Raw genomic sequence first — 94,200 nt, 5'->3', positions numbered from 1 at the left:
TGGAGCGGTAGTTCAGTTGGTTAGAATACCGGCCTGTCACGCCGGGGGTCGCGGGTTCGAGTCCCGTCCGCTCCGCCAACAAGCCTCGTGTGTAGGAGAGAATCCGGCTGATGAGCCGGTTTTTTTTCGCCGCAGGCGATACGAGTTTTCCTGTCCCCTTCGTCTAGAGGCCTAGGACATCACCCTTTCACGGTGAGTACAGGGGTTCGAATCCCCTAGGGGACGCCAGTCTGCTGGAGCGGTAGTTCAGTTGGTTAGAATACCGGCCTGTCACGCCGGGGGTCGCGGGTTCGAGTCCCGTCCGCTCCGCCAACAAGCCTCGTGTGTAGGAGAGAATCCGGCTGATGAGCCGGTTTTTTTTCGCCGCAGGCGATACGAGTTTTCCTGTCCCCTTCGTCTAGAGGCCTAGGACATCACCCTTTCACGGTGAGTACAGGGGTTCGAATCCCCTAGGGGACGCCAGTCTGCTGGAGCGGTAGTTCAGTTGGTTAGAATACCGGCCTGTCACGCCGGGGGTCGCGGGTTCGAGTCCCGTCCGCTCCGCCAGCAAGTCATCAAAGAAATCCAGCCATGCGCTGGATTTTTTTTCGCCCGTCGATTCCATCGCTTTTGGGTCCGTCTCACGCCCGGTATTACGAAAGCCGATTTTCGTGAAACTCGCCATTGCCACGCCCGGCGCTCTGACTTAGTGTTGAAGTCTTTCCCCGTGCCCTTGGCCCGCGCGATGCTCGATCCCACAGAAGATCTGCCGCTGTATCGATTGCGCCAGGCGACGATGGACGATTTCCCCTTCGCCGAATCGCTCACGCACAAGAACATGGACGGCTATTACCGTCGGCACAATCTCGTTTGGCGCGGCGATCTCTTTCTGTGCAGCTGGCGCGACTCGGAGAATTTCGTGCTGGAAGTGGATGGCGCACCCGTAGGCGTGATGCGCGTCACCGAGGAAAACGATTCGCTGCATATCCGCGATGTGCAGATCGCGGAAGGTTGGCGCGGGCAGGGCGCCGGGACCTTCCTGCTCGATACCGCGCATCGCTGGGCGCGTGCCCGCGGTCTCGCCGAATGTCAGTTGCGCGTGTTCGTCGATAACCCGGCGGCGCGGCTCTATATCCGCATGGGCTATCGGCCGGCGGGTTCGCGCTTGGCCCAGCTCGGCGCGATCCGGCACATGGCGCGGCGCGTATGACCGGCCGCGCGCTGCGTCGGCCCCGAACGTTCACGCGGTATCGCTGCTCGCGGTTTTCTCCACCACACCCCGCCCGTCGCGGACGAAGAACGCGCGCGGACTCTCACCGAACGCCCGTCTGAACATCGCGGAAAACGCGCTCTGGCTCTGATAGCCGAGTTCGCGCGCCACCTGCGCGAGCGGGCGTCCCGCGCTCAGCAGCGGAATCGCGCGCGCGAGCACGGCTTGCTGGCGCCATTGCGAAAAGCTCACGCCGAGTTCCCGCCGGAAAAGCCGCGCGATCGTGCGCGTGCTCGCGCCCGCTTCGGCCGCCCACGCTTCGAGCGAATCGACGCGGCCGGGGTCGGCGAGCACCGCTTCGCAGAGCGCGCGCAGGCGTTTCTCGTCGGGCATCGGCACGGAAAGCGGCAGCGGTTCCGAGCGCGTGATTTCGTCGAGTGCGAGCGTGCCGAGCAGACGCTCGCGATGCTGCGTCACGCCGCGATCGTCGAGCGCGGCGATCACTTCGCGCAACAGCGGCGACACTTCCACGACGCGGCACGCGTCGAGTCCCGGCGGCACGACGCTCGCATCGAGATAGAGCGTGCGCAGATAGGCATCCTCGACGATCACGACTTCGTGCGTCACGTTCGGCGGCACCCAGATCGCGCGCGAGGGCGGCACCATCCAGGTCGAATCGATCGTGGCGACGCGTAGCACGCCGCGCGTCGCGTAGGCAAGCTGCGCCCACGCATGCGTGTGCAGCGCGATGCGCACGCCCGCCGCCACCGGGCGCGCCCGCACGCAGACCGGACGCGCGTGGGTCGGTGAATGTTCGACGGGAATGTCGAGGTCTTCGACGGTTTCGGCGGGCGTGCTCATTCGATGGACGATGTCTGACAGCAAACTTCGATGGTAATTTGATTCGACGCAACACGCCGACACGCTTGGCATAATGCGCGAAGAAAAACCCAGCAAGAACGGAGCGTTCGACCGATGCAACACGTATTCATCTACGGCACCTTGCGCGCCGGCGAGATCAACGACATCAACCGCGCGGCGGAGCGGCACGGCATCGCGAAGCCGCAGCAGATCGGCATCGCGCACGTGCACGGGCGGCTCTTCGACTTCGGCCGTTATCCGGGCCTCGTGCTCGATCCCGAAGGCGAGCCGGTTCGCGGCGACGTCTACCGTATCGACGACGCGCTCGTGCCCGTGCTCGACGAGATCGAAGAGGTGTATCCGGGCGTCGAGGGCCTGTTTCGATCCCACCGGCTGCATGTGATGGTGGATATCGAAGGCACGGAACAGCACGTCGATTGCCTGCTGTATCCAGTGGCCGCGCATTCGGTCGACGGACTGCCGCGCATCGAAGGCGGCGACTGGGTCGAGCATCGCGCGCGCAAATGAAAAAGCCGCTCCGGATGAGGGAGCGGCTTCAACGCCCAAGCTTAAGACAAACTCAGATTTCCTCGTAGAGCGGCAGCGTCAGAAACTCGGTGAAGTTCTCCGACGTCGACATCTGTTCGAAGATCTTCGCCGCGCGCTCGTAAGGCTTCGTGTCCCCGCCGACGGCGAGCTTCACCTTCTCCAGTTCGTCGATGGTGATCTCGCGCACCATCGCGGCGGTGACTTGGCGACCGTCGTCGAGCTTGCCCTTCGGCGAGCGAATCCACTGCCACACCTGCGAGCGCGAGATTTCCGCGGTCGCCGCGTCTTCCATCAGGTTGTGAATCGGCACGCAGCCGTTGCCCGCGAGCCACGAGCCGAGATAGTGGATGCCGACATTGACGTTGTTGCGCACGCCCGCTTCGGTAATCGGCGCTTCCGGGCGGAAGTCGAGCAGGTCCTTCGCCGTCACCTGGACGTCGGTGCGTTGCTTGCCAATCTGGTTCGGCTGGTCGCCGAGCACCTTCACGAACTCTTCCATCGCGATCGGCACGAGGCCCGGATGCGCGACCCAGCCGCCGTCGTAACCGTCGCCGGCATCGCGCGCCTTGTCCGAGCGCACGCCGCCCATCGCCTTTTCATTCGCCGCCGGATCGTTCTTGATCGGGATCAGGGCGCTCATGCCGCCGATCGCCGGTGCGTTGCGCTTGTGGCACGTCTTCAGCAATTCGAGCGCGTAGGCGCGCATGAACGGCACGGTCATCGTGATCTTCGCGCGGTCGGCGAGACAGAAGTCCGGATCGCTCTTGAACTTCTTGATCGCCGAGAAAATGTAGTCCCAGCGGCCGGCGTTCAGCCCCGCGCTGTGTTCGCGCAGTTCATACAGGATTTCTTCCATCTCGAACGCGGCGAGAATCGTTTCGACGAGCACCGTCGCGCGAATCGAGCCGCGCGGCACGCCGACCGCTTCCTGCGCTGCCACGAAAATCTCGTTCCACAGACGCGCTTCCAGATGGCTCTCCAGCTTCGGCAGATAGAAGAACGGACCGGCGCCGCGCGCAAGCTGCTCGCGCGCGTTGTGGAAAAGGAAGAGCGCGAAATCGAAGATGCCGCCCGAGACGCGCTGACCGTCGACGGTCACGTGCTTTTCGTCGAGATGCCAGCCGCGCGGACGCACGATCAGCGTCGCGACCTTATCGTTCAGCCTGTACGACTTGCCGTTCTGTTCGAGCGAGATCGTGCCGCGCACGGCTTCCTTCAGGTTGATCTGGCCGGTGATCTGGTTGTGCCAGTTCGGCGCGTTCGAGTCCTCGAAGTCGGTCATGTACGCGTCCGCGCCCGAGTTGAGCGCGTTGATGATCATCTTGCGCTCGACCGGCCCCGTGATTTCCACGCGACGGCATTCAAGCGCCCGCGGCAGCGGCGCGATGGTCCAGTCGCCTTCGCGGATCGATTTCGTGTCCGCCAGGAAATCGGGACGCTCGCCGGCGTCCAGGCGTTTCGTGCGTTCGACGCGCGCCGCGAGCAATTGCTGGCGGCGCGGCTCGAACTGCCGGTGCAGTTGGGCGACGAGTTCGAGCGCTTCGCGTGTGAGGATCGCGTCGAAGCCGGGCTGCATGTCGGCGGTGATTGCCATGCCCTGCGGCAGATTCAGCGAGTGGGCCATGTGGTTTTCTCCTTGGTCGGTCAGACGGTTTTGCGTGATGCAATCAAGCGCGTTGAAGATCGGTGACGCTCAGGTGCCGGGGCCCTGGCGCATCCGTGTCGGGCGTTTCGCGGGGGTGGGGGAATCCTGTTGCCGGCAGCCGCCCTCGATGAAGTCGACGAGGTCGCTCATGCCGCGGCCGGTGCCGCGCGGCGCGACGCCGAGTTCCTCGGCGGGAAGGCCCGCGCGGTTGATCCAGAAGGTCGTGTAGCCGAACCACGAGGCGCCCGCGACGTCCCAGCCGTTCGACGAGACGAACACCAGTTCGCGCGCGGCGCAGCCGAACGCCTGCGTGCCGAGCGCGTACGACGCCGGCGCGGGCTTGTAGGCGCGCACGGCGTCGACGGAAAGGACGTGGTCGAAAAGGCCCGTCATGCCGGCGCTTTTCACGGCGATGTCGAGCATCTGCGGATTGCCGTTCGAGAGGATCGCAAGTTCGCAGCGCGTGCGCTCGCGCAGCGCCCTCAACGCGCCGACGACGTCCGGAAACGCGGAAAGACACGCGTATTCGTCCATCAGCCGTTTTTCGGCGGTGCTCGACAGCGCATCGGCGAGATTCAGGCGCGCGGCCGCAAAGCGCAGCGCGTCGAGTGTGATCGCCCAGAACGGCTCGTAGCGGCTGCCCGAGGGATCGGCGAGCGTGCGCAACTGCGTGTATTCGATCTGCTTCTGGCGCCACAACTGCGAGAGCGCGTCGCCGTGGCCGGGGAACAGCTGCTCGGCGGCAGCGACGACCGAATGCACGTCGAAAAGCGTGCCGTAGGCGTCGAAAATCACTGCGCGGGGAGGGGAATGTGTCGTTATGGCCGACATAGCCGTGCGCTCCGTGTAGAGGTCGAGAGGGATTCTATTCGTGATCAACTTGCATAAAAAGTCGCTGAGGATCACTTGATCTTTTACTTTTTCGCACCTAATCTCTTCGCGTTGGCGTTGAAACAGGAACACCGCGCATGGATCGCTTCAAGCAAATCGAGACGTTCGCGGCCGTGGCGGCGAAGGGCAGTTTGTCGGCGGCGGCGCAGACCGAAGGCGTCGCGCCCGCCGTGATCGGCCGGCGGCTCGATGCGCTGGAGGAGCGGCTCGGCGTGAAACTGCTGGTGCGCACGACACGCCGGCTCACGCTGACGTTCGAAGGCTCGGCGTTCCTCGAAGACTGTCTGCGCGTCATCAACGACATGCAGAACGCCGAGGCGAGCGTGTCGGCCGGCGGCGTGAAGGCGAGCGGGCATCTGCGCGTGTCGGCGCCGGCCGGATTCGGGCGGCGCCACGTCGCGGCGCTGGTGCCGGAATTCACGACGCGGCACCCCGACGTTTCGATTTCGCTCGATCTCACCGACCGCATGGTCGATCTCGTCAACGAAGGGTTCGATTGCGCGGTGCGGCTTGGCGAACTGCCGGATTCGTCGCTCGTGTCGCTCAAGCTCGGCGAGAACCGGCGCGTGTGCGTCGCGTCGCCCCTCTATTTGCAACGCCGCGGCAAGCCCGCCGATCTCGCTTCGCTTGCGGGTCACAATTGCCTCGCACTCGGCGCATCGGCGAATCAGCAGCGCGGCTGGATGTTCCAGCACGACGGCAAGGTCGTGACGATCAAGGTCTCCGGCACGATGGAATGTTCCGATGGCGCCGTGCTTCACGACTGGTGTCTTGCGGGATACGGGCTCGCGTGGCGCTCGTGGTGGGAAGTCGGCGATGACATCGCGGCCGGGCGACTCGTCACCGTGCTCGACGATTTCACCGCGCCGCCGATCGGCATCCATGCGGTCTTTCCGCAACGCCGTCATTTGCCGCTGCGCGTGCGGCTCTTTCTCGATCTGCTCAAGCATACTTACAGCGCTCCGGGGTATTGGGGCTGAATTACTGGAACGAGCGAGCACCGGTAGTTACTACAATGAAAGAGCGCAACGACGTTCCAAGGAGGACGCCATGTTCAAGCACATCCTGGTTCCGACCGACGGCTCCGAGCTGTCTCAAAAAGCAATCGATGGCGCGATCGACCTGGCGCAATCCGTCGGCGCGCGCATCACGGCCTACGCGTGCCTGCCGCAGTATCCGTACTCGCCGTTCGCGGACGTCGCCGTCGAACCGCCCGACGACTTCCACGCCCGCGCCGAGCGCGAGGCGCGCGAGCATCTGCACGCGGTCGAACGCGCGGCGCAAGAGGCGGGCGTCCCCTGCGACAGCGTGACGAGCATCGACTCCGCGCCGTACATCGGCATCATCGAGGCGGCCGAGTCGGGCGGGTGCGACGTCATCCTGATGGCGTCGCACGGACGCCGCGGGCTCGGCAGCCTCCTCATCGGCAGCGAGACGCAACGTGTGCTCACCCACACGAAGATTCCGGTGATCGTGTATCGCTAGAACCGGCAACGCCCAAAACAAAGGGCGCAGTCCGGGAAACGAACCCCGGGCGGCGCGCTTTGTTTTGGGCGGCTCGCGCCGTCCGGCTAAAAAAACCGGACGGCGCTGCCGCACTATTCACGGCCCTCCCTGATTACGCCTTCCTGATCACGCGACCTTCTTGTCGAAGAACTGCTCGTCTTCGGTCGAGCCGTGCAGGGCGGTCGTCGACGCGTCGCGCTCGACCGTCTGCGTCACGGCGTCGAAGTAGCCCGTGCCCACTTCGCGCTGATGCTTGACCGCGGTGAAACCCTTCTCGGCGGCCGCGAACTCGGCCTGCTGCATCTCGACGAACGCCGTCATCTGGTTGCGGGCATAGCCGTGCGCCAGATTGAACATCGAGTAGTTGAGCGCGTGGAAGCCGGCCAGCGTGATGAACTGGAACTTGTAGCCCATCGCGCCCAGCTCGCGCTGGAACTTGGCGATCGTCGCGTCGTCGAGATTCTTCTTCCAGTTGAACGACGGCGAGCAGTTGTACGACAGCATCTGATCCGGGAACTCCTTGTGGATCGCGTCCGCGAATTTCTTCGCGAATTCCAGGTCCGGCTTGCCGGTTTCGCACCAGATCATGTCGGCGTAGGGTGCGTAGGCGAGACCGCGCGAGATCGCCTGCTCCAGACCCGGACGCGTGCGGTAGAAGCCTTCGACCGTGCGCTCGCCGGTCAGGAACGGCTTGTCGTTCTCGTCGATGTCGGACGTCACGAGATCGGCCGCTTCCGCGTCGGTGCGGGCGAGGAGGACTGTCGGCGTGCCGCAGACGTCGGCGGCGAGGCGCGCGGCGGTCAGCTTCGCGATGTTCTCGCGTGTCGGCACGAGCACCTTGCCGCCCATGTGGCCGCACTTCTTGACCGACGCCAACTGATCTTCGAAGTGAACGCCGGCCGCGCCCGCTTCGATCATCGCCTTCATCAGTTCGAAAGCGTTCAGCACGCCGCCGAAGCCGGCTTCCGCGTCGGCCACGATCGGGGCGAAATAGTCGATGTAGCCTTCGTCGCCGGGATTCTTGCCTTCGGACCACTGGATCTGGTCGGCGCGCGTGAGCGTGTTGTTGATGCGCTTCACGACCAGCGGCACCGAGTTCGCCGGATACAGCGACTGGTCCGGATACATTTCGCCCGCGACGTTGGCATCGCCCGCGACTTGCCAGCCCGACAGATAGATCGCCTTGAGGCCGGCCTTGACCTGCTGCATCGCCTGATTGCCGGTCAGCGCGCCGAGCGAGTTGACGAACGGCTCGTTGTTCACTGATTCCCAGAGCTTTTCGGCGCCGCGCTTGGCGAGCGTGTGCTCGACTTGCAGCGAACCACGCAGACGCACGACGTCTTCAGCCGTATAGGTGCGCTTGATACCTTTCCAGCGCGGGTCGGTTTCCCATTGTTGTTGGAGTTGCTGTGCTTGTTGTTGACGTGACATTGCGTTTCTCCTTGAAGTCCTGAACGACGAATGGTGTTGAACTATCCCGAGCGACTTGAGCGCGATGCCGCGATTCGGATTCGGCGGCGTTTCGTTTGCTCAACTCTTATATAAGAGTCTAGGCAAAGTCGGTCTTGGGAAATAGTCCCGTCGAGGGCTTTTCGGGAGAAATATTGTTGATTATATTCAGTGTGTTATGAGATAAATTCCACGATGAGAAACGACGTTTTCTATCTTGCAACGCGGTTCGTTGTGCCGCGCAGCACAGACTTTTGCGACGCAAAAAGCCTTTCCGTATCGTGAAATATGGGGCGTGGACGAAAAAAAACCGATGCACGAGGCATCGGTTTTTTCAGTGGCTCCCGTTGGAAGGCGATCCAGCGTGCCTTCCGGAGTCAGCGAGCGTGCAGCTTAGCTGCCGCGGCGCGGAGCGCGCGGGCCGTCGCTGCGGCGTGCGCTGTAGCCGTCGCGCGAACCGCTGCCGAAGCCGCTGCCGCCGTCACGCGAACCGCCGCGATAGCCGCCGTCGCTGTTGCCGCCGCGATAACCGCCGTCGCGCGAACCGGCGCCTGCCGACTTGTTGCCCCAGCCGCCCGGCTTGCCCGCGCCGCCAGTGCCAGCGCCTGCGCCGCTGCCGCTACCGTAGCGACGGCCGCCCGTCGAACCGCCGCCCGGACGGCCGCGTCCGCCGGCAAAACCGCCACGGCCGCCGCTCGGGGCCGACTTGCGCGGCTCGAAACCGGCGATGACGTTGACCGGCAGCGGTGCGCGCACGAAGCGCTCGATGCGCTTCAGCGCCCCTTGCTCGGCGTGATGCACGAGGCTCACCGCGATGCCGCTGCGGCCCGCGCGGCCGGTACGGCCGATGCGGTGCACGTAGTCTTCGGCGAACTTCGGCAGGTCGTAGTTGAAGACGTGCGTGATGCCCGGAATGTCGATGCCGCGCGCCGCGACGTCGGTCGCGACCAGCACGCGCACACGGCGCTCGCGCAGTGCGCGGATCGTGCGGTTACGCGCGCCTTGCGGCAGGTCGCCGTGCAACGCGGCCGATTCGAAGCCGGCGTCGGCCAAGCGGATCGCGAGTTGGTCGGCGTCGTTCTTGGTCGCCGTGAAGACGATGGCCTGATCGAGGTCGGCGTCGCGCAGCAGATGGTCGAGCAGACGATCCTTGTGATCGCGGTCGTCGACGAAATGCACGGTCTGCGCGATGTTCTTCGCTTCGAGCTTCTGAACGATCTCGATGCGCTCCGGGTCCTTCAGCAGACGCCCGGTCAGCGAGCCGATCTTGCCGTCGATGGTTGCCGAGAACAGCAGCGTCTGGCGCGAAGCCGGCGTAGCGGCGACGATCGTTTCGATGTCGTCGATAAAGCCCATGTCGAGCATGCGATCGGCTTCGTCGAGAACGAGCATGTTCAGGCTCGACAGGTCGATACGGCCGCGTTCCAGGTGATCGAGCAGACGGCCCGGCGTGGCGACGAGGATTTCAGGGTTCTTCGCGAGCAGCATCAACTGCTGGCCGTAGGCCACGCCGCCGAGAATGCTGACGGTGCGCAGACGGCGCAGGTGCTTGCCATACGTGGTCGCGGCGGCCGTGACCTGCATCGCGAGTTCGCGCGTCGGCGTGAGCACGAGCAGGCTCGGGCGCGCGACGGGTTGCTGGCGGCGCTGCGGGCGAGCGTTCGGGTCACGCGGTTCGCGCGGCTGCGATGCGGTCAGCTTTTCGAGCTGCGAGAAGCGCTCGATGGCGGGCAGCATGAACGCCGCGGTCTTGCCCGAACCGGTCGGGCTGGAAACGAGGAGGTCGCGTCCGGCGAGCGCTGCGGGAATCGCGCGCTGCTGCACGGGCGTCGGGACCTGATAGCCGGCGGCCGTCAGGGCGGAAACGATGTCGGCGGAAAGGCCGAGCGATTCGAAGCTCGGGCCGGCGGGCTGTGCCGGCTGCGTGGGTTCGGCGACGATATCGGTGCCGAGTGCTTGTGCTGCAATAGTGTCCAACGGGCTTTGGGTCATGCTCGAAGTCATGTCGATCCTTGAAACGGGAAATGAGGCGTCGGCGCCAATCGGCATACCCAAGTCGTCGGATTCAGCGAGCAAAGAAGCAGCGAGCAAATCGAAAAACGGGGGCAACTCGCGGCAATGAAGGCGAGCTTTTTTCGTTAGAAGCTGTATCGGATACGGCAGGCCCGGGGGGCGCTGTCGTCAGCCTGGTGCATGACGGGCCGAAAGTGGCCTAGCAAGGAGGGGACAGTTTCTAAACTGGATTGGAGCAAAACGCTACGAGACGCTGCGCTGCGAACTGGCGGGAATTCGGTAAAGGTCCGAACCGCGCGGGCCACAGTGAAGCGCAGACGACAGTATATAGAAATTTGTTGCACTGCGCCAGATATTAAGACGAATCCGGCGAATGAACACAAAAGCAGAACGGGCGGGCGCGCGGTCGCATCGCGCCCGTACCCGTAAGCGCATTACGCCGATGCGCCGCTTTTCAGCGATTCGACGAGTTCCACATACTGCCGTTTGGCGTCGTCGGGCGGCGTGCCTTTCAGCGCGGACCACGCTTCGTATTTGTATTTGCCGGCGATGTCGGCGAAACCCGGCTTGTCGCCCGTTACGTCGCCCGCGCTCGCCTGCTTGAAGAGCGCGTAGAGGCGCAGGAGCGTCAGATTGCCGGGCCGCTCGGACAATTGCGTGACGTCCGTCTGCACTTGCGCGAATTGTGCGTCGATGTCGCTCATCGTTCCTCCGTTTTTGAGGCGAACGATCATAACAAGCCGCTGCGTCGCGGCTCTGGAGGGTTTATTCCAGTCGATCGGGCGCGACGTCCGCGTTTTGCCGCCTCGACGCCGCCCGGCGACGCCGCGTTTTTCATGTGACGTCCCGCATTACAATGTCGCCTATGACACGCACCGTTCTGCTCGCCCTCGATACTTCGACCGAATTCTGCTCGGTCGCCTTGCTGCTCGCCGATGCCGCGCCGCAATCAGGCGCCGTCGCGGCGCACTACACCGACGCGTCGACGCAGGTGTGGATTCGTCACGAAGCGACCGGCGCGGTGTCGAGCACGCGTTTGTTGCCCGCCATTCGCGAACTCTTCGACGACGCGCGCCTCGCGCTCTCCGATTGCGACGCAATCGCGTTCGGCGCCGGTCCCGGCTCGTTCACGGGATTGCGCACCGCGACGGGCGCGGCGCAAGGGCTCGCTTTCGGGCTCGGCGTGCCGGTCGTGCCGGTCGGCACGCTGCTCGCGTGCGCGGAGTCTGCGCGCATGAGAGATCCGGCGGGCTCGCGCGTGCTGGCGGTCCTCGATGCCCGGATGGACGAAGTCTATTGGGCCGATTTCTCTTTCGACGCCGACACCGGCGACTGGCAAACGATCCGCGGCGCGTCGCTAGATGCGCCCGGCGCGCTCGTTCTGCCCGATGCGCCGTTCACGCTCGCGGGCAATGCCGCCGTCGCATTCGGCGAGCGGCTGCCGGCGTTGGCGGCGGCACGGCGCGTCGATCGCGAAGCGCTGCCGCATGCGCTGCCGGTGGCGCTCGCCGGCCTGCGCGCGTTGCGCGCGGGGCGCACCGTGCCGCCGGATCAGGCCGCGCCGGAATACGTGCGCGACAAGGTCGCGCAGACCACCGCCGAGCGCCTCGAAGCGCGCGCGGCCAAGGACGCGAAGGACTTGCAGGGAACGTCGGCGACCCGTGAGGAGCCGGTGCGGTGAGCGGGGTGCTGCTCGCCGACCGCTATCTGTCGCCGATGACGGAGGTCGATCTCGACGAGGTCGCGGCCGTCGAAAAGCTCGCCTACGAATTCCCGTGGAGCCGCGGCAATTTCCAGGATTCGCTGCGTAATGGCTATTTTGGCGTGTGCATGCGCCATGTCACGGGGACGCTCATCGGCTATTGCGTGCTGATGCCGGTCGTCGACGAGATGCATTTGCTCAATCTCTGCGTTGCGCCCGCCGCGCAGCATTCGGGCGTGGGGCTCGCGCTCCTGCGCGAAGCGGTGCGCATCGCGCGCGCGGAAAAGCTCGAGGGCATCCTGCTGGAAGTGCGGCCGTCGAATCCGCGCGCGATCCAGCTTTACGAGCGCTTCGGCTTCACGGCCATCGGGCGCCGCAAGAACTACTATCCCGCGCGGCACCGCTCGCGCGAGGACGCAATCGTCATGCGTCTGACGTTTTCGAAGGAGGGCGCGCATGGCGCTGCATGAATCGATGCTGGAAGAGTTCGGGCTCGGGCCTGTCTGGGTAAGGCGGCGCGCGGGCGGTCGTTCATCCGATGCGCCCGTTGCCGCCGAAGCGGTTCTGCCGCGCGCTGAAAGCGCGGGCGCTGCCGAGGCGAAGACCGCCCGCGATGCACAGCGCCCCCAAACGCCGGCCGTCGATGCCGCGCCCGCGCCCGTGCGCGAACCGCCGCGCGCGGATTTCGCGGCCGAATCGCGCAACGAGGCGGAGCCGTTCGAGCCGCAGTCTTCGGACCGCCCGAGCGCCGCACACGACGCCGACGATCTCCCCTGGCTCGACGAAGCCCCCGCGCCAGCCGACGCGTACGCCGTCGTCGATGCACCCGCCGACATCCACACGCTCGACTGGGACACGCTCGCCGCGCGCGTCGCGAACTGCGAGCGCTGCCGCCTGTGCGAGCGGCGCACGAACACTGTATTCGGCGTCGGCGACCGCGAAGCCGACTGGATGCTGATCGGCGAGGCGCCCGGCGAAAACGAGGACAAGCTCGGCGAACCCTTCGTCGGCCAGGCGGGGCGGCTCCTCGACAGCATGCTGCGCGCCGTCGCCCTTTCGCGGGAATCGAACGTGTATATCGCGAACGTGATCAAGTGCCGGCCGCCCGGCAACCGCAATCCGGAACTCGACGAAGTCGCGCGTTGTGAGCCGTATCTGCAAAGACAGGTCGCGCTCGTCAAGCCGAAGGTGATCGTCGCGCTCGGCCGCTTCGCCGCGCAGAGCCTGCTCAAGACCGAAGCGAGCATCGCGTCGCTGCGGGGCCGCGTGCACCGCTACGAGGGCGTCCCGGTGATCGTCACCTATCACCCGGCGTATCTGCTGCGCAGCCTGCCCGACAAGGCGAAGGCGTGGGCCGATCTGTGTCTCGCGAGGGAAACCTATCGAGCGTCGCTCGACGCGTCTGGAGTCGTCCCGGGCGGTCAGTGATGGCGGACTCCGGGCGCCCCGCCGATCACGCGGTCCATCGTCTCGTCGATCGATACGGCGACGTCACCGTCCGCGATCTCGCGTGGCTGCTGTTCGCGCCCGACCTGCTGCGCGCGAGCCACGCGGGCGCGCCGCTTGCCGATCCGTTCGAAACGCCCGCCGAGCGCGACGCGACGCTCGCCTGGCTCGACGGCCTCGATCGCGATCCGCATCCGCTGCACGCGCGCTCGCGCAATCCGAAGCTGACGCGGCTGGGTTTCTACGCCGAAAGCCTGCTCGAATTTTTCCTGACGCACGGCCCGGCGGCCCGGCTCATCGCGGCGAACGTGCCGTTGAGGAAGCACCGCCGCACGATCGGCGAATGCGACTTTCTGTTGCAGAGCGCGTCGGGCGCGCGCCTGCACTGGGAAATGGCGGTGAAGTTCTACCTGCACATCGGCGACGGATCGGGCAATGCCGCGCGCTTGTCGGACTATGTGGGCCCGAACCTGCAGGACCGTTTCGACCTGAAACACGCGCGGCTCATCACGCACCAGCTCGCGCTGAGTTCGCGAGAGGAGTTCGCTTCGCTCGGCTTCGGGAGTGCGTGGACGGCGCAGTTGTACATCAAGGGGCGACTCTTCTATCACGGCGCGGGCGTGACGCCCGCGCCCGAACTCGGCGACGATCATCTGCGCGGTTGGTGGCTCACCGTCTCGGAGTGGAGCGCTGCACACGGAACGGCGGCGTCCGGTGAAGACCAAGCCTGGGTCGTGCAGCCGCGCCTCGCGTGGCTGGCTTCGCGCAGGCTCGCCGCGGCCGACGCCGGCGCGCTGCTCGCCGATGCCGCCGCGATCCACGAACGCCTGCGAAGCGCCGTCTCCCCGACGATGGTCGCGTCCTACGCGCGCGACGCCGACGGCGGATGGAGCGAGCGCTCGCGCGGCTTCATCGTTCCGGACGACTGGCCCGAACGCGCGCGAACCTACGCGCTCACCACCATCTGAAGAAGTGATGCACCGGCCCGACGCCGTGCCCGACGTCGAGCCGCGCGCTGTGTTCGATCGCGCCTGTTAGATAGCGCTTGGCGTCGGCGGTGGCGGTGGCGAGGCTGTCGGTTTGCGGGATCAGCGCGGCAATCGCCGACGAGAGCGTGCAGCCGGTCCCGTGCGTGTTCTTCAGCGGCACGCGCGCGCCGCCCAGCCGCACCGCGCCGGCCGGTTCGACGAGCCAGTCGGGACTGTCGGCGGAAGCGAGATGGCCGCCTTTCATCAGCACCGCGCGCGCGCCGTGCGCGAGGAGCGCTTCGCCCTGGCGGACCATCGCGTCCTCATCGGAGGCGGCGGACGTGCCGAGGAGCGCCGCCGCCTCCGGCAGGTTCGGCGTGACGAGCGTCGCGAGCGGCAGCAGTTCGTCGCGCAGCGCAGCGACCGCTTCCGGCGCGAGCAGCGCGTGATGGCTCTTCGAGATCATCACGGTATCGAGCACGACGTGTTCCGGCCGATGCCGCCGCAGTGCATCCGCGACCGCGCGCACGATGTCGGCGTTCGCGAGCATGCCGATCTTCACGGCGTCGATGCGGATGTCGTCGAACACGGCGTCAAGCTGGGCGGTGACGAACGCCGCGTCGGGCGTGTGGATCGCGGTGACGCCGCGCGTGTTCTGCGCGGTGAGCGCGGTGATCACGCTCGCGCCGTACGCGCCGAGCGCCGAAAACGCCTTCAGGTCGGCCTGGATGCCCGCGCCGCCGCCCGAATCGGAGCCGGCGATCGTGAGGACGTTGGGGATGCGTTGTGTCATGGCTTGGCGTTCGGTTACGGTTGGGCGCGCGACATCGTCTCGCGCAGACGGGCGGCGGCCTCGCGCGCATTGGGCGCCTTGCAGATCGCGGACACCACCGCGAGGCCCGCGGGCTTTGCGCGCATGACGTCGGCGGCGTTGTGCAGCTGGATGCCGCCGATCGCGACCGTCGGATAGCGCGCATGCGCGCACAGTTCGGCGAGACCGTCGATGCCGCAGGGCGCCGACGCGTCGGTCTTGGTGGACGTCGCGAAAACGGGGCCGGCGCCGAGATAGTCGATCGTGTCGCCGAGCGCGTTCGCTTCGTCGACCTCGCGCATCCGTGACACCGACAGCCCGATCAACGCATCCGGCCCGAGCAGCTCGCGGGCGACGTGCGCGGGCAGATCGCGCTGGCCGACGTGCACGCCGTCGGCACCGGCGGCGAGCGCGATATCGAGATGATCGTCGATGATGAGCGGCACGCGGGCCGCGCGCGTCAACGGCAGCAGATCGCGGGCGAGCGCGAGCCACGCGCGCTTGTGCCATTCGGGCGCGCGCAGTTGCACGACGGTCGCGCCGCCTGCGAGCGCCGCGCGCGCGACATCGAGCGACGCCGCGTGCCCGCCGCACTGCACCGGATCGAGCACGAGATAGACGGAAAGATCGAAAGCGGGGCGCATGTCAGGCGGCGGCAATGTCGCGCGCGACGAGCGTCGCGGCGAACGCGTCGGCGTCGAGCGAGGCGAGCCGGTCCAGATAGGCGACGGCGAAGCTGCCGGGCAACGCCGCGTTGCGCGCGGCGAGTTCGCCCGCGACGGTCGAATACGCGACGGCCGCGACGGTGGCGATCCAGTGCTCAGCGGGTCCGTTCGCCGTGCCGATGAACGCCGCGACCGTCGCCGACAGCGCGCAGCCGACGCCCGTCACGCGCGTCATCAGCGGCGAGCCGTTCGAGAGCGCGATGGTCCGGCGGCCGTCCGTGATGTAGTCGGTGGCGCCCGTCACGGCGACCGTCGCCTGCGTTTTGAGCGCGAGGATCTGCGCGGCGTCGAGCGCGGCGTCGGTGGCGGCGGTGCTGTCGACGCCGCGTCCGCTTGCCGTGCCGCCCGACAGACTGATGATCTCCGACGCGTTCCCGCGAATCACCGCCGGCTTCGAATCGAGCAGATCGAGCGCGAATTCCGTGCGAAACGCGAGCGGTCCGACCGCGACCGGATCGAGCACCCACGGCTTGCCGGCGGCGTTGGCGGCATCGACGGCGACGCGGATCGCCTTCGACTGCGGCGCGTCGAGCGTGCCGAGGTTCACCGAGAGCGCGTTCGCGATGGCCGCGAACTCGCCGGCTTCCTCGCGCGCGACGACCATCGCGGGCGCGGCGCCGATCGCGAGCAAGACGTTCGCAGTGAAGTTGGTGACGACGAGATTCGTCAGGCAGTGGACGAGCGGTGCGTGCTCACGCACGCGCGTCGCGAACGAATAAAGGTCGGCGTGCATGGTCGGCTAAAAGAGGGACGTGATACCGCGCAGATCAGTGCCGCGCCTCGCCGATCAGCGCCACGGAATCGAACGCGCGCTGATTCGCCTGATGCCGGCGCATCACGAAATACATCATCAGGCAGACGAAGGAGCCGAACAGCACGATCACGAACTGGATCGGCACGTCGAGCCAGACGAGCACGGCGTAGAGGCACAGCATCACGAGGACGGACAGGTTCTCGTTGAAGTTCTGCACGGCGATCGAGTGGCCGGCGGAGAGCAGTACGTGCCCGCGATGCTGAAGCAGCGCGTTCATCGGCACGACGAAAAAGCCCGACAGCCCGCCGACGATCATCAGGAACAGGTACGCGATCAGCAGGTAGCCCGGCATCCGCATTTCGCCGATCTGCATGCCCCAGCCGGCCGGGAAGAGATCGCGGGTGTAGAAGGCCATCAGCATCACGGCGATGCCCATCATGATGCCGACCGGCAGCACCGACAGCGAGCGCTTGAGCGGCACGCGCGCCGCCGCGAGCACCGCGCCGACCGCGACGCCGACTGCGATCACCGCCTGCAGGATCGCCGCCTGCGACAGCGACATCCCGAGCGACACTTCCGCCCATTTCAGCACGATGAACTGGAGCGTCGCGCCCGCGCCCCAGAAGAGCGTCGTGACCGCGAGTGAAATCTGGCCGAGCTTGTCGCGCCAGAGGGTGAGAAAGCAGTCGGCGAAATCGGTGATGAGCTTGACGGGCCGCGTTTCCTGCTTCGGATAGCGCGCGCCGGTCTCGGGAATGCGCAGGTTGAACATCGCGGCCACGATGTACATCACCACGATCACGATCATCGCGGCCTCGGCGGGTGTTTGAATGCGCGGAATGTTCAGGCTGAGCAGATGCCCGGCGATGTGCGGACTGATGAGCGCGCCGCCCATCACGGTGCCGAGGATGATCGAGCCGACCGTCGTGCCTTCGATCCACCCGTTCGCCGCGACGAGGCGGTCGGGCGGCAGCAGTTCGGTGAGAATGCCGTATTTCGCGGGCGAGTACGCGGCGGCGCCGAATCCGACGATGCCGTAGGCGAAGAGCGGATGCGCGCCGAACAGCATCGTGAGACAGCCGACGACCTTGATGGTGTTGGTGACGAACATCACCTGGCCTTTGGGCCGGGAATCCGCGAAGGCGCCGACGAACGCGGCAAGAACGACATAGGACAGGACGAAGAACAGCTTGAGCAGCGGCGTCATCCAGTTCGGGGCGTGAAGATCTTTCAGCAGTGCAATAGCAGCGATCAGAAGGGCATTGTCGGCCAGCGAAGAGAAAAACTGCGCGGCCATGATGGTGTAAAAACCTTTTTTCATCTGATCCGAAGCTTTCCTCACTGCGGGTGATCCGCCCCGGTCGCCGGGGGTGCACTCGGGCTTATTCCGTTCGAAATGGGTTGTGTGCACGGCTTTATAACACGAAAATAGGCGCATTCTGACTAGCAGTAATCTCGATTCGGTGTTGCAAAACACACGACCGTGCTGCGAGTCCTTCATAAGATACTGATTCGCAAGGCGTCTTGAACCGTCGATTCGCCTCGCGCTCCAACAGCGTTTTAACCCGAACTCTCATGCCGCGCCCCCTTTCCGCCACGATCCATACCGCCGCACTCGCCAACAACCTCGCCGTCGCGCGCAAGTACGCGCCGAAATCCAAGATCTGGGCTGTCGTCAAGGCCAATGCCTATGGCCACGGCTTGTCGCGGGCGTTCCCCGGATTGCGCGCAACCGACGGCTTCGGACTACTCGACCTCGAAGAAGCCGTGAAGTTGCGCGAACTGGGCTGGGCGGGCCCGATTCTTTTGCTGGAAGGCTTTTTCCGGCCGACCGACATCGACGTGATCGACCGCTACAGCCTGACGACCGCCGTCCATTGCGACGAGCAGTTGCGCATGCTCGAAATGGCGCGCCTCTCGAAACCGGTCAACATCCAGTTGAAGATGAATAGCGGCATGAACCGCCTGGGCTACGTGCCGGAGCGGTTTCGCGCCGCGTGGGAGCGGGCGCGCGCGTGCCAGGGCGTCGGCCAGATCACGCTCATGACCCATTTTTCCGACGCCGACAGCGAACGCGGCATCGCCTACCAGCTCGAAGCGTTCGAGCGCGGCGCGGAGGGCATCGCGGGCGCGCGCAGCCTCGCCAATTCGGCCGCGACGCTCTGGCATCCCGCCGCGCACTTCGACTGGGTGCGCCCGGGCATCATCCTGTACGGCGCGTCGCCGTCGGGCGTGACGGCCGATATCGCCGACACCGGCCTGCGCCCGGCGATGACGCTCAATTCCGAACTGATCGCCGTGCAGTCGGTCGATCCGGGCCACACCATCGGCTACGGCTCGACCTACAAGGTCGGCAAGCAGATGAAGATCGGCGTGGTCGCGTGCGGCTATGCGGACGGCTATCCGCGCATCGCGCCGGAAGGCACGCCCGTGGTCGTCGACGGGATTCGCACGAAGATCGTCGGGCGCGTGTCGATGGACATGCTCACCGTCGACCTGACGCCGTGCCCGACGGCGGGCGTCGGCACGCGCGTGGAACTGTGGGGAACCCACTTGCCGATCGACGACGTCGCGCAGGCGTGCGGCACGATCGGCTACGAGCTGATGTGCGCGATCGCGCAACGCGTGCCGGTGCGCGCGGAATAATTCAGACGATTTGCAGAAAATAACGAGAAAAATCAGGACCGAAGCGTGGCGAAAGTGGCGAAGGCGAAGACGCTGTACATCTGTAGCGAATGCGGCGGACAGGCGCCGAAATGGCAGGGCCAATGCCCCGCGTGCGGCGCGTGGAACACGCTAGTGGAGTCGGTGGCGGAAACGCCGTCCGCGCACCGTTTCCAGGCGCTCGCGAAAAGCTCGCCCGTCAGACGGCTCTCCGAGATCGAAGCGTCCGACGTGCCGCGCTTCACGACCGGCATCGGCGAATTCGACCGCGTGCTCGGCGGCGGGCTGGTGGCGGGCGGCGTGGTGCTGATCGGCGGCGATCCGGGCATCGGCAAATCGACGCTCTTGTTGCAGTCGCTGGCGGAAATCGCCCGCGAGCGTCCCGCGCTCTACATCAGCGGCGAGGAATCCGGCGCGCAGATCGCGTTGCGTGCTCAGCGGCTCGGGCTGCTCGGGAGCGCCGAGTCGGCGGCGCCCGATCTTCAGCTGCTCGCCGAAATCCAGCTCGAAAAAATCCAGGCGACGATCGACGCCGAACGGCCCGAAGTCGCCGTCATCGATTCGATCCAGACCGTCTATTCCGAAGCGCTGACCTCCGCGCCCGGCTCGGTCGCGCAGGTGCGCGAGTGCGCGGCGCAACTCACGCGCATCGCCAAGCAGACGGGCACCGCGATCATCATGGTCGGCCACGTGACGAAGGAGGGCAACCTCGCGGGGCCGCGCGTGCTGGAACATATCGTCGATACGGTGCTGTATTTCGAAGGCGACACGCATTCGTCGTTTCGCCTCGTGCGCGCGTTCAAGAACCGCTTCGGCGCGGTGAACGAACTCGGCGTCTTCGCGATGACCGAGCGCGGCCTGCGCGGCGTCGCGAATCCGTCGGCACTTTTTCTCTCGCAGCACGCGCAAAGCGTGCCGGGTTCGTGCGTGCTCGTGACACAGGAAGGCTCGCGGCCGTTGCTCGTCGAAGTGCAGGCGCTGGTCGATACCGCGCATGTCCCCAATCCGCGGCGGCTCGCGGTCGGGCTGGAGCAGAACCGGCTTGCGCTGTTGCTCGCGGTGCTGCATCGCCATGCGGGCATCGCGTGCTTCGATCAGGACGTGTTTCTGAACGCGGTGGGCGGCGTGAAGATCACCGAGCCCGCCGCCGATCTGGCCGTGTTGCTCGCGATCCAGTCGTCGATGCGCAACAAGCCGCTGCCGAAAGGGCTGATCGTGTTCGGCGAAGTGGGGCTGGCGGGCGAGATCCGGCCGTCGCCGCGCGGGCAGGATCGTCTGAAGGAAGCGGCGAAGCTCGGCTTTTCGATCGCGCTGATACCCAAGGCCAACGCGCCGAAGCAGCCGATCGACGGGCTGGAGGTGATCGCGGTGGACCGCATCGAGGAAGCGATCGACCGCGTGCGCACGCTCGACAGCTGACGTTCCGTCCCTTCGTAATCTTGTGTAAAAGAAACGGACGCGGCTGTAACCCACGCGGCGCGTGATTTTCCTATGCTTGCACGGCTACACGAACGGCTGCAGTGCACGAGCAAAGGACCACGCCTTGAAACACTCAGATCACTCGATTTCCGCCCCGATGTTCCAGTTGCGCGGCTGCCGCGTTTCGGCGCCGATTCTGCAGCCGTGGGGCGGCGAATGCCGGATCGTCGAATGGATCGACGCCGAAGGGCAGATTTCGCGCCGCGTCGTGGCAGCGGACGTGACGGAAGACGAAGTCGTGGCGACGATCCGCCATCACGTGACCGGCCGCAAACACATGCTCATCGACGACGAGCGCATGCCGCGCCAGACCTTGCCGCGCCGTTAATGCTTCGCGAAAAGCGGATGCGCGGCTGCTTCGGCGGGCGTCAGCACCGGCGCCACGCAGCAGTTGAGCGGTTCGAGTAGCGCAATCCATTCGTCGCGCGTGCGCTCGCGGAAAATCGCCGCGAGCGACTGCGTGAGTTCGACGGCATCGGCGCCGCCTGTCGCCTGACCGAGGCTCCAGTGCTTCGCTGCCCATTCGGGCCGGCCGAGCGCACGGCACAGCGTTTCCCAGAACTTGAGTTCCAGCGCGCCGAGCGCGACGAACCGGTCGTCCTTCGTGCGATAGACGTTGTAGCAGGGCACGCCGCCGTTGAGCAGCCCGGCGCCCGCGCGCGTCGTCGCGTGCGCGTGGTTGTCCAGCGCGATATGCGCCATCACGTTGTGCGCATGGACTGCGTGCGTCATCGAGACATTCAGGCAGTGCCCGTCGCCGCCGCGCGCGACGTGCCATAGCGCCGCGAGAATCTGCGTGACGGCGGCGAGCGCGCCGCCCAGCAAATCCGCGATCTGGAAGTTCGGCACGATGGGTGTGCCGTCGTTCGACGCGAGTTGGTCGAGCACGCCCGCATACGCGATGTAGTTCAGGTCGTGGCCTGGTGTGTCGACGAAGGCGCCGTCCGCCCCGAAACCCGTGATCGCGCAATAGACGAGCTTCGGATTCGCTTCGCGCAGTACGTCGTAGCCGACGCCGAGCCGCGCCATTACCGAAGGGCGAAAACTCTCGACGAGCACGTCCGATTCTCGCGCAAGGCCGATCAGTTCCGCGCGGCCCGCCTCGGTCTTGAGATCGAGCGTGAGCGCGCGCTTGCCGCGATTGACCAGCCGATAGAATGCGCTCGGCGTGCCGGTGGCGCGGTCGGCGTCGCTTTGCAGCATCGTGCGGGCGTAGTCGCCTTCGCCGGGTGCTTCGATCTTCAGCACGTCGGCGCCGAGTTCCGCCAGCCGCAACGTGGCGACCGGGCCGGGCAACAGGCGCGTGAGGTCGAGCACGCGCAGGCCTTCGAGCAATGGTGTTTGCGACAAGACATGCCTCCGTGAGTGGGACGCTTCAGCCGATCTGCTCCAGTTCGTCGTGCGCTTCGAGCCATTCGTGTTCGAGCGTGTCTAGCCGCGCGTTCACGTCGGCCTGCCGGCGGATCGAATCGGTCAGCTTCGTCTTCATGGCCGGCTCGTAGCTCGCCGAATCGGCGACGAACGCATCGAGCGCCGCCTTCTCCTTCTGCAACGCGTCCATTTCCTTCTCGATCTTCGCGATTTTCGATTGCAGCGGCTTCTTCAGATGCGACAGCTTCTGCCGCTCCTGCGCCTCCAGCCGGCGCTGCTCCTTGCGGCTCTGCGACGAATCCTGCCCGCCATCGGCCGAGCCGTTCGCGTCCTTCGCCGCGGCGCGCGCTTCGGCGGCGTGCTGCAGGAGCCAATCGCGATAGTCGTCGAGGTCGCCGTCGAACGGCTGCAGGCGGTGCTTCGCGACCAGCATGAAGATGTCGGTGGTCGCTCTCAAGAGCGCGCGGTCGTGCGAGACCAGGATCAGCGTGCCCTCGAACTGCGCGAGCGCCATCGTCAGCGCGTGGCGGGTTTCGAGGTCGAGGTGGTTGGTCGGCTCGTCGAGCAGGAGCAGGTTCGGCTTCTGCCAGATGATCAGCGCGAGCGCGAGTCGCGCCTTCTCGCCGCCGGAGAACGGCGCGATCTTCGCGGTCGCCATCTCGCCAGAAAAATTGAAGCCGCCGAGGAAGTCGCGCAACTCCTGCTCGCGCGTGTCGGGCGCGAGGCGCGCGAGATGCTGGATCGGGGAATCGTCGGGACGCAGGGTTTCGAGCTGATGCTGCGCGAAATAGCCGATGCGCAAGCCCTTGCCCTGGCGCACGGTGCCGGAGAGCGCGTCGAGCGTCGCGGCGAGCGTCTTGATGAGCGTCGACTTGCCTTGTCCGTTCGCGCCCAGAAGACCGATGCGCTGCCCGTTCTGGATCGACAGCGTCACGTCTTCGACGATCGGCACGTCGCCGCTTTCCGTGTGATAGCCGCAACGCACTTCGTCCATCACGATCATCGGATTGGGCGCGGCATCGGGCGTGCGGAATTCGAACGTGAACGGCGAACTCGCGTGCGCGGGCGCGATCAGTTCCATCTTTTCGAGCGCCTTCACGCGGCTTTGCGCCTGCTTCGCCTTGGTCGCCTTCGCCTTGAAGCGGTTGATGAAGCTCTGCAGATGCTCGACCGTCTTCTGCTGCTTCTCGTACGCGCTCTGCTGCAACGCGATCTGCTGCGCGCGCAGGATTTCGAACTGACTGTAATTGCCGCCGTAGCGCTTGATCTGCCGGTTCTCCAGATGCAGCGTGACGTTGCAGACCGAATCGAGGAATTCGCGGTCGTGCGAGATCACGATCAGCGTTCCCGGGTAACGATGCAGCCAGTCTTCGAGCCAGACGATCGCGTCGAGGTCGAGGTGGTTGGTCGGCTCGTCGAGCAGGAGCAGGTCGGAGCGGCACATCAGCGCCTGCGCGAGATTCAGGCGCATGCGCCAGCCGCCCGAAAAGCTCGATACGGGCTCGCGCGTCTGAGCAAGCGTGAAGCCGAGACCGAGCAGGAGCGCTTCGGCGCGCGCGGGCGCGGTGTATCCGTCGGCATCGGCGAAGGCGGCGTGTTCGTGCGCTTCCGCCGCGCCGTCGTGAGCCGCCGAAGCCGCCGCGATGCGCGCTTCGATCGCCCGCAACTGGGCGTCGCCGTCGAGCGTGTAGTCGAGCGCGGTGCGATCGACCGCCGGCGTGTCCTGTGCGACGTGCGCGATCTGCCACGAAGGCGGCATCGAAAAATCACCGCCGTCCGCGTGCAGGTCGCCGCGCAGCACGGAGAAGAGCGTCGACTTGCCCGCGCCGTTCGCGCCGACGAGACCGGCTTTTTCGCCCGGATTGAGGGCGAACGTGGTCGCATCGAAGAGCGGTTTGGTGCCGCGGGCAAGGCTGAATTGGTTGAAGCGAATCACGACGTGACGACCGGGCTTGAGGGAAAGCGCTATTTTAGACCGATGCATCGCCGCCGCGCCCTCGGCCGTTCGGCCTACGCCATCCGGCTAGATGTCGTGCGCGGAGCTTTTCGCTTAGACTGGATTTTTTCCGGCGGAGCATCGTATGGACACTCTCTACGCCTTTCAGGCAGAAACGCTCGACGGCAAAACCGTCGGGCTCGACCAATACAGCGGCAAGGTGCTGCTCATCGTCAACGTGGCGAGCGAATGCGGGTTCACGCCGCAATACAAGGGTTTGCAGGATCTGTACGCGCGCTATGCGGCCCGTGGGTTCGAGATTCTCGGCTTTCCGTGCAACCAGTTCGGCAAGCAGGAACCCGGCGACGCGGCGCAGATTGGCAGCTTCTGCGAGAAGAACTACGGCGTCACGTTCCCGATGTTCGCGAAAGTCGACGTGAACGGCGCAAATGCCCATCCGCTCTACAAGTACCTGACCGAGAAGGAGCCAGGCGTGCTCGGCATCGAGGCGATCAAGTGGAACTTCACGAAGTTTCTCGTTGACCGCAACGGCAACATCGTCAAGCGTTTCGCGCCGATCACGAAACCCGAAGCCATCGCCAACGACGTGGAAAAGCTGCTGTAGCTGCTCAGAGGATCGGAGAGAAGAGGCGCGCGACGTGCATCGCCATGCGACGCCACGCGGGCGAGCCGCGGTAGTCGTCGGGGCCGATTTCGTCGGAGAGCGCGAAGTCGTCGAGCAACATGCCTTCCACTTCGCCCGCGAAACGCCGGTCGACGGTCAGCACCATGATCTCGAAGTTCAGGCGAAACGAGCGATTGTCGAGATTCGCGCTGCCGATGGCGGCGGCGATGTCGTCGACGAGCACGACCTTCTGATGCAGAAAGCCCGGCCGGTAGCGAAAGATGCGCACGCCGGCGAGGATCGCGTCGTACGCGTAGAGCTTCGATGCCGCGAACACCACGTGATGGTCGCGCCGGCTCGGAATCAGGATGCGCACGTCCACGCCGCGCATGACCGCGAGCCTCAGCGCCGAGAACACGGCCTCGTCGGGAATCAGGTAAGGCGTCGTGATCCAGACGCGCGTGCGCGCCGCGCTGATCGCTTCGACGAAGAAAAGCGAGCAGGTTTCCTGCTTGTCGGCGGGGCCGCTCGCGAGGACCATGCAATGCATGTCGTCCGGGCAGCGCGTGCTCGGGCCGACTTCCGGCAGGCGCTGGGTCGCCCAGTACCAGTCTTCGATGAAGACGAACTGGATGCTCGCAACCGCCGGGCCGCGCACCTCGATGTGGGTGTCGCGCCACGGCGAGAGCCGCGCATTGCCGCCGAGATACTCGACGCCCACGTTGTGGCCGCCGACGAACGCGCGCTCGCCGTCGACCACGACGATCTTCCGATGATTACGAAAGTTGATCTGGAAGCGGTTGACGAACACGCGCTTGGTCGCGAACGGATGGATTTCGACGCCGGCCTGTTGCAGCGCGCTCACATAGCGGTGCGGCAGGTCGAAGCTGCCGATGCTGTCGTAGAGGAAATAGACGCGCACGCCCGCCTGCGCCTTCGCGATCAGCATGTCCTTGAGCAATTCGCCGAGCGCGTCCGCGCGCACGATGAAGAACTGGACGATCACGTAGCGCTCGGCCCGTTCGATCGCTTCGAGAATGGCAGAGAAGGTCGCGTCGCCGTTGATCAGCACGCGCACGGCGTTGCCGCGCAAAAACGGCATGCCGGAAAGGCGCGTGAGCGTGCGGATGACCGGATGGCCGAGGTATTCCGCCGGGCCGGGCGCGGCCACGCCACGGGCGCTGGAGATGTCAGGAAAGGTGCCGGTTTCGGTCGCGTCGCCGGATTCCCACTCGGTGGGATGCGAGCGGTTGCGCAGGATTTCGTTTTCGAGACGCCGCTCGTCGATATACCCGGCGAACTTGCTGCGTCCGAGAAAGAGGTAGGGAATGAGCGTGAAATACGGCATCGCGACGAGCGACACGGCCCACGCGACCGCGCCCTGCGACGTGCGCGTGTTGATGACGGCGTGCACCGCGGCAATCGCGCCGAGCACGTGTGCCGCCATCACGAGAGTGCCGAGGTGAAGCCAGTCTAGTTGCATGGATGCGCGCGGCCAAGCGTGGCTTCGGTTGGCGATGAACCGGGAAAACGGCCGGCGCAGCGTTGCGATGCAAGGCGCCGGTCGGCGATGCGTCATCTTACCGAAGGCGGCGCGTTCGATGCCGTCTCAATAATGCCGCCCCGCGCGCAGATCCTGTGTCAGTCCGGCAGGTCGGCCGCCTGGATCAGGAAGACGTTGTCGTCGCCGGCGCTGGTCGAGAGCCAGACCAGATCCAGCCCGCCGAGCGATGCCTCGACGTTCTCGCGCTCGTTGCCGATCTCGACGACGAGCACGCCGTCCTCGGTCAGCCACTTGCGCGCTTCGCCCACGATCCGCCGCACGACGTCCATGCCGTCCGCGCCGCCCGCGAGCGCGAGTTCCGGCTCGTGACGGTATTCGGCCGGCAGGTTGCCCATCGCGGTCGCGTTCACGTAGGGCGGGTTCGTGATGATCACTTCGTAGCGGCCGCCCGGCAACGGCGCGAACAGATCGCCTTCGTAAAGCGCGATGCGCTCGTCGAGGCCGTATTCGTCCACGTTGCGATGCGCGACTTCGAGCGCGGGCGCCGAAATGTCGACGGCGTCGATGTCCGCGTTCTGGAACGCCTGCGCCGCGAGAATCGCGAGGCACCCGGAGCCGGTGCACAGTTCGAGCACGTGCGACACCTGGTCCGGATCGGCGACGTACGGCTGCAAGCCGTCCTGCAGCAGTTCGCCGATGAACGAACGCGGCACGATCACGCGCTCGTCCACGTAGAAGCGGTGTCCGTGCATCCACGCTTCGTGCGTGATGTACGCGGCCGGCACGCGATCTTTCGCGCGGCGCTCGATCACCTTCATGACGGCGTCGATTTCGGTGTCGAGGAGGCGCGCGTCGAGGAACGGGTCGAGCGTGTCGAGCGGGAGGTGCAGCGTGTGAAGAATCAGATAAGCGGCTTCGTCGTACGCATTCGACGAGCCATGGCCGAACGACAGTCCGGCCTCGGTGAAGCGGGATACCCCGAAGCGCAGCAGGTCGCGCACGGTGGTGAAGGGCAGCGCCATCGCAAGGCTCCTTTGTTCTCAGGCGATCAGTTGTTCGAGCACGCGCCGGTACACGTTCTTGAGCGGCTCGATGAATTGGATTTCGATATGTTCGTCGATCTTGTGGATGCTGCCGTTCGGCGGCCCGAATTCCACCACTTGTTCGCAGATGCGCGCGATGAAGCGCCCGTCCGACGTTCCGCCCGTCGTAGACAACTCCGTGCGCACGCCGGTTTCATCGAAGATCGCGGTTTCGAGCGCGTTCGAAAGCGAGCCGCGCGGCGTCAGGAACGGCAGGCCGCTCACGGTCCAGCTGAGGTCGTAGTCGAGTTCGTGCCGGTCGAGAATTGCGTGGACGCGGCGTTGCAGGCCTTCCACGGTGCTCGCCGTCGAGAAGCGGAAGTTGAACAGCAGTTCCGCGTGGCCCGGGATCACGTTCGTCGCGCCGGTGCCGCTCTTCAGGTTCGAGACCTGCCAGGTGGTCGGCGGAAAGTATTCGTTGCCTTCGTCCCAGTGCTCGGCGACGAGTTCGGCAAGCGCGGGCGCGAGCAGGTGAATCGGATTCTCGGCGAGGTGCGGATACGCAATGTGCCCCTGCACGCCCTTCACGACGAGCTTGCCCGACATCGAGCCGCGCCGCCCGTTCTTGACCATGTCGCCGAGCGTGGCCGAGGACGTCGGCTCGCCGACGATGCAGTAGTCGAGCCGTTCGCCGCGCGCCTTAAGCGCCTCTATTACTTTGACGGTGCCGTCGGTCGCCGGGCCTTCCTCGTCGCTCGTGATGAGGAACGCCAGCGAGCCGCGATGCGCGGGATGCGCCGCGACGAATTCCTCGCTCGATACGACGAACGCCGCGATCGACGTCTTCATGTCCGCCGCGCCGCGTCCGTAGAGCTTGCCGTCGCGATGGGTCGGGGTGAAGGGCGGCGAGCTCCATTGTTCGAGCGGACCGGTCGGCACGACGTCGGTGTGGCCGGCGAACGCGAGCAGCTTGCCGTCGGCACCTTGCGTGCCGCGCTTCACCGCCCACAGGTTCGTGACGCCGCCCGATTCGATGGTCGCGCAGTCGAAGCCGATCGCGCTAAGCCGCTCGACGAGGAGCGCCTGACAGTTCTGATCGTCGGGCGTGACGGACGCGCGCGCGATCAGGTCTTCGGTGAGGAGGAGGGTGCCGGACATTATTCGAGCCACTTTGAAATGAAAAATGCCGGCGCGGCGGCCGGCAGTCGGATTAATCGGCGCAAACGGCGCAATCGGCGCTTCAGTCGAACAGCGTTTCGTACTGCTCGGCCGAGAAGCCGAGCGTCTTCACGCGGCCGTTCACGACGACGACCGGCCGCTTGATGATCGACGGCTTGTGGATCATCAGCGCGATCGCGCCGGCGGTCGTGCCGGCTTCGGCCTTGTAGGTGTCGGAGAGGCCGCGCCAGGTCGTGCCGCGCCGGTTGATGAGCTCATCGAGCGACACGTCCTTCAGCCAGTCCTGCAACAGCGCGGTCGAGACGCCCGCTTTCTTGAAGTCGTGGAATTCGAACGGCACGCCGTGTTCTTCCAGCCACACGCGCGCTTTCTTCACGGTATCGCAGTTCGGGATGCCGTAGACGACCGTCTTCTTCGCCACGATCAGTCGCCTCGCAAGAGCTCGTTCAGGCCGACCTTCGCGCGCGTCTTGGCATCGACCTTCTTCACGATCACCGCGCAATAGAGGCTGTGCGTACCGTCCTTCGAAGGCAGGTTGCCCGCGACCACGACCGATCCCGCCGGAATGCGGCCATACGTGACCGAACCCGTTTCGCGATCGTAGATCTTCGTGCTCTGGCCGAGATAGACGCCCATCGAAATGACCGAGTTCTCCTCGACGATCACGCCTTCCACCACTTCCGAGCGCGCGCCGATGAAGCAGTTGTCCTCGATGATGACGGGGTTCGCCTGCAGCGGCTCCAGCACGCCGCCGATGCCCACGCCGCCCGACAAATGCACGTTCTTGCCGATCTGCGCGCACGAGCCGACCGTCGCCCAGGTGTCGACCATCGTGCCTTCGTCGACATACGCGCCGATGTTCGTGTACGACGGCATCAGCACGACGTTCTTCGCGATGAACGAGCCGCGGCGCGCGATGGCCGGCGGCACGACGCGAAAGCCGCCCGCCGCGAAGTCTTCGGCGGTGTAGTTCGCGAACTTCGACGGCACCTTGTCATAGAACTGCGTGTAATTGACGGACCCGCCGCCCGCCGGCATCGGCGCGTTGTCTTCGAGGCGGAACGACAGCAGCACGGCCTTCTTGAGCCACTGGTTCACGATCCACTCGCCGTCCTTTTTCTCGGCCACGCGCATTTCGCCACGGTCCAACTGCTCGATGGCGCGAGCGACGGCGTCGCGCACTTCGGCGGGCGCGGCTTTCGGCGACAGTTCGGCGCGGTTTTCCCAGGCGTTATCGATGATCTGCTGAAGTTGTTGCGACATGTCGGTGGTATCGGTAAGGAAGGATGGATTTAGGCGGCACGCGCGAGCGTGCGGCAGAACTCGACGATGCGGCGCGCTCCCTCGACGCATTCGTCGACGTCGGCGACGAGCGCGATGCGCACGAACCCCTCGCCGGGATTCGTGCCGTGCGCGGTGCGCGCGAGAAAGGAGCCCGGCAGAACCGTCACATTATAGTCGGCGTAGAGACGCGCCGCGAACTCGGTGTCCGTCAGGCCGGTGCGCGCGACGTTCGCCCAGAGATAGAAGGCGGCGTCGGGCAGGCGCACGTCCAGCACGTCCGCGAGCATCGGCGTGACGGTCGTGAATTTTTGCAGATACTTCGCGCGGTTGTCACGCACGTGCGTTTCATCCTGCCAGGCGGCGATGCTCGCGGTCTGGAACACCGTGGAGAGCGCCGCGCCGTGGTAGGTGCGGTACAGCAGGAAGTCCTTCAAGATCGACGCATCGCCCGCGACGAAGCCCGAGCGCATGCCCGGCACGTTCGAACGTTTCGACAAGCTCGACAGCATCACGAGGCGCTCGAAGCCGCGCCCGAGCCGGTGCGCCGCTTCCAGGCCGCCGAGCGGCGGCGCGGCTTCGTCGAAGTAGATCTCGGAATAGCACTCGTCGGAGGCGATCACGAAGCCGTGGCGGTCCGACAGCGCGAAAAGTTCGCGCCAGTCGTCGAGCGTGAGCACGGCGCCCGTCGGGTTGCCCGGCGAGCAGACATAAAGCAGTTGCGTGCGCGCCCAGATGTCGGCGGGGACGGCCGAGTAATCGCAGGCGAAGTTGCGCGCCGGGTCGCTGTTCACGAAGTACGGCTCGGCGCCCGCGAGGAGCGCCGCACCTTCGTAGATTTGGTAGAACGGGTTCGGACAGAGTACGATCGGCGGTTCGGCCGCGTTCGTCGACCGGCTGTCGATCACCGTTTGCGCGAGTGCGAAGAGCGCCTCGCGCGAGCCCGATACCGGCAGCACTTCGGTGGCGGCATCGACGGCGGGAAGGTGGTAGCGCGTCTTCACCCACGCCGCGATGGCCTGCCGCAGCGGCTCGCTGCCGAGCGTCGCCGGATACGACGACAAGCCGCCGAGCGCATTCACGACGGCATCGCGAACGAGCGCGGGCGTCGGATGCTTCGGCTCGCCGATGCCGAAGCTGATCGGCTTGACGCCGGCACGCGGCTCGATGCCCTTGAAGAGCGCGCGCAGCTTCTCGAACGGATACGGCTGGAGTTTCTGAAGAAGAGGGTTCACGGCGAGGTCGTCGGACGGCGGCAAATGAGGACTTGGCACGGCTTGCTTGGGCGACGGCCGGAGCGGTGGGCGATCGGATGTCGCGGCACGGGACCGGGAATCGGCGGCAGCGGGCCGCGGCTCGGGATACCAGGAAAGCGCTCCCGCAATTGACGCGGGAAAGCGTTCGATTATACAGCGGCGCATACGGGCGATTCGGACCATACGGGCCGCCGGGCCGCGCAGAAAGCGGTTCGCCGACGGCGAGCGAGGTCTGCGGATGAATGATGGAGCAGTGAATGCAGTCGATTGAAACAGGAAGCATCGCGTCGCGGGCCGCGCAGAGGCAGACGGTCGTGAGGGACAAGTGTGCGCAAGCAGACTCGCTTCGCGTGGCTATACACCAAGGGGAGCACCAAGGTGAGCCGCGATGAGCCCGCGCCTCGCGAACACGCTGCCCACGCTCGCGATCATGCTGGGCGCGTCCGTCTGGGGCCTCGTCTGGTATCCGATGCGCATGCTGGCCGCGCTCGGTCTCACCGGCACCGCCGCCAGCGCGACGACGAGCGCCGCCGCCTGCCTCTTCGTGCTGATCGTCCGGCGCCGGGCGATCGCGTCGATGTCGTGGCACTGGTTGCTCGTCGCGCTCGCGCTCGCCGCCGGCGTGACCAACATCGGCTTCGTGTGGGGCGCGATCCACGGCCAGGTGATGCGCGTGCTGCTGCTCTTCTACCTGACGCCCGCGTGGACCGCGCTCTTCGCGCATTTCATCCTGCATGAGCGGCTCACGCGATCGGGTGTCGCGCTCGCGGCGCTGTCGCTCGCGGGCGCGATGGCGATGCTCTGGTCGCCCGAACTCGGCATGCCGCTGCCCGCGAATCTCGCCGAATGGGCGGGCCTCATGGGCGGCATGGGCTTCGCGATGAGCAACGTGCTGATCGTCAAGGTGAGCCGCGTGCTGCCGGACCTGAAGCCCGAAATGCGCACCGCGACCATCTTCGGCGGCGCGGCGATCGTCGCCGCGTTCGCGACGCTCTTTGAAGCGATGCCGAATCCGCCCGCCGCCTCGCAGATGGGCATGGTCGCGTTCATCGTGATCGGGCTCGGCGTCGTGCTCGCATCGAACAACATGCTGGTGCAGATCGGTCTCGCGAAGGTGCCGGCCAATCGCGCGTCGATCATCATGCTGTTCGAACTCGTCGTGACGGCGCTTTCCGCATGGTTTTTCGCGGGCGAAGTGCCGGGCCCGCGCGAATGGGCGGGCGGCGCGTGCATCGTCGTGGCATGCGTGCTGTCGAGCTGGGTGCATCGCGACAATGCGCCCGCCGGGCCGCCCGGCGAAGCCGCCGCCAAAAAGAAATCGACACGCGCGATGGTATGATTGTGACCGCTCGCGAAGGCCGTGCCGACCCGTCAATCGGACGATTCCGCAAAGCGGTTCTAAGTCGTTGATTGCACGTGTTTCGCGCGACGGCAGCGTATTGATCGCAGCCTTGAGCACGCATCAGGCCCGAGAGCAATTCGACCGGCGACGGCCACGCCGCGCATGATCCAGAGCGCGCGAGAAGGCCCGCCGGCCCGTATCAGAGATACGCCAAGCATTCTTTTCCAACAGCGATATCGCCGTGCGTCTGACCTCGATAAAACTCGCTGGCTTCAAGTCATTCGTCGATCCCACGCATTTCCAGGTCCCCGGCCAGCTGGTCGGCGTCGTGGGACCGAATGGCTGTGGCAAGTCCAACATCATCGACGCCGTGCGCTGGGTGCTCGGCGAATCGCGCGCCTCGGAGCTGCGCGGCGAATCGATGCAGGACGTGATCTTCAACGGCTCGACGGCGCGCAAGCCCGGCAGCCGGGCCAGCGTCGAACTGATCTTCGATAACGCCGACGGCCGCGCCGCCGGCCAGTGGAGCACCTACGGCGAAATCGCCGTGAAGCGCGTGCTCACGCGCGACGGCACCTCCAGTTACTACATCAACAACCTGCCGGCACGCCGCCGCGACATCCAGGACATTTTCCTCGGCACGGGTCTCGGCCCGCGCGCCTACGCGATCATCGGGCAGGGCATGATCTCGCGGATCATCGAGGCGAAGCCGGAAGAACTGCGCGTGTTCCTCGAAGAAGCGGCGGGGGTGTCGAAGTACAAGGAACGGCGTCGCGAAACCGAGAATCGTCTGCATGACACGCGCGAAAATCTGACGCGCGTCGAAGATATTGTTCGTGAGCTGAGCGCGAATCTCGAAAAACTCGAAGGGCAGGCGGTCGTCGCGACGAAATACAAGCAGTTGCAGGCTGAGGGCGAAGAGAAGCAGCGTCTGCTGTGGCTTTTGCGCAAGAACGAGGCGGGCAACGAAGCCGAGCGCCAGCAGCGCGCGATCCGCGACGCGCAGATCGAACTCGAAGCGCAGACTGCGCGTCTGCGGGAAGTGGAAGCGCAACTGGAGACGCTGCGCGTCGCGCATTACAGCGCGAGCGACGCGATGCAGGGCGCGCAGGGCGCGCTCTACGAAGCGAATTCCGAAGTGAGCCGGCTGGAGGCGGAGATCCGCTTCATCGTCGAGTCGCGCAATCGCGTGCAGGCGCAGATCGCGGCGCTCACGGCGCAGCGCGAGCAATGGCAGATGCAGGCCGAGCGCGCGCGCGGCGAGATCGAGGACGCAGAAGAAGCGCTGAGCATTGGCGAGGAAAAAGCGGCCATCGCGCAGGAAACGGCGGCCGCCAGGCACGACGAACTGCCCGCGCTCGAAGGGCGCTGGCGTGACGCGCAGACGCAACTGAACGAAGAGCGCGGCGGCATCGCGCAGACCGAGCAGGCGTTGAAGCTCGAAGCGGCGCATCAGCGCAACGCGGACCAGCAGCTTCAGCAATTGCAGCAGCGTCACGAGCGGTTGAAGACGGAAGCGGGCGGCCTCGACGCACCCGACGAAGCGCAACTCGAAGAGTTGCGCATGCAGCTTGCCGAGCATGAGGAGATTCTCGCGGACGCGCAGGCGCGTCTCGCGGATGCGCAGTCCACGCTGCCGCGTCTGGACGGCGAGCGCCGCGCGGCGCAGGAGCGCGTGCAGGCCGAAAGCGCGCAGAACCATCAACTGGAAGCGCGGCTTGCCGCGCTGAAGCAGCTTCAGGAAAACGTCCAGACCGAAGGGAAGATCCAGCCGTGGCTCGACAAGCACGAGCTGGGCGGTCTGCCGCGCCTCTGGAAGAAGCTGCATATCGAAGCGGGCTGGGAGACGGCGCTCGAAGCCGCGCTGCGCGAGCGGATGACGGCGCTCGAAGTCTCGAATCTCGACTGGGTAAAGGCGTTCGCCACCGACGCGCCGCCCGCCAAGCTCGCGTTTTACGCACCGCCGCCAGCCGGCCGGCCTTTGGAGACGCCGCAAGGCCTGCGGCCGCTCTTGTCGCTCGTGCGCATCGACGATCCGGGCATTCGCGCGGTGCTCAACGACTGGCTCGGCACGATTTTCATCGCCGACGATCTCGCCCAGGCGCTCGCCGCGCGTGCGCAACTGCCCGAAGGCGGGGCGTTCGTCGTGAAGGCGGGGCATATGGTTTCGCGCGTCGGCGTTGCCCTGTATGCGGCCGATTCCGAACAGGCCGGCATGCTCGCGCGCCAGCAGGAAATCGAAAACCTCACGCGTCAGGTGCGCGCGCAGGCGCTCCTCGCCGACGAAGCGAAGGCCGCCGCCGTGCGCGCCGAGGCCGCGCACACGCAGGCCTCGCAGGCGCTCACGGATGCGCGCTCGGCCGCCGAGCGCGCGACCCAGCGCGTCCACGCGCTGCAACTCGACGTGCTGAAGCTCACGCAGGCGCACGAGCGTTACACGCAGCGCAGCACGCAGATCCGCGAGGAACTCGAAGAGATCAAGGCGCAAATCGACGAACAGCGCGCGCTCAGGGCGGAATCCGAAGCGAATTTCGAGCGTCACGACGCCGAACTCGCCGAACTGCAGGCGCGTTTCGAAGACAACCAGCTCGCCTTCGAAGCGCTCGACGAGTCGCTCACGAACGCGCGCCAGGAAGCGCGCGATCTGGAACGCGCGGCGAGCGACGCGAGCTTCGCGGTGCGCGGTCTCGCGGCGAAGATCGAGGAATACAAGCGCAACATCGACACGGCGCACGACCAGAGCGAACGCGTCGCGGGTGCGCTCGAAGACGCGCGCGCCGAACTCGAAACCATCAACGAGCAGACCGCGCAAACCGGTTTGCAGGACGCGCTCGACATCCGCGCGGCGAAGGAAGAGACGCTGCACGCGGCGCGCATCGAACTCGACGACCTGACCGCGCGCCTGCGCCAGTCCGACGAAGCGCGCCTGACCGTCGAGCGTTCGTTGCAGCCGCTGCGTGAGCGCATCAACGAATTGCAGTTGAAAGAGCAGGCGGCGCGCATCAGCGGCGAGCAGTTCGTCGAGCAGTTGCAGGCGGCGGGTGTCGACGAAGCCGAGTTGCAGGCGAAGCTCACGCCGGACATGAAGCCGTCGTACCTGCAGGGCGAGGTCACGCGTCTGAGCAACGCGATCACGGCGCTCGGGCCCGTCAACATGGCCGCGCTCGACGAACTGGCGGCGGCCACGCAGCGAAAGGAATTCCTCGACGCCCAGTCGGCCGACCTGAACAGCGCGATCAACACGCTGGAAGACGCGATCCACAAGATCGACCAGGAAACGCGCGCGCTCCTGCAAGGCACCTTCGACGAAGTGAACCGCCATTTCGGCGACCTGTTCCCGCGTCTTTTCGGCGGCGGGCAGGCAAAGCTCATCATGACCGGCGACGAAATTCTCGACGCCGGCGTGCAGGTGATGGCGCAGCCGCCCGGCAAGAAGAATTCGACCATCCACTTGCTTTCGGGCGGCGAAAAGGCGCTGACGGCCACCGCGCTCGTCTTCGCGATGTTCCAGTTGAATCCGGCGCCGTTCTGCCTGCTCGACGAAGTGGACGCGCCGCTCGACGACGCCAACACGGAGCGGTTCGCGAACCTCGTGCGCGCGATGGCCGTCAAGACGCAGTTCCTGTTCATCTCGCACAACAAGATCGCGATGGAAATGGCACAGCAGCTGATCGGCGTGACGATGCAGGAGCAGGGCGTGTCGCGGATCGTTGCCGTGGACATGGAATCCGCGGCCGGATTCGCACAGAATGCTGGCTGAAAGACTTTGAACCCGAGCAGGCCGGAACTGCGTTCCGGCCTTACGCGCGAGGCGCGGAGTTGGCGCGCGCTGAAAAACAGCGTGCGCGACAGATCGCGCAGCGCATCGCAACTAGAAAGAATGATGGAGCGTGCATGGACGAGTTGACACTCGGTTTGATCGGCGCCGGCGCCGTGGTGGTGGGCGGCGTCGTGGTTTACAACGCGTGGCAGAGCGCGAAGGTGCGTCGCAGGATGCCGCGCCCGATGCCCGAGGAAGCCGCGGATTCGCTCGCCCGCCAGGAAACGGACGAAGAACATCCGTTCATCGAGCCGGTACGGCCCGCGCGCCGCGAGCCCGCGATGGGCGAGGCCGCCGCCCACGAACAGAACGCAGCAGCGCGCGTCGAGCCGAGTTTCGGCGGCGCGCCGATGCCCGGTGTCGCGCCGGCCGATACCGCCGTCGATCTCCAGGCCGAAGCGACGTCGAACAATGGCGAGCCGTCCGTCGAAAGCGAAGGGACGGAGTCCGAAGAGCCGATCGTGCCCGCCGCGACGACGTTCTCCTCGGCGACGCCCGCGCTTGTCGATCGGCGTATCGACTGTGTCGTGCCGATCCGGCTGAGCTCGCCGATCGCCGGCGACAAGCTCGTGCCGCTCGCGCAGCGTCTGCGCCGCGCGGGAACCAAGCCGGTGAACATCGAGGGCAAGCCCGAAGGCGAGTCCACCTGGGAATTGCTCAAGAACGGCGCGCGCTACGAGGAACTGCGCGCGGCGGCGCAACTCGCGAACCGCAGCGGGCCGCTCAACGAACTGGAATTCTCCGAGTTCGTGACGGGCGTGCAGCGTTTTGCCGACGCCATCGACGGCGCGCCGGAATTTCCCGACATGCTGGAGACGGTTGGCATGGCGCGCGAACTCGACGCGTTCGCCGCCCAGTGCGACGCGCAGCTCTCGATCAACATCCTGTCGGACGGCGCGCCGTGGTCCGCGAACTACGTGCAGGCGGTGGCGTCGCAGGACGGCCTGCTGCTCTCGCGCGACGGCACGCGCTTCGTCAAGCTCGACGCGAAGCAGAACCCCGTCTTCATGCTCCAGTTCGGCGATACCAACTTCCTGCGCGACGACCTCACGTACAAGGGCGGCCAGATGATCACGCTCGTGCTCGACGTGCCGGTCGCCGACGAAGACATTCTCCCGTTCCGCCTGATGTGCGATTACGCGAAGTCGCTGTCCGAACGCATCGGCGCGCGCGTCGTCGACGACCAGCGCCGGCCGCTGCCGGAATCGGCGCTGATCGCCATCGAAAAGCAGCTGATGACGCTTTACGCGAAGCTGGAGCAGGCCGGGATCCCGGCGGGCTCGGCCGCGACGCGGCGGCTCTTCAGCCAGTAAGCGTCCGGCGTCACTGTCGTCACCCGCCGGACCACGACATCGCGCTCCCGATGGGACTGAACCGGGAGCGCGATTTTTTGTGCGCGCGCGCACGGGCCCGCGCGGGTTGGCCGTCCGGCCGATGCCACGCTTTACCGATCTTCTGAGACAATCGAACGACCGGATTTCTTCTCATTGCCACCCACTCCGTCTTGCCACGCATGTCCGCCAAAACGAAAGCCGAATCCGCCGTCAAGTCGAAATCCGTGGCGCCCGTGCCGGGCGCCGAGCGGCCGGCGGAGCGCGCCGGCTGGCTGCGCTCGGAACTAGAGCGCGCGAACTACGCGTATTACGTGCTCGACCAGCCGGATCTGCCCGACGCCGAATACGACACGCTCTTCAAGGAATTGCAGCAGATCGAAGCCGACCAGCCCGATCTGATCACGCCCGATTCGCCCACGCAGCGCGTCGGCGGCCAGGTCGCGGCGGGCTTCGAGCCGGTCGTCCACGACGTGCCGATGCTCTCGCTCAACAACGGCTTTGCCGAGGAAGACATCGTCGCGTTCGACAAGCGCGTGTCCGACGCGCTCGGTTACGCGCCGGTGCAGTACGCGTGCGAGCTGAAATTCGACGGCCTCGCCATTTCGCTGCGCTACGACGACGGGCATCTCGTGCAGGCCGCCACGCGCGGCGATGGCGCGACCGGCGAAGACGTCACGGCGAACGTGCGCACGATCCGCTCGATTCCACTGAAGCTGAAGGGCAGGAACGTGCCGAAGCGGCTCGACGTGCGCGGCGAGGCGCTGATGTTCAAGCGCGACTTCGACAAGCTCAACGCGCGTCAGCGCGAGGCGGAGCAGCGCGAATTCGCGAATCCGCGCAATGCGGCGGCGGGCAGCCTTCGCCAGCTCGATCCGAAGATGACGGCGCAACGTCCGCTGTCGTTTTTCGCGTACGGCATCGGCGTGCTCGAAGGCGCCGAGATGCCGCCGACGCACTCGGCGCTTCTCGACTGGTACGGCGAGATGGGATTGCCGGTGAATTCGGAGCGCGGCGTGGTCGATGGCGCACAAGGGTTGCTCGATTTCTTCGGCAAGACGGGCGAGAAGCGCGACGGCCTGCCGTACGACATCGACGGCGTCGTCTACAAGGTCAACCGGCGCGAGGAGCAGGACAAGCTCGGTTTTGTCTCACGCGCGCCGCGCTTCGCGCTCGCGCACAAGTTTCCGGCGCAGGAAGCGCTCACGCAACTGCTCGCCATCGACGTGCAGGTCGGCCGCACGGGCGCGATCACGCCGGTGGCGCGGCTCGCACCGATCTTCGTCGGCGGCGCGACGGTCACGAACGCGACGCTGCACAACGAAGATGAAGTGCGCCGCAAGGACATCCGCATCGGCGACACGGTGATCGTGCGGCGCGCGGGCGACGTGATTCCGGAAGTGGTCGGCGCGATCCTGGACCGGCGTCCCGACGACGCCCGCGAGTTCGTGATGCCGACCGAATGCCCGGTGTGCGGCTCGAAGATCGAGCGGCTGCCGGACGAAGCCATCGCGCGCTGCACGGGCGGCCTCTTTTGCCCCGCGCAGCGCAAGCAGGCGCTGTGGCACTTCGCCCAGCGCCGCGCGCTCGACATCGACGGCCTCGGCGAAAAGATCATCGACCAGCTGGTCGAGCAGAATCTCGTGCGCACGCCGGCCGACCTGTTCCATCTCGGCTTTTCCACGCTCGCCGCGCTCGACCGTTTCGCCGACAAATCCGCGCAGAACCTGCTGGATTCGCTCGAAAAGGCACAGAAGACCACGCTCGCGCGCTTCATTTACGCGCTCGGCATCCGCCATGTGGGCGAATCGACGGCGAAAGACCTCGCGAAGCATTTCGGCTCGCTCGATCCGATTATCGCGGCCTCGGTCGAGGAATTGCTGGAAGTGAACGACGTCGGGCCGGTCGTCGCGGAATCGATCCACAACTTCTTCTCCGAAGAACATAACCAGCATGTGATCGAGCAGTTGCGCGCGAAGGTGTCGTGGCCCGAAGGGCCGCCCGCGCCGAGGGCGCCGCAGGGCGTGTTGGCGGGCAAGACGGTCGTGCTGACGGGCACGCTCCCGGCGCTCTCGCGCGAGGAAGCGAAGGAAATGCTGGAATCGGCCGGGGCGAAGGTGGCCGGCTCGGTGTCCAAAAAGACCGATTACGTGGTGGCGGGGGCGGAGGCGGGCAGCAAGCTCGCCAAAGCCGAGGAACTCGGCATCCCCGTGCTCGACGAAGACGGTATGCGCAGGCTTTTGGAAGGAGTGACTCCATGATTCGCGAAATACTGAAGATGGGCGATCCGCGGCTCTTGCGCATCGCGCAACCGGTCGAGCATTTCGATACGCCGGAACTGCACGCGCTCGTGCAGGACATGTTCGACACGATGCGCGACGCGAACGGCGCGGGGCTCGCCGCGCCGCAGATCGGCGTCGACCTGCAGGTCGTGATCTTCGGTTTCGGCTACAACGAGCGCTATCCTGACGCGCCGTCGGTGCCGGAGACGGTGCTGATCAATCCGATCGTGACGCCGAATTCGCACGACATGGAGGAGGGCTGGGAAGGCTGCCTCTCGGTGCCCGGCCTGCGCGGCGCGGTGCAGCGCTACTCGATGATCCGCTATCAGGGCTTCGACCAGTTCGGCGGCGCGATCGAGCGGCTCGCGGAAGGTTTTCACGCGCGCGTCGTCCAGCACGAGTGCGATCACCTGATCGGCAAGCTTTATCCGATGCGCATCACGGACTTTTCGAAGTTCGGGTTCACCGAGGTGCTGTTTCCCGGACTCGACGCGCCGCGGGACGACTGAACGTCGCCGGCGCCTTCGGGCCGCACGAAAAACGCAGAAGGCCGCTCGGGGGAGCGGCCTTCGTCTTATGCGAATGTCTTTTTGCTGCCGACGTCCGGCTGGCGGAAGAGCTTGACGTGCTCGGGGTTCGCCGACGCCTGGAGCCGCCCGTCCGGCAGGCGCGCGATCACGACTTCTCCGATGCCCGGGCTCATCACGACGACTTCGTCGCGCAGGGCGAGCAGCGCGTCGAGCCGTCGTCGGCCGCTGATGATTTCGAGGCCGGTTTTCGTTTCGCGAACAATGATCTCAACTGACATGGCGGTTCTCCCCAATGACGTCTGAAGCATGAAAACGCGCCCTCCAGGCGGTAAAAAGGGCGTTACCTGCCTATCGGATGGATGACATATTTTCTTTAAACAAAATTCGAAAAAAAATCGACGCGCACGATTGGGGTGCATGCGCGTCGATTTCGGTATTTGCGTCGTTTTTTCGCGACGTATTTTTGGCGGGCGGCGGGCGGTCGTTTGCGGCCGGCGCGCGGTTCAGAACGTCTCGTCCGCTCCCAGATAGCGCCACTGGCCGGCGGGCAGCGCGCCGAGCGTGACGTGTCCCATGCGGATGCGCTTGAGCCCCACGACTTCAAGGCCCACCAGCTCGCACATGCGGCGGACCTGGCGTTTCTTGCCCTCGCGCAGCACGAAGCGCAGTTGTTCGCCGTTTTGCCAGCTCACCTGGGCGGTCTTGAGCGGGACGCCGTCCAGTTCCAGGCCGTGGCGCAGGAGCGCGAGGCTCTCGTCGGGCAGATGCTGGTCGACGTCGACCGTGTGTTCGCCGAATGTCACGCGCACGAGATATTCCTTGTCGACTTCCGAATGGCCGCCGATCAGTTGCTTCGCGACGCGGCCGTCCTGCGTGAGGACGAGAAGCCCGGTGGAATCGATGTCGAGGCGCCCGGCCGGCGCCAGCGTGCGCAGATGGTTCGGCGAAAAACGGATGCCGGAATGGTCCTCGGCCCAGTGATTCGAGGGGTTGATCAGCGTGACGGCGGGTTGATAGCCGTCTTCGGCCTGGCCTGAGACATAGCCGACCGGCTTGTGCACGAGGATCGTCACCAGTTGCGACTGGATGGCGTGCGCCGCGGGCAGGATTTCGACGTTCTGGTCGGGACGGATGCGCGTGCCGAGCGTGTCGATCACCACGCCGTCGACGAGCACCCAGCCTTTTTCGATCCACTCGTCGGCTTCGCGACGCGAGCACAGGCCCAGCTCGGACATCACTTTCGACAGGCGCACGAGGCCTTCCTCGCCGGCGCGCGCCTGGCGGGCCGGGGAAGGCGTGTCGGCGGGTTTGGGCGTTGATTTTGCCGACGAGCGTTCATTGTCGCGACGCGGACGGTCGAGGGACGGCCGCGGCGGGCGCGAATCGTCGCCACGCGATTTGAACGGACGACGCTCGTCGGAGCTTCCGGCGCGATCGCCACGCGGGGCGCCACGGTCGCCGAACGACGGACGCGGTCCGCGTTCACCACCGCCAGCGGATCGCGAATCGTCACCACGCGCTTTGAACGGACGACGCTCGTCGGTACTTCCGGCGCGATCGCCACGCGGGGCGCCACGGTCGCCGAACGAAGGACGCGGACCGCGTTCACCACCGCCAGCGGATCGCGAATCGTCACCACGGGCCTTGAACGGACGACGGTCGTCGGAGCTTCCGGCGCGATCGCCGCGCGGGGCGCCACGGTCGCCGAACGACGGACGCGGTCCGCGTTCACCACCGCCAGCGGGGCGCGAATCGTCGCCACGCGCTTTGAACGGACGACGTTCGTCGGAGCTTCCGGCTCGATCGCCACGCTGGGCGCCACGGTCGCCGAACGACGGACGTGGGCCACGTTCACCACCGCCAGCGGATCGCGAATCGTCACCACGCGCTTTGAACGGACGACGCTCGCCAGTACTCCCGGCGCGGTCGCCAGACGAAGGACGCGGACCGCGTTCACCGCCGGCAGGCCGCGAATCCGGCCGTCCCTCACGCGGCGCGCCGGTCTTCGGTCCCGCGGGCCGAGGTCCGGCCGGCCCTTCCGCCCGTACGGGCTTGCGTCCGGCAGCGCTGCCGGAACGAACGGGGGAACGCGCCGGCGTCGCCGGGCGCGGATGTTTGGCTGTCAGTTTGACGCGCATAATTTCTCAGGCTGCGATCGCGCGCAGCAGTTCGGTTTCGACCTGAATCTGGGTCCGGTTGCTGGAAAGGCCTTTGCCGTCGAGCAGGAACACGTCCTCGACGCGTTCGCCGAGCGTGTTGATCCGCGCCGCCTGCACGCCGATCCGGTGGTGCGCCAGAACCCGCGCGATCGAATAAAGGAGGCCCTGCCGGTCGTTCGCAGACACGGACAGGATGTAGTATTGGCCGCGCTCGTCGGGACGCAGGTCCACGCGCGGTGTGATCGGAAAAGTGCGCACGAGCCGCGACAGTCGTCCCTTCGACGGCTCCGGCAAGATGCGTTCGGCCGTGAGCAGCGTGCCAAGCTGCTCCTCGACCAGATTCGCGATGTCGCGATAATGCCCGTCATGGTCCGGATGCGCGACCAGAAAGTTGTCGAGCGCGTAGCCGTGACGCGTCGTGCTCACGCGCGCGTCGAGCACGGACAGGCCGTTCTTGTCGAAATAGCCGCAGATCGCGGCGAAAAGATCCGGGCGATCCTTCACGTACACGAGCACCTGCAGACCCGCGCCGATCGGCGACGGCCGCGCGCGCACGATCGGTTTGACGCTCTCGACGTGCTTGTAAAGCACGCGCGTCTGCCATGCGATATCGGCGGCGTCGTGACGCAGGAAATAGCCGACGTCGAGCTGGTCCCACAAGCGGCGCTGCGCGTTTTCGGGGACCGTTTCGAGCCGCAGAAGCGCGAGCGCCTCTTCCTGGCGCGATTTCAGTTCCGAATGCGCGTCGGGTTCGGCGCCGCCGAGCACGGCGCGCGTTGCGCGGTAAAGGTCTTCGAGCAGCTTGCCTTTCCACGCATTCCAGACCTTCGGACTCGTGCCGCGAATATCGGCGACGGTCAAAAGATACAGCGCCGACAGCCGCCGCTCGGTTTTCACCAGCGCGGCAAACTGCTTGATCACTTCGGGATCGCTCGTGTCCTGCTTCTGCGCGACCTGGCTCATCGTCAGATGCTGCTCGACGAGCCACACGATCAGCGCGGTGTCCTCGGTGCCGATGTCGTGCTCGCGGCAGAAGCGCCGCGCGTCGACCATGCCGAGCGTCGAGTGATCGCCACCGCGGCCCTTCGCGATGTCGTGAAAGAGCGCGGCCACGTAGAGCACCCACGGACGCTCGAAGTTGCCGATGATCTGGCTGCAGAACGGATACTCGTGCGCATGCTCGGCGATTGCGAAGCGCCTGAGATTGCGCAGCACCATCAGGATGTGCTGGTCGACGGTGTAGACGTGATACAGGTCGTGCTGCATCTGCCCGACGATGCGCCGGAAATTCAGCAGATAGCGCCCGAGCACGCTCGTCTGGTTCATGAGCCGGAATGCATGCGTGATGCCTTCCGGCTGCTTCAGGATCTCCATGAAGAGCCGGCGGTTTTCGGGATCGCGCCGCCAGTCGCGGTCCATCAGGTCGCGCGCGTTGTAGATCGCGCGCAGCGTGCGCGCCGAAAAGCCCTTGATGCCGCGCGTCTGTTCGTAGAGCAGGAACGCTTCGAGAATCGCGTGCGGTTCGCGTTCGAACACGTCGTCGCGGGCGATTTCCAGCATGCCCTGCTTCTCGACGAAGCGTCCCGAAATCACGCGCGTGACGCCGCTCGTCGACGGGAACAGTTGCGCCTCGACGTTCTGGATCAGGATGGTCGCGAGCTGCGTCACCGCTTTCGCCGCCCAGTAATAGCGGCGCATCAGCTGCTCGCTCGCGCGCTTGGTCGCGCTCGCCTGGAAGCCGAAGCTCTCGGCGAGCGGCGTCTGCAGGTCGAACACGAGAATGTCCTGCCGACGCTTCGCGATCACGTGCAGGCGCGCGCGCAGCGTCTTCAGGAAGCCTTCGTTGCGGCGCAGTTCGCGCGCTTCGCGTTCGGTGATGAGGCCGCGCAGGTCGAGTTCGCGCCAGCTGCTGCCGAAGCCCGCCGCGCGCGAGATCCACAGGATGAGTTGCAGGTCGCGCAGGCCGCCCGGGCTTTCCTTGACGTTCGGTTCGAGGCTGTACGGCGTGTCCTGGAATTTGGCGTGCCGCTGGCGCATTTCCAGCACTTTCGCCTGGAAGAACGCGCGCGGATCGAGCGTCTGCTGGTAGCGCTCGCGAAACAGCTGGAAAAGCGGCGTGTCGCCCCAGACCCGCCGCGCTTCCAGGAGCGACGTGAGCACGGTCACGTCATTGCTCGCTTCGTCGATGCATTGCGCGACCGAGCGCACACTGCTGCCGATGTCGAGCCCGATATCCCACGCCATGCCGATGAAGCGCTCGATGCGCGCGGTGAGGTCGGCGTCGCCCGAATCGGCCGGCTTGTGGTCCGGCAGCAGCACGAGGATGTCGACGTCGGAATAGGGTGCCAGTTCGCCGCGTCCGTAGCCGCCGACCGCCACGAGCGCCGCCCACGACGGCATTTCGCAGGCGTCCCAGGCGCCGCGCAACGCGTCGTCGGTGGCGCGGGCGAGGGCGTGCATCAGCGAATCGACGTTCGACGCGGTCTGGAAGCGCTCGAGCAGCGCGGCCTTCTGCGATTTGAAAGCCGTTTTCAGCGAGTCACAGGGCGGGGCGACGGCAGTAACGCTCATGGGCGGAAAGGGGGAGGGAGCGGTTGAATGGGGCGGGCGGCCGTTCGGACGTCCGCTTGCCGGCGGGAATACGCGAGCGCTCTGCACTAGGCCGCGCGGGCGCCGGGTGGCACGTGATGCGGCGGATCGCTGTTCTGACTCGTCATGCGTTACCTCGAAAGGGGCGCGGAATCGGGATTCGGTCGAATTTTGCGCGCGGCATTCCCGCGCGTGAATTACGCCGTCGCGGCGATCAGTTGTGACGGCGCCTGCGTTCCCGCCGACACCGTCAGCACTTCGTAGCCCGTCGGCGTGACGAGCACCGTATGCTCCCATTGCGCCGACAGACTGCGGTCGCGCGTTTTCACGGTCCACTGGTCGGGCATCGTGCGGATGTCGCGGCGCCCGGCGTTGATCATCGGCTCGACGGTGAAGATCATGCCCGCTTCCAGTTCGATACCCGTGCCTGGACGTCCATAGTGGAGCACCTGAGGCTCCTCGTGGAACACCTGGCCGATGCCGTGGCCGCAATATTCGCGCACGACGCTGTAGCCCTGCGACTCCGCATGCTTCTGGATCGCGGCGCCGATGTCGCCGAGGCGCGCACCGGGGCGCACTTGGTCGATGCCGAGCCACATGCAGTCGAACGTGGTCTGCACGAGCCGCTTCGCCAGGATCGAGCCTTCGCCGACGAGGAACATGCGGCTCGTATCGCCGAAATAGCCGTTCTTGATGACCGTGATGTCGATGTTCAGGGCGTCGCCGCTTTTGAGCGCCTTGTCCCCCGGGATGCCGTGACAGATCACGTCGTTCACCGAAATGCAGGTCGCCTTCGGATAGGGCGGGTAACCGGGCGGCTGGTAGTTCAGCGGCGCGGGGACCGTTCCCTGCTCCTTCACCATGAATTCATGGCAGAGGCGGTCGAGTTCGCCGGTGGTCACGCCCGCCACGATGTGCGGCGTGATGAAATCGAGCACCTCGCTGGCGAGCCGGCAGGCGACGCGCATCTCTGCGATGTCGTGGTCGTTTTTCAGCGTAATGGACATGACTTGTCAGGAAAAATCGTGTAGGCGGCGCTTTCGCGCGAAAGCGGCATTATCGCACCTTAGCCCGTGCGCCGCATCGGGACGGGCCGCGCGCGGCTGGCTCCTGAGGCGGGTTCTTCCTTTTTCTGGCTCGATTTCCGTGCAGTCGCGGTTTTCCCGCTCCGCCGCGCCGCTGCAAGGATCGACGTCCCGGCCGGCGCGCGCTGCCGGTTCCCTCTTATCCTGGCGCCTTGAGCGGCGTAATCATCGCGTGCTATACTCTTTGGCTAAGTCGATGTGAAGTTTGCGTTTGTCTAATTAGTCATAATCGACTAATTACCAAGGCGACTTTCGACTTGATTCGCAAGCCGGCGCACCCAGGGTGTCCGGCGTCCGGAAAGAACAACGGGCGCAGGATGCGGCAGCCGGCTTAAGACCTAACCCTCGCGGAGAATTTCATGGCAGTTACCATGCGTCAAATGCTGGAAGCCGGTGTCCACTTCGGTCACCAAACGCGCTTCTGGAACCCGAAGATGGCCCCGTATATCTTCGGTCATCGCAACAAGATTCACATCATCAACCTCGAAAAGACGCTGCCGCTCTACAACGACGCGCTGAAGTACGTGCGTCAACTGGCAGCCAATCGCGGCACGATCCTGTTCGTCGGCACGAAGCGCCAGTCGCGCGACACGGTGCAAGAAGAAGCGCAACGCGCCGGCATGCCGTTCGTCAATGCACGCTGGCTCGGCGGCATGCTGACCAACTTCAAGACGCTGAAGATTTCGATCAAGCGCCTGAAGGACATGGAAGCAGCGCTGGAATCGGGCGAAACCGAGCGCATGAGCAAGAAGGAAGGGCTTCTGTTCGAACGCGAAATGGCGAAGCTGCAGAAGTCGATCGGCGGCGTGAAGGACATGGGCGGCATTCCGGACGCGATCTTCGTGATCGACGTCGGCTATCACAAGATTGCCGTGACCGAAGCCAAGAAGCTGGGCATTCCGGTCATCGCCGTGGTCGACACGAACCACTCGCCGGAAGGCATCGACTACGTGATCCCGGGTAACGACGACGCCAGCAAGGCCGTTGCGCTGTACGCGCAAGGCGTGGCCGACGCGATCCTCGAAGGTCGTGCGAACGCGGTGAACGACGTGGTCCAGGCCGTGCGCAGCGGCGAAGGCGACGAGTTCGTCGAGGTCAACGCAGAGGCGTAGCGAGCCCTGTATCCGGCAAAAAAGGGGGCTTTCTTGAAGGCCCCTTTTTTTTAGCGGAATTTCTTTTGCGCCGATTTCCCGGCCGGTGCGCGGGCGCCGTGATTGCTGAAACCCCGCTGTGACCCAATTCCTGTCGCGGGCACCGAGCCGGCGGCACGTATCAAACAGACTCAAGGAGCGAATGATGGCGGCAATTACCGCAAGCATGGTGGCAGAACTGCGCGCGAAGACCGACGCGCCGATGATGGAATGCAAGAAGGCGCTGACGGAAGCCGACGGCGACATGGCGCGCGCCGAAGAGCTGCTGCGCGTGAAGCTCGGCAACAAGGCGAGTAAGGCGGCATCGCGCGTGACGGCTGAAGGCATCGTCACGGCGCACGTGGAAGGCGGCGTGGGCGCGCTCGTCGAACTGAACTGCGAAACCGACTTCGTCGCGAAGAACGACGACTTCCTCGCGTTCGGCAAGACTATCGCCGAACTCGTGGCGAAGACCAACCCGGCCGACGTCGCCGCGCTCGGCGCGCAGGCGCTCGAAAGCTCGACGGTCGACGCCGTGCGTCTCGCGCTCGTCGGCAAGATCGGCGAAAACCTCTCGATCCGCCGTTTCGTGCGCTTCGAAACCAGCAACAAGCTGGCTTCGTACCTGCACGGCACGCGCATCGGCGTGCTCGTCGAGTTCTCGGGCGCGGACGAGCAGGTCGGCCGTGATGTCGCCATGCACATCGCGGCGATGAAGCCGGTGTCGCTCTCGTCGGACGAAGTGCCCGCCGATCTGATCGCGAAGGAACGCAGCATCGCCGAGCAGAAGGCCGCCGAATCGGGCAAGCCGGCTGAAATCGTCGCGAAGATGGTCGACGGCAGCGTGCAGAAGTACCTGAAGGAAGTGTCGCTGCTGAACCAGCCGTTCGTGAAGAACGACAAGCAGACGATCGAACAGATGCTGAAGGCAGCGGGCGCAGCGGTGCAGAAGTTCGCGCTGTTCGTCGTCGGCGAAGGCATCGAGAAGCGTCAGGACGACTTCGCCGCCGAAGTGGCCGCGCAAGTCGCAGCAGCAAAGCAGGGCTAAGTCCCTGCGCGCGGCGGACGTCGTTTCGCCGCGCGACATCGGCATCTGGCAGCATCCGCATCACGCAGGAAACACGGCGGAACATTCGTTCCGCCCGTTCCCAGGCAGTCTGCCAGGGCAGTCAGTTCGGCATCCATCGTGGTACAAGGGTTAACCCTGTGTCACTGAGCGATGCCCGAATTTGGCGCGCTTGCCGTAAATGTCGTTTCACCCCTACAGTTCTACGTTGTTGCAACCCTCCTCGGCGCGATCGGAACCTCATATGCCCATAGCCTACAAACGCGTACTCCTCAAGCTCTCCGGCGAAGCCCTCATGGGCGACGATGCTTTCGGCATCAATCGCGCAACCATCGAACGGATGGTGGCGGATGTGGCTGAAGTGGTGCGCATGGGCACCCAGCTCGCGGTCGTGATCGGCGGCGGCAACATCTTTCGCGGCGTCGCCGGCGGCGCGGCCGGCATGGACCGTGCGACAGCCGACTACATGGGCATGCTCGCCACGATGATGAACGCGCTCGCGCTGCAGGACGCCATGCGCCACGCCGGGATCGAGGCGCGCGTGCAATCCGCGCTGCGCATGGACCAGGTGGTCGAGCCGTATATCCGTCCGCGTGCCATTCGCCAGCTCGAGGAAGGCAAAGTGGTGATTTTCGCGGCCGGCACCGGCAACCCGTTCTTCACGACCGATACGGCCGCCGCATTGCGCGGTTCGGAGATCGGCGCGGAAGTCGTGTTGAAGGCGACCAAGGTGGACGGCGTATACTCCGCCGACCCGAAGAAGGATCCGGACGCGACGCGCTACAGCACGATCAGCTTCGACGAGGCAATTGGCCGCAATCTGCAGGTGATGGACGCGACGGCTTTCGCGCTGTGCCGCGACCAGAAACTGCCGATCCGCGTGTTTTCGATCACCAAGGCGGGCGCGTTGAAGCGCATCGTCCAGGGCGGCGACGAAGGCACGCTCGTCCACGTGTAAACTCTCGCGTATCCGGGCGCGGCGCGGCTCGAAGGCTGGCGCCGTTTTCGCCTGTATCGCCAGTAACCAAGGTTTGGAGGTTTAAATGAGTGTGGCTGACATTAAAAAGGGCGTCGACCAGAAAATGCAGCGGTCGATCGAGGCGTTCAAGGCCGACCTCGCGAAGATCCGCACGGGTCGCGCCCACACCGGCTTGCTCGACCATATCCAGGTCGATTACTACGGCTCGAACGTGCCCATTTCGCAAGTGGCGAACATGACGCTCGTCGATGCCCGCACGATCGGCGTCCAGCCGTGGGAAAAGAAGATGGTGCCGGCCGTCGAAAAGGCGATCCGCGACTCGGATCTCGGCCTGAATCCGGCGACGCAAGGCGAACTGATCCGCGTGCCGATGCCCGCGCTCACCGAAGAACGCCGCCGCGAACTCACGAAGGTCGTTAAGAGCGAAGGCGAGACGGCCAAGATCGCCGTGCGCAACCTGCGGCGCGACGCCAACGAGCAACTCAAGAAGCTCGTGAAGGACAAGGAAATTTCGGAAGACGACGACCGCCGCGCCGGCGACGACGTCCAGAAGCTCACCGACAAATTCGTCGCGGAAATCGACAAGCTGGTTCAGTCGAAGGAAGCCGAGATCATGACGGTGTAAAGACCGCGTGCGGTCCTGCCAGTCGTGCTGGCTTCATTCTGTCGATAATAAGATTCAGCGGCCATGACCTATACCAGCTCTACCGTTCGCGTGCCCGATGTCGCGGCAGTTCCGCGCCATATCGCGATCATCATGGACGGCAATGGCCGTTGGGCGACTGAGCGGCGCCTGCCGCGCGTCGCCGGACATACGCGCGGCGTCGATGCCGTGCGCGCAACCGTCGAAAGCTGCGCCCGGCGCGGCGTCGAGTACGTGACGCTGTTCGCGTTCAGTTCCGAAAACTGGCGCCGCCCGACCGAGGAAGTCACGTTCCTGATGCGCCTTTTCGTGACGGCGCTGGAGCGCGAGATCGGCAAGCTGCACGCGAACGGCATCCGCCTGCGCGTCGTCGGCGACATTGCGATGTTCGACGAGCGCATCCGCGCGCTGATCCAGCGCGCCGAAACCAAAACCGCCCGCAACACGCGGCTCACGCTGACCATCGCCGCCAACTACGGCGGTCGCTGGGACATCATGCAAGCCACCCGTAAGCTTGCCGAGCAATCGGCGGCGGCGGGCGAGGCGGTGCGAGTCGACGAGGATTCGTTCGCGCAGCACCTCGCGATGGCTTACGCGCCGGAGCCGGATCTCTTCATCCGCACGGGCGGCGAGCAGCGCATCAGCAACTTCCTGCTGTGGCAGCTCGCGTACACCGAGTTCTATTTCACCGATACCTACTGGCCGGATTTCGACGCCGAAGCGCTTGCGCGCGCGATCGAATCGTATGGCGAGCGTGAGCGGCGCTTCGGCCGCACGAGCGCGCAGCTCGCGTCGCAATCGCAGAAGGCCGACACCCTTTCATGCTAAAGACCCGTGTCATCACGGCAATCGTTCTGCTGGCGGTACTCGTCCCGGTCACGCTGTTCGCGCCGGTCGGGGCGTTCGGCGCGCTGATCGCGTTCGTCGTGGTGTTCGCGGCCTGGGAATGGGCGCGGCTCCTGAAGCTCGGCGGCGTCGGACCGGTCGTCTATGCGCTCATTTGCGCGCTCGCGCTCGTTCTGAGCACGTATCTGGGCGTCGCTCCCAAGGGCCTCTTGCAGATGGCCGCCATTTTCTGGGTGCTCGCGGGGCCGTTCGCGCTCCTGCGCAAGCCGGAGCTCGCGGCGGGCGCCTGGCGTTCGTTCCTCCTTTTCGCGGGCGTCGTCGTGTTCGCGGCCTGCTGGCATGCGCTCGTCGCGGCCCGGACCGTCGGCGTGGCGTTCGTGCTATCGCTTCTCCTAGTCGTCTGGCTCGCCGACATAGGCGCATACTTCGCCGGAAAAGCCCTCGGACGCCACAAGCTCGCGCCGTCCATCAGCCCTGGCAAGACCTGGGAAGGCGCCATCGGCGGCTGGGTCGCGGTGATCGTGATCGGTTCGATCGCCGCCGCTACGCTCGTTTTCGCGCCGACCCTGTTCACGGCCTTCGTCGAGCATCTCGGCTGGGTCCGGGCGCTAGCCGCGCTTACCGTGCTGGTCGCGTTCAGCGTGATCGGCGATCTGTTCGAATCGCTCTTGAAGCGCCAGGCCGGCGTCAAGGACTCGAGCGGTCTCTTGCCGGGCCACGGCGGCGTGCTCGACCGCATCGACGCGCTGTTGCCGGTTTTGCCGATCGCACTGCTGCTTGTCGGCTAATTCGTCGGCTAAAGAAGGATTTATGCAAAAACGTCTGACTTTGCTCGGCTCCACGGGCTCGATCGGCGAAAGCACGCTCGACGTCGTGGCGCGGCATCCCGACCGCTTCTCGGTCCACGCACTCACCGCTCATCGCAACGGCGACAAACTCGTCGCCCAGTGCCTGCGCTTTCAACCGGCCGTCGCGGTCGTCGGCGACGCCGACACCGCCGCGCGCGTCGAGGCGCAATTGCGCGCGGCCGGCTGCAAGACGCACGTGCAGCATGGCGAGCAAGCGCTCGTCGATGCGGCGTCGGCGCCGGAATGCGACACGGTCGTGGCCGCGATCGTCGGCGCCGCGGGCCTTGCGCCCACGCTCGCCGCCGCGCGCACGGGCAAGCGCATTCTGCTCGCGAACAAGGAAGCGCTCGTGATGTCGGGGCAGATTTTCATCGACGCCGTGCGCGACAACGGCGCGGTGCTCTTGCCCGTCGACAGCGAGCACAACGCCGTGTTCCAGTGCCTGCCGCGCGAGGCCGCGATGCACGGCGGCGTATCGAAGATCATCCTGACCGCGTCGGGCGGCCCGTTCCGCACGCGCGAGCCGTCGTCGCTCGTGAGCGTCACGCCCGACGAAGCCTGCAAGCATCCGAACTGGGCGATGGGCCGCAAGATCTCCGTCGATTCCGCGACGATGATGAACAAGGGCCTCGAAGTGATCGAGGCGCACTGGCTCTTCGACCTGCCGGGCTCGCGCATCGAGGTGCTGATCCACCCGCAGAGCGTGATCCATTCGATGGTGTCTTACGCCGACGGCTCCGTGCTCGCGCAACTCGGCAACCCCGACATGCGCACGCCGATCGCCCACGCGCTCGCGTTCCCGGATCGCGTGGAATCGGGCGTCGCGCAACTGGATCTCGCGCAGATCGCTTCGCTCACGTTCGAGAAGCCGGACTTCGAGCGCTTCCCGTGTCTCGCGCTCGCGATCAAGGCGCTGGAAGCCGGCGGCATCGCCAGCGCCGCGCTGAATGCGGCGAACGAAATCGCCGTCGAGGCGTTTCTCGCCCGCCGTATCGGCTTCATGGCGATCGCCGACGTGGTCGCGCGCGTGCTGGACGCGCTGCCGAACACGAGCGCCGCCACGCTCGATCATGTCCTCGCCGCCGACGCCAGCGCGCGTCGTCTCGCGAACGGCTTCGTCGACAAGCTGACATCGAGCCCAGCGAGCAATCCGCCCGTCGAGCGCATCGCGCATTGAGGCCGTCATGAACTTCCTGACCGAAATCGTTGCCTTCGTCGTTGCGATAGGCGTGCTCGTGGTCGTCCACGAATTCGGCCATTACAGCGTCGCGCGGCTGTGTGGCGTCAAGGTGCTGCGTTTCTCGGTCGGCTTCGGCAAGCCACTCGTGCGCTGGGTGAGCCAGAAGACGGGCGTCGAGTGGACGATCGCGGCGCTGCCGCTCGGCGGCTACGTGAAGATGCTCGACGAGCGCGAAGCCGACAGCGATATTGCGCCCGAGGACCTGCCGCGCGCATTCAACCGGCAGAGCGTCTTCAAGCGCATCGCGATCGTCGCGGCGGGGCCCATCGCCAACTTCATCCTCGCGATCGCGCTGTTCTCGGCCGTGTTCGCGGGCGGCGTGACCGAACCGGCTGCCATCGTCTCGGCGCCGGCGGCCGACACGGCCGCCGCGCAGGCCGGCTTCGAAGGCGGCGAAACTGTTGTTTCGATGCGCGATGCGCAGGCCGGCGGCGATGCGCATCCGATCCGCTCGTGGTCGGACCTGCGCTGGAAGCTGCTCGATGCATCGTTCGATCATCGCAGCGTGGTGCTCACCGCCAAGACGCCCGACGGCACGTTCGACTTCCCCGTCGACGTGGCAGGCATCGGCGACCCGGACGCCGATCAGGACTTCATGGACAAGCTCGGCTTCGCGCCGGGCGGCGGCACGCTCTCGGTGGCGGGCCTGGAGGCGGGCAGCGCCGCGCAAAAGAGCGGCCTGCGCGCGGGCGACAAGCTGCGCGCGATCGACGGCAGGAAGGTCGAGAACGCCACGGGCTTCATCGATTACGTGCGCGGCCACGCGGGCAAGCCGGTGACGCTGACGCTCGAGCGCGACGGCCGTCTCATGACCGTGACGGTCGTGCCGGACGCGAAGCGCGACGACGAAACGGGCCGCGACGTGGGGCGCATCGGCGCGGCGCTCGCGAACCAGTTGCCGAGCGTCGACGTGCGTTATGGGCCGCTCGAAAGCCTGCGCCTCGGCGTGAACCGCACCTGGGACATCAGCGTGTATTCGCTGCGCATGTTCGGGCGGATGATCGTCGGCGAGGCGTCGCTCAAGAACCTCTCGGGACCGGTGACCATCGCCGACTATGCGGGCAAGAGCGCGCGGCTCGGGTTGTCTGCGTTCGTGTCGTTTCTGGCGCTCGTCAGCATCAGTCTTGGCGTCTTGAACTTGTTACCGATTCCGGTATTGGACGGTGGTCATCTGTTATATTATTTGGTTGAAGCCATTACCGGCAAGGCGGTATCCGATCGCTGGCAGCTGGTTCTGCAACGGGCGGGCCTCGTGTGCATCGTCGCATTGTCGATGATCGCACTGTTCAACGACCTGGCTCGCCTGATCCGTTTTTGATCCATTTTCACCAGGTCTGGTGGCGTCTCATGAGGGACCGCCGGAACTGATGCAGCTATAACACTGGGGAAGCACGTTGTTCAAACCTCATCGCTTTGTTCCTAAGACGGCTGTGGCCGCGGCACTGGCCGCAACCGGCATGGCGGCACACGCGACCACGCCTTTTGTCGTGCAGGATATCCGGATCGACGGTCTCCAGCGCATCGAACCGGGTACAGTCTTCGCCTACCTGCCGATCAGGCAAGGCGACACATTTACCGACGACAAGGCATCCGAAGCGATTCGCGCGCTCTATGCAACGGGCTTCTTCAGCGACGTGCAGATTGCCACCCAAGGCAACATCGTCGTGGTGCAGGTGCAGGAACGTCCGGCCATCTCGCAAATCGATTTCTCCGGCCTCCATGAATTCGACAAGGACAACCTGACGAAGGCATTGCGCTCGGTCGGATTGTCGCAGGGCCGTTCGTACGACAAGGCGCTCGTCGATCGCGCGGAACAGGAACTCAAACGCCAGTATCTGACGCGCGGCTACTACGCCGCCGAAGTCACCACGACGGTGACGCCGGTCGACCGCAATCGCGTGTCGATCCTGTTCTCGGTGGCCGAAGGTCCGAGCGCGAAGATCCGCCAGATCAACTTCATCGGCAACAAGGCCGTGAGCACGAGCACGCTGCGCGACGAAATGCAGCTTTCCACGCCGAACTGGTTCTCGTGGTACACGAAGAACGATCTGTACGCGAAGGAAAAACTCACGGGCGACCTCGAGAACGTCCGCTCGTATTATCTGAATCGCGGCTACCTCGAATTCAGCATCGACTCGACGCAGGTCTCGATCTCGCCCGACAAGAAGGACATGTATCTGACGGTTGCGCTGCACGAAGGCGAGCCGTACAAGGTCAACAGCATCAAGCTCGCGGGCAATCTGCTCGACCGCGAGGCGGAACTCACCAAGCTCATCAAGATCAAGCCGGGCGAGCGCTTCTCGGCGGAAAAACTGCAGGCGACCACGAAGGCGATCGTCGACAAGCTGGGCGAATACGGCTATGCGTTCGCGCAAGTCAACGCGCAGCCGGCCATCGACCAGTCGAACCATACCGTCGACCTCACGCTGCAGATCGAGCCTAGCCGCCGCGTCTACGTACGGCGCGTGAACATCGTGGGCAATACGCGGACGCGCGACGAAGTCGTGCGCCGCGAAATGCGCCAGCTCGAAAGCTCGTGGTTCGATTCGAGCCGCCTCGCGCTGTCCAAGGACCGCGTGAACCGTCTCGGCTACTTCACCGACGTCGACGTGACCACGCTGCCGGTCGAAGGCACGAACGACCAGGTCGACGTGGACGTGAAGGTCGCGGAAAAGCCGACCGGCGCGATCACGCTGGGCGCGGGCTTCTCGTCGACGGACAAGGTGGTGCTGTCGGCGGGCGTGTCGCAGGACAACGTGTTCGGCTCCGGCACGAGCCTCGCGGTGAACGTGAATACCGCGAAGACGTACCGCACGCTGACGGTGACGCAGGTCGATCCGTACTTCACGATCGACGGCATCAAGCGCATCACCGACGCGTACTACCGCACGTACCAGCCGCTCTATTACTCGACGGATTCGAGCTTCAAGATCATCACGATGGGCGCCGATACGAAGTTCGGCATCCCGTTCTCCGAGCAGGACACCGTGTATTTCGGCGCCGGCATCGAGCAGAACACGATGGACGTGGACGCGAACACGCCGACCGCGTACAAGAATTACGTGAACGAATTCGGCCGGGTGGTGAACAACATCCCGCTGACGGTGGGCTGGTCGCGCGACAATCGCGACAGCGCGCTTGTGCCGAGCCGCGGCTACTACCTGCAGACGAACGCCGAATACGGCACGCCGCTCGGCAACACGACCTACGGCAAGTTCGACGCGCAGTTCCAGTATTACTACTCGTTCGCGCGGGGCTTCGTGCTCGGTTTCAACCTGCAGGGCGGTTACGGCAAGGGCCTGCAAGGGCAGACCTACCCGATCTTCAAGAACTACTACGCGGGCGGTATCGGTTCCGTGCGTGGCTATCAGCCGAGTTCGCTCGGTCCACGCGACCCGTCGACGGGCGACCCGATCGGGGGCTCGCGCATGGCAGTCGGCAATATCGAACTGACGTTCCCGCTGCCGGGCACGGGCTATGACCGCACGCTGCGCGTCTTTACGTTCCTCGACGCCGGTAACGTCTGGGGCGACCCGGGACAGGGCGGTTCGGAAGGCGGCTCGAACGGCCTGCGCTACGGTTACGGTGTCGGTCTCGCATGGATCTCGCCGATCGGCCCGCTCAAGCTGAGCCTGGGTTTCCCGCTGCAGAAGCACGAAGGCGACCAGTATCAGAAGTTCCAGTTCCAGATCGGCACGGCGTTCTGACGCAATGCGTGACTCGTTTCTGCCCTTTAGTGACATGAGGAAGACTTTGCGAACCGGTAAGCTATCGAAACATCTCGGATCGGCCCTTGTGCTGTCGATGATCCTCGGCTTCTCGGGCGTTGGCGCATACGCGCAGGACACCGGTGCCGCACGGATCGCGGCCGTCAATTCCGACCGCATCCTGCGCGAGTCGGCGGCGGCGAAAGCCGCACAATCGAAGCTCGAGCAGGAGTTTTCGAAGCGCGACAAGGCGCTGCAAGAAATGGCGCAGCGCCTGAAAACGATGTCGGACGGTGTGGACAAGAACGGTCCGTCGATGTCGCCCACGGATCGCGCGGCGCGTCAGCGTGACCTTTCGCAGCTCGACGCGGACTTCCAGCGCAAGCAGCGCGAATTCCGCGAAGACCTGAACCAGCGCCGCAACGAAGAACTCGCGGCGGTGCTGGATCGCGCGAACAAGATCATCAAGCAGATCGCCGAGCAGCAGCACTACGACCTCATCGTGCAGGAAGCGGTGTACGTGAGCCCGCGTATCGATATCACCGATCAGGTGCTGAAGGCTCTTGCCGCCAGCAGCGCGAACTGATCAGGAGCCGCAGACGGATGGCATCAGGCACGACATCGGCAATGACGATCACGCTCGCTGAACTGGCCCGGCGCTTCGGCGGCGAGATCGTCGGCGACGCGCAACAGCGCGTCGGTAGCCTCGCCCCGCTCGATAAGGCCGACTCGGGGCAACTCGCGTTTCTCGCGAATCAGAAATATCTGCCGCAAGTCGAGACGACGCGGGCGGGCGCGGTGCTGATTTCCCCTGCGGATCTCGAAAAAGTAGCGGCCCGCGAAGGCCTCAACTTCATCGTCACGCCGAATCCCTACGCTTATTTCGCGCGCGTCGCGCAGGCGTTCATCGACCTCGCGACGCCGGCCGTCAAGCCGGGCGTGCACGCGAGCGCGTCGATCGATCCGGGCGCGAAAGTCGCGGCCAGCGCCGTCATCGGCGCGCACGTAACGGTGGAAGCAGGCGCCGTGATCGGCGAGCGCGTGAAACTCGACGCGGGCGTCGTGATCGGCCGGGGCGTGAAGCTCGGCGACGACGTTCATCTCTATCCGAACGTAACGGTCTATCATGGTTGTAAGCTTGGCGCGCGCGTGATCGTGCATGCGGGCGCGGTGATCGGCGCGGACGGCTTCGGTTTTGCGCCGGACTTCATGGGCGAAGGCGAAGCGCGCACCGGCAGCTGGGTGAAAATCCCGCAGGTCGGGGCGGTCGATATCGCGGACGACGTCGAAATCGGCGCGAACACCACGATCGATCGCGGCGCGATGGCGGATACCGTCATCGAGGAATGCGTGAAGATCGACAATCTCGTGCAGATCGGTCACAACTGCCGGATCGGTGCGTACACGGTCATTGCCGGCTGTGCGGGCATCGCGGGCAGCACGAACATCGGGCGGCACTGCATGATCGGCGGCGCGGTGGGCATCGCAGGCCACGTGACGCTGGCGGACTACGTGATCGTCACGGCGCAGTCGGGCGTGTCGAAGTCGCTGACGAAGCCGGGCATGTACACGAGCGCGTTCCCCGCCGTGAATCACGCCGACTGGAACAAGAGCGCGGCCATCATGCGCAACCTCGACAAATTGCGCGACCGCATCAAGGCGCTCGAAGCGGCGCTGGACGAGCGCAAGGGCGAGTAGCACGCAGCTTCGACCAAAGCGGCCATTCGGAGCCGCACGAACAAGATTCAAGCAGCGACAACAGCAGAGACGACAGCATCCCAGGCGGGCCGCGCGCGGTCCGCAGTCAACATCCGCGTTTAAAAGACGCGCGAGCAGAACGATCATGAGCACAGAAAAAATCAATCTCGACATCCACAAGATTCTTACGTTGCTGCCGCATCGGTATCCGATCCTGCTCGTCGACCGCGTGCTCGAACTTGAGCCGCACAAGAGCATCAAAGCGCTGAAGAACGTGTCGATCAACGAGCCGTATTTTCAGGGTCACTTCCCGACGCGTCCGGTGATGCCGGGCGTGCTGATTCTCGAAGCACTGGCGCAGACGGCCGCGCTGCTGACGTTCGCGGAAGAGCCGCACGATCCGGAAACGACGCTCTACTACTTCGTCGGCATCGACGGCGCGCGCTTCAAGCGCGTGGTGGAGCCGGGCGATCAGTTGATCCTGAACGTCACGTTCGAGCGGTACATGCGCGGCATCTGGAAATTCAAGGCGCGCGCCGAAGTCGATGGCGCAGTCGCCGCGGAAGCCGAACTCATGTGCACCGTGAAGAACACCGACGCGTGATCGCGGCACGGCCCGACTCGCATCGGACCACACGCAACGCAACGAACAGAACATCAGGCGAGGGCGCATGAGCAAGATTCACCCTACCGCGATCGTCGAGCCGGGCGCAGAGCTCGATGAATCCGTCGAGATCGGGCCGTATGCGATCGTCGGCGCGCACGTCGTGATCGGCGCGCGCACGACCGTCGGCTCGCACAGCGTGATCGAAGGCCACACGACGATCGGCGAAGACAACCGCATCGGCCATTACGCGTCGGTCGGCGGCCGTCCGCAGGACATGAAGTACAAGGACGAACCGACCCGGCTCGAAATCGGCAACCGCAACACCATCCGCGAGTTCACGACGATCCACACGGGCACCGTGCAGGATCAGGGCCTGACCTCGATCGGCGACGACTGCTGGATCATGGCGTACGTGCACGTCGGCCACGATTGCCGGCTCGGCAGCAACGTGATCATGTCGAGCAACGCGCAGCTCGCGGGGCACGTGAGCGTGGGCGACCACGCGATCGTCGGCGGCATGTCGGGCGTGCACCAGTTCGTGCGCATCGGCGCGCATTCGATGCTGGGCGGCGCGTCGGCGCTCGTGCAGGACGTGCCGCCGTTCGTGATCGCGGCGGGCAACAAGGCCGAGCCGCACGGCATCAACGTCGAAGGACTGCGCCGCCGCGGCTTTTCGGCGGAAGCGATCTCGGCGCTGCGCGCGGCGTATCGCGTCGTCTACAAGAGCGGCCTGTCGCTCGAAGAAGCGAAGGCGCAGTTGCGCGAACTCGCGACCGCCGGCGGCGACGGCGACGCGGCCGTCGGGGCGTTTTCCGACTTCATCGCGACGTCGCAACGCGGCATCATCCGCTGACCGCCGCTTCGATGACGCTGTTACCCAATCCCTTGCGCGTCGCGATGGTCGCGGGCGAGCCGTCCGGCGACCTGCTGGCGGCGTCGCTGCTCGGCGGGCTCAAGGAGCGGCTGCCGGCCGCGACGCACTTTAGCGGCATCGGCGGCCCGCGCATGACGGCCGTCGGCTTCGACGCCCACTGGCCGATGGACAAGCTGACCGTGCGCGGCTATGTCGAGGCGCTCAGGCATATCCCCGAGATTCTCGGCATCCGCAACGAACTGAAGCGGCAGTTGCTGGCCGAGCCGCCGTCGGTGTTCATCGGCGTGGACGCGCCCGACTTCAATTTCGGGCTCGAACACGCGCTGCGCGACGCGGGCATTCCGACCGTGCATTTCGTCTGTCCGTCGATCTGGGCGTGGCGCGGCGGGCGCATCAAGAAAATCGTGAAGGCCGTCGATCACATGCTGTGCGTGTTTCCGTTCGAAACCGCGCTGCTGGAAAAGGCGGGCGTGGCGGCGACCTACGTCGGCCATCCGCTCGCGGACGAAATCCCCATCGAGCCGGACACGCTCGGCGCGCGCCGTGAACTCGGGATCGCCGAGGGCGGTCCGGTGATCGCCGTGCTGCCGGGCAGCCGCCGCTCGGAAATTTCGCTGATCGGCCCGACGTTCTTCGACGCGATGGAGCTGATGCAGTTGCGCGAACCCGGCGTGCGTTTCCTGATGCCGGCGGCGAACCCGGCGTTGCGCGAGTTGCTGCAACCGCTGGTGGAAGCGCATCCGCATCTGAACCTCACGATCACCGACGGCCGCGCGCAAACCGCGATGACCGCCGCCGACGCGATTCTCGTCAAGAGCGGCACGGTCACGCTGGAAGCGGCGCTGCTGAAAAAGCCGATGGTCATCTCGTACAAGGTGCCGTGGCTCACGGGCCAGATCATGAAGCGCCAGGGTTATCTGCCGTATGTCGGCCTGCCGAACATCCTGGCGGGGCGTTTCGTCGTGCCGGAAATCCTGCAGCATTTCGCGACGCCCGAAGCCCTCGCCGATGCCACGCTGAAACAGTTGAACGACGACGCGAACCGCCGTACGCTGACGGATATTTTCACGGAAATGCATCACGCCCTGCGCCAGAACACGGCGCAGAAGGCGGCGGAAGCCGTCGCGACGATGCTCGAATCCCGGAGGCCGCGATAATGGCGGGCGCAGCGAAAAAGCCAGCAAAGGCGGTATCGAAGCAGCGCGGCCTGAATTTCGACTCGCCGTTCGACGTCATCTGCGGCGTCGACGAAGCGGGGCGCGGGCCGCTCGCCGGTCCGGTCGTCGCGGCGGCGGTGATTTTCGACCCGGCCAAGCCGAAGATTCGCGGTCTCGACGATTCCAAAGTGCTCACCGCGAAAAAGCGCGAGGAGCTGTACGAGAAGATCGTCGATCGCGCGCTGGCTTACTGCGTCGCCTCGGCGAGCGTCGAGGAAATCGACACGCTCAACATCCTCCACGCCACCATGCTCGCGATGAAGCGCGCGGTGGAAGGGCTGTCGGTCGCGCCGACGCTCGTGAAGATCGACGGCAACCGCTGCCCGGTTCTCGCGGTCCGCTCGGAAGCCGTGATCGGCGGCGATGCGCTCGTCGCGCAGATCTCGGCGGCCTCGATTCTCGCGAAGGTCACGCGCGACCGCATGCTGCTGCAATTGCACGAGATGCATCCCCGCTACGGTTTCGACGCGCACGCCGGCTACGGCACGCCGCAGCATCTCGCGGCGCTGCGCGATCACGGGCCGTGCGAGCATCATCGGCGGTCGTTCGCGCCGGTGCGCGAGGCGCACGCGCGTTTCGGCATCGTGTTGCCGGACGTCGCGCCGGAGGTGATCGCCGCCGCCGCGCTCGATCAGGACCCGGACGCCCGCGCCTTCTGACTTCTCCAACGTGAAATCCATCACCTCGCGGGACAATCCGCTCTATAAGCGCCTGAAAGCGCTCGCCGGTTCCACGGCGCAACAGCGTCGAAGCGGCCACGCGCTGCTCGAAGGGCTGCACCTCGCGTCCGCCTATCTCGACGCCGCCGGCCAGCCAGAGACGTGCATCGTCACCGAAGGCGCGCTGCAGCACGAGGAAGCGCGCGCGATCGTCGCGCGTATCGAGGAAAAGCATGTGCACACGCTGCCCGATGCGCTGTTCGGCCAGCTGTCGAGCGTCGTGCATGGCGTCGGCATGCTGCTTCTGGTCGAAAAGATCGACGCGCCGCTGCCCGCGCGCGTCGCGACGACCTGCGTCGTGCTCGACGGCGTGCAGGACGCGGGCAATGTCGGATCGATCCTGCGAAGCGCGGCGGCGGCGGGCGTGCAGAACGTGTTTTGCGCGCCGGGCACGGCTTACGCGTGGTCGTCGAAGGTGCTGCGCTCGGCGATGGGCGCGCATTTCCTGCTAAATATCTTCGAGGATGCCGAGCCGGCCGACCTGATCGCGCGGCTCGACGTGCCGGTGACGATTACCGATTCGCATGGCGCACAGGCGATCTACGAATGCGACCTGTCGGGCGAACTCGCGTGGGTATTCGGCAACGAGGGCGCGGGCGTGTCGCAGATATGGCGCGATGCGGTGACGCATCGCGTGACGATTCCGCAGCCGGGCGGCATGGAGTCGCTCAACGTGGCGGCCGCGGCCGCCGTGTGTCTTTTCGAGCAGTGCCGCCAGCAGCGCGCCACTTGAACCTCAGTAATACGACGGCCGCTCCAGTTTGATTTCCTGGAGGATGGTCGTCGCGATCTCCTCGATCGACTTATGCGTCGAGGAGAGCCACTTGACCCCCTCGCGCTTCATCATCATTTCCGCTTCGTTGATCTCGTAGCGGCAGTTTTCCAGCGCCGCGTACTTGCTGCCCGGCCGCCGCTCGTTGCGGATTTCCGAAAGCCGCAGCGGATCGATCGACAGACCGAACATCTTGTCGCGATGCTCCAGAAGTGGCGTCGGCAGCTTGCCGCGCTCGAAATCTTCCGGGATCAGCGGGTAATTGGCGGCTTTTACGCCGTACTGCATCGCGAGATACAGACTCGTCGGCGTCTTGCCGCTGCGCGACACGCCAACCAGGATCACGTCGGCGTCGGTCAGATTGCGGTTGCTCTGGCCGTCGTCGTGGGCGAGCGAGAAGTTGATCGCCTCGATCCGGTTCTTGTACTCCTCGGTATCCGCGTTCTGGTGCACGCGCCCCATGGCGTGCGTCGACTTGATTTCCAGTTCGTGTTCGAGCGGCTCGATGAAGGTCTGGAACATGTCGAGCACGAGCGCATTCGACGACTTCACGATCCGGTTCGATTCGCTGTCGACGAGCGTGGTGAAGACAATCGGACGGCGCCCGTCGAGCGACACGGCCTCGTTGATCTTCTCGACGGTCGCAAACGCCTTGTCGCTCGAATCGACGAACGGCACGCGCACGAGCCGGAATTTCTGGTCGAACTGGGAGAGGATCGAGTGCGCGAAGGTTTCGGCAGTGATCCCGGTACCGTCGGAGACGATGAATACGGATGGCGGCATCGGTGAAAGAGGGAACGAGAGTGGGCGAACGCGCTCAAATTGGTACGCTTTTCATTGAGCGGACTAAAAGCCTACTGAACAGGGACGATGTGCGCCGGCGCACCGTGAACGGCGATTAAGCTGCGCATTTGTCGGCTCGGCAGAACATTTCAAGAGCCAGCACGGTAGAATAGCGGCAACCTGTTCGATAAGCAATTGCGAACAATTTGATATCGAATTTCGTCGTTTCCGCCCGGATTCGCGCGATTTTCCTGCAAATCGGCGTCGATTCGAGCAAATAATGATCGACTCCGCGCATGTCCGAAACGCGCTTTTCGACCGCCGCGGACTATTTTGCGATAGCTCATCAAACAGGTTGTGCAAGGTACGGCACGCGCTTTCAACGGGCGCGGCCGCACGAGAGCCCGCTTGCATGATCGAGAATTTCATCCACCTCAGGGGCTTGTATGACTAACGCAGTCAATGTTGCGAAAGATGTCGCAAAGGATCAGGCGTATGTAGTTCCATTCGAGCAGTTGCGAATGACCGATGTCGAAATCGTCGGCGGCAAGAACGCGTCGCTCGGCGAAATGATCAGCCAGTTGGCGAGCGCCGGCGTGCGCGTGCCCACGGGCTTCGCCACGACGGCATTGGCCTTTCGCGATTTCCTCAATCACAACAATCTGACCGAGCGCATCGCGAAGCGCCTCGAAACGCTCGACGTCGACGACGTGAAGGCGTTGGCCGAAGCCGGCAAGGAAATTCGCCAATGGATCGTCGATGCGCCGATGCAGCCGCGCCTCGAAGCGGACATCCGCGCGGGTTTCGACACGCTGCAAAACAGCTCGCCTGAAGAACTGTCGTTTGCCGTTCGTTCGTCGGCCACCGCCGAAGACTTGCCGGACGCGTCGTTCGCGGGTCAACAGGAAAGCTATCTGAACGTGGTCGGCGTCGAGGACGTGCTCGACCGCATGAAGCACGTGTTCGCGTCGCTCTACAACGACCGCGCCATCTCCTATCGCGTCCACAAGGGCTTCACGCACGCTGAAGTCGCGCTGTCGGCGGGTGTGCAGCGCATGGTCCGCTCGGACGTGGGCGCCGCGGGCGTCATGTTCACCATCGACACCGAATCGGGCTTCAAGGACGCCGTGTTCATCACGTCGAGCTATGGCCTCGGCGAAACGGTCGTGCAGGGCGCCGTCAATCCGGACGAGTTCTACGTCTTCAAGACCACGCTCGCCGCAGGCAAATATCCGATCATCCGCCGCTCGATCGGCTCGAAGCTCATCAAGATGGAATTCACGAAAGCGGGCGAAGAAGGCCGCGTGAAGACCGTCGACGTGACGCACGAGCAGCGCAACCGCTTCTCCATCAGCGACGACGACGTGATCGAACTCGCGAAATACGCGGTGATCATCGAGAAGCACTATCAGCGTCCGATGGACATCGAGTGGGGCAAGGATGGTCGCGACGGCAAGATCTTCATCCTGCAGGCGCGTCCGGAAACCGTGAAGAGCCAGGCGGCCGGCAAGGCCGAGATGCGCTTCAAGCTGAAAGGCCAGTCGAACGTGCTCGCCACCGGCCGCGCGATTGGCCAGAAGATCGGCGCGGGCCCCGTGCGCGTGATCCACGATCCGTCGGAAATGGAACGTGTGCAGCCGGGCGACGTGCTCGTCGCCGACATGACCGACCCGAACTGGGAACCGGTGATGAAGCGTGCATCGGCCATCGTGACGAATCGCGGCGGGCGCACCTGCCACGCGGCGATCATCGCGCGCGAACTGGGCGTGCCGGCGGTCGTCGGCTGCGGCGACGCCACCGACGTGCTGAAGGAAGGCGCGCTCGTGACGGTCTCGTGCGCGGAAGGCGACGAAGGCAAGATCTACGACGGCCTGCTCGAAACCGAAGTCACCGAAGTCCAGCGCGGCGATCTGCCCGAGATTCCGGTCAAGATCATGATGAACGTCGGCAATCCGCAGCTCGCGTTCGACTTCTCGCAACTGCCGAACGCAGGCGTCGGCCTCGCGCGGCTCGAGTTCATCATCAACAACAACATCGGCGTGCATCCGAAGGCGATTCTGGAGTACCCGAACATCGACGCGGACCTGAAGAAGGCGGTCGAGAGCGTCGCGCGCGGTCACGCATCGCCGCGTGCGTTCTACGTCGACAAGCTGACCGAAGGCATCGCCACGATCGCGGCGGCGTTCTATCCGAAGCCCGTGATCGTGCGTCTGTCGGACTTCAAGTCGAACGAGTACAAGAAGCTGATCGGCGGTTCGCGCTACGAGCCGGACGAAGAAAACCCGATGCTCGGTTTCCGCGGCGCGTCGCGTTACATTTCCGACGACTTCGCCGAAGCGTTCCACATGGAATGCATTGCGCTGAAGAAGGTGCGCGAGGAAATGGGGCTGGACAACGTCGAGATCATGGTGCCGTTCGTGCGCACGCTGAAGCAGGCGGAACGCGTGGTTGGGCTGCTGGAGAAGTTCGGCCTGAAGCGCGGCGTGAACGGCCTCAAGCTCGTCATGATGTGCGAAGTGCCGTCGAACGCGATTCTCGCCGAAGAGTTCCTGCAGTTCTTCGACGGCTTCTCGATCGGTTCGAACGACCTCACGCAGTTGACGCTCGGCCTCGACCGCGACTCGGGCATGGAACTGCTCGCCGTCGACTTCGACGAACGCGATCCGGCCGTGCAGTTCATGCTGAAGCGCGCCATCGAAACGTGCCTGCGCCTCGATAAGTACGTCGGCATCTGCGGACAGGGTCCCTCGGATCACCCGGACCTCGCCGAATGGCTCGCGAAGGAAGGCATCAAGTCGATGTCGCTGAATCCGGATACGATCATCGATACGTGGCAGACGCTCGCGAAGGCGTTGAACAAGTAAGCAAGCATCCCATGGCGGCCTCGCGATAGCTTTTTCGAGATGGCTGCCGTGCTATAAACACCCCGGATATTCCGGGGTGTTTTCGTTTGGAGACTGGCATGGCCTCAAGCGGACTTTTCTGGTGGATCGTAGCCGGCGCGCTCGTCGTGGCCGAGTTGCTCACGGGCACGTTCTACCTGCTGATGATCGCGCTCGGTTTCATCGCGGGCGGGCTCGCGCATTGGTTCGGCGCGACGCTCGCCGTCGAGCTTGCGGCAGCGGCGGGCGTGGCGTTGGTCTCGGTGGTCGGACTGCGCCGATCGCGCTTTGGTAACTGGAAGAAGCGCGACGCGTCGCGCGACGTCAACGTGAATCTCGACATCGGCGAGACGCTGCAGGTGAACGAATGGCACGAAGGCCGTGCGCGCGCGATGTATCGCGGCGCGCAATGGGATATCGAACTCGCGCCGGGGGAAACCGAGGGCGCGGGCTGGTACCGGATCACGGCGATGCAGGGCAACCGGCTGGTCGTCGCGGCAAAGCGTTGAATAACTAAAGGAGTTTAAAAATGGACGTAACCATCGTCGGGGCAATCCTGCTGGTGATCGTGGTCGTGATCGCCGTGCGGACCGTCAAGATCGTGCCGCAGCAACATGCGTGGGTGCTCGAACGCCTCGGCCGCTATCACGCGACGCTCACGCCCGGTCTCACGATCGTGCTGCCGTTCATCGACCGCGTGGCGTACAAGCATGTGCTGAAGGAGATTCCGCTCGAAGTGCCGAGCCAAGTCTGCATCACGCGCGACAACACGCAGTTGCAGGTGGACGGCGTGCTGTATTTCCAGGTGACGGACGCGATGAAGGCGTCCTACGGTTCCAGCAACTTCGTGTACGCGATCACGCAGCTTTCGCAGACGACCTTGCGCTCCGTGATCGGCAAGCTCGAACTCGACAAGACCTTCGAGGAACGCGACTACATCAACCATTCGATCGTCACCGCGCTCGACGAAGCAGCGTCGAACTGGGGCGTGAAGGTGCTGCGCTACGAGATCAAGGACCTGACGCCGCCGAAGGAAATCCTCCACGCGATGCAGGCGCAGATTACCGCCGAGCGTGAGAAGCGCGCGGTGATCGCGGCGTCGGAAGGGCGCAAGCAGGAGCAGATCAATATCGCGTGGGGCGCGCGCGAGGCCGCGATCCACAAATCCGAAGGCGAGCGTCAGGCGGCCATCAACCAGGCGCAGGGCGAGGCGTCGGCGATTCTGGCCGTCGCCGAGGCAAACGCGCAGGCGATCGAAAAGGTCGGCGCCGCTATTCAGACGGGCGGCGGCATGGACGCGGTGAACCTGAAGATCGCGGAACAGTATGTCGGCGCGTTCGGCAACATCGCGAAGCAGGGCAACACGCTGATCGTGCCCGGCAATCTCGCGGACATGAGTTCGATGATCGCCTCCGCGTTGTCGATCATGAAGGGCGACGGCGGCAGCGTGATCCGCAAGAGCTGAACAAACAAAGGGCGCTGACCGTGAGGTCAGCGCCCTTTTTCTATCGGCGATGCCAACGCGTCAGCGCGTCGACGTGCGCATGATGCGCGCCTTTTCGCGTTCCCAGTCGCGCTTCTTCTCGGTTTCGCGCTTGTCGTGCATCTTCTTGCCCTTCGCGAGACCGATCTCGCATTTCACGCGGCCGCCTTTGTAATGAAGATTGAGCGGCACGAGCGTGTGGCCGCGCTGCTCGACTTTGCTGATCAGCTTCGAAATCTCTTCCTTGTGCAAGAGCAGCTTGCGCGTGCGCACAGGGTCGGGGTGAATGTGGGTGGAGGCTTCCGGCAGCGGGCTGATGTGCGCGCCGATCAGATACAGCTCGCCGTCACGAATGATGACGTAGCCTTCCTTGATCTGCGTGCGGCCGGCGCGGATGGCCTTGACTTCCCACCCTTCAAGCACGAGCCCGGCTTCGTAGCGATCTTCGATGAAGTAATCGAAGAAGGCTTTTCTGTTGTCGATGATGCTCATGAATGGAAAGTGCCCAACTCGTTTAAAATCCTGATTTTAGCAGCGCGGCGCCGGACGGGGCCGAACCTCGCCTGTAACGTCTGACGATGCAGGCCGCGATGCTTCCCACTCTTGCCACTGTGTTGCGCCCTTTATGGCAGATGTCCAGAAAACCGTGTTGATCCGCCACTCGGCGGAACAGATGTTCGGCCTCGTCACCGACGTTGCCGACTACCCCAATTTCCTGCCGTGGTGCGGTGGCGTCGAAGTCCGGCGTCAGGACGAAACCGGCATGGAAGCGAAGATCGACATCAACTTCAAGGGAATCAAGCAGCACTTCGCGACGCGCAACACGCAAAAGCGTCCGACCAGCATCGATATGGAGTTCATGGACGGTCCTTTCAAGAAGTTCACGGGCTTCTGGCGTTTCACGCCGTTGCGCGCGGATGCGTGCAAGATCGAATTCGCGCTGCATTACGAGTTTTCGAACGTGATCCTGGAAAAGATCATCGGGCCGGTGTTCAGCCACATCGCCAATACGTTCGTCGATTCGTTCGTCAAACGCGCCGATCAGAAGTACGGCAAGGCATGAGCATGCGCATCGATGTCTGCTATGGCTTGGCCGGTGAACAAAGCTTCCTCGCGACGCTCGATCTGCCCGAAGGCGCCACCGTGCAACAGGCCATCGACGCGAGCGGCGTGCTTGCGCGCCATCCCGAAGTCGATCTGACGACGCAGAAGGTCGGCGTGTTCGGCAAGCTCGCGCCGCTCGATGCCGTGCTCGCCGAGTTCGATCGCGTGGAGATTTACCGGCCGCTGAAGGTCGATCCGAAGATGGCGCGTCAGCGGCGCGTCGAGAAGACGCGCAAGGCGGGGTCGATCGAAGGGCGGAAGTGGCAGTCGAAGGACTCGCGGTAGGGCGCCTTAGCGTCGCGCCGCCAGTAAAAAGGCCGTTCCGGCTTGCGCCGGAACGGCCTTTTTGTCTTTTGCGGCAAGCGTCAGCGCTTGAGCTTCGCGAACGCCGCCGCCATGGCCCCACCCGGCTCCGACTCGCGACGATTGTTGCCGCGCACGTCGCGCGCGCTGCCGCCGCCGCGCCGGTCCTGCGCGCCGCGCTGCGAACCCGCGCCCGCTCCCGTCGCGGCGTTGGCCGGGGCGAAATCGTCGTCGAGACGCATCGTGAGCGCGATGCGCTGGCGCTTCACATCGGTTTCGAGCACCTTGACCTTTACCACCTGACCCGCCTTCACGACTTCGTGCGGGTCCTTGATGAACTTCGTCGACATCGCCGAGACGTGCACGAGCCCGTCCTGATGCACGCCGATATCGACGAACGCCCCGAAGGCCGCCACGTTCGTCACGACGCCTTCCAGCACCATGCCCGGCGTGAGGTCCGAGATTTTCTCGACGCCTTCGCGAAACGTCGCCGTCTTGAACTCCGGACGCGGATCGCGGCCCGGCTTCTCCAGCTCGGAGAGAATGTCGCGCACGGTCGGTAGCCCGAAGCGCTCGTCGACGAATTCAGCCGGCGAGAGGCCCGAGAGCGACTCGCGACGGCCGAGCACATCGGCGACGTGCTTGTTGATCTTCGCGAGAATGCGCTCGACGACCGGATACGCCTCCGGATGCACCGACGAACGGTCCAGCGGATTCACGCCGTTGTTGATCCGCAAAAACCCGGCGGCCTGCTCGAAGGTCTTGTCGCCGAGACGCGGCACCTTCTTCAGATGCTCGCGCGACGGGAACGGCCCGTTCGCATCGCGGAATTCGACGATATTGCGCGCGAGCGTCGCGTTCAGCCCCGACACGCGCGCGAGCAGGGCGACCGACGCCGTGTTCGCATCGACGCCGACCGCGTTCACGCAATCCTCGACGACCGCATCGAGCGAGCGCGCGAGTTCGCGCTGGTTCACGTCGTGCTGATACTGGCCGACGCCGATCGCTTTCGGCTCGATCTTGACGAGCTCGGCGAGCGGGTCTTGCAGCCGGCGCGCGATCGAGACGGCACCGCGCAACGACACATCCAGTTCCGGAAACTCCTTCGCGGCGAGTTCGGACGCCGAATACACCGACGCGCCCGCTTCCGAGACGACGATCTTCTGCAAATTCAGTTCCGGATGCTTCGCGATGAGTTCGCTCGCGAGCTTGTCGGTTTCGCGCGAAGCCGTGCCGTTGCCGATGCTGATCAGTTCGGCCTGCGTCTGCGCCGCGATGCGCGCGAGCTTCGCGAGCGAGCCGTCCCAGTCGCGACGCGGCTCGTGCGGGAAGATCGTGTCGGTGGCGAGCAGCTTGCCCGTGCGATCGACGACCGCGACCTTCACACCGGTGCGCAGTCCCGGATCGAGACCGATCACGGCCTTCGGACCGGCGGGCGCGGCGAGCAGCAGGTCCTTCAGGTTGCGCGCGAACACGCGGATCGCTTCGGCTTCCGCTTCCTCGCGCAACTGCGTGAGCAGGTCGTTTTCGATGCTCGGTTGCACCTTCACGCGCCAGCACCAGCGGCAGACGTCGGAAAGCCATTTGTCGGCCGGGCGCCCCTGGTTCGCGATGCCGAAATGCTGCGCGATCATCGCTTCGCCGGGATGCGGCACCTGCGCGTCGAGTTCTTCGCCGAGGCCGAGTTTCACCATCAGCACGCCGGCGTTGCGTCCGCGAAAGAGCGCGAGCGCGCGGTGCGACGGCACGGTGCGGATCGTCTCGCTGTACTCGTAGTAGTCGCGGAATTTCTCGCCTTCGTCGCCCTGTTTGCCATCGACCACCGTCGATATGACGCGGCCCTGGTTGAACAGGTAGTCGCGCAGCTTGCCGAGAATCTCGGCTGTTTCGCCGAATTGCTCGGAAAGAATGTCGCGCGCGCCGTCGAGCGCGGCCTTCACGTCGGCGACGCCTTTCTCCGCGTCGACGAACTTAGCGGCTTCTGCTTGCGGGTCGAGTTTCGGATCGGCGAGGAGCGCGTCCGCGAGCGGCTGCAAACCGGCTTCGCGGGCGATCTGCGCGCGCGTGCGACGCTTCGGCTTGTACGGCAGATACAGGTCTTCGAGGACCTGCTTGCTGTCCGCGCCTTCGATCGCGGCGCGCAGTTCGCCGGTGAGCTTGCCCTGTTCGTCGATGCTGTGGATGATCGACGCGCGGCGGTCTTCGAGTTCGCGCAAGTACAGGAGCCGTTCTTCGAGATTGCGCAGTTGCGTATCGTCGAGATTGCCGGTCACTTCCTTGCGATACCGGGCGATGAACGGGACGGTCGAGCCTTCGTCGAGGAGTTGCACGGCTGCGGCGACCTGGCGCGGCTGGACGCTCAACTCCGTGGCGATGCGCTGTACGATCTTGACTGCTACGGTTTCCGTCATGGGTTTCTGCACTGCCTGCTGGCTCATCAAGGGCGTCGGCGCTTTCGTGGAGCACTCGCGCGATGCTCGCGGGAGCTTTGGGGCACGAGCACGCCGGCCGGGTTGGTGAAGCGGGGCATTTTGCCATAAATGCCGGGGCGTCCCGGCGCGCGGTGATAGAATTTCGGGATCGTTCAAGCCGCTTGCCCATCACGTTGCCGACCTCCCGCCTGATCCACGTCCCGCCGAGCGTATCGTCCGCGAGCGCATCGAAATCCGCCGTCGCTTCGTCCTTTGCCCTGCCGTGGCGGGCCGTCTCGCCGGCTGTACGGCGGGCCGCCGCGCTCACGTCGTCGTTTGCCGTGCTGGTCATGATCGCAGCGATGCCGGCGCACAATGCGCTCGCGCAGACCGCGAAACCGAAGCCGATCGATCCGACTACGTCGGTGAGCGCGAAACCGCTCGGCGAATCGGCGGAGGCGGACAATGCGTCGGCGTCGAGCGCGGATTCCGGCTTCGACGGCCGCCAGAAGGCGCTGAACAAGCGCACCGAAGCGAACGACTACCGGTATGGCGTTGCGCAGCACGACTGCTACAGCACGTTCTTCGTGAATCACTGCCTCGATAAGGCGCGCGACCAGATGCGCGTGGAGCAGCGCAGCATCCGCACGGAGCAACTCGCGCTCGACGACGAGCAGCGCGTGCAGCACGCGAAGGAGCGCGACCAGCAGGCGGCGGTCAAGCGCGCGCAATACGAAGCCGACGCACCGCAGCGCGGGGCGAACGAGAAGGCAAACGAGACGTCGTTTGCCGAGAAGCAGCGCCAGAACGAACTGGCGGCAGCGCAACGCAACGCCGAGGCGCCGCAGCGCGCCGCGAACGAGGCCGCCTATCAGCGCAAGCAGGCGGACTACCAGAAGCAGCTCGACGAAGCGCGCGCGCGCGGCGCGCAGGACGCACGCGATCGCGAGGCAAAGGCGGACCGCTATGCCGAAAAGCAGCGGCAAGCGGAACTGCACAAGACGGAAGTCGAGGCGCGCCAGAAAGAGGCGGCGGCCAAGCAGCAGCAGAAGGCGCTCGAAGCCCAGCAGGAGCAGCAGCGTCAGCAACAACTGAAACAGCAGCAACAGCAACAACAGCCGCAGCAACAGAACAAGTAGCACCTTCGGGCCGGACAGCAACCTCGGGCGAAGCCGCGTCTCGATGCATGTCGATGTGGATAGCGCCGTGATGTGAGGAGGCGAGCATGCAACAGCGTTTGACCAACACGCCAGGCGTGACCGTGGATGCAGCCATGATCCGCGATCGCATCGCGCAATTGCAGACCGAGCATCACGATCTCGATACGCTGATCGGCAAGATGGCGACCGTGCCCGGCATCAACGACCTGGAGCTAAGGCGCCTGAAAAAGCGCAAGCTCAAGGTGAAAGACACCATCATCCTGCTGCAATTGCAGCTGGAGCCGGACGCGCACTGACGCCGCGCATCGACCGTGCATCGCGCGCGCGCCGGCATTCGCAGGAACCGCTTGCCTTGAACTCACCCGCATCCCCGACGCATACGAACGCGAACCCGAGCGCGACTCCGGACGACGCCATCGCGCCGCTCGTCCTCGCGGACAAGCGCCGCGCCGAACTCGATTCCATCTTTTCTGCCGCTGGCGTGCTCGCAAGCGCCATCGACGGCTATCGTCCGCGCGCGTCGCAGATCGACATGGCGCGCGCCGTGGCGGCCGCGATGGAAGCGTCGGGCCGCGCGATGCCCGAGCCCGCGATGTTCGCGGCGCAGCGCCGTCCCGCGCGCAAGCTCGGACCGTCCGATGCGCCGAAGTCGAGCGTCGACGAGCAACCGGACGAAGTGGGCATCGCGACCGCGAAGGCGGCGATCGACGGCGGCGAAAACACGCTGATCGTCGAGGCGGGCACGGGCACCGGCAAGACCTACGCGTATCTCGTGCCGGCGATGCTGTGGGGCGGCAAGGTCGTCGTTTCGACGGGCACGAAGCACTTGCAGGACCAGCTGTTCCAGCGCGACATCCCGACCGTGCGCGACGCGCTCGCCGTTCCCGTGTCGGTCGCGATGCTCAAGGGCCGCGCGAACTACCTGTGTCACTACTACCTGCAGCGCACCGCCGACAACGGCCGCCTGCCGACGCGCCAGGACACGTCGCATCTGCAGGACATCATCCGTTTCGCGAAGATCACGCGTACCGGCGACAAGGCCGAGCTGGCGAGCGTCCCGGAGAATTCGCCGGTCTGGCCGATGGTCACGTCCACGCGCGACAACTGCCTCGGCCAGGAGTGTCCGCATTACAAGGAGTGCTTCGTCATGCAGGCGCGCCGCGAGGCGCAGCAGGCGGACATCGTCGTGGTGAATCACCATCTGTTCTTCGCCGACGTCATGCTGCGCGACACCGGCATGGCCGAACTGCTGCCGACCGCGAACACCATCATCTTCGACGAAGCGCATCAGTTGCCCGAGACCGCGACGCTCTTCTTCGGCGTGACCGTCTCGACGACGCAGTTCCTGGAACTCGCGCGCGATACGGTCGCGGAAGGCCTGAGCCACGCGCGCGACGCCACCGACTGGACTAAATTCGGCGCGGCGCTCGAACGCGCGGCGCGCGACGTGCGGCTCGCGTTTCGCGAGGATTCGGTGCGCATGTCGCTCGGCCAGCTCGCCGACGATCATCCGCTCTTTGAAGCGCTCGACGCGCTCGAAACGCATCTCGACGCGCTCACCGCCGCGCTCTCGGCGCACGCGGAGCGGGCGGAATCGCTTCAGGCGCTCGTGCGCCGCGCGCGCGAGTTGCAGACGCTGCTCGCCGGCTGGACCGCGCCGCCGACGTCGACGGAACGCGCGGTCGTCGAGAACGAAGCGGCGGCGAAAGAAGCCGCGAAGGCCGATCCGAACGAGATGGTGCGCTGGATCGAAGTGTTCTCGCACACGGTGCAGTTGCACGAGACGCCGCTGTCGGTCGCGCCGATTTTCGCGAAGCAGCGCGCGGGCGTGCCGCGCGCGTGGATTTTCACGTCGGCGACGCTTTCGGTGCGCGGCGACTTCACACACTATGCCGCGCAGATGGGCCTGAACGCGCGCCGTTCGATGACGCTGCCGAGCCCCTTCGACTATCCGACGCAGGGGCTGCTTTACGTGCCGCGCAACCTGCCGCAGCCGTCGTCGCCGCAATTCACCGATGCCGTGTTCGAAGCCGCGCTGCCGGCGATCGAGGCCGCGGGCGGCGGCGTGTTCGTGCTGTGCACGACGCTGCGGGCGGTGGACCGCATCGCGAATCGTCTGCGCGAGACGATCGAGCGGCGCGGCTGGGAGACGCCGCTCCTCGTGCAGGGCGACGCGAGCCGCACCGAACTGCTCGATCGCTTTCGCGCGTACGGCAATGCGATCCTCGTCGGGAGCCAGAGCTTCTGGGAGGGCGTCGACGTGCGCGGCGACGCCTTGTCGCTCGTCGTCATCGACAAGCTGCCGTTCGCGCCGCCGGACGATCCGGTGCTGTCGGCGCGGCTCGAAGCGCTGACGAAAAAGGGCTTGAGTCCGTTCGCGGTGCATCAGTTGCCGCAGGCGGTGATCACGCTCAAGCAGGGCGCGGGCCGGCTGATTCGAGCGGAGACCGATCGCGGCGTGCTGATGATCTGCGATACGCGGCTCGTCGACAAACCTTACGGGCGACGCATCTGGCAAAGCCTGCCGCCGTTCAAGCGCACGCGCGAGATCGACGTCGTGCGCGAGTTTTTCGCGAATCCCGCCGGCGGCGACGCGATCGCGGAGGAATAAAAAAACCCGGCTGTCGAGCCGGGTATTTCGTCGGACCTTCGCTTCGGAACGTCGCGCTTACCAGATTTGATACCAGGGCTTCTCGGCGCCCGCGCGGCGCTTGCCGGTCACATACGGGCTGTCGGGGAACGTGGCGGCGAGCACGCGCTTGGTGTCGTCGGCGAGTTGCGGCTGGTCGAGCTTCTGATACGACAGCATCATGATGTGCAGCGCGTCTTCGGTTGCCGGCGCGTTCTTGTATTCGCGGATGGCGAGCTGCGCGCGGTTGATGGCCGCCACGTATGCGCCGCGACGATAATAGTAATCTGCGGCGTGCACTTCGTGCGACGCCAGCGCGTTCACGATATAGCGCATGCGCTGCGCGGCGTCCGGCGCGTACTTGCTGTTCGGATAGCGGTCGACGACGATCTTGAACGCGTCATACGATTCGCGCAGCGACTTCGGGTCGCGCTCGCTCATGTCCTGGCCGGAGAAGCGGCCGAAGAGACCGAGGTCGTCGTTGAAGTGGATCATCCCCTTCAGGTAGTACGCGTATGAGATTTCCGGATGATCGGGATGCAGCTTGATGAAGCGGTCGATGGCCTGGTCGGCGGCCGCCGTTTCGCTGTCCTTCCAGTTGCAGTACGCGACGTTGATCTGCGCCTGCTGCGCGAAATGGCCGAACGGGTCGCGGCCTTCGAGCGCTTCGAAGTACTTCGCGCACTTGCCGTAGTCGCTGCCGGACAGCGCGTCCTGAGCCTCCGTATATAATTTGTTGTTATTCCAGGCTGCCGTTTCGTCGGTCTTCTCGGGCAGGCCGTGGCAACCCGCGACAATGGCAACGCCAGCGGCCAGCGCCAGATACTTGATCGAATTCTGCATCGACTGTTTGGTGGTGTAGAGGGCTCGCATCAGTGCTTGCATTTCCTAGCTATTTCCCGGCTTTCTGTCTAAATGACCCGCTCAAGTACTCGTCGTACCAAAGATCGCAACGAAGATTATAGCCGAAGCGCTTCGCCCGACGACGCACGTCCGGACGATTCAGCCGACGCTGACAGCCGCGCCGCGCCGCCCGTCGAGGGCACGGCGAGCCCCGTGCCGACGATGCTCGCCGAGCGCCGCGCCGATGCCGAAACGCCGCGCATCGCGCGCGTGCCCGACGAATTCGCGGGCGAGCGGCTCGACAAGGTCCTCGCGAGAATATTCCCCGAATTCTCGCGCAGCCGCCTGCAGGGCTGGATCGAGGCCGAGCGCGTGCAGATCGACGGCGCGCCGGCCAAGGTGCGCCAGCCGGTGCCGCTCGGCGCGACGATCACGCTCGTGCCCGACCTGCTCCCCGAGCAGCTCGCGTTCACGCCGGAACCGGTGCCGCTTGACATCGTCTACGAGGACGATGCGCTCGTCGTCATCAACAAGCCGGCGGGCATGGTCGTGCATCCGGCGGCGGGGAACTGGAGCGGCACGCTGCTCAACGGCCTTCTGTACCGCTACGGCGAGGCCGCCGCCGGCCTGCCGCGCGCGGGCATCGTGCACCGGCTCGACAAGGAGACCTCGGGGCTCATGGTCGTCGCGCGCACGCTCGAGGCGCAGACACTCCTCACGCGCCAGTTGCAGGCGCGCACGGTGAAGCGGCGCTACGTCGCGCTCGTGTGGGGCAACATGCGCGACGAAGGCACCATCGACGCGCCGATCGGCCGCGATCCGCGCGACCGCACTCGCATGGCGGTGGTGGAAAGCGCGTCGGGCAAGCCCGCGCGCACGCATTTCCGGACCATCGACCGCGCGCTCTGGCACGGCCAGCCGGTCTCGGCGGTCCATTGCGATCTCGAAACCGGCCGCACCCATCAGATTCGCGTGCACTGCTCGCATGCCGGGCATCCGCTCCTGGGCGACCCCGTCTATGGGCGCGCGCGCGGCAAGCGCTCGGTCACGCCGCTGCCGAACGGCTTCGAGCGTCAGGCGCTGCATGCCTGGCGGCTCGGGCTGGTTCATCCGGTGTCGGGCAAGGATGTGCACTGGCGCGCGGACGTCCCCGAGGACATCGCGATCCTGGCCGCCGAACTGGGCCTCGGCGGCGACGCAGAAACCGATCTCGACGACGATGACGACGATTTCCCCGAGGGGGTCGAGATGGATGAAGCGTACGAGGACGAAGACTACGCAGGCGATGACGAGGACGACGAAGAATGAACGAACCGCGTGCATTGCTTGCCGATGATTGCCTGTGGCCCGGCTGGCACGCGTCGGGCGTGTCCACGCGCGTGCGGGCGCTCGCCACGACGCGCAACGGCGGCGTCAGTGCGGCGCCGTTCGGCGGCGCGCGCGCGGGCGGGGGCGGTCTGAATCTCGGGCTGCACACCGGCGATTCGCCCGACGCCGTGCGTGAAAACCGCCGCCGGCTGCTCGCGCTCACCGGGACGCCGGCCGCCGCGTGGCTGGAACAGATTCACGGCGCCGACATCGCGGAGGCGGGCGCGGTGATCGACCGCTGCGCGAATGCCCTGGCGACCGGCGCGGACCCCGTGCGCGCCGATGCGAGCGTGACGGATCGGGCGAACACCGTGTGCGTCGTGATGGTCGCCGATTGCCTGCCGGTCTTGTTCTGCGATGAAGCGGGCCGCGCGGTCGGCGCGGCGCATGCGGGATGGCGCGGACTGGCCGCGGGTATCGTCGAGAAGACGGCGGCGCGCGTCGCGTCGCTCGCGGGCGCCGATACGTCGGCGCTGCATGCGTACCTCGGACCGGCGATCGGTCCCTCGGCATTCGAAGTCGGCGAGGATGTGCTGGACGCGTTCGTCTCGGCGGCTGCCCCGAGCCAGCGCGACGCTACCGCCGCCGCGTTCAACCCGATGCAGTCGAAGGGCAAGTACCTCGCCGATATCTACGCGCTCGCGCGTTTGCGCCTCGCGAGCGCGGGTATCGACGGGACGCGCGTACACGGCGGCACCCACTGCACGGTGACGGAGCGCGAGCGCTTCTATTCGTATCGGCGGGATCGCACGACCGGTCGCATGGCGGCGATGATCTGGCTCGCCGACTGAACAGCGCGTAACGAAGCGTGCAACGCAAAAGGCCGTCGCCGGCACCTCGCGACGGCTTTTGTCATGCGCCCACGTCCGCCGTGCCGATCGTTTTTTGCTGTGCTGCAATATGTCGGACATTTGCCCGTGTGTCGCGCACCGACTCGCCCGCGCCCTCATATAAGGGCAACTCCCGATCATGGAACGCAACGATCGCATGGGGGAAAACGATAATTAAAAAATTATCGCACTGCGGCAAAATCGGGGCAAAGCATTGACATGCCTGACGCCCGGGAGCAAGAATGTTCCGGTAACACTCCGAAATCAGGCACGGCGTGGCAAGGTCCGCTTCCATCGCGCACTCGGCGCACCACTTGCGCGCTGGTCACGGCGAGCCCGGCAGCGCCTGCATCAGCAATCCAGTCTTTCGAGACTCACAGGTCAAAAGCGGGTATGGCTGCCTCTAAAACATCCTCTACATCTTCCCGCTCAGATGCCACCGATGCGACGTCGGAGGCCGCTCGTCCCGCCGACATGGCGGGCATGCAGCAAGTGTTCGAGCAGTGGCTGAACGCTTGGCGTTCCGTCGCCGATCCGGCGCAGTGGACGCAGTTCACTCAGCAGATGAATGGCGGGAACGGCAACGCTGCCGGCAGTGGCGCCGCCGCGAATCCGTTTGCCGCGTTCGCGGTAGCGCAGGGCGCCACGCCGTTCGCGATGCCGCTGCCGGACTTCGCGAAGCTCGGCACGATGCCGGATTTCTCGAAGCTCGCGGGCCAGATGCCCGGATTCGCGGGCGGTTTTGCGCAGATGCCCGGCATGCCGTCGATGCCGCATATCCCGCCGTTTCCCAATGCGGCGGCGATCGCGCCGGAGCGCCTCCAGCAGTTGCAGGGTGACTATTCGCGTGATGTCGTCGAGCTGCTCAAGCAGGCGAGCGCGCAAAGCATCGATCCGGCCGCGCTGAAGGATCGCCGGTTCAGCACGACGGCATGGCAGTCGACGCCGGCCTACGCGTTCACCGCCGCGTGGTATCTGCTCAACGCGCGCTATCTGCAGGAACTCGCCAACGCCGTCGACACCGATCCGAAGACCCGCGAACGCATCCGCTTCACCGTGGAGCAGTGGACCGCCGCGGCCTCGCCGAGCAACTTCCTCGCGTTCAATCCGGAAGCGCAGAAGACGCTCATCGAGAGCAAAGGCGAAAGCCTCTGGCAGGGCATGATGAACCTGCTCAACGACCTGCAGCGCGGCAAGATTTCGCAGTCGGACGAGTCACGCTTCGTGGTGGGCAAGAACATCGGAGTGACCAAAGGCGCTGTCGTCTTCGAAAACGATCTCGTGCAGCTGATCCACTACAAGCCGCACACGTCGCAGGTGTTCGAGCGGCCGCTTCTGATCGTGCCGCCGTGCATCAACAAGTTCTACATCCTCGACCTGCAGCCGGAAAGCTCGCTCGTCGGCCACGCGCTCGACGCGGGACATCAGGTGTTCATCCTGTCGTGGCGCAACGCCGACCAGTCGGTCGCGCACAAGAACTGGGACGATTACGTACAAGAGGGCGTGCTCGAACCGATCGGGATCGTCAGGCAGATCACCGGCCGCGAGCAGATCAACACGCTCGGCTTTTGCATCGGCGGCACGATCCTTTCGACCGCGCTCGCGGTCGCGGCGGCGCGCGGCGAACATCCGGCCGCCTCGATGACGCTCCTCACCGCGATGCTCGATTTCTCCGACACGGGCGTGCTCGACGTCTTCGTCGACGAGGCGCACGTGCAGATGCGCGAGCAGACGATCGGCGGCAAGAACGGCGCGCCCGCGGGTCTCATGCGCGGCGTCGAGTTCGCGAACACGTTCTCGTATCTGCGTCCGAACGACCTGGTGTGGAACTACGTCGTCGATAATTATCTGAAGGGACGCACGCCGCAGGCGTTCGACCTGCTGTTCTGGAACAGCGATTCGACCAACCTGCCCGGTCCGATGTGCGTCTGGTATCTGCGCAACACGTATCTGGAAAACAAGCTGCGCGAGCCCAACGCGCTCACGACCTGCGGCGAGCCGGTCGACCTGTCGCGCATCGACGTGCCGACCTTCATCTACGGTTCGCGCGACGACCATATCGTGCCGTGGGCGTCGGCGTATGCGTCGGCGCCGCTCCTCAGCGGGCCGCAGACGTTCGTGCTCGGCGCGTCGGGACATATCGCGGGCGTGATCAATCCGCCGTCGAAGAACAAGCGCAGTTTCTGGATGATCGACTCCGACGACAAGCGCCTGCCCGCCGACGCCGACGACTGGCTCGCCGCCGCCACGGAACATCCGGGCAGCTGGTGGCCCGCGTGGACGAACTGGCTCGACGGCTACGCCGGCAAGAAGATGAAGGCACCGGCGTCGCTCGGATCGAAAGAATATCCCGTCATCGAACCCGCGCCCGGGCGCTATGTGCTGCAACGCGACCACTGAGCCGCCCGGCGCCTGAACGGTGCGTCGGACAGCAGGTTCCGCGCACCGAGCTTGAAGAGTCCGCTTTAACATTCGAAGCCAAAGGAAACTGTTATGACTGACGTAGTGATCGTTTCGGCCGCGCGCACAGCGGTCGGCAAATTCGGCGGGTCGCTCGCGAAGATCGCGGCACCCGATCTCGGCGCTGCCGTCATTCGCGCGGTGCTCGAACGCGCCAACCTGAAGCCCGAGCAGATCAGCGAAGTGATCATGGGCCAGGTGCTCACGGCCGGTTCGGGCCAGAACCCCGCGCGCCAGTCGCTCATCAAGGCGGGCCTGCCGAACTCGGTGCCCGGCATGACGATCAACAAGGTGTGCGGCTCGGGCCTGAAGGCCGTGATGCTCGCCGCCAACGCGATCATCGCGGGCGACGCGGAAATCGTGATCGCCGGCGGCCAGGAGAACATGAGCGCGGCGCCGCACGTGCTGCCGGGCTCGCGCGACGGCTTTCGCATGGGCGATGTGAAGCTGATCGACTCGATGATCGTCGACGGCCTGTGGGACGTCTTCAACCAGTACCACATGGGCACGACGGCCGAGAACGTCGCGAAGGAATACGGCATCACGCGCGAGGAGCAGGACAAGTTCGCGGCGCTGTCGCAGAACAAGGCGGAAGCCGCGCAGAAGGCGGGCCGCTTCGACGATGAAATCGTGCCGATCGAGATTCCGCAACGCAAGGGCGAGCCGCTCAGGTTCGCCACCGACGAGTTCGTGCGCCACGGCGTGACGCCCGAAGCGCTCGCAGGCCTGAAGCCGGCATTCTCGAAGGAAGGCACGGTGACGGCCGCCAACGCGTCGGGCCTGAACGACGGCGGCGCGGCCGTGATCGTGATGTCGGCGAAAAAGGCCGAAGCGCTCGGTCTCACGCCGCTTGCGCGCATCAAGGCCTACGCGAACGCGGGCGTCGATCCGAAGGTGATGGGCATGGGCCCGGTGCCGGCGTCCAAGCGCTGCCTGGAACGCGCGGGCTGGTCTCCGAGCGACCTCGACCTGATGGAAATCAACGAGGCGTTCGCGGCGCAGGCGCTCGCGGTCCACAAGCAGATGGGCTGGGATACGTCGAAGGTCAACGTGAACGGCGGCGCGATCGCGATCGGACACCCGATCGGCGCGTCCGGTTGCCGCATTCTCGTCACGCTCCTGCACGAAATGCAGAAGCGCGACGCGAAGAAGGGTTTGGCGTCGCTGTGCATCGGCGGCGGCATGGGCGTGGCGCTGGCACTCGAGCGTCCGTAAGAAGGACTTGGAGACAGACAGTCAGGGCAAGCGGGAAGCGGCCGAAAGACAGTGGCCGCTTCGCGCATAACAAAACGGAGTGAGGAATGACGAAGCGCATAGCGTATGTGACGGGCGGCATGGGCGGCATTGGCACGAGCATCAGCCAGCGTCTGCATAAGGACGGCTATACGGTCGTCGTGGGCTGCGGCCCGAACTCGCCACGCCGGGTGAAATGGATCGAGGAGCAGAAGGCGAACGGCTTCGACTTCATCGCGTCGGAAGGCAACGTCGGCGACTGGGAATCGACCAAGAACGCGTTCGACAAGGTGAAAGCCGAAGTCGGCGAGATCGATATTCTCGTGAACAACGCCGGCATCACGCGCGACGTCGTGTTCCGCAAGATGACGCACGAGGACTGGACGGCCGTCATCGACACCAACCTGACGAGCCTTTTCAACGTGACGAAGCAAGTGGTCGACGGCATGGTCGAGCGCGGCTTCGGGCGGATCATCAACATTTCGTCGGTGAACGGCCAGAAGGGCCAGTTCGGTCAAACGAACTACTCGACGGCCAAGGCCGGCATTCACGGCTTCACGATGGCGCTGGCGCAGGAAGTGGCGACCAAGGGCGTGACGGTCAACACGGTGTCGCCGGGCTACATCGGCACGGACATGGTGAAGGCGATCCGTCCGGAAGTGCTGGAGAAGATCGTCGCGACGATTCCGGTGCGACGTCTTGGCCGGCCGGATGAAATCGGCTCGATCGTGTCGTGGCTGGCATCGGAAGAGTCGGGCTTCTCGACTGGCGCGGACTTCTCGCTGAACGGCGGTCTGCACATGGGCTGACGGGCGGCGGCAGCGTGCGGCCTGGAACCGGGCGCTGCCGCCACTTGCCGGAAAACGAACGGCGGCAACGCACTTTGCAATCACGCAAGACACGTTTGCTGCCATCGCAGTAAGGTTTTGCGTTTAAAGGCGTTAAATGACCACTACTACTACAAAGAAACCCGCCGAACGACTCATCAAAAAGTATCCAAACCGTCGGCTGTATGATACGGAAACGAGCACCTACATCACGCTTTCCGACGTGAAGCAGCTCGTGCTGGATCAGGAAGACTTCAAGGTCATGGACGCCAAGTCCAACGATGACCTGACCCGAAGCATCCTGCTGCAGATCATTCTGGAAGAGGAGAGCGGCGGGCTGCCGATGTTCTCTTCGGTGATGCTGTCGCAGATCATTCGCTTCTATGGGCACGCGATGCAGGGCATGATGGGCACGTACCTGGAAAAGAACATTCAGGCGTTCATCGACATCCAGCAGAAGCTCACCGACCAGAGCAAGGGCCTCTATGACGGCAACGCGCTCAATCCGGAGGTGTGGTCGCAGTTCATGAACATGCAGGCGCCGATGATGCAGGGCATGATGACGAGCTACATCGAGCAGTCGAAGAACATGTTCGTGCAGATGCAGGAGCAGATGCAGTCGCAGGCGAAGTCGATGTTCAACACGTTCCCGTTCCCCACGCCGACGCCGCCGTCGACGGAGAAGAAGTAAGCGAATTTCGCGGGTAGCGTGACCCGTGCGCACGCGCGCGGCGGTGGGACGCGCCCGTCGCCGGCGGCCGGGGTCGCGGCCGGGGTCGCGGCCGGTCACGCCCGGGTTCCGGTGCCGCAGGCGGTTCGGCCCAGCACGGTACAATACGGGCTTTGCAGCGCGGTGCGCCGGGGCGGATCATCGTCCGGCGGCGCAACCTGCGGCAGTGCCCGACAGCGCGTCCTGACAGGCGTTTTCCGGCACCGCGCGCCACCGCGCTCGTTAGCTCCGTACCTCGATCGGCTTCGCGCCCGCCGGTTCCACGCCGAACCAGGTACCCACACCGCCGGACCATCTATGTCGCACATTTCCTCCCCGACCGCCCCCAAAGTCGGCTTCGTTTCGCTCGGCTGCCCGAAAGCGCTCGTCGATTCCGAGCAGATCATCACGCAACTGCGCGCCGAGGGCTACGAGATCTCGGGTACCTATGACGGCGCCGATCTCGTCGTCGTCAACACCTGCGGTTTCATCGACGAAGCCGTGCAGGAAAGCCTCGACGCCATCGGCGAGGCGCTCAGCGAAAACGGCAAGGTGATCGTGACGGGCTGCCTCGGCGCGAAGAAGAGCGCGAGCGGCACGGGTCTCATCGAGGAAGTGCATCCGAAGGTGCTGGCCGTCACCGGTCCGCACGCGACCAACGAAGTGATGAACGCGGTACACGCGCATTTGCCGAAGCCGCACGATCCGTTCACCGATCTCGTGCCCGCCGCCGGCATCAAGCTCACGCCGCGCCACTACGCGTACCTGAAGATCTCCGAAGGCTGCAATCATCGCTGCACGTTCTGCATCATTCCGTCGATGCGCGGCGATCTCGTTTCGCGCCCGGTCGCCGACGTGATGCTCGAAGCGGAGAACCTCTTTAAGTCGGGCGTGAAGGAACTGCTCGTGATTTCGCAGGATACGAGCGCATACGGCGTCGACGTCAAGTACCGCACGGGCTTCTGGAACGGCAAGCCGATCAAGACGCGCATGACGGACCTCGTCGGCGCGTTAGGCGAACTCGCCGCGCAATACGGCGCGTGGGTGCGTCTGCACTACGTGTACCCGTATCCGAGCGTCGACGAAGTCATCCCGATGATGGCCGAAGGTCCGCTGAAAGGCCACGTTCTGCCGTATCTCGATGTGCCGTTCCAGCACGCGCATCCGGAAGTGCTCAAGCGCATGAAGCGTCCGGCCAACGCCGAGAAGGTGCTCGAACGCGTGCAGGCGTGGCGCAAAATCTGTCCGGACCTGACGATCCGCAGCACGTTCATCGCGGGCTTTCCGGGCGAAACCGAAGAGCAGTTCCAGACGCTGCTCGACTTCATCCGCGCAGCCGATCTGGATCGCGTGGGCTGCTTCGCGTATTCGCCGGTCGAGGGCGCGAGCGCGAACGAACTTGACGGCGCGCTGCCCGACGAAGTCCGCGAGGAACGCCGCGCGCGCTTCATGGAACTGGCCGAGGAACTGTCGGCGGCGCGCATGAAGCGCAAGGTCGGCAAGACGCTCAAGGTGCTCGTCGACGAAGTGAATAGCGACGGCGGCATCGGCCGCACGGCGGCGGACGCGCCCGAGATCGACGGCGTCGTCTATATCGCACCCGCGACGAAGGCGTCGAAGCGCTACAAGGCCGGCGACTTCGTCTCGGTGAAGATCACCGGCGCCGACGGCCACGATCTCTGGGGCGAGGTGTGACCATGACGCAGACGCCGCAAGTCCTCGCGCTCGGCGAGGCCATGATCGAATTCAACCAGTCGAAGGCGGGCGAACCGACTTACCTGCAAGGCTTCGGCGGCGACGTGTCGAACTTCCTGATCGCGGCGTCGCGGCAGGGTGCCTCGACAGGCTTCGTGTCGGCGGTCGGCAACGATCAGTTCGGGCAATTGCTGCTCGAGCTGTGGCGCGCGGAACGCGTCGATACCTCGACGGTGCGCGTCGACGCGAACGCGCCGACCGGCGTCTACTTCGTGTCGCACGGCGCGAGCGGGCATCGCTTCGATTATCTGCGCGCGGGGTCGGCCGCGAGCCGCTATGCGCCTTCCGATCTTCCGCTCGATACGATCGCGGCCGCGAAGGTCGTGCATCTGTCGGGCATCAGTCTCGCGATCGGCGTCTCGGCGTGCGATGCCGCGTTCGCCGCCATCGAGCACGCGCGCAATCACGGCGTGAAAGTGAGTTTCGATACCAACCTGCGCTTGAAGCTCTGGCCGCTCGCGCGGGCGCGCGCGGTGATGCTCGAAGCGATCCGCGCAACCGACATCTGCCTGCCGAGCTGGGACGACGTCACCGATCTCACCGGCCTGACGGACAAGGATGCCATCGTCGATTTCCTGCTGTCGCTCGGGCCGAAGGTCGTTGCGCTGAAGCTCGGCAAGGAAGGCTCGTATATCGCCACGCCGGATGAGCGGCGCGTGGTGCCGGGCCGCGTTGTGCAGGCCGTCGATGCAACCGGCGCGGGCGACTGCTTCGGCGGCGCGTTCATCGCGCGCATCGTGGCGGGCGACGATGCCTTCGCGGCCGCGCGTTACGCGAACGTCGCAGCGGCGCTGTCGACGCAAGGCTTCGGCGCGGTCGCGCCCATTCCCAACCAGGCGACGGTCGAGCAAGCGCTCGCGCAATGCTAAGATCGTTAGCAGACACAACTATCCAAAATGGAGACGAACATGCAACGTGAAGTCGTAGTGGTGAGCGGAGTACGCACGGCAATCGGCGATTTCGGCGGCGCGCTGAAGGACTTCAGCCCGACCGAGCTCGGCGCGCGCGTCGTGCGCGAGGCGCTGTCGCGCGCGAACGTGTCGGGCGAGGATGTCGGTCACGTGGTGTTCGGCAACGTCGTGCATACCGAGCCGAAGGACATGTATCTCGCGCGGGTCGCGGCGTTGAACGGCGGCGTCGCGCAACACGCGCCCGCGCTGACGGTGAACCGTCTGTGCGGCTCGGGTTTGCAGGCGATCATCTCCGCATCGCAGTCGATCCTGCTCGGCGACGCCGACATCGCGATCGGCGGCGGTGCCGAAAGCATGAGCCGCGCGCCCTACATCATGCCGGCGGCGCGCTTCGGCCAGCGCATGGGCGACGCCCGCATGGTCGACATGATGCTCGGCGCGCTGAACGATCCGTTCGACAAGATCCACATGGGCGTGACGGCCGAGAACGTGGCGGGCAAGTACGGCATCACGCGCGCGGACCAGGACTCGCTCGCGCTCGAATCCCACCGGCGCGCGGCGAAGGCGATCGAAGCCGGTTACTTCAAGGATCAGATCCTGCCGATCACGCTGGCATCGAAGAAGGGCGATACCGTCTTCGATCAGGACGAACATGTGCGCATGAACGCGACCACCGACGACTTCTCGAAGCTCAAGCCCGTCTTCGCGAAGGAAAACGGCACGGTGACGGCGGGCAACGCGTCCGGCATCAACGATGCGGCGGCGGCCGTCGTGCTGATGGAGCGTAGCGTCGCGGAGAAGCGAGGTCTTGCGCCGCTCGCGCGCCTCGTCGCGTACGCGCACGCGGGCGTCGATCCGAAGTACATGGGCATCGGCCCGGTGCCCGCGTCGCAAAAGGCGCTGGAACGCGCGGGCCTCACGGTCGCCGACCTCGACGTGATCGAAGCGAACGAGGCCTTTGCCGCGCAGGCGTGCGCCGTCACGAACGAACTGAAGCTCGATCCGTCGAAGGTCAATCCGAACGGCTCGGGCATCTCGCTCGGCCATCCGATCGGCGCGACGGGCGCGCTCATCACCGTGAAGGCGCTCTATGAACTGCAGCGCATCGGCGGACGCTATGCGCTCGTGACGATGTGCATCGGCGGCGGGCAGGGCATCGCGGCGATTTTCGAGCGCGTTTGATCCAGGCCGCGACGCGATCGACATTCGAAGGAACCAGAGGATGATGCAAAGGAATACGGCGGTAATCGGCTTGCTGACAATGACGGTGCTGCTCGCCGCGTGCAATTCGCCGATGCCGCCGGATCGGCCGGCCGCGGCCACGGCCGCCGAAAAAAGCGACGACGTGATCGGTGCCAACAACGCCATCGCGACGCTCGCGCTGCCGCCCGCAAAGCCGCTCGCGCCGAATCCCGAATACGCGCGCTTTCCGCGCTATGTCGGCACGGTCGGCGGCAAAGAGATCGAGATGCGGCTCGGCGCGAAGACCGACGAGGCGTCGGGCGTTCACGGCGAGTACCGCTTCGCGGGCAGTCCGTCGGTGATTCTGGTCGCGGGCGATCGCGACGGCGACACGCTCGAAATCGAGGAATCGAACGACGGCACGCACATCACCGGCAACTGGGTCGGCAAGTTCGCATCGGACGGCAGCGTGTCCGGCGAGCGCATGAACGCCGACGATTCCAACTCGCAGCCCTTCGAATTGCGTCCCGCGGTGGCGGGAGTGACCGTCCCGGCGAATCGCGATGCCCGGCCCGCCGCGCCTTCGCTGGAACCGGCGCCGCCCGCCGCGCCCGCTGCACCGACTGCGCCGCGCAATGCCGTCGGCGGGACGAGCAACGTGATCATCGGCGAGTAGCGCGCCTCCGCGCCGCGCCGACCGAAACCCGCACGCCATCGAACCACTTCGATGGCGTTTCTTTTCCGAACAAACACATCAAGCAAGCACGCCATGACCGATTCCAGCCCCAAGGACAAAGGACGCTCGGAGCAGACCCGCATCGTCCATCCGGAAGACCGCCTGACGCCCGGCTTCGAAGCGTTTCCCGTGCCCGTCACGCGCGCGTCGACGATCGTGTTCCCGAATCTCGCCGCGATGCGCAAGCTCGTCTGGAGCGACGATTCGCAATGGCGCTACGGGCTGCACGGCACGCCCACGTCGATCACGCTCGCGCAGCGGCTCGCGGCGATCGAAGGCGGTGAATACGCGCTGCTGCATCCGTCGGGGCTGTCGGCGATCTCGAACGTGTACTTCGGCTTCGTGAAGTCGGGCGATCACGTGCTCGTGCCCGACAACGCCTACTCGCCGAACCGCGAGCACGCCGACTGGCTCGCGGCGGATTACGGCGTGGACGTGACCTACTACGATCCGATGATCGGCGCGGGTATCGCCGACCTCATCCGGCCGAACACGAAGCTGATCTGGGTCGAGGCGCCGGGCTCCGTGACGATGGAAGTGCAGGACGTGCCGGCCATCGCGGCGGTCGCGCGCTCGCGCGGCGTCGTCACGGCGCTCGACAACACGTATTCGGCGGGGCTCGCGTTCAAGCCGTTCGAACACGGCGTCGATATATCGGTGCAGGCGCTCTCGAAATACCAGTCGGGCGGCAGCGACATCCTGATGGGCGCGACGATCGCCGTCGACCGCGAGCATCACATGAAGTTGAAGCGCGCGCGCATGCGGCTCGGCATCGGTGTCTCGTCGGACGACTGTTCGCTCGTGCTGAGGAGCCTCCCTTCGATGACGCTCCGCTACGCGGCCCACGACCGCACCGCGTTTGCGCTCGCCACGTGGCTGAAGACGCGTCCGGAAGTGTCGGCGGTGCTGCATCCGGCCCTCGCGGATTGCCCCGGACACGACATCTTCGCGCGCGATTTCAAGGGCGGGGCGGGCGGCCTCTTCTCGTTCGTGTTCGACAAGCGCTATAGCGCCGCGCAGGTCGATGCGTTCGTCGAGGCGCTCGAATTGTTCGATATCGGCTGGAGCTGGGGCGGCTCGCACAGCCTGGCGATGCCGTACAACGTCGGCGCGATGCGCACCGCCGCGAAGTGGCCGCACGAAGGCGTGCTGGTGCGCTTTTTCGTCGGGCTGGAGGACGAAGCCGACTTGCGCCGCGACATCGAACAGGCGTTGACGAAGGCATTCGCGTAACGCACGTTCACGCCGGGCCAATGGCAAAAGGCCGCTTTGCGTCGCAAAGCGGCCTTTTTGACCCTCGACGTTCGCTCAGAACAACCGCAGCAACCCGTCCAGCCCCACGAAGTTGAATGCGACGTTCGCCGCTTCGCGCACCACCGGCTTCGCGCGAAATGCCACCGACAGTCCCGCTTGCGCCATCATCTTGAGATCGTTGGAGCCGTCGCCCATCGCGATGGTGCGCGCCGGATCGATGCCGATCTGCGCGCAGGTTTCAGAGAGCGTGCGCGCCTTCACGTCCGCGTTGACGATTTCGCCGGTCACGTTGCCCGTCAGCTTGCCGTCGACGATTTCGAGCGTGTTCGCGCGCGTGAAATCGAGGCCGAGCCGCGCCTTCAGCTTCTCCGTGAAAAACGTGAAGCCGCCCGAGACGAGCAGCGTCTTCAGTCCGGCGGCGCGCGCGCCCGCCAGCATCCGTTCCGCGCCCGGCGACAGCTGCAGACGCTCTTCGTAGACCCGTTCCAGCGCGCTCGCGTCGAGCCCCTTCAACAGCGCGACGCGGCGCGTCAGGCTCTCGTTGAAATCCTTGATCTCGCCGCGCATCGACGCTTCCGTGATCGCCGCGACTTCCGCCTTCAGTCCGCAAAAGTCGGCGATCTCGTCGATGCATTCAATCGTGATCAGCGTCGAGTCCATGTCCATCGCGACGAGGCCGTAGTCCGCGAGGCGCGCGTGCGGTGCGACGAACGCGTAGTCGAGCCGATGCGCGCCGCAATAGGCGTCGACGTCGGGACGTTGCAGCGGATCGGCGCCGATGAAGCGCACGAGCGTGTCGTCGGCGCGCGCGGTTGCCGACGAGCGGGCGAGGGCGCCGAGCGGCCGGAGGTGCGAATCGGCGATCGGGGAAGGGCTTTGGACGACGAGGTTCATGGGCGAGAAGCGGGAAGGCGAAAGCATCCATTGTAATGGTGCCGACCGATGGCGCTTCCGTGCGGGGCGCGGCTATGATGCGCCAAAGGCAAAAAGTTCAACCAAGCGACCCGAGCAAGCGTCAGCGCGCTGACTCCGGTCGATCAAGGAGATGCGATGAACCCCGCGGACCTCGCACGCGATTTCGACCTGCGCCGTCTCGACGCGTCGTTCTATGCGAACCCGTACCCCGTCTACGACGCGCTGCGCACGCACGAGCCCGTGCGGCGCATGCCCGACGGGTCGCTGTTCCTCACGCGCTATCGCGACGTTCAGTCGGTGTATCGCGACGCGAAGTCGTTCAGCTCCGACAAGACCGTCGAGTTCGGCCCGAAGTACGGCGTCTCGACGCCGCTCTACGCGCATCACACGACGAGCCTCGTCTTTAACGACGCGCCGCGCCACACGCGCGTGCGCCGGCTGATCGCGGGCGCGCTGACGGCGCGGGCGATCGCCGCGATGGAACCGGGGCTCGTGCGGCTCGTCGACGGCCTGCTCGATCGCGGCGAGACGCGCGGTCAGTTCGATCTGATCGACGATTTCGCCTCGGCGATTCCGGTCGAGGTGATCGGCAATTTGCTCGACGTGCCGCACGACGAGCGCAGACCGCTGCGCGAATGGTCGCTCGCGATTCTCGGCGCGCTGGAGCCCGCGCTCACGGCGGAGCAGGAGGCGCGGGGCAATCGCGCGGTGAGCGAGTTCATCGACTATCTGCATGTGCTGGTGGCGCGTCGGCGCGCGTGTCCCGGCGATCCGCAGCACGACGTGCTGACGCGCCTCATTCAAGGCGAAGCGGACGGCGAGCGGCTCGACGAAGCGGAACTGCTGCACAACTGCATCTTCATTCTGAACGCCGGACACGAGACGACGACTAACCTGATCGGCAACGGCCTCGTCCTTTTCGCCGCGTGGCCGGGCGAGCGCGAGCGGCTGCTACAGGAACCGACGCTGATCGAAAGCGCGATCGAGGAATGTCTGCGTTTCGAGAGTTCGAACCAGCTGGGCAACCGGATCGCCGTCGCGGATGCAACGATCGGCGATGTTCCGGTGCCGCGCGGCACACCCGTGACGCTGTGCGTCGGCGCGGCCAATCGCGACCCGGAACAGTTCGCGGCGCCCGGGCGCTTCGACATCGCGCGCGAACCCAATCGGCATCTCGCATTCGGCTTCGGCATTCACCAGTGCGCGGGCTTGTCGCTCGCGCGGCTGGAGGCGCGCATCGCGATCGGCCGGTTCGTCACGCGGTTTCCGCGCTATCGCATGAACGGCGAGCCCGAGCGCGCGCCTCGGGCGCGCTTTCGCGGGTTCGTCAGCGCGGCGGTCGCGCTGGAATAGGCTTAGCATCGGGTCCTCGCTTTGCAAAACCATCGCATGTTCATTGAAGGAGCACCATGAAAGCCATCGGCCTGACCCATTACCTTCCGATCTCGAATCCGGAAGCGCTGATCGACATCGAACTCGACAAACCCGTGCCGACCGGCCGCGATCTGCTCGTCAGAATCGAAGCGATCGCGGTCAACCCGGTCGACACCAAGGTTCGCGCGCCGAAGGACAAGGTCGAAGAGACGCCGCGCGTGCTCGGCTGGGACGCGGCGGGCGTCGTTGAGGCGGTCGGCCCGGAGGTGTCGCTCTTCAAGCCCGGCGACGCCGTGTACTACGCGGGCAGCATCACGCGGCAGGGCGCGAACAGCGAGTTTCATCTGGTCGACGAGCGGATCGTCGGTGCGAAGCCGAAGTCGCTCGATTTCACGCACGCGGCGGCGCTCCCGCTCACGACCATCACCGCGTGGGAAGCGCTCTTCGAGCGCCTCAAGGTGTCGCCCGAAGGCGCGGACGAGGGCAAGTCGGTGCTGATCGTCGGCGGCGCGGGCGGCGTCGGGTCGATCGGCATCCAGCTCGCGAAGAAGGTCGCGAAGCTGACGGTGATCGCGACCGCATCGCGGCCCGAGTCGGCGAAATGGGCGACGGAGCTGGGCGCGGATCACATCGTCAACCATTTCGACGACATCCCGAAGCAACTCCAGGGGGCAGGCTTCGCCGAGGTCGACTACGTGCTGATCTTCAACGACACCGACAAGCATTTCCCGGCCGCGGCGCAAGTCATCAAGCCGCAGGGCGGAATCTGCTCGATCGTCGAGAACAGCGGGCCGCTCGACATCGGTCTTCTGAAGGCGAAAAGCGCCGCGTTTCATTGGGAGTTCATGTTCACGCGTTCGATGTTCGGCACGCCGGACATGATCGAGCAGCACAAGCTGCTCTCGGAGGTGGCGCGACTGATCGACGCAGGCACGCTCACGACGACGCTCGGCCGCGACCTCGGACGGATCGACGCGGCGAACCTGCGCGAGGCGCACCGGCTGCTGGAAGAAGGGCGCGCGATCGGCAAGCTGGTTTTGACGGGCTTCTGAACAGCGCGAAGCGACGTGACGACGCCAGCGGCGCGCGCGGGTTTTCCCTAAGCCCGCCGGACGTGCGCCGCGCTAGACTGGATCGGCTCGCGTGACATCCGGCGAGGCGCGTACCGCGCCTGGCTCGTTTCGCGTCGACGTCCCACCCGGAGGTGCCGGCATGAACCGTCGTCTGAACGTCTGTCGCTTTCGAACCGGCATCGCGGCGCTCGCACTCGGTGCGGCGCTCGGCGTGTGCGCGCCGGCCGCCAACGCGACCCCTGGCATCAAGGTCCAGGACGGTGCGTCCAATGACGGACCGATCAAGTACACGGTCAAGATGGCGTCGAAAACCTACGGCAACCAGCAGGAGACGCGCACCATTCGCTCGGGCCAGACTGACGATTTCACCTGGCAGAGCGCGGCGCCCGGCGGAGCGAAGGCGGTCCCCGACGACTGTCCCGGCGCCTCGGGCCTCGCGCGCAATGCCGAAGGCGCGGCGGTCAGGCAGGTGCAGATCCGCTTTGCATCGGTGGTCGGCGACAACGGTTCGGCCAACGTTCAGCTGAGCTTCCAGGCGCGCGCGCCGAGCGGCACGAACAAGGTGATGGTGAGCGGCAAGGCGCTGCAATGTCCGGTCGAGCAGCGCCTGAGCCAGATCGTGCGATTCTCGATGCCGACGACCGGCGGCTCGAAGACCGTCACGTTGACCGATGGCACTCAGCTCACGGTGAGCGCAGCACGCAAATAGCGGTTCGATCGACGATGCGGACGGCATCGTCTCTCGGCAAATACGCAACTAACGGTCGAGCCATCCTGACCACGCGACCCGGCGCGCCGGGCGGCTTCCGCACATTTTCAAAACCCGCCTTCAGGACTGCGCCTTCACATCCCGCGCCGACGTACGATCCGGTGAATAAATGCCTCGTCGCGGCAATCCTTACAGGCCGGCTTCGCATAACGGCGCGCTCGTCATCGCACGATGATGACTAACGCCGACCCTGTCCGGCCGCGCTCGGCGCGAAGCCCACGCGGCCCGGCGTCTGGCATGTTTCCTGCGGGCACCGAGGAGCGCCGCCATTCAGGGCGACGCGAGGCCGCAAGCTTCTCAACCCCAACGCGCACCGAGTCAGGTTCGAGCGAGGAATCGCGATGCCGCACATGATCTGGAAAGGCGCGATCAGCTTCGGGCTGGTCCACGTGCCCGTGCAACTCTATCCAGCGACGCAGTCGGAGAAAGTCGGCTTCAATCTGCTCGACAAGCGTTCGATGGACCCCATCGGCTACAAGCAGATCAACAAGAACACCGGCAAGGAAGTCACGCGCGACAACATCGTGCGCGGCTTCGAGTACGAAAAGGGCAAGTACGTCGTGATGAGCGACGCCGAGATCCGCTCGGCCAATCCCGAATCGACGCAGACGGTCGATATCCTCGCCTTCATCGACGCGCCCGACATCTCGTTCCTCTCGCTCGACACGCCGTATTACCTCGCGCCCGATGGCAAGGGCGAGAAGGTGTATGCGCTCTTGCGCGATGCGCTCAAGGACAGCGGCAAGATCGGCATCGCAAGCGTCGTGCTGCACAACAAGCAGCATCTGGCGGCGCTGATTCCGGTCGGTCCCGCGCTTGCGCTCGAAACGCTGCGCTGGGCCGACGAAGTGCGCGACTTCAGTCAGTTCAAGTTCCCCGACGAGGACACCAAGAAG

General features: G+C 65.3%; 84 protein-coding genes and 5 tRNA genes (1 of these 89 running past the window's edge). 61 read left to right on the top strand and 28 right to left on the bottom strand.

The window, feature by feature from the left end:
• Nucleotide 1: 1 nt before the first annotated feature.
• The 6 genes from AWB66_RS11870 to AWB66_RS11845 all read left to right on the top strand — a co-directional run bounded on the left by AWB66_RS11870 (nt 2) and on the right by AWB66_RS11845 (nt 1,189).
• A tRNA-Asp gene (locus tag AWB66_RS11870) sits at nt 2–78 on the top strand.
• Between the two features lie 74 nt (nt 79–152).
• Nucleotides 153–228: transfer RNA gene (locus AWB66_RS11865), tRNA-Glu, on the top strand.
• A gap of 7 nt (nt 229–235) precedes the next feature.
• Nucleotides 236–312, top strand: a tRNA-Asp gene (locus tag AWB66_RS11860).
• 74 nt (nt 313–386) lie between these two features.
• Nucleotides 387–462: transfer RNA gene (locus AWB66_RS11855), tRNA-Glu, on the top strand.
• Nucleotides 463–469: 7 nt separating this feature from the next.
• Nucleotides 470–546: transfer RNA gene (locus tag AWB66_RS11850), tRNA-Asp, on the top strand.
• A 178-nt stretch (nt 547–724) separates the two neighbouring features.
• Nucleotides 725–1,189, top strand: coding sequence for a GNAT family N-acetyltransferase (locus AWB66_RS11845; RefSeq protein ID WP_087630483.1), 465 nt, complete (start codon nt 725–727; stop codon nt 1,187–1,189).
• 30 nt (nt 1,190–1,219) lie between these two features.
• On the opposite strand, the gene AWB66_RS11840 is transcribed toward AWB66_RS11845, so the two are convergent.
• Nucleotides 1,220–2,050, bottom strand: a complete 831-nt coding sequence (locus AWB66_RS11840) for an AraC family transcriptional regulator (protein WP_087630482.1) — start codon at nt 2,048–2,050, stop codon at nt 1,220–1,222.
• Nucleotides 2,051–2,164: 114 nt separating this feature from the next.
• On the opposite strand from AWB66_RS11840, the gene AWB66_RS11835 reads away from it, so the two are divergent.
• Nucleotides 2,165–2,578: a gamma-glutamylcyclotransferase family protein gene (locus AWB66_RS11835; protein WP_087630481.1), complete on the top strand. Its 414-nt coding sequence runs from the start codon at nt 2,165–2,167 to the stop codon at nt 2,576–2,578.
• A 52-nt stretch (nt 2,579–2,630) separates the two neighbouring features.
• On the opposite strand, the gene aceB is transcribed toward AWB66_RS11835, so the two are convergent.
• Together aceB and AWB66_RS11825 are read right to left on the bottom strand one after the other, a co-directional pair.
• Nucleotides 2,631–4,223, bottom strand: a complete 1,593-nt coding sequence (aceB, locus tag AWB66_RS11830) for a malate synthase A (RefSeq protein WP_087630480.1) — start codon at nt 4,221–4,223, stop codon at nt 2,631–2,633.
• 69 nt (nt 4,224–4,292) lie between these two features.
• Nucleotides 4,293–5,075 (bottom strand): haloacid dehalogenase type II, encoded by a 783-nt coding sequence (locus AWB66_RS11825; protein WP_087630479.1) that lies wholly within the window; start codon nt 5,073–5,075, stop codon nt 4,293–4,295.
• Between the two features lie 137 nt (nt 5,076–5,212).
• Here AWB66_RS11825 and AWB66_RS11820 point away from each other — a divergent pair, with 137 nt between their 5' ends.
• The gene (locus AWB66_RS11820) at nt 5,213–6,115 is read left to right on the top strand and encodes a LysR family transcriptional regulator (RefSeq protein WP_087630478.1); all 903 of its coding nucleotides are present in this window, start codon (nt 5,213–5,215) and stop codon (nt 6,113–6,115) included.
• A gap of 70 nt (nt 6,116–6,185) precedes the next feature.
• Nucleotides 6,186–6,620 carry a universal stress protein gene (locus AWB66_RS11815; RefSeq protein WP_087630477.1) on the top strand — a complete coding sequence of 145 codons (435 nt, stop codon included), beginning with the start codon at nt 6,186–6,188 and terminating at the stop codon, nt 6,618–6,620.
• A gap of 147 nt (nt 6,621–6,767) precedes the next feature.
• On the opposite strand, the gene aceA is transcribed toward AWB66_RS11815, so the two are convergent.
• The 3 genes from aceA to AWB66_RS11800 all read right to left on the bottom strand — a co-directional run bounded on the left by aceA (nt 6,768) and on the right by AWB66_RS11800 (nt 10,807).
• A complete protein-coding gene (gene aceA / locus AWB66_RS11810; protein ID WP_087630476.1) occupies nt 6,768–8,072 on the bottom strand; it encodes an isocitrate lyase in 1,305 nt (434 codons plus the stop codon).
• Between the two features lie 411 nt (nt 8,073–8,483).
• The gene (locus AWB66_RS11805; RefSeq protein WP_087630475.1) at nt 8,484–10,094 is read right to left on the bottom strand and encodes a DEAD/DEAH box helicase; all 1,611 of its coding nucleotides are present in this window, start codon (nt 10,092–10,094) and stop codon (nt 8,484–8,486) included.
• A gap of 443 nt (nt 10,095–10,537) precedes the next feature.
• Nucleotides 10,538–10,807: an acyl-CoA-binding protein gene (locus tag AWB66_RS11800; protein ID WP_087630500.1), complete on the bottom strand. Its 270-nt coding sequence runs from the start codon at nt 10,805–10,807 to the stop codon at nt 10,538–10,540.
• Between the two features lie 161 nt (nt 10,808–10,968).
• Between AWB66_RS11800 and tsaB the strand changes: the two genes are divergently transcribed.
• From tsaB to AWB66_RS11780, 4 genes are read left to right on the top strand one after another with little or no spacing between them, the layout of a single operon-like run.
• Nucleotides 10,969–11,784, top strand: coding sequence for a tRNA (adenosine(37)-N6)-threonylcarbamoyltransferase complex dimerization subunit type 1 TsaB (tsaB, locus tag AWB66_RS11795; protein ID WP_087630474.1), 816 nt, complete (start codon nt 10,969–10,971; stop codon nt 11,782–11,784).
• Nucleotides 11,781–12,275, top strand: coding sequence for a ribosomal protein S18-alanine N-acetyltransferase (gene rimI / locus AWB66_RS11790; RefSeq protein WP_087630473.1), 495 nt, complete (start codon nt 11,781–11,783; stop codon nt 12,273–12,275). Before tsaB ends, rimI begins: the two co-directional genes overlap by 4 nt.
• Nucleotides 12,262–13,233 (top strand): uracil-DNA glycosylase, encoded by a 972-nt coding sequence (locus AWB66_RS11785; protein ID WP_087630472.1) that lies wholly within the window; start codon nt 12,262–12,264, stop codon nt 13,231–13,233. The genes rimI and AWB66_RS11785 overlap by 14 nt, the downstream gene beginning before the upstream one ends.
• Nucleotides 13,233–14,219 carry a DUF1853 family protein gene (locus AWB66_RS11780; protein WP_087630471.1) on the top strand — a complete coding sequence of 329 codons (987 nt, stop codon included), beginning with the start codon at nt 13,233–13,235 and terminating at the stop codon, nt 14,217–14,219. Before AWB66_RS11785 ends, AWB66_RS11780 begins: the two co-directional genes overlap by 1 nt.
• Here the strand turns inward: AWB66_RS11780 and thiD are convergent.
• From thiD to lplT, 4 genes are read right to left on the bottom strand one after another with little or no spacing between them, the layout of a single operon-like run.
• Nucleotides 14,206–15,012, bottom strand: coding sequence for a bifunctional hydroxymethylpyrimidine kinase/phosphomethylpyrimidine kinase (thiD, locus tag AWB66_RS11775; RefSeq protein WP_087630470.1), 807 nt, complete (start codon nt 15,010–15,012; stop codon nt 14,206–14,208). The genes AWB66_RS11780 and thiD overlap by 14 nt on opposite strands.
• Before the next feature lie 14 nt (nt 15,013–15,026).
• On the bottom strand, nt 15,027–15,674 hold the full coding sequence (gene thiE / locus AWB66_RS11770) for a thiamine phosphate synthase (protein WP_087630469.1): 648 nt from the start codon (nt 15,672–15,674) through the stop codon (nt 15,027–15,029).
• Nucleotide 15,675: 1 nt separating this feature from the next.
• The gene (gene thiM / locus AWB66_RS11765; RefSeq protein ID WP_087630468.1) at nt 15,676–16,488 is read right to left on the bottom strand and encodes a hydroxyethylthiazole kinase; all 813 of its coding nucleotides are present in this window, start codon (nt 16,486–16,488) and stop codon (nt 15,676–15,678) included.
• A gap of 34 nt (nt 16,489–16,522) precedes the next feature.
• On the bottom strand, nt 16,523–17,830 hold the full coding sequence (gene lplT, locus AWB66_RS11760; protein WP_087630467.1) for a lysophospholipid transporter LplT: 1,308 nt from the start codon (nt 17,828–17,830) through the stop codon (nt 16,523–16,525).
• Nucleotides 17,831–18,084: 254 nt separating this feature from the next.
• Between lplT and alr the strand changes: the two genes are divergently transcribed.
• From alr to AWB66_RS11745, 3 genes are all read left to right on the top strand, one after another.
• Nucleotides 18,085–19,155, top strand: a complete 1,071-nt coding sequence (alr, locus tag AWB66_RS11755; RefSeq protein ID WP_087630466.1) for an alanine racemase — start codon at nt 18,085–18,087, stop codon at nt 19,153–19,155.
• Between the two features lie 54 nt (nt 19,156–19,209).
• Nucleotides 19,210–20,592, top strand: coding sequence for a DNA repair protein RadA (radA, locus tag AWB66_RS11750; RefSeq protein ID WP_087630499.1), 1,383 nt, complete (start codon nt 19,210–19,212; stop codon nt 20,590–20,592).
• 157 nt (nt 20,593–20,749) lie between these two features.
• Complete coding sequence (locus AWB66_RS11745; RefSeq protein WP_087630465.1) at nt 20,750–20,980, top strand: DUF2866 domain-containing protein; 231 nt, start codon at nt 20,750–20,752, stop codon at nt 20,978–20,980.
• Here the strand turns inward: AWB66_RS11745 and AWB66_RS11740 are convergent.
• Both AWB66_RS11740 and abc-f read right to left on the bottom strand, forming a co-directional pair.
• Entirely contained in the window at nt 20,977–22,002 is a 1,026-nt protein-coding gene (locus AWB66_RS11740) for a CaiB/BaiF CoA transferase family protein (protein ID WP_087630464.1), read from the bottom strand. The two genes, AWB66_RS11745 and AWB66_RS11740, sit on opposite strands and share 4 nt — an antisense overlap.
• A 25-nt stretch (nt 22,003–22,027) precedes the next feature.
• Nucleotides 22,028–23,959: a ribosomal protection-like ABC-F family protein gene (abc-f, locus tag AWB66_RS11735; RefSeq protein ID WP_087630463.1), complete on the bottom strand. Its 1,932-nt coding sequence runs from the start codon at nt 23,957–23,959 to the stop codon at nt 22,028–22,030.
• 145 nt (nt 23,960–24,104) lie between these two features.
• On the opposite strand from abc-f, the gene AWB66_RS11730 reads away from it, so the two are divergent.
• A complete protein-coding gene (locus AWB66_RS11730) occupies nt 24,105–24,584 on the top strand; it encodes a glutathione peroxidase (protein ID WP_087630462.1) in 480 nt (159 codons plus the stop codon).
• 4 nt (nt 24,585–24,588) lie between these two features.
• On the opposite strand, the gene cls is transcribed toward AWB66_RS11730, so the two are convergent.
• The 6 genes from cls to dapC all read right to left on the bottom strand — a co-directional run bounded on the left by cls (nt 24,589) and on the right by dapC (nt 30,805).
• Nucleotides 24,589–26,067: a cardiolipin synthase gene (gene cls / locus AWB66_RS11725; protein ID WP_087630461.1), complete on the bottom strand. Its 1,479-nt coding sequence runs from the start codon at nt 26,065–26,067 to the stop codon at nt 24,589–24,591.
• Between the two features lie 158 nt (nt 26,068–26,225).
• A complete protein-coding gene (gene prmB / locus AWB66_RS11720) occupies nt 26,226–27,110 on the bottom strand; it encodes a 50S ribosomal protein L3 N(5)-glutamine methyltransferase (RefSeq protein ID WP_087630460.1) in 885 nt (294 codons plus the stop codon).
• Nucleotides 27,111–27,128: 18 nt separating this feature from the next.
• A complete protein-coding gene (gene dapE / locus AWB66_RS11715; RefSeq protein ID WP_087630459.1) occupies nt 27,129–28,268 on the bottom strand; it encodes a succinyl-diaminopimelate desuccinylase in 1,140 nt (379 codons plus the stop codon).
• A gap of 82 nt (nt 28,269–28,350) precedes the next feature.
• Nucleotides 28,351–28,710, bottom strand: coding sequence for an ArsC family reductase (locus tag AWB66_RS11710; RefSeq protein ID WP_062639822.1), 360 nt, complete (start codon nt 28,708–28,710; stop codon nt 28,351–28,353).
• Between the two features lie 2 nt (nt 28,711–28,712).
• Nucleotides 28,713–29,552, bottom strand: coding sequence for a 2,3,4,5-tetrahydropyridine-2,6-dicarboxylate N-succinyltransferase (gene dapD, locus AWB66_RS11705; protein ID WP_087630458.1), 840 nt, complete (start codon nt 29,550–29,552; stop codon nt 28,713–28,715).
• Nucleotides 29,553–29,581: 29 nt separating this feature from the next.
• Nucleotides 29,582–30,805: a succinyldiaminopimelate transaminase gene (gene dapC / locus AWB66_RS11700; RefSeq protein WP_087630498.1), complete on the bottom strand. Its 1,224-nt coding sequence runs from the start codon at nt 30,803–30,805 to the stop codon at nt 29,582–29,584.
• A gap of 409 nt (nt 30,806–31,214) precedes the next feature.
• On the opposite strand from dapC, the gene AWB66_RS11695 reads away from it, so the two are divergent.
• The 5 genes from AWB66_RS11695 (at nt 31,215) to def (ending at nt 40,110) form a co-directional block, all read left to right on the top strand.
• The gene (locus tag AWB66_RS11695) at nt 31,215–32,165 is read left to right on the top strand and encodes a DMT family transporter (RefSeq protein ID WP_087630457.1); all 951 of its coding nucleotides are present in this window, start codon (nt 31,215–31,217) and stop codon (nt 32,163–32,165) included.
• 244 nt (nt 32,166–32,409) lie between these two features.
• Nucleotides 32,410–35,928, top strand: coding sequence for a chromosome segregation protein SMC (gene smc / locus AWB66_RS11690; RefSeq protein WP_087630456.1), 3,519 nt, complete (start codon nt 32,410–32,412; stop codon nt 35,926–35,928).
• 134 nt (nt 35,929–36,062) lie between these two features.
• A complete protein-coding gene (locus AWB66_RS11685) occupies nt 36,063–37,301 on the top strand; it encodes a cell division protein ZipA C-terminal FtsZ-binding domain-containing protein (protein ID WP_087630455.1) in 1,239 nt (412 codons plus the stop codon).
• Nucleotides 37,302–37,501: 200 nt separating this feature from the next.
• Entirely contained in the window at nt 37,502–39,580 is a 2,079-nt protein-coding gene (gene ligA / locus AWB66_RS11680; protein WP_087630454.1) for an NAD-dependent DNA ligase LigA, read from the top strand.
• Nucleotides 39,577–40,110 (top strand): peptide deformylase, encoded by a 534-nt coding sequence (gene def / locus AWB66_RS11675; protein ID WP_062639549.1) that lies wholly within the window; start codon nt 39,577–39,579, stop codon nt 40,108–40,110. Before ligA ends, def begins: the two co-directional genes overlap by 4 nt.
• Before the next feature lie 65 nt (nt 40,111–40,175).
• On the opposite strand, the gene AWB66_RS11670 is transcribed toward def, so the two are convergent.
• The 4 genes from AWB66_RS11670 to map form a co-directional block, all read right to left on the bottom strand.
• The gene (locus AWB66_RS11670) at nt 40,176–40,409 is read right to left on the bottom strand and encodes a hypothetical protein (RefSeq protein ID WP_087630453.1); all 234 of its coding nucleotides are present in this window, start codon (nt 40,407–40,409) and stop codon (nt 40,176–40,178) included.
• A 225-nt stretch (nt 40,410–40,634) separates the two neighbouring features.
• The gene (locus AWB66_RS35095; protein WP_087630452.1) at nt 40,635–42,269 is read right to left on the bottom strand and encodes a pseudouridine synthase; all 1,635 of its coding nucleotides are present in this window, start codon (nt 42,267–42,269) and stop codon (nt 40,635–40,637) included.
• Nucleotides 42,270–42,275: 6 nt separating this feature from the next.
• A complete protein-coding gene (locus AWB66_RS11660; protein WP_087630451.1) occupies nt 42,276–44,861 on the bottom strand; it encodes a [protein-PII] uridylyltransferase in 2,586 nt (861 codons plus the stop codon).
• A gap of 215 nt (nt 44,862–45,076) precedes the next feature.
• Complete coding sequence (gene map, locus AWB66_RS11655) at nt 45,077–45,886, bottom strand: type I methionyl aminopeptidase (RefSeq protein ID WP_087630450.1); 810 nt, start codon at nt 45,884–45,886, stop codon at nt 45,077–45,079.
• 437 nt (nt 45,887–46,323) lie between these two features.
• Between map and rpsB the strand changes: the two genes are divergently transcribed.
• The 16 genes from rpsB (at nt 46,324) to AWB66_RS11575 (ending at nt 62,271) form a co-directional block, all read left to right on the top strand.
• Entirely contained in the window at nt 46,324–47,076 is a 753-nt protein-coding gene (rpsB, locus tag AWB66_RS11650; RefSeq protein WP_087630449.1) for a 30S ribosomal protein S2, read from the top strand.
• A gap of 184 nt (nt 47,077–47,260) precedes the next feature.
• Entirely contained in the window at nt 47,261–48,142 is an 882-nt protein-coding gene (gene tsf, locus AWB66_RS11645; protein WP_087630448.1) for a translation elongation factor Ts, read from the top strand.
• A 262-nt stretch (nt 48,143–48,404) separates the two neighbouring features.
• Nucleotides 48,405–49,118 (top strand): UMP kinase, encoded by a 714-nt coding sequence (gene pyrH, locus AWB66_RS11640; protein ID WP_087630447.1) that lies wholly within the window; start codon nt 48,405–48,407, stop codon nt 49,116–49,118.
• Nucleotides 49,119–49,203: 85 nt separating this feature from the next.
• Nucleotides 49,204–49,764, top strand: coding sequence for a ribosome recycling factor (frr, locus tag AWB66_RS11635; RefSeq protein WP_087630446.1), 561 nt, complete (start codon nt 49,204–49,206; stop codon nt 49,762–49,764).
• Nucleotides 49,765–49,827: 63 nt separating this feature from the next.
• Entirely contained in the window at nt 49,828–50,610 is a 783-nt protein-coding gene (gene uppS / locus AWB66_RS11630) for a polyprenyl diphosphate synthase (RefSeq protein ID WP_087630445.1), read from the top strand.
• On the top strand, nt 50,604–51,416 hold the full coding sequence (locus AWB66_RS11625; protein WP_087630444.1) for a phosphatidate cytidylyltransferase: 813 nt from the start codon (nt 50,604–50,606) through the stop codon (nt 51,414–51,416). Before uppS ends, AWB66_RS11625 begins: the two co-directional genes overlap by 7 nt.
• 22 nt (nt 51,417–51,438) lie before the next feature.
• Nucleotides 51,439–52,653: a 1-deoxy-D-xylulose-5-phosphate reductoisomerase gene (locus AWB66_RS11620; protein WP_087630443.1), complete on the top strand. Its 1,215-nt coding sequence runs from the start codon at nt 51,439–51,441 to the stop codon at nt 52,651–52,653.
• A 7-nt stretch (nt 52,654–52,660) separates the two neighbouring features.
• Nucleotides 52,661–54,034: an RIP metalloprotease RseP gene (gene rseP / locus AWB66_RS11615; protein ID WP_087630442.1), complete on the top strand. Its 1,374-nt coding sequence runs from the start codon at nt 52,661–52,663 to the stop codon at nt 54,032–54,034.
• Nucleotides 54,035–54,110: 76 nt separating this feature from the next.
• Nucleotides 54,111–56,423 carry an outer membrane protein assembly factor BamA gene (gene bamA / locus AWB66_RS11610; protein ID WP_087630441.1) on the top strand — a complete coding sequence of 771 codons (2,313 nt, stop codon included), beginning with the start codon at nt 54,111–54,113 and terminating at the stop codon, nt 56,421–56,423.
• Nucleotides 56,424–56,469: 46 nt separating this feature from the next.
• Nucleotides 56,470–57,009, top strand: a complete 540-nt coding sequence (locus tag AWB66_RS11605) for an OmpH/Skp family outer membrane protein (RefSeq protein WP_200818972.1) — start codon at nt 56,470–56,472, stop codon at nt 57,007–57,009.
• 41 nt (nt 57,010–57,050) lie between these two features.
• Nucleotides 57,051–58,121 carry a UDP-3-O-(3-hydroxymyristoyl)glucosamine N-acyltransferase gene (gene lpxD, locus AWB66_RS11600; RefSeq protein WP_087630439.1) on the top strand — a complete coding sequence of 357 codons (1,071 nt, stop codon included), beginning with the start codon at nt 57,051–57,053 and terminating at the stop codon, nt 58,119–58,121.
• A gap of 145 nt (nt 58,122–58,266) precedes the next feature.
• Nucleotides 58,267–58,725 carry a 3-hydroxyacyl-ACP dehydratase FabZ gene (gene fabZ, locus AWB66_RS11595; RefSeq protein WP_087630438.1) on the top strand — a complete coding sequence of 153 codons (459 nt, stop codon included), beginning with the start codon at nt 58,267–58,269 and terminating at the stop codon, nt 58,723–58,725.
• Between the two features lie 67 nt (nt 58,726–58,792).
• Nucleotides 58,793–59,581 (top strand): acyl-ACP--UDP-N-acetylglucosamine O-acyltransferase, encoded by a 789-nt coding sequence (gene lpxA, locus AWB66_RS11590; RefSeq protein WP_087630437.1) that lies wholly within the window; start codon nt 58,793–58,795, stop codon nt 59,579–59,581.
• Nucleotides 59,582–59,592: 11 nt separating this feature from the next.
• Nucleotides 59,593–60,759: a lipid-A-disaccharide synthase gene (gene lpxB / locus AWB66_RS11585; protein ID WP_087630436.1), complete on the top strand. Its 1,167-nt coding sequence runs from the start codon at nt 59,593–59,595 to the stop codon at nt 60,757–60,759.
• The gene (gene rnhB, locus AWB66_RS11580; RefSeq protein ID WP_087630435.1) at nt 60,759–61,478 is read left to right on the top strand and encodes a ribonuclease HII; all 720 of its coding nucleotides are present in this window, start codon (nt 60,759–60,761) and stop codon (nt 61,476–61,478) included. The genes lpxB and rnhB overlap by 1 nt, the downstream gene beginning before the upstream one ends.
• A 10-nt stretch (nt 61,479–61,488) precedes the next feature.
• A complete protein-coding gene (locus AWB66_RS11575; RefSeq protein ID WP_087630434.1) occupies nt 61,489–62,271 on the top strand; it encodes a TrmH family RNA methyltransferase in 783 nt (260 codons plus the stop codon).
• 3 nt (nt 62,272–62,274) lie between these two features.
• Here AWB66_RS11575 and ppsR read toward each other — a convergent pair whose 3' ends face one another.
• Nucleotides 62,275–63,093 (bottom strand): posphoenolpyruvate synthetase regulatory kinase/phosphorylase PpsR, encoded by an 819-nt coding sequence (gene ppsR / locus AWB66_RS11570; protein ID WP_087630433.1) that lies wholly within the window; start codon nt 63,091–63,093, stop codon nt 62,275–62,277.
• Nucleotides 63,094–63,539: 446 nt separating this feature from the next.
• Between ppsR and ppsA the strand changes: the two genes are divergently transcribed.
• The 3 genes from ppsA (at nt 63,540) to AWB66_RS11555 (ending at nt 67,440) form a co-directional block, all read left to right on the top strand.
• On the top strand, nt 63,540–65,957 hold the full coding sequence (gene ppsA, locus AWB66_RS11565) for a phosphoenolpyruvate synthase (protein WP_087630432.1): 2,418 nt from the start codon (nt 63,540–63,542) through the stop codon (nt 65,955–65,957).
• 98 nt (nt 65,958–66,055) lie between these two features.
• Nucleotides 66,056–66,484: an NfeD family protein gene (locus AWB66_RS11560; protein WP_087630431.1), complete on the top strand. Its 429-nt coding sequence runs from the start codon at nt 66,056–66,058 to the stop codon at nt 66,482–66,484.
• Nucleotides 66,485–66,504: 20 nt separating this feature from the next.
• The gene (locus tag AWB66_RS11555; RefSeq protein WP_087630430.1) at nt 66,505–67,440 is read left to right on the top strand and encodes an SPFH domain-containing protein; all 936 of its coding nucleotides are present in this window, start codon (nt 66,505–66,507) and stop codon (nt 67,438–67,440) included.
• A gap of 60 nt (nt 67,441–67,500) precedes the next feature.
• On the opposite strand, the gene smpB is transcribed toward AWB66_RS11555, so the two are convergent.
• Nucleotides 67,501–67,950, bottom strand: a complete 450-nt coding sequence (smpB, locus tag AWB66_RS11550; protein WP_087630429.1) for an SsrA-binding protein SmpB — start codon at nt 67,948–67,950, stop codon at nt 67,501–67,503.
• Nucleotides 67,951–68,083: 133 nt separating this feature from the next.
• On the opposite strand from smpB, the gene AWB66_RS11545 reads away from it, so the two are divergent.
• Both AWB66_RS11545 and AWB66_RS11540 read left to right on the top strand, forming a co-directional pair.
• Complete coding sequence (locus tag AWB66_RS11545; protein WP_087630428.1) at nt 68,084–68,521, top strand: type II toxin-antitoxin system RatA family toxin; 438 nt, start codon at nt 68,084–68,086, stop codon at nt 68,519–68,521.
• Nucleotides 68,518–68,847 (top strand): RnfH family protein, encoded by a 330-nt coding sequence (locus tag AWB66_RS11540; RefSeq protein ID WP_087630427.1) that lies wholly within the window; start codon nt 68,518–68,520, stop codon nt 68,845–68,847. The genes AWB66_RS11545 and AWB66_RS11540 overlap by 4 nt, the downstream gene beginning before the upstream one ends.
• An 80-nt stretch (nt 68,848–68,927) precedes the next feature.
• Here AWB66_RS11540 and AWB66_RS11535 read toward each other — a convergent pair whose 3' ends face one another.
• Nucleotides 68,928–71,276, bottom strand: a complete 2,349-nt coding sequence (locus tag AWB66_RS11535) for a Tex family protein (protein WP_087630497.1) — start codon at nt 71,274–71,276, stop codon at nt 68,928–68,930.
• A gap of 182 nt (nt 71,277–71,458) precedes the next feature.
• Between AWB66_RS11535 and AWB66_RS11530 the strand changes: the two genes are divergently transcribed.
• From AWB66_RS11530 to AWB66_RS11520, 3 genes are all read left to right on the top strand, one after another.
• A complete protein-coding gene (locus AWB66_RS11530; protein ID WP_235021089.1) occupies nt 71,459–72,415 on the top strand; it encodes a colicin transporter in 957 nt (318 codons plus the stop codon).
• Between the two features lie 86 nt (nt 72,416–72,501).
• The gene (locus AWB66_RS11525; protein WP_165829913.1) at nt 72,502–72,732 is read left to right on the top strand and encodes a DUF465 domain-containing protein; all 231 of its coding nucleotides are present in this window, start codon (nt 72,502–72,504) and stop codon (nt 72,730–72,732) included.
• A gap of 56 nt (nt 72,733–72,788) precedes the next feature.
• Nucleotides 72,789–75,047: a DNA repair helicase YoaA gene (locus AWB66_RS11520; RefSeq protein ID WP_087630426.1), complete on the top strand. Its 2,259-nt coding sequence runs from the start codon at nt 72,789–72,791 to the stop codon at nt 75,045–75,047.
• A 57-nt stretch (nt 75,048–75,104) separates the two neighbouring features.
• Here the strand turns inward: AWB66_RS11520 and AWB66_RS11515 are convergent, their stop codons facing one another.
• Nucleotides 75,105–75,938, bottom strand: coding sequence for an outer membrane protein assembly factor BamD (locus tag AWB66_RS11515; RefSeq protein ID WP_200818973.1), 834 nt, complete (start codon nt 75,936–75,938; stop codon nt 75,105–75,107).
• 42 nt (nt 75,939–75,980) lie between these two features.
• Here AWB66_RS11515 and AWB66_RS11510 point away from each other — a divergent pair, with 42 nt between their 5' ends.
• Nucleotides 75,981–77,216, top strand: a complete 1,236-nt coding sequence (locus AWB66_RS11510; protein WP_087630424.1) for an RluA family pseudouridine synthase — start codon at nt 75,981–75,983, stop codon at nt 77,214–77,216.
• Nucleotides 77,213–78,067, top strand: coding sequence for a peptidoglycan editing factor PgeF (gene pgeF, locus AWB66_RS11505; protein WP_087630423.1), 855 nt, complete (start codon nt 77,213–77,215; stop codon nt 78,065–78,067). The genes AWB66_RS11510 and pgeF overlap by 4 nt, the downstream gene beginning before the upstream one ends.
• A 61-nt stretch (nt 78,068–78,128) precedes the next feature.
• On the opposite strand, the gene AWB66_RS32925 is transcribed toward pgeF, so the two are convergent.
• Nucleotides 78,129–78,401 (bottom strand): hypothetical protein, encoded by a 273-nt coding sequence (locus tag AWB66_RS32925; RefSeq protein WP_125469712.1) that lies wholly within the window; start codon nt 78,399–78,401, stop codon nt 78,129–78,131.
• Between the two features lie 98 nt (nt 78,402–78,499).
• Between AWB66_RS32925 and phaC the strand changes: the two genes are divergently transcribed.
• The 9 genes from phaC to AWB66_RS11460 all read left to right on the top strand — a co-directional run bounded on the left by phaC (nt 78,500) and on the right by AWB66_RS11460 (nt 89,152).
• A complete protein-coding gene (gene phaC / locus AWB66_RS11500; RefSeq protein WP_200818971.1) occupies nt 78,500–80,506 on the top strand; it encodes a class I poly(R)-hydroxyalkanoic acid synthase in 2,007 nt (668 codons plus the stop codon).
• A gap of 93 nt (nt 80,507–80,599) precedes the next feature.
• Complete coding sequence (locus AWB66_RS11495; RefSeq protein ID WP_087630422.1) at nt 80,600–81,781, top strand: acetyl-CoA C-acetyltransferase; 1,182 nt, start codon at nt 80,600–80,602, stop codon at nt 81,779–81,781.
• Between the two features lie 86 nt (nt 81,782–81,867).
• Nucleotides 81,868–82,608 carry a 3-ketoacyl-ACP reductase gene (locus AWB66_RS11490; protein WP_087630421.1) on the top strand — a complete coding sequence of 247 codons (741 nt, stop codon included), beginning with the start codon at nt 81,868–81,870 and terminating at the stop codon, nt 82,606–82,608.
• A 136-nt stretch (nt 82,609–82,744) separates the two neighbouring features.
• Nucleotides 82,745–83,317, top strand: a complete 573-nt coding sequence (gene phaR, locus AWB66_RS11485) for a polyhydroxyalkanoate synthesis repressor PhaR (RefSeq protein WP_062638806.1) — start codon at nt 82,745–82,747, stop codon at nt 83,315–83,317.
• 336 nt (nt 83,318–83,653) lie between these two features.
• The gene (gene rimO / locus AWB66_RS11480; RefSeq protein ID WP_087630420.1) at nt 83,654–85,030 is read left to right on the top strand and encodes a 30S ribosomal protein S12 methylthiotransferase RimO; all 1,377 of its coding nucleotides are present in this window, start codon (nt 83,654–83,656) and stop codon (nt 85,028–85,030) included.
• 2 nt (nt 85,031–85,032) lie between these two features.
• The gene (locus tag AWB66_RS11475; RefSeq protein WP_200818970.1) at nt 85,033–85,959 is read left to right on the top strand and encodes a sugar kinase; all 927 of its coding nucleotides are present in this window, start codon (nt 85,033–85,035) and stop codon (nt 85,957–85,959) included.
• 39 nt (nt 85,960–85,998) lie between these two features.
• Nucleotides 85,999–87,183, top strand: a complete 1,185-nt coding sequence (bktB, locus tag AWB66_RS11470; protein ID WP_087630418.1) for a beta-ketothiolase BktB — start codon at nt 85,999–86,001, stop codon at nt 87,181–87,183.
• A gap of 40 nt (nt 87,184–87,223) precedes the next feature.
• Nucleotides 87,224–87,859 (top strand): hypothetical protein, encoded by a 636-nt coding sequence (locus AWB66_RS11465; RefSeq protein ID WP_235021088.1) that lies wholly within the window; start codon nt 87,224–87,226, stop codon nt 87,857–87,859.
• 93 nt (nt 87,860–87,952) lie between these two features.
• Nucleotides 87,953–89,152, top strand: a complete 1,200-nt coding sequence (locus AWB66_RS11460; RefSeq protein ID WP_087630493.1) for a cystathionine beta-lyase — start codon at nt 87,953–87,955, stop codon at nt 89,150–89,152.
• A 75-nt stretch (nt 89,153–89,227) separates the two neighbouring features.
• On the opposite strand, the gene serB is transcribed toward AWB66_RS11460, so the two are convergent.
• On the bottom strand, nt 89,228–90,067 hold the full coding sequence (gene serB, locus AWB66_RS11455; RefSeq protein WP_087630417.1) for a phosphoserine phosphatase SerB: 840 nt from the start codon (nt 90,065–90,067) through the stop codon (nt 89,228–89,230).
• A gap of 156 nt (nt 90,068–90,223) precedes the next feature.
• Between serB and AWB66_RS11450 the strand changes: the two genes are divergently transcribed.
• The 4 genes from AWB66_RS11450 to ku form a co-directional block, all read left to right on the top strand.
• Complete coding sequence (locus AWB66_RS11450; protein WP_087630416.1) at nt 90,224–91,441, top strand: cytochrome P450; 1,218 nt, start codon at nt 90,224–90,226, stop codon at nt 91,439–91,441.
• A 56-nt stretch (nt 91,442–91,497) separates the two neighbouring features.
• Complete coding sequence (locus AWB66_RS11445; RefSeq protein ID WP_087630415.1) at nt 91,498–92,514, top strand: zinc-binding alcohol dehydrogenase family protein; 1,017 nt, start codon at nt 91,498–91,500, stop codon at nt 92,512–92,514.
• 160 nt (nt 92,515–92,674) lie between these two features.
• Complete coding sequence (locus tag AWB66_RS11440) at nt 92,675–93,244, top strand: DUF6013 family protein (RefSeq protein ID WP_087630414.1); 570 nt, start codon at nt 92,675–92,677, stop codon at nt 93,242–93,244.
• 401 nt (nt 93,245–93,645) lie between these two features.
• Nucleotides 93,646–94,200: the 5' portion of a non-homologous end joining protein Ku gene (gene ku / locus AWB66_RS11435; protein ID WP_087630413.1), read on the top strand. 354 nt of this gene lie beyond the right edge of the window; 555 of the gene's 909 nt are visible here — the first part of the coding sequence; its start codon is at nt 93,646–93,648; its stop codon lies beyond the right edge, outside the window.

It is taken from the genome of Caballeronia telluris (assembly GCF_001544495.1).
Lineage (GTDB): Bacteria > Pseudomonadota > Gammaproteobacteria > Burkholderiales > Burkholderiaceae > Caballeronia > Caballeronia telluris.
This window is presented reverse-complemented; position numbering and strand designations above follow the sequence as displayed.

Coding starts and splice junctions, on each gene's coding strand:
- prmB (WP_087630460.1), bottom strand. CDS start 27,110: ATGGCGCTGCCCTTCACCACCGTGCGCGACCTGCTGCGCTTCGGGGTA.
- thiM (WP_087630468.1), bottom strand. CDS start 16,488: ATGCACGCCGACCTTTATTCGTTCGCGACGCGCGTGCGTGAGCACGCA.
- rpsB (WP_087630449.1), top strand. CDS start 46,324: ATGGCAGTTACCATGCGTCAAATGCTGGAAGCCGGTGTCCACTTCGGT.
- AWB66_RS11840 (WP_087630482.1), bottom strand. CDS start 2,050: ATGAGCACGCCCGCCGAAACCGTCGAAGACCTCGACATTCCCGTCGAA.
- AWB66_RS11555 (WP_087630430.1), top strand. CDS start 66,505: ATGGACGTAACCATCGTCGGGGCAATCCTGCTGGTGATCGTGGTCGTG.
- phaC (WP_200818971.1), top strand. CDS start 78,500: ATGGCTGCCTCTAAAACATCCTCTACATCTTCCCGCTCAGATGCCACC.
- AWB66_RS11670 (WP_087630453.1), bottom strand. CDS start 40,409: ATGTCAGTTGAGATCATTGTTCGCGAAACGAAAACCGGCCTCGAAATC.
- rimO (WP_087630420.1), top strand. CDS start 83,654: ATGTCGCACATTTCCTCCCCGACCGCCCCCAAAGTCGGCTTCGTTTCG.
- AWB66_RS11745 (WP_087630465.1), top strand. CDS start 20,750: ATGTTCCAGTTGCGCGGCTGCCGCGTTTCGGCGCCGATTCTGCAGCCG.
- frr (WP_087630446.1), top strand. CDS start 49,204: ATGAGTGTGGCTGACATTAAAAAGGGCGTCGACCAGAAAATGCAGCGG.
- aceA (WP_087630476.1), bottom strand. CDS start 8,072: ATGTCACGTCAACAACAAGCACAGCAACTCCAACAACAATGGGAAACC.
- AWB66_RS11450 (WP_087630416.1), top strand. CDS start 90,224: ATGAACCCCGCGGACCTCGCACGCGATTTCGACCTGCGCCGTCTCGAC.
- cls (WP_087630461.1), bottom strand. CDS start 26,067: ATGCAACTAGACTGGCTTCACCTCGGCACTCTCGTGATGGCGGCACAC.
- AWB66_RS11545 (WP_087630428.1), top strand. CDS start 68,084: ATGGCAGATGTCCAGAAAACCGTGTTGATCCGCCACTCGGCGGAACAG.
- AWB66_RS11660 (WP_087630451.1), bottom strand. CDS start 44,861: ATGAGCGTTACTGCCGTCGCCCCGCCCTGTGACTCGCTGAAAACGGCT.
- aceB (WP_087630480.1), bottom strand. CDS start 4,223: ATGGCCCACTCGCTGAATCTGCCGCAGGGCATGGCAATCACCGCCGAC.
- rnhB (WP_087630435.1), top strand. CDS start 60,759: ATGGCGGGCGCAGCGAAAAAGCCAGCAAAGGCGGTATCGAAGCAGCGC.
- AWB66_RS11625 (WP_087630444.1), top strand. CDS start 50,604: ATGCTAAAGACCCGTGTCATCACGGCAATCGTTCTGCTGGCGGTACTC.
- AWB66_RS11525 (WP_165829913.1), top strand. CDS start 72,502: ATGCAACAGCGTTTGACCAACACGCCAGGCGTGACCGTGGATGCAGCC.
- AWB66_RS35095 (WP_087630452.1), bottom strand. CDS start 42,269: ATGCGCGTCAAACTGACAGCCAAACATCCGCGCCCGGCGACGCCGGCG.
- AWB66_RS11685 (WP_087630455.1), top strand. CDS start 36,063: ATGGACGAGTTGACACTCGGTTTGATCGGCGCCGGCGCCGTGGTGGTG.
- smpB (WP_087630429.1), bottom strand. CDS start 67,950: ATGAGCATCATCGACAACAGAAAAGCCTTCTTCGATTACTTCATCGAA.
- thiE (WP_087630469.1), bottom strand. CDS start 15,674: ATGCGCCCCGCTTTCGATCTTTCCGTCTATCTCGTGCTCGATCCGGTG.
- lpxD (WP_087630439.1), top strand. CDS start 57,051: ATGACGATCACGCTCGCTGAACTGGCCCGGCGCTTCGGCGGCGAGATC.
- AWB66_RS11535 (WP_087630497.1), bottom strand. CDS start 71,276: ATGACGGAAACCGTAGCAGTCAAGATCGTACAGCGCATCGCCACGGAG.
- pyrH (WP_087630447.1), top strand. CDS start 48,405: ATGCCCATAGCCTACAAACGCGTACTCCTCAAGCTCTCCGGCGAAGCC.
- AWB66_RS11695 (WP_087630457.1), top strand. CDS start 31,215: ATGAGCCCGCGCCTCGCGAACACGCTGCCCACGCTCGCGATCATGCTG.
- AWB66_RS11475 (WP_200818970.1), top strand. CDS start 85,033: ATGACGCAGACGCCGCAAGTCCTCGCGCTCGGCGAGGCCATGATCGAA.
- fabZ (WP_087630438.1), top strand. CDS start 58,267: ATGAGCACAGAAAAAATCAATCTCGACATCCACAAGATTCTTACGTTG.
- AWB66_RS11490 (WP_087630421.1), top strand. CDS start 81,868: ATGACGAAGCGCATAGCGTATGTGACGGGCGGCATGGGCGGCATTGGC.
- def (WP_062639549.1), top strand. CDS start 39,577: ATGATTCGCGAAATACTGAAGATGGGCGATCCGCGGCTCTTGCGCATC.
- pgeF (WP_087630423.1), top strand. CDS start 77,213: ATGAACGAACCGCGTGCATTGCTTGCCGATGATTGCCTGTGGCCCGGC.
- AWB66_RS11445 (WP_087630415.1), top strand. CDS start 91,498: ATGAAAGCCATCGGCCTGACCCATTACCTTCCGATCTCGAATCCGGAA.
- uppS (WP_087630445.1), top strand. CDS start 49,828: ATGACCTATACCAGCTCTACCGTTCGCGTGCCCGATGTCGCGGCAGTT.
- AWB66_RS11510 (WP_087630424.1), top strand. CDS start 75,981: ATGACCCGCTCAAGTACTCGTCGTACCAAAGATCGCAACGAAGATTAT.
- ligA (WP_087630454.1), top strand. CDS start 37,502: ATGTCCGCCAAAACGAAAGCCGAATCCGCCGTCAAGTCGAAATCCGTG.
- dapD (WP_087630458.1), bottom strand. CDS start 29,552: ATGTCGCAACAACTTCAGCAGATCATCGATAACGCCTGGGAAAACCGC.
- AWB66_RS11495 (WP_087630422.1), top strand. CDS start 80,600: ATGACTGACGTAGTGATCGTTTCGGCCGCGCGCACAGCGGTCGGCAAA.
- tsaB (WP_087630474.1), top strand. CDS start 10,969: ATGACACGCACCGTTCTGCTCGCCCTCGATACTTCGACCGAATTCTGC.
- AWB66_RS11620 (WP_087630443.1), top strand. CDS start 51,439: ATGCAAAAACGTCTGACTTTGCTCGGCTCCACGGGCTCGATCGGCGAA.
- dapE (WP_087630459.1), bottom strand. CDS start 28,268: ATGTCCGGCACCCTCCTCCTCACCGAAGACCTGATCGCGCGCGCGTCC.
- AWB66_RS11835 (WP_087630481.1), top strand. CDS start 2,165: ATGCAACACGTATTCATCTACGGCACCTTGCGCGCCGGCGAGATCAAC.
- AWB66_RS11820 (WP_087630478.1), top strand. CDS start 5,213: ATGGATCGCTTCAAGCAAATCGAGACGTTCGCGGCCGTGGCGGCGAAG.
- AWB66_RS11465 (WP_235021088.1), top strand. CDS start 87,224: ATGATGCAAAGGAATACGGCGGTAATCGGCTTGCTGACAATGACGGTG.
- serB (WP_087630417.1), bottom strand. CDS start 90,067: ATGAACCTCGTCGTCCAAAGCCCTTCCCCGATCGCCGATTCGCACCTC.
- AWB66_RS11805 (WP_087630475.1), bottom strand. CDS start 10,094: ATGACTTCGAGCATGACCCAAAGCCCGTTGGACACTATTGCAGCACAA.
- lpxA (WP_087630437.1), top strand. CDS start 58,793: ATGAGCAAGATTCACCCTACCGCGATCGTCGAGCCGGGCGCAGAGCTC.
- AWB66_RS11825 (WP_087630479.1), bottom strand. CDS start 5,075: ATGTCGGCCATAACGACACATTCCCCTCCCCGCGCAGTGATTTTCGAC.
- AWB66_RS11815 (WP_087630477.1), top strand. CDS start 6,186: ATGTTCAAGCACATCCTGGTTCCGACCGACGGCTCCGAGCTGTCTCAA.
- AWB66_RS11540 (WP_087630427.1), top strand. CDS start 68,518: ATGAGCATGCGCATCGATGTCTGCTATGGCTTGGCCGGTGAACAAAGC.
- AWB66_RS11560 (WP_087630431.1), top strand. CDS start 66,056: ATGGCCTCAAGCGGACTTTTCTGGTGGATCGTAGCCGGCGCGCTCGTC.
- thiD (WP_087630470.1), bottom strand. CDS start 15,012: ATGACACAACGCATCCCCAACGTCCTCACGATCGCCGGCTCCGATTCG.
- AWB66_RS11800 (WP_087630500.1), bottom strand. CDS start 10,807: ATGAGCGACATCGACGCACAATTCGCGCAAGTGCAGACGGACGTCACG.
- AWB66_RS11730 (WP_087630462.1), top strand. CDS start 24,105: ATGGACACTCTCTACGCCTTTCAGGCAGAAACGCTCGACGGCAAAACC.
- AWB66_RS11785 (WP_087630472.1), top strand. CDS start 12,262: ATGGCGCTGCATGAATCGATGCTGGAAGAGTTCGGGCTCGGGCCTGTC.
- map (WP_087630450.1), bottom strand. CDS start 45,886: ATGTCCATTACGCTGAAAAACGACCACGACATCGCAGAGATGCGCGTC.
- AWB66_RS11780 (WP_087630471.1), top strand. CDS start 13,233: ATGGCGGACTCCGGGCGCCCCGCCGATCACGCGGTCCATCGTCTCGTC.
- lplT (WP_087630467.1), bottom strand. CDS start 17,830: ATGAAAAAAGGTTTTTACACCATCATGGCCGCGCAGTTTTTCTCTTCG.
- alr (WP_087630466.1), top strand. CDS start 18,085: ATGCCGCGCCCCCTTTCCGCCACGATCCATACCGCCGCACTCGCCAAC.
- bktB (WP_087630418.1), top strand. CDS start 85,999: ATGCAACGTGAAGTCGTAGTGGTGAGCGGAGTACGCACGGCAATCGGC.
- AWB66_RS11515 (WP_200818973.1), bottom strand. CDS start 75,938: ATGCGAGCCCTCTACACCACCAAACAGTCGATGCAGAATTCGATCAAG.
- ppsR (WP_087630433.1), bottom strand. CDS start 63,093: ATGCCGCCATCCGTATTCATCGTCTCCGACGGTACCGGGATCACTGCC.
- AWB66_RS11845 (WP_087630483.1), top strand. CDS start 725: ATGCTCGATCCCACAGAAGATCTGCCGCTGTATCGATTGCGCCAGGCG.
- tsf (WP_087630448.1), top strand. CDS start 47,261: ATGGCGGCAATTACCGCAAGCATGGTGGCAGAACTGCGCGCGAAGACC.
- AWB66_RS11460 (WP_087630493.1), top strand. CDS start 87,953: ATGACCGATTCCAGCCCCAAGGACAAAGGACGCTCGGAGCAGACCCGC.
- AWB66_RS32925 (WP_125469712.1), bottom strand. CDS start 78,401: ATGGAAGCGGACCTTGCCACGCCGTGCCTGATTTCGGAGTGTTACCGG.
- AWB66_RS11440 (WP_087630414.1), top strand. CDS start 92,675: ATGAACCGTCGTCTGAACGTCTGTCGCTTTCGAACCGGCATCGCGGCG.
- lpxB (WP_087630436.1), top strand. CDS start 59,593: ATGACGCTGTTACCCAATCCCTTGCGCGTCGCGATGGTCGCGGGCGAG.
- rseP (WP_087630442.1), top strand. CDS start 52,661: ATGAACTTCCTGACCGAAATCGTTGCCTTCGTCGTTGCGATAGGCGTG.
- ppsA (WP_087630432.1), top strand. CDS start 63,540: ATGACTAACGCAGTCAATGTTGCGAAAGATGTCGCAAAGGATCAGGCG.
- phaR (WP_062638806.1), top strand. CDS start 82,745: ATGACCACTACTACTACAAAGAAACCCGCCGAACGACTCATCAAAAAG.